The following is a 114,152-nucleotide window of genomic DNA, read 5'->3' as shown; positions in this document are numbered from 1 at the left end:
CGCTGATCACCCGCGAGCGCGGGATCGGCTGGAATGCGTCGGCGCGTGATCAACCGATGCCGCCGCCGAGGCCGTTGGCCGGACGGCTGCAGCGTGCGCAGAGCAACTTCATGGAGACGTTCCCCTTCTTCGCCGCCGCGGTGCTGGCGGTGGTGCTGACCCAGCGCCAGGACGGGATGACCGCCGTAGCCGTGCAGCTCTACTTCTGGGCGCGCCTGATCTATCTGCCGCTGTACGCGGCCGGCGTGCCGTACGTGCGCAGCCTGGTCTGGCTGGTTTCCCTGCTCGGGATCGTCATGCTGCTGTGGGCGCTGCTGTGAACCGACGCTGGCGCCCCTGATCCAGATCAAGGACGCTGCCGGTGCCGCGGCGGTAAGCTGCCAGCGGACACGTAACGGCAGGTGGGAATCATGCAGTCAGTGGATGTGGTGGTGGTGGGCGCCGGCCCGGCCGGGCTGTGCTTCGCACGCGCGCTGGCCGATACCGGCCTCAGCGTCACCCTGATCGAACAGCAGCCGCGTGCCGCATTGGCCGAGCCCGCGTTCGATGGCCGCGAGATCGCGCTGACCCATGCCTCGCGCCAGATCCTGGAATCGCTGGGCCTGTGGGCACGGCTGGACCCGGCCGAGATCTCCCCGCTGCGCGATGCCAAGGTGATGGACGGCGGCTCGCCGTTCGCGTTGACCTTCGCGGCGGACCCGCGCACGGGTCAAGACCTGGGCTGGTTGGTGCCCAATCATCTGCTCCGCCGCGCGGCGTGGCAGAGCGTGGAGGGTCAGGCCGGGCTGGAGATCGTCGACCAGGCCAGCGTGACGGCCGTGACACCCGGCAAGACGCACAGCACCGTGACCCTGGCCGATGGCCGCGAAGTGGCCGCCAGGCTGGTGGTCGCGGCCGACAGCCGCTTCTCCTCGACCCGTCGCCTGCTCGGCATCGGCGCGCAGATGCGCGACTTCGGCAAGTCCATGCTGGTCTGCCGCATGCAGATCGAGGTGCCGCACCAGCACACCGCCTGGGAATGGTTCGGCTATGGCCGCACGATGGCGCTGTTGCCCCTCAACGGTGACCAGGCCTCGGCGGTGATCACCCTGACGCCGCGCGAGATCGCCGGCCTGATGGCCCAGGACGAGGGCGGATTCGGCCGCAGCATCAGCACGTTCTTCGAGCATCGGTTGGGCGCGATGCGGCCGGTCGCCAGACCGGTGGCCTATCCGCTGGTGGGTGTGTATGCCCACGCGTTCGCCGGCGATCGCTGCGCGTTGATCGGCGATGCCGCCGTCGGCATGCATCCGGTCACCGCGCATGGATTCAACCTGGGCCTGCAGAGCCAGCACCGGCTGGCCGGCATCCTGCGCAAAGCCGCAGGCCAGGGGCGCGACATCGGTGCACCGTCCGGACTGGCCGCTTACGAACGCGGCCATCGTCTGGCCTCGCGCCCGTTGTACGAGGCGACCAATGCGATCGCCACGCTGTATACCGATGACCGCCTGCCGGCGCGGCTGCTGCGCCGGGCCGGGCTGCGGTTGGCGCACGGGGTGGCCCCGTTCCGCCAGCTGATCGCGGCCCACCTCACCGGCAGGTGACGACCGTTGGTCGTCACAGATGGTCAGGGCGCGTCGCTGTCGGCGATCACGTGGATGACGGTGTCGGCGAACTGCACCTGCTGGCCTGCGCGGATCTTGCACGCCTTGCGCAGTTCGACTTCACCATCGACCAGGACCTGGCCGTCGCCGATCACGGTCTTGGCTTCGCCCCCGCTGGTGACCAGGTCGGCCAGCTTGAGCAGCTGCTTGAGCTCGACATAGTCGCGGTCCAGTTCAAATTCGAGGGTCTGCATGGAACGGGTATCCTAGGGAAGGGGCGCGGCCGCTGGGCCGGGCCGGAAGAGGGCGCGTATTGTGCGCCAGCGCGGGGCAGGACGGCATCCATGCGGGAATCTGTACGCGTTGTTCAGGAACGATGCGGTATCATCGCGCCCTGAGCGAGTGAATTCTCCTCCGACCGAGCAGCGCTAGGGCACGCGATAAGAAAGGGCGCCCAAAGCGCGGACCATCCCCCTTTTTTATCTCACTGCCTGTAAACGGCAGTGTTTCGGAGTTCCCCATGTCCCAAGAAACCACCACGCCGCTGCTGTTCGCAGACCTCGGCCTGTCCGACGCCGTCATGCAGGCGGTCGCCACCGTCGGCTATGAAACCCCCTCGCCGATCCAGGCCGCCACCATTCCCGCCATGCTGGAAGGTCGCGACGTGCTTGGCCAGGCCCAGACCGGTACCGGCAAGACCGCCGCGTTCGCGCTGCCGGTGCTGTCCAACCTCGATTTCAACCAGACCAAGCCGCAGGTGCTGGTGCTGGCGCCGACCCGCGAGCTGGCCATCCAGGTCGCCGAGGCGTTCCAGACCTATTCGTCCGGCATCCCCGGCTTCCGCGTGCTGCCGGTCTACGGCGGCCAGCCCTACGGCCAGCAGCTGTCGGCCCTGCGCCGTGGCGTGCACGTCATCGTCGGCACCCCGGGCCGCGTGATCGATCACCTCGAGCGCGGCACCCTGGACCTGTCCGAGCTGAAGACGCTGGTGCTCGACGAAGCCGATGAAATGCTGCGCATGGGCTTCATCGACGACGTCGAAGCCGTGCTGAAGAAGCTGCCGGATACCCGCCAGGTCGCCCTGTTCTCGGCCACCATGCCGTCGCAGATCCGCCGCATCGCGCAGACCTACCTGAAGAACCCGGCCGAAGTGACCATCGTCAGCAAGACGACGACCTCGGCCAACATCCGCCAGCGTTACTGGTGGGTGAGCGGGATGCACAAGCTGGACGCGCTGACCCGCATCCTGGAAGTGGAACCGTTCGACGCGATGATCATCTTCTCGCGCACCAAGGCCGCCACCGAAGAGCTGGCCGAGAAGCTGCAGGCACGTGGCCTGGCCGCGGCCGCCATCAACGGCGACATGCAGCAGGCCCAGCGCGAGCGGACCATCGGCATGCTGAAGGAAGGCAAGCTGGACATCCTGGTCGCTACCGACGTGGCCGCCCGCGGCCTGGACGTGGAGCGCATCAGCCACGTGCTGAACTACGACATCCCGTACGACACCGAAAGCTACGTGCACCGCATCGGCCGTACCGGTCGTGCCGGCCGCACCGGTGACGCGATCCTGTTCGCCACCCCGCGCGAAAAGGGCATGCTGCGTGCGATCGAGCGCGCCACCCGCCAGCCGATCGAAGAAATGCAGCTGCCGAGCGTGGACGCGGTCAACGACACCCGCATCTCCAAGTTCATGAGCCGCATCAGCGATGTGCTCGATGCCGGCGGCACCGAGTTCTACCGCGACCTGCTGCAGCGCCTGGAAGGCGAGAAGAACGTGCCGGCGATCGAGATCGCCGCCGCGCTGGCCAAGCTGCTTCAGGGCGATTCGCCGTTCCTGCTGACCCCGCCGGTCCGTGGTGCGCGTGAAGAGCGTGCCCCGCACCAGCGCAACGAGCGCAGCAACGACCGTGGCGAACGCCCGGCCCGTTTCGAGCCGCGCTTCGAGCGTGGTCCGCGCCGTGAAGACGACCGCGGCCCGCGTCCGCCGCGTCCGGAAGGCGACTTCGGCAACAGCGAGGGTGGTTTCGAGCGCGCCCCGCGCCGTGACATCGCCCCGCGCGGTGCCGCCGAGGCGGGCATGGAGACCTTCCGTATCGAAGTCGGCCACGTCCACGGCGTGAAGCCGGGCAACATCGTCGGCGCGATCGCCAACGAAGCTGGCCTGGAAAGCCGTTTCATCGGCCGCATCGACATCCATGACGACTTCTCGGTGCTGGACCTGCCGGCCGAAATGCCGCAGGACCTGCTGACCCACCTGAAGAAGGTGTGGGTCTCGGGCCAGCAGCTTCAGATGCGCAAGGTCGAGCCGGGTGAAGACCTGACCCCGTCGCCGCGTCCGGCGTTCAAGCCGAAGTTCGGCCAGGGCAAGCCGCGTGGTCCGGGTGGTCCGGGTGGCCCGCGCAGTGGCCCGGGCGGCAACGACCGCCCGCCGCGTCGCGACGGCTTCAAGCCGCGCGGTCCGCGCAACTTCTGATCGCCCCCGGGTGATCGCCTCGACGCCAGCCTCCGGGCTGGCGTCGTCGTTTCCGGGGTCCGCATCCCGTCGTGCCGGTTTCGCACCGCCTCAACACTGCTGGCCCTAGCCTGCGGATTGGACCATGCTCCAATGGAATGAGTTTCCACATCCGCAGCCCCGGGGGGATCGGCGATGTCTGGAGGTCGCAGGGAGAGTGGCGGCACCGCGATACCGTATTCGACGCGGGGCTTGACCCTGCGCTTCGTCTTGCTGACCGGGATGGCGATCGGCCTGGTCGGCATCTCCGCGCTGATCCAGGAGCTGCAGGCGGCCTCCACGGCGTGGATCATGGGCCAGAGCCATTGGTCGCGTGGCCAGCAGCAGGCCACCCATGCGCTGTCGCGGTACATCACCTCCGGCGATCCCGCCGACTTGGCCGCGACGCGGCAGGCACTGCGGGTGCCGCTGGGCGATCTGCATGCCCGCCGCGCCCTCGAACAGGCCCAACCGGACATTGCCGCGGCACGCCAGGGCTTCATCGAAGGCGGCAACGCCCGCGGTGACATCAACCGCCTGATCCTCTCCTACCGCTACCTGCGTGATCAGGCGTATTTCCGCGATGCGGTCCGCGTGTGGCGCGGCACCGATGACGATCTGCTGCAGCTGGCCGCCATCACCGACCGGGTCCAGGCCGGGCATGCCGCCGGCAGCCTGACCCCGGCGGTGGAGCAGGCCCTGCTGCGCCGGGTGCAGGCGCTGGACGTGGGCATGCAGAACCAGGCGCGTGCGTTCTCCAGTGCGTTGCTGCACACCGCCGCGATGGTGCGGATGACGACCTTCATCGTGGGCGGATTGTCGGTGCTGGCGATCACTCTGATCGCGGTGCTGCTGGCGCGGCGCGTGCGCAACGACCTGACCGAGCAGGAGAGCCGCTTCCGCGCGGCCTTCTACCAGGCCACAGTGGGCATGCTCAAACTCGACGAGGGCGGTCGCATCGTCGAGGCCAACCAGACGATGGCCGACATCCTCGACCATCGCCGCGAGGCGCTGCTCGGGCTGTCGTTGGCCGACCTGCTGGTGGAGGGCGAGCTGATCCTGGACGCGCACGGCCGGATCGACTGGCCGCGCCAGCTGCGCCCGGGCGAGCTGCGCTTCCTGCGTTCCGACGGCAGCCTGATGTGGGGGCGCTGGAGCGGGACCGTGGTACACACCCGGGCGCGGGCACCGACCGTGTTCGCGCTGGTCGAGGACGTCTCGCAGAACCATGCGCTGGCGCGCGAGGTGGAACACCATGCCAGCCACGATCCCCTGACCGGCCTGATCAACCGCCGCGAAATCGAGCGGCTGCTGGACCAGGCGTTGGCGGCGGTGCGTGCCGAAGGCGGTACCCACGCGCTGTGCTACATCGACCTGGACTACTTCAAGCTGGTCAACGACGGGCTCGGCCATGCCGCCGGCGACCAGCTCCTGCGCAGCTTCGCCGACTACCTGGTGGGGGCGGTGCGCGACGGTGACTGGGTCGGCCGCCTGGGCGGCGACGAATTCGCCCTGTTCCTGGCCAACGCCAGCCAGGACGAGGCCAAGCAGGTATTGCAGCGGGTGATCCGCACGCTTGGCCAGGTCAGCTTCCAGCATGGGGACGGCGCGCCCAAGGTGAGCTGCAGCATCGGCGTGGTCGAAGTGACCGCCGAGGCACCGGACGTGAACTGGTTGATGAGCGCGGCCGACAGCGCCTGCTACGCGGCCAAGGAGGCCGGCCGCAACCGCGTGCACTGCTACAACGAGAGTCGCATGGCGCTGGACGAGCGCCGCCACGAAGCGGAGCGGCTGGCCAATGTCTCCAGCGCGATCGCCGAGAACCGCATGCTGCTGTATGCCCAGCGCATCGAGCGGGTCGGTGACCCGGAGTTCCTGCATTACGAAGTGCTGGTACGCATGCGCAGCCCGGAGGGCGCCTTGCAGGGGCCGGCCGAATTCATGGGCGCGGTGGAACGCTATGGCATGGCCATGGCGCTGGACCGGCACGTGCTGTCGCTGCTGTTCCGGCATCTGCAGGTGTGCCCGAACCATGTGCAGCAACTGGGCCTGTGCAACGTCAACGTGTCGGCGCAGTCGATTGCCGAGCCGAGCTTCCTGGCGTTCGTCACCGACCTGCTCGAGCGCAACCGCGGCCTGGCCCGCAAGCTCTGCTTTGAGATCACCGAGACCGCGGCGGTCAGCAACCTGGCCCAGGCGCGCGCCTTCATCGATGCGGTGAAAGCGCGTGGCTGCCGCATGGCCCTGGATGATTTCGGCTCCGGGCTTTCTTCGTTCGGCTATCTGCGCCAGCTGCCGGCGGACATGCTCAAGATCGACGGCGTGTTCGTGCGCGACATGAACGTGGATCCGGTCAACCGTGCCGCCGTCCGGGCAATCACCGAGGTCGGCCGCGAGCTGCACATGATGGTGGTCGCCGAGTGGGTGGAATCGGCGGTGGTGGCCGACCAGTTGGCCCAGATGGGCGTGGAAGGCCTGCAGGGGTACGCGATCGAACGGCCGATTCCGCTGGAAAGGATGACGCAGTTGGCGATACGGCCGGTCCGGGCAGGGGGCTCGTCCGATCCCTGGCGGGGCATGCCATGATGCGATAATCGCCACCGGCGGCAGCGGACAAGGTGTCCGCAGGCGATCACGGGCGGGCAGGGCGCAGGTGTGAGCAACGGGGGCGGGTATTCAATCGGGTGGGCGGCGCTGATCATGGTGCTGCTGTGGCTGTTGCCATGGAGCCTGCAGGCGGCCCCGCGCGTGGGCCAGGATTTCCTGTTGCTCGGCGGGGCGACCGATGAAGTGACGCCGCAGCGTGCCTGCACGCCGGATGTGCTGGCGCGCCACCAGGAAGTGCTCTCGATCCCCGCGCCCGCCGCCGGCTGGTCGGGCAAGCCGCAGGCCGTGGATGTGTTCGGGGTGCTGACCGGCGAAGTGCGCATCAGCCACGGCGACCGCGAGATCTGCGGCAGCATGCACGATGCCCGCACGCGCGATTCGCGCTTCCGCGCCGGGGTCGGGTTGGTGGTCGTGCCCGAGGCCGGCGATCACGAGCCGATCGTGGTCTCCTGGACCCGCCCGCTCAAGGCCCGCTGGGTGCCGACCATCCAGCTCGGCGCGCCCAGTCCGGTCCAGCAGAACGACACCGCCCGCCTGCTGGTGCGTGCGGCCTGCATCGCCGTGGCGATTGCCCTGGCGCTGTCGGCGCTGATGGGCTGGGCCACCACCCGCGATCAATCTTTCCTTGTCTATGTCGGTGCCTGTGCCGTGTTCGTGCTCTGGCAGGCGGTGCTGGGCGGCCTGAGCGGCTATCCCGAGCCCTGGCTGCCGGTGCAGGACCGTGCCTCCTGGTGGCTGGTCGCGCTCACGGCGTTCAGCGAGGCGCTGCTGCTGCCGATCCTGTGGCGGCTCAGCGGTGGCGACCGGCGCTGGCCGCGCTCGCGCCCGGCGCAGCATCTCGTGCTGTGGGGGCTGGTCGCGATCGGGCTGAGCGTACCGCTGTGGGGGCTGGAGGGGCTGGGCGCGGTGGCGTTCGTGCTGGAGTGGAGCTTCCTGGCGGTCTGCACGCTGTGCCTCGGCGCGGGCCTGTGGGGCGTGTGGCGGCGCGATGCGCACGCACTGCCGGGTCTGGCCGCACTGGCCCCGTGGTGGATCATGATCGGGGCCGATGTGCTGGATGCGCGCTGGCTGGTGGCCTACCGGATCGAAGCGCTGCAGCTGGCGGCCACCTGGTTCCTGATGATGGCCGCCTATGCGCTCAACCTTCGGCTCGGGCGCCTGCGTCGCCAGCGCGATGAAATGCGCCAGCTGGCGGACACCGACATGCTGACCGGGCTGCCCAATCGCCGCGCCGGCCTGCGCCTGCTGGCCGAGTACCTGGAGCGGGCGCATCAGCAGCCGCATGCGTTGGCGATCGGCTTCCTCGACATCGATCTGTTCAAGGACATCAACGACCAGTTCGGCCACGACGTGGGCGACCAGGTCCTGGTCGCGGTGGCGCGCGCGCTGCGCGGGTCGGTGCGCAACCACGACGACGTGATCCGGATGGGCGGGGAAGAATTCCTGGTGCTGCTGCCCGGGGCCGGGCATGCCGCCGCCGTGGCGCGGCTGGAGACGGTGCGCCAGCAGGTGGCGGCGGTCACCCAGACGCTCGGCATCCCCGGCCTGACGGTCTCGGCCAGCATCGGGCTGGCGGTGCTCAGGCCCGGCAGCGATGACCTGGCCGGGCTGCTGCGCCGGGCCGACCATGCCATGTACTGCGCCAAGCGCAACGGCCGCAACCAGATCCATGATGGCGAGCGCACCACGACGGCCGGCGAGCCGGTACCGGCCTGAACCGCCCGCGCGCGGAAAAACGCAGCGGCGGCCGCCTTTTGCCCGATAATGGGCCGATGACAACCCGACTCAACAAGCATATCGCCGACACCGGCTTCTGTTCCCGGCGCGAAGCCGACCGCCTGATCGGCGAGCGCCGCGTCACCGTCAACGGCCATCCGGCCGGCACCGGTGCGGTGGTGGGCGAACAGGACGTGGTGCTGGTCGACGGCCAGCCGCTGCGCGCGCGCGAAGCGAAGAAGGCCGGTGGCCGCAAGCACGTCTACATCGCGCTGAACAAGCCGGTGGGCATCACCTGCACCACCGAGAGCTCGGTGAAGGGCAACATCGTGGAGTTCGTCGGCCACGAGCAGCGCATCTTCCCGATCGGCCGCCTGGACAAGGATTCGGAAGGCCTGATCCTGCTCACCAGCAACGGCAACATCGTCAACCAGATCCTGCGCGCCGAGAACGGCCACCAAAAGGAATACATGGTCGCGGTCAACAAGGCCGTCACCGATGAGTTCCTGCGCGGCATGGCCCGTGGCGTGCGCATCCGTGATGAAGTCACGCTGCCGTGCCGGACCAGCAAACTGGCCAAGTTCGGTTTCCGGATCACCCTGCAGCAGGGCCTGAACCGGCAGATCCGCCTGATGGCCGCCGCGTTCGGCTTCCGCGTCACCCAGCTGCGCCGCGTGCGCATCGACAACATCAAGCTCGGCGCGCTCAAGCCGGGGCAGTGGCGCAACCTCACCGATGCCGAGCTCAAGGGCCTGCTGCCCAAACAGCTGGACTGGTGATGCCGTGCGTCACGTGCTGACGCCGCACCCGGGCTAGACTGCGCAGGCACACGCTACCGCCTGCCACGATGATCAAGCCGTCCAAACCGGACAACGAAGCGCAGCGCCTGTTGGCGCTGCAGCGGTACCAGATCCTGGACACGCCCCGCGAGCGCTCCTTCGACGATCTGGTCACAATCGCCACCGCGCTGTGCGGCACCCGCATGGGCGCGGTGACCCTGGTCGACCAGGACCGCCAGTGGTTCAAGTCGCGGCAGCTGCTCGAGGCGGCTGAAACGCACCGGGACATTTCCTTCTGTGGCCACGCCATCCTGCAGCCGGACCAGGTGATGGTGGTCGAAGACGCCCTTGCCGATCCGCGTTTCTTCGACAATCCGGTGGTGGTCGACGATCCGCATGTCCGGTTCTATGCCGGCGCCCCCCTGCTGAGCAGCGAAGGGCTGCCACTGGGCACGCTGTGCGTGTTCGATGCCCTTCCGGGGCACCTGAGCGTGGGCCAGCGCGAGGCCTTGTCGGCGTTGTCGCGACAGGTCTCGCTGGTGATGGAGCTGCGCCGGTATGCCCATGAAATCCAGCAGCACATGACCGACCGCGCCTGGTACGAGCAGCGCCTGGCCGAATACAACGAACTGCTGGAGCAGCAGAACGCCGACCTGGCCGAGCAGAGCCGGACCGATCCGCTCACCGGCCTGCCCAACCGCCGTGCGATGAGCGCCGCGCTGGAAGCGGCCGTGATCGATGCCGATGGCCAACCGCGTGCGACCGCGGTGGCGCTGCTCGACATCGATCACTTCAAGACCGTCAACGATCTCTACGGCCACGCCACCGGCGACCATGTCCTGGCGGAACTGGCGCGGCTGCTGCGCGCGCATTTCGCCGGGCACGGCCTGGCCGCGCGGTACGGTGGCGAGGAGTTCGTGGTGCTGATGCCGGATACCCCGCTGGCCACGGCCGAACTGCAGTGCGACTTCCTGCGCATGGCGGTGGCCGATCTGCCGCTGGGCCTGCCGCTGACGATCAGCATCGGGGTGGCCGCGCACCGCCATGGCGACGCGATCGAGCAGACCCTGGCCCGCGCCGACGCGGCGCTGTACCGGGCCAAGGGTGACGGCCGCAACCGGGTCATCCGCGCCGACTGAGGCCGGTTTCGCAGGCGGTGCGACGGGGGCGCGGCAGACTGCCCAGCCCAGCCGACCGCCACCGCCATGCTGCAGACCCTGGCCATCGCCCATTACCGTTCCCTGCACGACCTGGTCGTGCCGATGGGGCGCTTGAACCTGGTTACCGGCGACAACGGCAGCGGCAAGTCCAGCCTGTACCGCGCGCTGCGGCTGCTTGCCGAAACCGCGCAGGGTGGTGTCGCCGCGGCGCTGGCCCGGGAAGGTGGGCTGGGCTCGGCGCTGTGGGCCGGCCCAAGCCAGATCGATGCGCGGATGCTGCGCGGCGAAGTGCCGGTGCAGGGCCAAACGCGCTCATCGTCGATCTCGCTGCGGTTGGGATTCGCCGCCGATACCTTCGGCTACGCCATCGATCTCGGTCTGCCGTTGGCAGGCAACTCCCTGTTCGACCTGGATCCGCAGATCAAGTGCGAGAGTCTCTGGGCCGGGCCGTTCCTGCGCAGCGCCAGCGCCCTGGTCGAGCGCCGCAACAGCGTGGTGCGGCGCCGGCAGGGAGGACACTGGCAGGTGGTTGACGAGCACCTGTCCGTGTTCGACAGCCTGTTCACCCAGGTGGCCGATCCGCAGCGCATGCCCGAGGTCCTGGCCCTGCGCGAATCGATCCGCGGCTGGCGCTTCTACGATCATTTCCGCAGCGACCAGGACGCGCCGGCGCGCCAGGCACCACTGGCCACGCGCACGCCCGTGCTCAGCCATGATGGCCATGACCTGGCCGCGGCGTGGCAGACCATCGTGGAGATCGGCGATCCGCAGGCGCTGGGGCGCTCGCTCGACGACGCATTCCCGGGTGCAGAGGTACGGATCGAACCGCATGAGGGCCGGCTGCACCTGAAGTTCCATCAGCCCGGCCTGCTGCGGCCGTTGGCGGTCGCCGAACTGTCCGACGGTACGCTGCGTTATCTGCTGCTGATCGCCGCGCTGCACACGCCGCGCCCACCACCGCTGATGGTGCTCAACGAACCGGAGACCAGCCTGCACCCGGACCTGCTGCCGGCGCTGGCGCGGCTGATCACCGCGGCGTCCGCGCGCACTCAGCTGTGGGTGGTGTCGCATGCCAGCCGGCTGATCGCAGCACTGTACGAATCACCGGACTGCCACCCGATCCGGCTGGAGAAACAGATGAGCCGCACCACCGTGGCCGGGCAGGGCCTGCTGGACGTACCGCCCTGGCACTGGCCGCGACGCTAGGCATCGGCGTCACCGGCTTCGCCTCACTCGGCGATGTTGCGCGCCTCGGAGGTCGCCAGGATTTCCGGGTGCTGGACCTTCCTGCGGCGGTTGAGCAGCGGGTGCAGGAACACCGCGCCGACGATGATCGCCACGCCCGCATAGAACAGCGGCGTCAACTCGCGCTGCTCGCTGAGCAGCACCATCGCCAGCAGGATCGCGTAGACCGGTTCGAGGTTGGTCACCAGCTGCGAGGTATAGGCGCTGATATGGCGCAGCGCCACCAGCGCGAGCGCGAACGGCAGCAGCGTGCACAGCCCGGCCAGGGTCAGCAGCAGCAGGCCGTCGTGCAGGTCCGGGATCACCCACAACGGGCTGGCCAGGGCCGGCAGCAGGAACGGCAGCGCCGGCGCCAGCAGGGTCAGGGTGAGGGTGCCCGCACCGAGTTCCAGCGCGGTCACGGTCAGCGGGTCGGCGTGGCTGACCAGACGCTTGTTGAACGAGCCGAAGATCGCCACCAGCAGCGCCGACAACGCGCCGATGAGCACGCCCAGGCGCATGCCGTCCGGCACGCCACCGACCACCAGCGCGACGCCGGGCAGCACCAGGAGGCCGAAGGCCAGTTCGCGGAACTGGAAGGGACGTTTGGCCACCCACGGTTCGATCACTGCGGTGAACACCGGCGCCAGCGCGATGCAGGTGGCCGCCACCGAGGCATTGGCCAACTTCACCGCACCATAGAAGGTCAGCCAGTGCAGGGCGACCAGGGCGCCCACGCCGCAGTAGCCGGCCACCAGACGCGGCGACAGCTGGCGCAGACCGCGCCACACGCGTGGCACCAGCGCCAGCATCGCCACCACCAGCAGCATGCGCCACCACACCAGCGGCAGGGCGGGCAGGGTGATCAGCTTGCCGAGGATGGCAGTGACGCCCCACAGCAGCACACAGAAATGGATTTGCAGCAGGGCTCTGCGGGTATCGGTCATCGGCATCCGCATATTGTGCGGCAAGCCGTGCCGCGAAGGATGCCTTCCACGCGATCCGCTGCATGGCCGTGGCATCCTGCGGCGATGACACGCCTCCACACCGATCCCGTCCGTGCCGCCCCGACCTCCGCGCTGCGCGCCTGGGCCGGCCTGACCGCGGTCATTGCCGTGGCCTCCCTGCTGCTGCAGTACCACCTGCTGCTGCGCACGCCTGGCCTGGGCGCGGCGGACGCGACGCTGCGTTACCTGGGCTACTTCACCATCCTCAGCAACATCGGGGTGGCCGCCGTCTGCCTGGCGCTGGCCCGCGGCCGTGGCGACGGCCTGGCCGGCCCCGTCCCGCGCGCGGCGGTGGCGTTGTTCATCGGCATCACCGGGTTGATCTACGTGATCATCCTGCGCCCGTTGTGGCACCCGCAGGGCGCGCAATGGTGGGCGGACGGGGGGCTGCATTACGCGGTACCGTTGCTGTACCTGCTGGGCTGGCTGGCCGGCCCGCACGGTGGCCTGCACCGGCGCGGGCTGCTCGGCGCGCTGGCGTTTCCGACGGTCTATCTCGGCTGGGCGCTGCTGGTCGGCCGGGTCAGTGGCCAGTACCCGTACCCCTTCCTGGACCTGGGCACGCTGGGCCTCGTGCTGGTCCTGCGCAACGTGCTGGCCGTGGGGGTGGTGTTCGTCGTGTGCGGCGGGCTGCTGTGGTGGCTGGATGGCGCGCTGGCGCAACGCCGCCGGCGCGGATAAGGGCGTCAGCCGCCGCCGAGCTGCTGCAGCTGGTCGCGCAGGGCTATCGCCGCGCCGGGATTGCGCTGCTTGGCCGCCCCGATGAACAGCACATAGACCTCGCGCGGCGGCGAGGCAGGCAGCTCGGCGCCGAGATGGGGCAGGTCCGGATTGTCCTCGCCCCGGGCCCAGCGCATCGCACGCAGGCACCACTGCTCCATCGCACGCGCCGGGTAGCCGGCGCGCAGGTTGGCGCGCGAGCCCATCAACCGCGCATAGATGAAGTCGGCCGTGGGGTCGGCGAAGCTGGGATGATCGTCCGAGCCACTGAACACCAGCGCGGCGCCATGCGCACGGGCGGCGGTCAGCAGCCCAGGCGTCCATGCCGCGGGATTGCGCACCTCCAGTGCGTGCTGCAGGCGGTGGCCGTCGACCTTGCGCGGCAGCATCGCCAGGAAGCGATCGAACTCGGCCGCACCGGCCGGATGGGTGTCGCCGAACTGCCAGATCAACGGGCCAAGCCGGTCTTCCAGCGCCGCGATGCCATCGATGAAACGCTCGGCACGTTCGCCGACCGTGGTGAGGTCATGGGTCTGGGTGATCGTGCGCGGGGCCTTGGCCGAGAAGCGGAAACCTTCGGGCGTCTGTTCGCGCCACTGCGCATAGATGGCCGGCTTCTGCGCGCGGTAGAACGTGCTGTTGATCTCGATGCAGCCCAGCTGTTGGCTGGCGTAGGCCAGTTCCTCGCGTTGCGGCAGCACGGCCGGATAGAACGTGCCGCCGCGCCACGCCGGGAACACCCAGCCACCGATACCCGTGCGGATGGAGCCGGCCGCTGTGCTCATGCGCCGCCCGCGGGGGCGGCCCACGGATCGTAACTGCCGAACCACCACAGATAGCCTTCCAGGTCCCGGCAGGCGTAACCGCGGCCACCGTAAGGCTGGTCGGCGATCTCGATCACGATCCGCGCACCAGCGGCGACGGCACGCGCGTGGTGCGCGTCCGGGTCGGCGACGATGACGCAGGCCGTCTGCGTCTGGCGGCCGTCGACCTCATCGGGCTGGACGCTGTAACGGCCCCATTCGCTGGCGTTGTCCACCGAGCCCAGCATGATCATGCCGTGGCCGTACACGAGTTGGGCGTGGTGGACGGTATCGCCATCGGCGTACACCGCGTGTTTCTGGAAGCCGAACGCCTGCTGCAGCCAGGCAATCGCGGCGTGGGCATCGCGGTAGCGCAGGCAGGGAATGATGGTGGCGGTGGTCGCGGCGGGCGCGGTCATGACGGGCCTCCTTCTGGCACAGGCGAGCCTGATCCGGGCCGCGTTACCATCGTGCGAAACCGGGGCATCGCGACCCTCGACGCCCCCGCCACACGCAACCGGAGACACTGCTTGAACACATCCTGGATCGGAGGCGCCGTGCTGCTCGCATGCGCACCCCTGGCATCGGCCGCCGTGCCGGCCGAACTGCAGCGGCTGGACGCCACCATCGAACGCGCTCGCACCGAGTTCGACATTCCCGGCATTGCCGTGGCGGTGGTCAAGGATGGCAAGGTGGTGATGGAACGCGGCTACGGCGTGCGCGAACTGGGCAAGCCGGACCCGGTCCAGGCCGATACGCTGTTCGCGATCGCCTCCAACACGAAGGCGTTCACCGCCACCTCGCTGAACCTGCTGGCCGAGCAGGGCAAGCTGAAGATGGACGACCGCGTGATCGATCATCTGCCCGGCTTCCGCATGTCCGATCCGTACGTCACCGGCGAGATGCGCATCCGCGATCTGCTTTCGCACCGCAGTGGCCTGAGCCTGGGGGCGGGCGACCTGCTGTTCTGGCCGACCACCTCCTACAGCAGCAAAGAGGTGGTGCAGCGTCTGGGCAAGGTGCCGCTGAAGGCGGGTTTCCGTGATCGCTATGCCTACGACAACATTCTCTACGCGGTCGCCCAGCAGGTGATCGAGCAGGTGTCCGGGCAGACCTATGCGGACTTCCTGCAGCAGCGCATCTTCACGCCGGTCGGGATGCGCGGCACCCGCTACAACGCCGACCATCTGCAGCCCGGCGACAACGCCGCGGTCGGGCACGCCAAGTTCGATTTCAGTCAGCTGCGCACCGTCGCGCCGCTGACCTGGTCCAACAATGCCGGCGCCGGCGGCATCTATTCCAGCGTCCACGACATGGCGCGCTGGATGAACGTGCAGCTGGCCCAGGGCACGCTGGAGAACGGGCAGCCGCTGTTCACCGCCAAGACCCAGCAGGCGATGTGGCAGATGATCACGCCGCAGGTCGTGCCCGAGCCGAGCGTGCCGCAGCTGGCCGCGGCGCGGCCGAACTTCGCCGGCTATGGCGAAGGCTGGAGCCTCAGCGACTACCGCGGCCAGAAACTGGTCTGGCATACCGGCGGCTGGCCGGGGATGGTGTCGCGCGTGACCCTGGTGCCGGAGCACAAGCTGGGCATCGTGGTGCTCACCAACCAGGAAGTCGGCGCGGCCTTCAACGCCATCACGATGGAAGCGCTGGACGCTTACCTGCAGGCCCCGGCCACCGACTGGGTCGCCGCCTATGCCGCTGCCGTTGCCAAGTCACAGGAAAAGGCGGACGAAGGCTGGGCCAGGCACCAGGCCGCGCGCGATGCGAAATCCAGGCTGTCGCTGCCGCTGTCGCGCTATGCCGGTGGTTACCGCGACGCGTGGTACGGCGATGTGTTCGTCGAACAGCAGGGCGGCAAGCTGCGCCTGCGCTTCGGCAGGACCGCGCAGTTGATCGGTACGCTGGAGCATTGGCAGCACGATACCTTCCTGGTGCGCTGGGATGATCGTTCGCTCAATGCCGATGCCTTTGTGAATTTCAGCCTCGATCCGGACGGCAAGGTCCGCGAGGTGCGCATGCAGGCGGTGTCCTCGCTCACCGATTTCAGTTTCGATTTCCAGGACCTGCTGCTGATGCCGATCGCCGTGGAGGCCAAGGGCTGAACCCCGTCGCCAGCCTGTGATGGGGGTGAGAGTAAAAGGGCAGGCCGCGGTGGGATAATCGCGGCCTGTTTTGTTTTTGGTGCACTGCGATGTTCCGCTGGTTCGAATCGATTATTCCGGTCTTCCCGCCGATCGACGCGCGCATGCCACCCCGCAAGGTGGTGCCGTTCTACATCCATTACCTGCGCCCGGTCTGGCCGGTGCTGCTGGCCACGTTGATCGCCGGCCTGCTGCTGGCACTGGTCGAAGTGGCGATGTTCGATTTCCTGGGCCGCATCGTGGACATGGTCGCCGAGCAGCCCGGCAGCGGCTTCTTTGCACGGCATGCCAACACACTGCTGTGGATGGCCGGCATCACCCTGATCGCACGGCCGCTGCTGGTATCGCTGCACAGCCTGCTGGTCAACCAGGCGATCGTGCCGGGCTTGAGCAACCGCTCGCGCTGGCTGATGCACAACTACGTGGTGCGGCAGAGCCTGAGCTTCTTCCAGAACGACTTCGCCGGCAGCATGGCCAACCGGGTGATGCAGACCGGCACCTCGCTGCGCGAGTCGGCGGTGCAGATGGTCGATTCGGTCTGGTACATCCTGGTCTACACCGGCACCGCGCTGTACCTGTTCGCACAGGCCGACTGGCGGCTGATGATCCCGCTGGCCCTGTGGATGGGCAGCTACGTGGTGATCATGTGGTACTTCGTGCCGCGCGCCAAGGAGCGGGCGTGGCTTGCCTCGGAGGCGCGTTCCAAGGCGATGGGCCGCATCGTGGATGGCTACACCAACGTGCCCACGCTGAAGCTGTTCGCCCATGGCGGGCGCGAGCAGGCCTACGTGGCCGAAGCGATCGGGGAACTGGCGACCAAGCACCGCGGCCAGACCCGGGTTACCACCGGGCTGGAAGTGACCATCGCCGTGGTCAACGGTTTCCTGATCGTGGGCACGTGCGCGCTGGCGCTGTGGCTGTGGAACGGGGGGCACATCACGGTGGGCGCGATCACCCTGGCCATCGGGCTGGTGATCCGCATCCACAACATGTCCGGCTGGATCATGTGGACGATCAACGGCATCTTCGAGGATATCGGTACGGTGCAGGACGGCATCACCACCATCTCGCAGCCGCTGACCGTGCAGGACCGTGCCGATGCCGTGCCTTTGCTGGTCAGCCAGGGCGCCGTGCATTTCGATCACATCCATTTCCATTACGGCAAGAGCGGCGGGGTGATCGCCGGACTCGATCTGAACGTGAAACCGGGCGAGAAGATTGGCCTGGTCGGTCCCTCGGGTGCCGGCAAGTCGACCCTGGTCAACGTGCTGCTGCGCCTGTACGACCTGGAAAGCGGGCAGATCCGCATCGACGGCCAGGACATCGCAGGGGTTACCCAGGAGAGCCTGCGCCGGCAGATTGGCGTGGTCACCCAGGACACCTCGCTGCTGCACCGTTCGATCCGCGACAACCTGCTCTACGGGCGCCCCGATGCGACCGAGGAACAGCTGCATGCGGCGGTGGCCAAGGCGCGTGCCTCGGCTTTCATCGACACGCTGGTGGACGGGGAAGGACGCCGTGGCTATGACGCGCATGTCGGCGAGCGCGGGGTGAAGCTCTCCGGAGGCCAGCGCCAGCGCATCGCGATCGCGCGCGTGCTGCTCAAGGACGCGCCGATCCTGGTGCTGGACGAAGCCACCTCGGCGCTGGATTCGGAAGTGGAAGCGGCCATTCAGGACAACCTGGACGAACTGATGACCGGCAAGACGGTGATCGCGATCGCGCACCGGCTGTCCACCATCGCGCGCATGGACCGGCTGGTGGTGATGGACCAGGGCCGCATCGTGGAGACCGGCACGCACGCCGAGCTGATCGCGGCGGGCGGGTTGTATGCACGCCTGTGGGCGCGGCAGACCGGTGGCTTCGTGGCCGCCGACGCGTAGGTCCACGCCTGGCGTTGATTCATCTGGTTCCGTGACAAAAAAAAGACGGCCCGGGATCCCCGGGCCGTCAGCAGGCTCATCCACGCATGGCGTGGATTTACTCGATCGGCTGGTCCAGCATCAGCTGGCGCGCGAAGCGCACCGGCGGAGCGCCGTAGGACAGCATCTGGTCGTGGTAGGCCTTCAGGTTGAACTTCGCCCCCTGCTTGTCCTGTACGGCCTTGCGCGTGTCGAAGTGTTCCTGCGCACCGACGAAGTAGGTCGGCAGCTGCGCGGAGGTCAGCTGTGCACGCACCCACTTGCCCGAGGCTTCGCTTTCCTGCTGGAAGGCGTCGTGGGTCATCAGGTGCATCGCCTGCTCACGCGTCCAGTTGTCCACGTGCACGCCCTGGTCCAGGATCGCGTTGGAGATGGTGCGCAGGTAGAACTTCAGCTGCACCAGGTGGAACAGCGGATCGTTGTCCAGGTAACCCTGCTCCTGCATCATCCGCTCGGTGTAGACCGCCCAGCCTTCGGCGAACAGGCCCGAACGCAGCACCGCGCGCAGCGTCGACGGGAACTTGCCCGAGTGCCAGCCTTCCAGGTAATGGCCCGGCGTGCCTTCGTGGATGCTCAGCAGGTGGATCATGCGGCTGTTGTATTCGCGCAGGAACGAATCGACCTGCTTGTCGGTCCAGTCGTCCGGAATCGGCGAGACCGCGTAGAAGGTCTTCAGGTTCTTGTCGAGCGGGCCCGGCGAATCGCAGTAGGCCACGGCCACGCCACGCTGGAATTCCGGCATCAGGATGATGTCGACCGGGGAATCGGGCAGCGTCATCAGGTCGTGCTTGCGCACGAATTCGGTGGACTGCTCCAGCGCGGCCTTGGCGTCTTCAACGACCTTGTCGCGTGCCGGCTTGTCCGCATAGGCCAGCTCCAGCGCGGCTTCGATCGCGGCCTGCTGCTGCTCGTCGCTCGGGTTGGCCGGCAGCGCCGGGGCGCCGGGCTTGTCCTTGAGCACGGTCTGCGCGATGCCGTACATGTCCTGGCGCACGCGCTTGAGTTCGGCACGCGCGCGCTCGCCGATCTCGGCGCGCGAGAGCGAGGAGTTCAGGGCGAACTTCAGCTTCTGGTCGTACAGGTCGGCGCCGATGCGGAAGTCACCCTTGGCGTTCGGCACCAGGGTCTTGTCCAGCCAGGTCTGCTGTTCGTCGACGGCCTTCTTCAGGCCGTCGATCGCGGCCTGCAGACGCTTCTGGTCTTCGGCCGGCAGTTCACCGATGTGCGGGGTGATGAAGGTATCGACGATGCTGAGGATGCCGCGGTTCTGCTTGGCCACGGTCTCGGCATGGATCTTCGGCACGCGGGCCGGGTCCAGGTTCTCGCGCGCCTGGGCGAAGATCTGCGGCAGCTTCTCCATGCGCGCGGTCGCCGACTTCAGGCGGTCCGGCAGCGGCGCAAACTCACGCGCCATCAGGCCGTACAGCGCGCTGCCGGCCATGCCGTTGTACATCTGCGGATCCCACTTGGGCGACTGCAGCACTTCCGCCGTCCAGACTTCGGACTGCAGCTGGTTGCGCAGGATCGCCGCATCCACCTGGTTTTCGCGCGAGAGCTTGCTGACATCGATCTTGTCCAGATCGCCGAGCAGCGCCTTGTACGCGGTCAGCACCTTCTGCTGGCCGGCGGCGCTGAGGTCGTCGATCTCGCTGTCGTAGCGGTGGTCGCCGATCTGCGTGGCGCTGATCGGGGACAGCTGCATCCAGGTGTCCAGGGCGCGCTTGGACAGGTCGGCGAAGGCCGCATCGACCGCGGCATCGCCGGCCGGGGTGGCCGCTTCGGTGCCGGTGGCGGGCGTCGGGGAGTCGGCCTGCTGGCAGCCACCAAGGGCGGCGATCAGGGCGAGGGCAAGCAGATGCTGGCGCATCGGTGTTCCTGTACTGGGGACAATACCCGAGCATAGGGCCGATGGCCCCCTTTGTCCCCGTGCCATTGGATTACCATGCGCTGTGAAATTCACCGCCGTTGATGGAGCTGAACTGTGATTGGATGGACAGGAGGGGCCCGCGCCGGGCTGGCAGGGATGCTGCTGTTGGGCCTGGTGGCCTGTGGCCGCAGCGGGCCGAACTACGCCGCCGATGCGGCTGCCGGGGCCGTCGCGTCGCCGGAAGGCGCGTTCCTGGCCTACGAACACGACATTCGCATCCAGCTCGATGCGCAGCGCATCAGCGCGCGGGTCAAGGCGGTCTCCGAGGCCTGCCAGAGCAATCGCTTCGGCGACTGCGCCGTCCTGCAGGTGGGCGAGGAGGGCGGTGAAACCCGGTCCGGCTCGATCCGCGTGCGCATCGCGCCGAAGGGCGTGGAACCGATCATCGCCCTGGCCGGTGAAGGCGGCGATGTGGCCTCGCGCAACACGCATGCCGAAGATCTGGCCCAGCAGGTGGCCGATACCGCGCTGACCCAGACGCGGTTGCAGAAGGAACACGCGCAGCTGCAGGCGTATCAGCAGCGCAGCGACATGAAGGTGGCCGACCTGCTGGCGGTCTCGCAGCGCATGGCGGAGATCGAGGCGGGGCTGGAGCAGGCCAACAAGGACGCCGCACAGCAACGCCGGCGGATCGATACCCAGCTGGTGACGATGAACTTCGAAGGCCCGGCCGGGCAGCGCAGCCGCAGCGAGATCGGCAAGGCGTTCAGCGAGTTCGGGGCGATCTTCACCACCAGCATCGCCTTCGTGATCCGCGCGGTGGCGGCCCTGCTGCCGGTCGGCGTGGTGGTGTGGGCGGTCGGTGCCGTGGTCGTGGCGCTGTGGCGCCGCCGCAAGCGTCGCAAGGCCGCCGCGGCCGCGCGCTGATGAAACGGGTCGTGCCGCGCCTCAACGCGCGGCACGACCGTTGACTCAACCTTCGTCCTGCTCGTATTCGACGAAGACATCCAGCTCCAGCGCCAGCTCCTGCACGGCATCGCGCACGCGCTGGGCGCCGAGTGCATTGCCGACTTCCACTTCCAGTTCGTGGGTACCCGGGCCGATGTCGTCGGAGAGGCCGGCCGAGCTGGAATCGTCGTCGTCCATGTGCGGCATCAGGTCGTCGGTTTCTTCGACGTGTTCGATCCCCTCGATGCTCTGCAGCAGGTCGGTGATGGCACGTGCATCGTCTTCGGTGCCGGTGATTCGCAGTCGCAACAGGGCCATGGGTCGAGCCTCGGGGGAAAGGGACTCCAGCCTAGCCAGCGGACGGAAAAGGCCGGGTGAGGACGCGCGACGGACCGCGGCGTGCGGTTCAGTCGTGCGTGCCGTCGGCAGGGGGCAACCCCAGCAGTTCGTCGGGCAGCGCGGGCAGCGGGGTGCGTTCGTCCAGCGCCTCGCGCTTGAGCCAGTCCATGAACGCCTGCGCGGTCGGGCTGAGCGGGCGGTGCTCGGCGTGCACCACGTAGTAGGCGTAGCGTGCCTTGAGCGCAGGCCCGGGCAGGCGCACCAGCTCGTAGCGCTGCAGATAGGGCTGCGCGATGTGTTTGCGGGCGAGCACCGCGCCGATGCCATACACCGCCGCGCGCATCGCATCGGTGCTGTCGCTGAAGGTGTGCAGCGACGGCAGATCCAGCCCGCGCACGCCGGCAGCGCGGAACCAGTCGCGCCAGCCCTGCGGTGACATGTCGCTGAGCAGCGGCAGGGCAGCGATCTGCGCCGGTTCGCGCAGCGTCGAGACGCCCACCAGGGACGGCGAGGCGACCGGGCACAGTTCGTCGTCCATCAGGTGATGCGCGGTCATGCCGGGCCACTGGCCCAGCCCGTAGCGGATGCCCAGCTCCGGGCCGGTCTCGTCGAAGCGGACCAGCTCGGTGCTGGTCTGCAGCTCGATGCGCATGCGCGGATGCTGGTGGGTGAAACGCGGCAGGCGCGGGATCAGCCAGCAGTACGACAGCGAGCGGATGGTGGTGACCCGCAGCGGCACGATGTCGGCCTGGGGATGCAAGTTGCCGGCCACCGCATTGAGATCGCTCAATGCCGCCGCGGCCGCATCGGCCAACTGGCGGCCCTCGGCGGTCAGCCGCACGCCGCGCGCATGGCGCTGGAAGAGGACCGTGCCCAGCAGATCCTCCAGCCGCCGCACGTGGTGGCTGACCGCACTGGCGGTGAGGTGCAGTTCCTGGGCGGCATGGGCGAAGTTCTGGTGGCGGGCGGCTACCGCGAACACCCCCAGGGCGGGCAGCAGGGCAGGGCGGAGGATCATGGTCGAGACCCAAATCATATTTGTGGCTTGCACGGATACTACGCGCTTGTGGGCGCGCAGCGGCAGGCGGATGCTGTCGCCCTTCCTCCCAGGATTCACGCGCATGTTGCCGTCCCTTACCGCTTGCCCCGCGTGTCTGCCTTGCTTGGGGGGCGGGTCATGAGCGGGGCGCCGCTGGCCGCCGGCACGGTCGAGCGCGATTGGCGCACGCCGTTGGAGCTGACCGTGCTCGGCGCGATCTGGGGCTGCTCGTTCCTGTTCATGCGCGTGGCCGTGCCTGCCTTCGGACCCTACGCACTGGTGGAGGTGCGGCTGCTGCTCGGCGCGCTCGTGCTGCTGCCGTTCCTTTGGCAGGCGCGGGCGCAGTTCCCGGCCCGCCGCTGGCTGTGGCTGGCGCCGATCGGCCTGATCAACTCGGCCATCCCGTTCGTGCTGTTCGCCTGGGCCGCGCAGCGCGCCCCGGCGGCGATCGGTGCGATCTGCAATGCGATGACAGTGCTGTTCGCCGCGCTGATGGCCTTCCTGTTCTTCGGCGAGAAGATCGGCATGCGCCGCGCGATCGCCCTGCTGGTCGGCTTCGCGGGGGTGGTAGTGCTGGCGACGGCCAAGGTCTCCGGCCTGAGCATCGGCGCGGCGGTGCTGGCCGGTGCACTGGCGGCGCTGCTGTACGGCCTGGGCGTCAATCTGGTGAAGCGCCACATGACCGGCCTGCCGCCGGCGGCCTCGGCCGGCGCCACGCTGGGTTGCGCGGCGATCCTGCTGCTGCCGATGGCGCTGACCCACTGGCCGACCGGCCCGATCCCGATGCTGTCCTGGGCCTGCGCGATCGCCCTGGGCGTGGTCTGCACCGGCCTGGCGTTCCTGATGTTCTACCGCCTCATCGCCCGCATCGGCCCGGCGCGCGCCTCGACCGTGACCTATCTGGTGCCGATGTTCGGCGCACTGTTCGCCTGGTTGTTCCTGGGCGAACCGGTGACCGGCGCGATGGTGGTGGCGGGTGTGTTGATCCTTGGCAGCGTGGCGGCATCGCAGCGATAGGCCGGCGGGTCCGCGTGCAGCCACCCATGGGGTGGCTCTACCGGGGCATCCGGACGCTGACGCGTCGGTTATCTCATCCTCAGCGCACCGGCACCGGAATGTTGCACAGGTCGATGTGGCCCGCCGGGCGCTTGTAGAAATCATCGACGCGGTTGCGGCGCGCTTCGGTCGCATCGGCGAAGGTCCTGGAGTCGGTGCGCAGCACCTGCAGCTTGGGGCGCTCCGCCGCCGGGACGTCGCTCGCACGCTGGATCGACTGGATCGCGGTGCGCTGCGCCGGATCGGTGTAGAAGCCCATCGGCGCCGGGCCGCGCGGCAGGGCGCTGAGCAGTTCCATGCCCTGCAGCACGCGGCCGACCACGGTGATGTTGCGGTCCAGCTGACGCGGTGACTGTCCGGTCACCACGTACAGCTCCGCGCCGATGCTGCTGTCTTCCTCGTTGTTGCGGCCGGCACCCAGCGCGCCATAGCAATGCGCCAGCCAGGTCTTGCCGTCCTTGCGGTCCTGGCCCACCGGGAAGCCGTCGACGAAACCGGTCTGGTCGGCCCAGCCATCACGGTCGGGCAGCAGGCTGACCTTGAGCCCCTTGCTGTCGCGCTGGAACTCGGCCGGGAGCTTGCGCGTGGCGCTGCCGAGCGGCTTTGCCTTGGCGGCATCATCGGCGTCGGCATCGCCGAACTGCACCACGAAATTGTCCTGCGCGCGGTAGATGCTCTCGCCATCCCAGAAATGTTCGTGGGCAAGGGTCTGGATGTTGGCCACGTGCTGCGGCGCGAACGCCGGGGCCAGCTCGATGATGACGCGGCCGGCCGGCAGGTTCATGTACAGCAGGTTGGCCGGGTCGGGCGTGCGCCAGTCGCTGTCCGGCGAGGCGTCCAGAATCTGCTGCGGGCTGCGGTAAGGCGTGGCCGCGCTGGCCAGGGTGGGGAGCAGGCAGGCCAGGGCGAGGGCGAGCAGGGCAGGACGACGTGGCGACATGGCGGACCCGTTCAGGAAGGTAGTGCCCCGATTGTGCGCGAGCACGCCAGCCACGGCCAGCCGGCCATGCCCACCGGCACGGTGACTAACGACACATCCGCTATAGCGAACTTCGGACTAGTGTGGACTCCACGCTAGCGGAGACCGCCATGAGCGACCACGACGTCCACCTGAAGAAGTTCCAGAAAGAGCTCAGCTCCGGCACGGTCTCACTGGCCCTGCTGGCGGTCCTGGCCAAGGCCGGCGAGCCGCTGTACGGGTACCTGATCGCCAAGGAGCTGGAGCGGATCGGCGAGGGCGTGCTGAGCGGCAAGCAGAGCGCGCTGTACCCGGTGCTGCGCAACCTGGAAGGGGCCGGGTTGCTGGAAAGCCATGTTGAACCGTCGGTGGCGGGTCCGCCGCGCCGCTACTACCGCATCAATGACACGGGCCACGAAGTGCTCAGGCAATGGACCGCCGCGTGGCGCGCCACCCGTGATTCCGTCGATTCCGTCCTGGAAGGGGTAACCGAATGAACATCGAGTCCGTGGCCGGTCGGGCCTTGCCGACCACCATTCCCGCGTATCTGGCCCAGCTGCGCGCGGCGCTTCACGACGCCGATCCGGCGATGGTGCAGGACGCCCTGTACGACGCCGAGGAATACCTGCGTTCGGAGCTGGCCGCCCAGCCGGGTCGCAGCGAGGCCGAGGTGATCGCCGATGTCGCCGGCAGCTATGGCGCGCCGGAAGAAGTCGCCGACATCTACCGCGAGACCGAGATCACCGTGAACCGCGCGCTGCGCACGCCCAGTGCCGGGACGGCGCCGCTGCGACGCGCTGCGCCGGTCAGCACCGGCGCGGAATCGGTGCCGCCGCCGGCCCCGCCCAGGCCGCGCTCGGCACTGGCCCGTTTCTTCGGTGTCGCGCTGGAGGCCCGCACCTATGGCGCGCTGTTCTACATGCTGCTGTCGCTCGCCACCGGCACGTTCTTCTTCACCTGGGTGGTCACCGGCCTGTCGCTGTCGCTGGGCCTGATGGTGCTGATCATCGGCATTCCGGTGGCGGTGCTGTTCTTCGGCTCGGTGCGCGGCCTGTCACTGCTGGAAGGGCGGCTGGTGGAAGCACTGCTGGGCGAGCGCATGCCGCGCCGACCAACGTACTCCGACCGCAGCCGCACCTGGCTGCAGCGCATCGGCGACATGTTCACTGACGGGCGGACCTGGCTGACCCTGCTCTACTTCGTGCTGATGCTGCCGCTGGGCATCGTCTACTTCACGATCGCCACCACGCTGTTGTCGACCTCGATGGGCTTGATCTGGGCGCCGGTGGCGGCGCTGTTCTCCAGCAGTTACGTAGGACTGCACATCGACGGCAGCCAGATGCTGCCGGTCTGGATCACACCGCTGCTGGCGGTGGTCGGCGTCCTGCTGCTGTTCGCGACGCTGCACCTGGCCCGCGGCATCGGCCGCCTGCACGGGATGATGGCCAAGCACCTGCTGGTGCGGCTGTAAACGGGACACGAGGATGGCGAGGGTGACGACCAACGGTCGTCACCTACCGGCGCTGCAGGTGCCGACCGTTGGTCGGTACGGATCGCTCAGCCCGCTTTACGGCGCAGCGGCGTGACGTTGCTCGCGATCTTCGCGGCCTTCTTCGGCTTGCTGGCCACGGTCTGGGCATGGGCGGCGAAGAAATCGCGCACCTTCGGGTAGACCGTTTCGCGCCAGCGGCGGCCGCTGAAAATACCGTAGTGGCCGGCGCCTTCGACGATGAAATGCTCGCGATGCGCGGCCGGGATGCCGGTGCACAGTGCCTGCGCGGCTTCGGTCTGGCCGAGCCCGGCGATGTCGTCCAGCTCGCCTTCGATGCTCAGCAGCGCAGTGCCGGTGATGGCGGTGGGATCCACGCGTTCACCCTGCACGTACCACTCACCGCGCGGCAGCAGGAACTCCTGGAAAACCACGCGGATGGTGTCGAGGTAGTACTTGGCCGGCATGTCGAGCACGGCGTTGTATTCGTCGTAGAAACGACGGTGCGCGTCGGCATCTTCCATGTCGCCCTTGACCAGGTCGGCATAGAAATCCCAGTGCGAACTGAAATGGCGGCTCGGGTTCATCGACAGGAATCCCGCATGCTGCAGGAAGCCCGGATACACGCGGCGGCCGGCACCCGGGAAGGTGGCCGGTACGGTGTGGATCACGTTGTTCTCGAACCACGACATCGGGTTCTGCGTGGCCAGGTTGTTGACCGCGGTCGGACTGCAGCGCGCATCGATCGGGCCACCCATCATCACCAGCGAACGCGGCGTGGTTTCGCCACGGCTCGCCATCAGCGAGACGGCGGCAAGCACCGGCACGGTCGGCTGGCAGACGCTCACCACATGCAGCTTCTCCGCACCGAGGTGGCGTATGAATTCCTGCACATAGGCGATGTAGTCATCCAGCCCGAACTCGCCTTCGCTGCCCGGCACCATGCGCGCATCGACCCAGTCGGTGACGTACACGCGGTGGTCGCGCAGCAGGGTGCGCACGGTATCGCGCAGCAGCGTGGCGTGGTGACCGGACAACGGCGCCACCACCAGCACGAACGGCTGGTTGAGCATGGTGTGCAGCTGGTCGGCTTCATTGCTGTGGCGCTTGAAGCGCAGCAGTTTGCAGAACGGCTTGCTGATCTCTTCGTGGACGACGATCGGCACGCGCTCGCCCTCGACGTCGATTTCGTTGATGCCCCACTCGGGCTTCTCGTAATCCTTGCCGATGCGGTGGAACAGCTCGTTCACAGCGGCCAGGCGATCCGCGCCGGGCATCTGCGACCACCAATGACCTTGATTGGCGAAGAACTTCGCGTTGGCCTGGGCCTGGTGCACCCACGGGGCGAGCAGGTTGCGGGTCAACTCATGCAGCTGATATAGCATGACGTCCAATATGTATGGTCTTATGTTGCCGCGCAGCATAGCGTACCCGTCGCGCGGGCGCGTTAATGCGGGTCCTGTCTCAATTGTTATGGAGACTCACGGTGCCCCGCGTTCCAGCGCGGCCGCATGGCCGGCCAGCGCCGGTGACAGCCAGCAGTGCGAGCCCAGCGGGGTGAAGCCGACGCGCTTGAGCTGGCTGCGGTACCAGCGGGCTGGGCGCGCCTGGAAGCCCTCGTGATCCCCGTCGAAGTCGTCCTCGGCGGTGAACGCCTCCAGGAAGGCAACGCCGGCAGTCAGTTCGGCGAAGCCCTCCAGCGCCGGGCGCAGCTCGCGGCTGGGCACGTAGTGCATCACGTCCGAGCAGATCAGCAGATCGACCGGCGCGCACGGGCGCAGCCACGCGAAATCGCCGACCCTGGCCGGGTGCAGGTTGCGGCTGCGGCCGTAGCGGAGCACGGCGTAATCGCTGCTGTCGAAGCCGAGGTACTGCACGCGGGGGCGAAGTTTGAGCAGCGGGGCACGCCAGGCGCCTTCGCCACAGCCGATGTCCAGCACGCTGCGGATCGGCCGTTCCAGGTAGTACTCGGCACTGGCCACCGCGAGCGCCACCTTGCGCGCGAGGCGCGCGGCGCCACCGGTCTGGTCAGGCTGGTACCAGCGCTGGAAGTAGGCGGCGTCGTAGGTTTTGTCCATGGAGAATGTGCACGTGGGTGAAAGCGGCGTCTATCGTACGGCGTGGCGCACGTGTATGCGTCGTTGAGGTGTGGCGATCGGTCGCGTCAGCCACCCATGGGGCGGCTCTACCGGGCGTGCGAGAATGGCGGCCAACCTACGCCAGCCGCGGGAGCAAGCGCATGCAGAGTTACTACTGGGTCAAAACCTTCCATCTGCTGTTCGTGGTGGCGTGGATGGCGGCGGTGTTCTACCTGCCGCGGATCCTGGTCAACCTCAGCGAGACCGCCGGCCAGCTGCCGGTGACCGAGCGGCTGCAGCTGATGGGTCTGCGCCTGTACCGGTTCGGCCACATGATGTTCGGACTCGCGCTGATCCTGGGCCTGGTGCTGTGGCTGGGCTACCGCGTGATTCCGGATTTCCCGACCATGGTCGCCCCCGGCGCGGCCGGCTGGCTGCATGCCAAGCTCGGCCTGGTGGTGCTGCTGCTGGTGTATTACTCGTGGACCGGGCGGCTGCTGAAAGGCGCGGTCAAGGGCAGGGTGCTGCCGTCCTCGCGCGCGCTGCGCTGGTTCAACGAACTGCCGCTGGTGCTGTTCATCGGCGTGGTCTGGCTGGTGATCGCCAAGCCGTTCTGAAAAAAAAAAGCCGGGCGCTTGCGCGTCCGGCTTTTTCGTCTGCGCCGCAGCCCGATCAGGCGGTTTCGTAGGTCCCGTAGCTGCGCAGGCGCTCGTAACGCTTCTGCAGCAGCTCATCGACCGGCAGCTTCTCCAGCACGTCCAGCTCGTTGAGCAGCACGGCCTTGAGGCGCTTGGCCATCTGGTTGGGATTGCGGTGGGCGCCACCGGTCGGCTCACGCAGGACCTTGTCGACCAGGCCCAGGCTCTTCAGGCGCGGGGCGGTCAGGCCGAGCTGTTCGGCGGCGTCCTTGGCCTTGGCCGGGTCCTTCCACAGGATCGAGGCGCAGCCTTCCGGGCTGATGGTCGAGTACACGCTGTATTCCAGCATCACGGTGCGGTCGCCCACGCCCAGCGCCAGCGCGCCACCCGAGCCGCCTTCACCGATCACGGTGCAGACCACCGGCACCTTCAGTTCGGCCATTTCCATCAGGTTGCGCGCGATCGCTTCGGACTGGCCGCGCGATTCGGCGTCGATGCCCGGCCAGGCGCCGGCGGTATCGATCAGGGTCAGCACCGGCAGGCCGAAGCGTTCGGCCATCTTCATCAGGCGCAGCGCCTTGCGGTAGCCCTCCGGCTTGGGCATGCCGAAGTTGCGCCTGATCTTTTCCTTGGTGTCGCGGCCCTTCTGATGGCCGATCAGCATCACCGAGCGGCCACCGATGCGGGCCAGGCCGCCGATGATCGCCTTGTCGTCGGCGAAGGCGCGGTCGCCGGCCAGTTCCTGGAACTCATCGCAGATGATGCGGATGTAGTCCTCGGTGTACGGGCGGGACGGATGCCGGGCCAGCTGCAGCACCTGCCAGGAGGTCAGGTTGCGGAAGATCTGCGCGGTGCGCACCCGCAGCTTGTCCTGCAGGGCATTGACCTCGGCCTCGACATTGACCGCAGGTCCGGCGCTGGCGCTGCGCAGTTCCTGGATCTTCGCCTCCAGATCAGCGATGGGTTGCTCGAAGTCGAGGTAGTTCGGATTCATCGGAAACCGTCGTGAAGAAAAGAGGGAAAGTGTAGCCGAATGCGCCGAAAAGCCCCGTACGCCGTCGTCTGGAAACCGACGGTAGCGCAGCGGGGCCAAGGGCGCCAGTCAGGTCAGGGGACGACCAGCGCCGCGCTGCCCATCAGCGTGCTGCGGGTCCGCACGAAGGTGTTGTAGCCCTCGTTGGCCTCCTTGGACAGGCCCGAGCCCAGCGTGGCCGTCGCGGCGGTGAACGCCATCTGGGCCTGGAAGGCCTCCTGCTGGAGCTGCAGCTGCGCATCGGCGGTGGTGGCCTGCAGGTAGCGGCTGTACAGCTCGCGCAGCGGGCCGGCATGGGCTTCGAAGGCCGGATCCAGTGCGGGCAGGGCGGTCGGCGCGGCGTCCAGTGTGTAGACGGGGGCCATGTAGCCCTTGGGCTGCTGGCGCGCATAAGCGCCCGGCTGGCCCATGCCTGCTTCGACGTAAGCGATGAAATCCGGGGCGGTGAAGATCTTCGCGTTGATCCGGCCGCCGCTGGCGTCCACGTGGGACACGGTCTGGACCTCGGGGAACGGCTCGCGGACGCCGAAGCTCCAGGCCTGGTCGATGAACAGGTCATGGGTGGCCTGGTACGGCCCTTCGAAGGTCACGCCGCCCAGCGCGATCTGGTTCTTCAGGCTGCCGAAGTGCTGCAGCTTGTCCTCGCCGGTGACATAGATCTCGTTGGCGATCACGTACTCGGCCAGGGTCGGGTTGATCAACCCGCCCTTGCCGCTGGCGTAGACGATGAAACGCACGTCGCCCAGCTGTTCGGTCTGCAGATGATGTTCACCCGGCTTGAGCTTGACCGGCCGCGAGGCGTGCGCGGCGATCGGCAGTTCATTGCCATCGATGCGCAGGGTCAGTGGCGTGGCGCCCGGGTTGTCGATCTCGAAGGTCTGGGCGGGGCCGGAGCAGCCGGTGATGGCGACGGCTGCACTCAGCAGCACGGCAAAACGTTTGATCAAAACAAAACACCTGTGTTGCAACAGAAAAAAGATCAGTTCGCCCACGGCGGGCTGTAGCGCACCTTCACCGTGCGTACCGCGGGATCGGCGCGCAGGGCGTCGACCAGTTGGCTGTCCACGCGCACGGCGATCTCGCCGGCAACGTCGAGCATGCCGGCCACCGGGCCCTGCTCCGAACCGAGCAGCAGGTCCAGGCGCAACGGCGTGCGGCCCGGGCGATGCCGGTCGAGCAGGGCGTTGATGCGGTTCCACACCGCGCCGTCCTGGCGCAGGTCTACCCGCAACGACAGGCGCGTGGCGTAGTTCGCGCAGATGTCTTCGTAATCCCAGACCTGGCGGATGCGCAGCGCGTAGCCGCCGTTGAACTCGTCCTCGCGCAGGCCGCCCTTGACCACCAGGATGCGGTCCTTGGTCATCAGGTGGCCGAACTCGGCCAGGCCATCGGTGAAGGCGCTGCATTCCACGCGGCCTTTGCCGTCTTCGAGCTGCATGAAGATCTGGCTTTCGCCCTTGCGGCGCACGCCCACCACCAGGCCGGCGAGGATCACCGGGGTTTCCTGGCGCCAGGCGCGCTTCTCACCGTCCTTGCTCGGACGCGCCGGCGGGATCAACTTCTCCAGCTTGCCCAGGTCGGTACCGACCAGTTCCTTGACGTCGTCGGCGTAGGGATCGAACGGATGGCCGCTGAGGTAGAAGCCCAGCGTTTCGCGCTCGCCTTCCAGCAGCTGGCCCAGCGCCCACTCCTTGGTTTCGGGCAGCTCCAGCTGCATCGCCGTGCTGACCGGATCGGGCGCGCCGAACAGCGAGTTCTGGCCGGAGGCCTTTTCGCGCGCCATCTGGTCCGTGGCCTTGAGGACCTCGGGCAGCTGCAGCATCAGCGAGGCGCGGTTCTTGCCGAGGCCGTCCATCGCGCCACAGTTGATCATCGCTTCCAGCGTGCGGCGGTTGAGCTTGCCGGATTCGGCGCGCATGCAGAAATCCAGCAGCGACGCATAACGTCCGCCACGCTGGCGTTCTTCCACGATCGCTTCGCAGGCGCCCTGGCCGACGCCCTTGATCGCGCCCAGGCCGTACACGATGGTGTCGGCGCTGGAGGCTTCGAACATGTACGCCGATTCATTCACGCGCGGCGGCAGCACGGTCAGGCCGAGGTTGCGCACTTCGGCGAGGAAGCCGACCACCTTGTCGGTGTTGTCCATGTCCGAGGACAGCGTCGCGGCCATGAACTCGGCCGGGTAATGACGCTTGAGCCACGCGGTCTGGTAGCTGACCAGCGCGTAGGCGGCAGCGTGCGACTTGTTGAAGCCGTAGCCGGCGAACTTCTCCATCAGGTCGAAGATCGCGTCGGCCTTGGCTTCGACGACGCCGTCCTTGGCCGCGCCTTCGCGGAAGATCTCGCGGTGCTTGGCCATTTCGGCCGGCACCTTCTTGCCCATCGCACGACGCAGCAGATCGGCGCCGCCCAGCGAGTAGCCGCCGACGATCTGCGCCATCTGCATCACCTGCTCCTGGTACACCATGATGCCGTAGGTGTCTTTCAGGATCGCTTCGGTGCGCGGATCGGGGTAGATGATTTCTTCCTGACCATGCTTACGCGCGTTGAAGGAGGGAATCAGGTCCATCGGGCCGGGGCGGTACAGCGACACCAGCGCGATGAGGTCTTCGAAGCGGTCGGGACGCGCGTCTTTCAGCAGGCGGCGCATGCCCGAGGATTCGAACTGGAACACCGCACCGGTGTTGCCGTTGGCGAAGATGTCCTTGTAGGTGGGCACGTCATCCAGCGGCAGCGCGGTGATGTCCACCGGCGGGATGCCGGCGCGCTCATGGCGCTTGTTGATCGCCTTGACCGCCCAGTCGATGATGGTCAGCGTGCGCAGGCCGAGGAAGTCGAACTTCACCAAGCCGATTTCTTCGACGTCGTTCTTGTCGAACTGGGTGACCGGGTTGCGGCCGCGGCCGCCTTCGTCGTGTTCGGCGAACAGCGGGCAGAATTCGGCCAGCGGTTCCGGTGCGATCACCACGCCACCGGCGTGCTTGCCGGCGTTGCGGGTGAGGTCTTCGAGCTGGCGTGCCAGGTCGATCAGGTCGCGGACGTCGTCTTCGTTCTGGTAGCGCTGGATCAGCTCCGGCGAGGCCATCTCCGAATCCTTGCCTTCGCCCATCGCATCCTTGAGCGAAATGCCCAGGATGTTGGGGATAAGCTTGGAAACGCCGTCGACCAGGCCGTACGGGAAGCCCAGCACGCGGCCGGAATCGCGCACCACCGCCTTGGCCGCCATGGTGCCGTAGGTGATGATCTGGCTGACGCGGTCGCGTCCGTATTTACGCGCGACGTAGTCGATGACTTCGTCGCGGCGGTCCATGCAGAAGTCGATGTCGAAGTCGGGCATCGACACGCGTTCGGGGTTGAGGAACCGCTCGAACAGCAGGTTGTACGGGATCGGATCCAGATCGGTGATCTGCAGCGCCCAAGCCACCAGCGAGCCGGCACCGGAACCACGGCCGGGACCAATCGGAATGCCCTGGTTCTTCCCCCACTGGATGAAGTCGGCCACGATCAGGAAGTAGCCGGGGAACCCCATCTTGATGATGGTGGCCAGTTCGAATTCGAGGCGCTCGAAATAATCGGCGCGGGTCTTGCCCGGTGCCAGCGGATTCTTTTCGAGGCGTGCTTCCAGGCCCTTGCGCGATTCGCTGCAGATCCAGCTGTCGAGGGTTTCGTCCTCGGGCACCGGATAGTTGGGCAGGAAGTAGGTGCCCAGGCGCATTTCGATGTTGCAGCGTTCGGCCAGCGCGAGCGTGTTGTCGATCGCGTCGGGGATATCGGCGAACAGCGCGCACATGTCCTCGGCGGACTTGAGGTACTGCTGGTCGCTGTAGTCGCGCGGGCGCTTGGGATCGTCCAGCACGCGGCCGGAGGAAATGCAGACGCGCGCTTCGTGCGCGTTGAAGTCTTCCGGCTGCAGGAAGCGCACGTCGTTGCTGGCGATCACCGGCAGGCCGCGCTGGCCGGCGGCCTGCAGGGCGAACTGGTTGAAGGCTTCTTCGCCGTCACGGCCGGTACGGGTCAGCTCCAGGTGCAGGCCATCGCCGAACACGCGCTGCCAGTCGGCGAGCTGTTGCTCGGCCAGGTCGTGGCGGCCGTCACCGGCGAGGCGGCCGGCGAGACTGTCACGCCCGGCCAGTGCGAACAGGTTGTGGCAACCGGCTTTGAGCCAGTCCGGGTGCACGGCGACGCCGCCTTCGGGGCGGTGGCCTTCCATCCAGGCGCGGGTCAGCAGCCTGGAGAGGCTGAGGTAGCCTTCGCGGTCGCGGCAGAGCAGGGTCATGCGCCAGGGCGTCATGCCTTCCTCGGCGATCATGATGTCGGCGCCCGCGATGGGCTTGATGCCCACGGTCTCGGCGGCTTTGTAGAACTTGACCAGCGCGAACAGGTTGTTGAGGTCCGTCACGGCCAGGGCAGGCAGTTTCAGTTCGACCGCGCGGCTGAGCAGGTTGGCCTGCTTGGCTTTCTTCGGGTCAGCCTGATCCGGCTTCGCCGGGACACGGATGGTCGAATCCGCCAGCGAAAATTCGGTGTGGACGTGGAGATGTACGAAACGGGAAGTGGACATGCCGAACCAATGTGATGCCCGGTCAGGGTAGCCGTGGCGGTGCACGCGAACAAGGCTTGACAGGGGTGTTGCGGGGGCGCGGGTTGGCGGTGGGGTTCAGGTTTCCCGTCGCAGCCGTCATGCGCTGGGGCCGTGCCGGGCTGTGCCCGGCAACAGCATCACTCAGGCGGGAACGCTGCTGCGGTCGGCGTCCAGGCACGCGCGCACGGGGGCGAAGCTGCGGCGGTGCTGGGGGCAGGGGCCGTGGCTGCGCAGGGCCGCGAGGTGGGCGGGGGTGCCGTAGCCCTTGTGCTGGTCGAAGCCGTACTCGGGGTGCGTATCGTGCAGCGACTGCATGAAGCGGTCGCGGCTGACCTTGGCGAGGATCGAGGCGGCCATGATGGCGCGGTCGAGGGCGTCGCCGCCGATCAGCGCCTGGGCCGGGCAGGGCAGGCCCTTGGGGACGACGTTGCCGTCGATGCGGGCGAACTGGGCGACGTGGGCGACGCCTTCGACGGCGCGGCGCATGCCGAGCATCGTGGCCTGGTAGATGTTGAGCGCGTCGATTTCGCCGACGTCCACCATCACCACGTGCCAGGCCAGGGCGCGGTCGAGAATCCTGTCGTAGAGCTGGTCGCGGCGGGCGGCGGTGAGCTGCTTGGAGTCGTCCAGGCCGTTGAGGCGCGGGCGGTCGGGGCAGAACACCACGGCGGCGACGGCGACCGGGCCGGCCAGCGGGCCGCGGCCGGCTTCATCGACGCCGGCGACGTAGCGCGGGGCGACGGTGGCCAGGGCAGCGCCGTCGAACAGGGCCAGCGAGGCGGCTGCGGCGTGACGGCGGCTCATGTGGCACGGCGCCGGTCGGGGCCGCGTTCGAGCAGGTCGGTGACGGCATCGGCGGCGCGTGCGGAGGCATCGCGGCGCAGCTGCAGGTGCAGGCGCTCGTAGGTGCCCGGCAGATCGATCACGCGCTGCGGGTGGTCGAACCACTGCAGGATGGCGGCGGCCAGTTTGTCCGGGGTGCAGTCGTGCTGCATCAGTTCCGGGGCAAGGTCCTTGCCGGCCAGGATGTTGGGCAGGGCGAAGCGGTCGACCTTGAGCAGGCCCAGCGCCTTGACGATGCGGTAGGTCAGTTCGGCGACGCGGTAGCCGACCACCATCGGGCGTTTGACCAGCATGGTCTCCAGCGTGGCGGTGCCCGAGGCGAGCACGACCACGTCGGCGGCGATCATCGCGGTACGCGCGTTGCCGTCGAGCAGGTGCGAGTGCGCGACCGGCAGGGCCGAGGCGGAGAGCTGTTCGCTGATCAGCTGGCGGCAGGCGGCGTTGGCGGCCGGGACCACCACGTGCAGGCCGGGGATGCGTTCGGAAACCTGCCAGGCGGCTTCGAAGAACGGTTCACCGAGCTTGCTGATTTCACCCAGGCGGCTGCCGGGCAGTACCGCCAGCACCTTCGCGTTGGAGGGCAGGCCGAGCTCGGCACGCGCTTCTTCGCGGTCGTTGTGCAGGGGGATGTCATCGGCCATCGGGTGGCCGACGAAGCGGGCATCGACGCCGTGCCTGGCGTAGATCGGCGGTTCCATCGGGAACAGGCACAGCACCAGGTCGGCGCTGGCACCGATCTTCTCGGCACGCTTCTCGCGCCAGGCCCAGACCGAGGGGCTGACGTAGTGGACGGTGCGGATGCCGCGGTCCTTCAGCCAGCGCTCCACGCCGAGGTTGAAGTCGGGTGCGTCGATGCCGATGAACACATCCGGCTGCCACTCGAGGGCACGCGCGCGGAACTCGCGACGCAGTTTGAGCAGGCGCGGCAGGTGGCGGAGGATTTCGGTCAGCCCCATCACCGCCAGTTCGCTGGCGTCGAACCAGGTCTGGCAGCCGGCGCTGCGCATGGCATCGCCGCCGATGCCGGCGAATTCGGCATGGGGGAAGCGCAGGCGCAGTTCGCGGACCAGGCCGGCACCGAGCAGGTCGCCGGAGGCTTCACCGGCGACCAGTGCGATCCGCACCGGCCGGTCGGAGGTGCGCACGGCCAGCGTCTGTTCGACGCTGGTCGCCATCGCGGCGAGCGGAATGATCTCGGCGGTCGTGATGCCCGGGGTGTGCCCGCCTGGACCCGTCATCGCAGCAGGGGCCTCTCGGCGCTTTCGATGAAGTCCAGCAGGTCCTTCACGTCGGCGCTGTGGGTGGCCTGTTCGGCCAGCTGCACCTTGGCCTCGGCCAGCGGCAGGCCGGCCACGTACAGGGTGCGGTAGGCGCGCTTGATGCTGGCGATGCGCTCGGCATCGAAGCCGCGGCGCTTGAGGCCTTCGCTGTTGATCCCGCGCGGGCGGCCCAGGGTGTCGCTGCCGACCATGGTGAACGGCGGAACGTCGCCGTTGGTCAGTGCACCCATGCCGAGGAAGGCGTGGGCACCGATGCGGCAGAACTGGTGGGCACCGGCGAAGCCGCTGATGATCACGTAGTCGCCGACGGTGACGTGGCCGGCCAGCGTGGTGTTGTTGGAGAACACGCAGTGGTCGCCGACGTGGCAGTCGTGCGCGACGTGGGTGTAGGCCAGCATCCAGTTGTCGTTGCCGACCGTGGTGACGCCGCCGCCACCGACGGTGCCGCGGTTGATGGTGACGAACTCGCGGATGACGTTGTCATCGCCGATCACCAGTTCGGTGCGCTCGCCTTTGTACTTCTTGTCCTGCGGCTCGCCACCGATCGCGGCATGGCCGATGAAACGATTGTTGCGGCCGATCCGGGTCGGGCCATGGATCGAGCAGTGTGGGCCGATCTCGGTGCCGGCACCGATCTCCACGTCCGCGCCGATCAGGCAGAACGCACCCACGCGCACATCCGCAGCCAGCGTCGCCGACGGGTCGATGACCGCGGTGGGGTGGATGAGAGGGGCGTTGTCGCTCATTGCAGTCCTCCTGCCTGGATCATTCGCGGGTGCCGGCGCACAGCACTTCGGCGCAGGCGACGATCTCGCCATCGACCTTGGCCACGCAGTCGTACACCGCCATGTTGCGGATCACGCGCTTGATCTCCACGTGCATCTCCAGCACGTCGCCGGGCACGACCTGCTTGCTGAAGCGGGCCTTGTCGACCTTGACCATGTAGAACAGCTTGGACTGCGCATCGCGGCCCAGGGTGAGCTGGGTCAGCACGCCGCCGGCCTGCGCCATGGCTTCGATGATCAGCACGCCGGGCATGATCGGCTGGCCCGGGAAGTGGCCCTGGAAGAACGGCTCGTTGATGCTGACGTTCTTGGTGGCGACGATCTTCCGGTTCTCGAAATCGAGCGAGATCACCTTGTCCACCAGCAGGAACGGATAGCGGTGCGGGATCAACTGCTGGATCTGGTTGATGTCCGGCAGATTCTGGTTGTTGCTCATTCCTTCTCCTTGCTCACAGACAGGATGCGCCGGGCGAGCGCATCGAGCTGCTTGAAGCGCGCGGCGTTTTTACGCCACGTGCGGTTGTCGGTCAGTGGGGTGCCGGAGGAGTACTCGCCCGGCTCGTGAATGGAGTTGCGCACCACCGACTTGCCGGTGATGACGACCTTGTCGCAGATTTCCAGGTGACCGACGACGCCGACGGCACCGCCGAGCAGGCAGTAGCGGCCGATCTTGGCGCTGCCGGCGATGCCGGTGCAGCCGGCGATGGCCGAGTGGGCGCCGATCTGTACGTTGTGGGCGACCTGCACGAGGTTGTCCAGGCGCACGTCGTTTTCGAGGACGGTATCTTCCAGCGCGCCACGGTCGACGCAGGTGTTGGCGCCGATCTCGCAGTCGTCGCCGATGCGCACGCCGCCGAGCTGGGGCACCTTGATCCAGTGGCCGGCATCCATGGCCAGGCCGAACCCGTCGGCGCCGAGCACGGCGCCGGGATGGATGCGCACGCGCTTGCCGAGCTTGACGCGGGTGACCAGGGTCACGCGGGCGATCAGTTCGCAGCCGTTTTCCAGGGTGCAGTCTTCACCGATGATGCTGCCGGGGCCGACGATGCAGTTCTCGCCGACGACGCTGCGGGCGCCGATGGTCACGAACGGGCCGATGTGGGCGCTGGCGGCGACCTGTGCGTCCGGATCGATGCAGGCGCTGGGGTGGATGCCCGGGGCGCGCGGCGGTGCGATGTCGAACAGGGCGGCGATCTTGGCGAACGTGGTGTACGGGTCCTTGGCGACCAGGGCGGCGCCCGGCGCGGCCTCGGCATCCTCGGCGCGCAGCACGACGATCGCGGCCTGGCTGTCGGCCAGCTGCGCGCGGTAGCGCGGGTTGGCCAGGAAGGTGAGCTGGCCGGGGCCGGCATGGGCGAGCGTAGCCACGCCATGGATGGCAGTGCTGCCATCACCATGGACCTGCAGGCCAAACTGCTCGGCGAGTTGCTGGGCGGTATAGGTAGGAGTGTTCACCGGGGGAGTTTACCGTGTGCTGCCGAAACGGTCATGCGGGGCGGGGGCTTTCGGGTGTCTTGGTCGGTTTGCTGCGGCGTGGCGCTTCGGTTGCTATCGCGCGGGGTCATGGCGGGTAGCCCCGTCCAGGACGCGCCGTGAACCCATCCATGGGGGCTCGTGGGCCGCATCCATGCGGCCCAACGGTCCTTGGCCAGGGTTACCCGCCACGACCCCCGACGGTTCAACCCGCGCGCGGCAGGGTAGTGCCGGCCGCTGGCCGGCTCTCGTTGATCCCGGACGTTCGTGCCGACCAACGGTCGGCACCTACCCAAAGCGAAAACCCTTCCCCCAATCGGTCCCGTCCCCAAAACGAAAACGCCGGGCAAAGCCCGGCGAATGCGTACCGCGTCTGGTGGAGAGCCCCCTTCTGTTGAAGGGGGCGCGCCGAAGGCGCGGGGATGAGGTGGAATGCGCGGACGAACTGCGAAGCAGTTCGTCAGAACTGACCGCCGAACGTGAACTGCAGGCGCTCCACCTCGTCGCCGTCTTCCTTCTTGAGCGGGAAGGCGTAGCTGATCGAGATCGGGCCGACCGGGGCGCGCCACAGCAGGGCCACACCGGTGGACACGCGCAGTTCGTTGGCCTTGAAGTTGTCCACGCCGGTGTAGACGTTGCCGAAGTCCACGAAGGCCGAGATGCGGGCCGACGGGCTGTCGAACAGGCGCGGGAAGTAGGCTTCGACCGAACCGACGGTCTTCAGCGAGCCACCCAGCGGCTGGCCGCGGTTGTAGCTCAGGGTCGGTTCCGAACGCGGGCCGAGGGTGTTGTCCTCGAAACCACGTACTGAGTTGGTACCACCGGCGTAGAAGTTCTCGTAGAACGGCAGGCCCGTCGCGGTGACCACGCGGGTGCTGCCATCCGGGTTGGTGATCACGCGGGTGGTGTCATTGCCGTAGCTGTCGCCGTAGCCGACTTCGGCGCGGGTGTTGATGACCAGCTGCGGGATGATCGGCCAGTACTTGGAGAACTGGTAGTTCAGCTTGTAGTACTCGACGGTCGAACCCGGCAGCGTGGTTTCCAGGCCGACGCGCTGGTAGGTACCTCGGGTCGGCATGAAGTAGTCGTTGCGGGTGTCGCGCGCCCAGCCCAGCTCGGTGCGCCACGAATGGAACGTGCGCTGGCCGATGGCGTCGATGTAATCGATGATCGCCTGCGGGGTCGAGCCTTGGTAGGTGGTGATCTGGTTGCTGTCGATGCCCACCATCAGCGAGACGGTGTCGTTCTCGGTGATCGGCACGCCGAACACCACCTGCGCGGCACCGTTGGTGCTGTTGTACTGCGCGGTGTTGAAGTCGGAGTAATCCAGTTCGCGCCAGGACAGGTTGTAGCCCAGCGAGACGCCGTCATCGGTGAAGTACGGATTGGTGTAGGAGAAGCCGTAACGCTGCAGGTAGCTGCTGCGCGACGCTTCGACCGACACGCGGTTGCCGCCGCCGAGGAAGTTGTTCTGCGACAGCTGCACCGAGGTGGTCATGCCGTAGGACTGCGAGTAGCCCAGGCCGAACACGAAGCTGCCCGAGGTGGTTTCCTTGACGTTGTAGACCACGTCGACCTGGTCGTTGCTGCCGGTGACCGGCGGCGTTTCCACGTCCACCGATTCGAAGTAGCCCAGGCGCTGCAGACGGATCTTGGAACGGTCGATCGCGGCCTGCGAGTACCAGCTGTTCTCGAACTGGCGCATTTCACGACGCAGCACTTCGTCCGAGGTGCGGGTGTTGCCCTTGAAGGTGATGCGGCGCACCGACACGCGCGGGCCGGGAACGACCTGCATGTTGATGGCCACCGTGCGGTCGGCACGGTTGCTGGTCGGGATCGGGTTCACCTTGGCGAACGCGTAGCCGATGTTGGACAGCGAATTGGTGATCTGGTCCGAGCTGAATTCCAGCAGCGCACGCGAGAACGTGTCGCCGGACTTCTGGATCACCATGCGCTCGACATCTTCCTGCGGGAGGATGGTGTCGCCGGTGACCTTGATCTCGGAGATCTTGTACTGCTCACCCTCGGTCACGCCGGCGGTGATGAACATGTCGCGCTTGTCGGGACTGATCGAGACCTGGGTGGAGTCGATGCTGAAATCCACGTAGCCGCGGTCCAGGTACCAGCCGTTGAGCTTTTCAAGGTCGCCGGACAGCTTTTCCTTGGAGTACTGGTCATCGCGGCGGTACCACGAAGCCCAGTTGTGCTCCTTGGATTCCCAGGTTTCCAGGATGTCCTTGGCCGGGAACTTCTCGGTGCCGACCAGGTTGACGTGCTGGATCTTGGCGGCCTTGCCTTCCTTGATCGCGATGGCGATGTCGACGCGGTTGCGGTCCAGCGGGCTCACCGTCGGGGTGATGTCCACGTTGTACTTGCCACGGTCGTTGTACTGGCGGCGCAGTTCCTGGGTCACGCGGTCCAGGCTCAGGCGATCGAAGGTGCCGCCCTCGGTCAGGCCGATGTCGCTCAGGCCCTTGAGCAGCTGGTCGCTCTTGATGTCCTTGTTGCCGGTGACGGTCAACTTGTTGATCGCCGGGCGTTCCTTGACCGTGACCACGAGGATGTCGCCCTGGCGGTTGAGCTGGACGTCTTCGAAGAAGCCGGTCTTGTACAGCGCACGGATGGTTTCACCGACCTTGTTGTCGGTGATGGTGTCGCCACGTTCCACCGGCAGGTAGGTGAACACGGTACCGGAGGTGATGCGCTGCAGACCATCCACGCGGATGTCGCTGACGGTGAAGGGCTCGGCTGCCTGCGCCAGGGCGGGCGCGCCGAAACCGGCAACGAGTGCGAGGGCCAGCAGGCGGCGATTGGGGAGTCGCGTCATGTCACGTCCGGTTGGAGTCGATTTCAACATTGCGGGATGCCGGCGCATAAGACGACGACAAAAGGAAAAAAGTTCATCGCGGGACCAGGCCGAGGATGTCGTTGTAGAACGCCAATCCCATCAGCCCGGCCAGCAGCGCCAGGCCCACATACTGCCCGGCAGCCATGGCGCGCTCGCTCAGCGGGCTGCCCTTGACCAACTCGATAAGGTAATACAGCAGGTGCCCGCCGTCCAAGATGGGGATGGGCAACAGGTTGATGATGCACAGGCTCAGCGACAGCAGGGCCAGGAAATACAGGAACCAGTCCAGGCCGCGTTTGGCCGAGACATTGGCGACCCGGGCAATGGTGACCGGGCCGGAGATGTTCTGCAGCGAGGCGTTGCCGGTGACGATGCGGCGCATCATGCCCAGCGAATCGCCCGCCATCCGGGCGGTTTCGCGCAGGGCCACCGGGACCGCCGCAAACGGCCCGAACTTGAGTTCGGCGTCATACGCCGGGGCATGGCTCTCGGGGAAGCCGATGCCGATCTGCCAGGTGGGCTGGCCGCGGCCGTCCACGCCCTGGCGGGGGGTGATCTCCAGCGCCAGCCGCTCGCCGCCGCGCAGGACGTCGATCATGCCGGGGCCGCCGCGCTGGCCCAGCGCGGCGATCTGCGCCGGAACCTGGTCGGCGCCTTCGATGCGCTGGCCGTCCACGGCCACGATCAGGTCGCCCGGCAGCAGCACCCCTTGGGCGGCCGCCTCGGGCAGGACCTTGTCGACCAGCGCCGGCTGCAGCCAGAACTGCCAGCTCAGCCCGGTCAGCTGGGGAACACGGCGTTCATCGAAGCCGGCCGGCAGCTGCGAGAGGGGCAGGGTGCGGGTCTGCACCTGGTCCAGGCCGTCCAGGACCTCGACCTTGGCATCGTGACGGTCCATCGCCGCGGTGGTCAGCGCCATGCTGGCTTCACCGGCGGTGGCCACGCTGCGGCCATCCACCTTGACCACGCGGTCGCCCGGCTGCAGCCCGGCGATCTGGGCCATGCCCGTGGTACGGCCGATGGTGGCCGAGTAATCCTGCTTGCCGATCACGAACATCGCCCAGAGCAGGGCGATGCACAGGATCAGGTTGGCGGCCGGGCCCGCGGCGACCACCGCGATCCGCTGCCACACGGTCTTGTGGTTGAAGGCCTGGCCGCGCTCGGCCGGGTGTACCTCGACCTCGCGTTCATCGAGCATCTTCACGTAGCCGCCCAGCGGGATGGCGGCGATCGCGAATTCGGTGCCGGCGCGGTTGCGGCGCGACCACAGCGGCTTGCCGAAACCGACAGAGAAGCGCAGCACCTTGATCCCGCAACGGCGGGCGACCCAGTAATGACCGAACTCGTGGAAGGTCACCAGCAGGCCAAGGCTGACGATCATCCACCAGACGGATCCGATGAAATCACCCATGGTGATCAGCACTGTAAGAGGGCGTGTGGGGCATTCAGGCGTGGTCGATGGCGGCTTGGGTGATCTGGCGGGCGCGCTGATCGGCGGTCAGCAGGCCCTCCAGTGTATCGGCGGACTCGGTCGACAGTGTTGACAGAGCGTTAGCGACCAGCGCGGGAATGGCAAGGAAAGCTGCCCGCCCCTGAAGAAACGCTGAAACAGCGACTTCATTGGCCGCATTGAGGATCGCCGGGGCGGTGCCGCCGGCCGCCATGGCCTGCCAGGCCAGCTTCAGGCACGGGAAGGCCTCGGTGTCCGGCGCTTCGAAATCCAGCCGGCCCTGGGTCAGCAGATCCAGCCCGCCGACCCCGGATTCGATCCGCTGCGGCCAGCCCAGGCCCACGGCCAGCGTGGTGCGCATGTCCGGCAGGCCCATCTGGGCCAGGGTGGAGCCGTCGACGAATTCGACCAGTGAATGGACCAGGCTCTGCGGGTGGACCAGCACATCGATGCGCTCGCCGGGGACGCCGAACAGGTGGTGCGCCTCGATGACTTCCAGCCCTTTGTTCATCAACGTCGCCGAATCGACCGAGATCTTCGGGCCCATGGACCACTTCGGGTGGGCCACGGCCTGGGCCGGGGTGACCTGGGCGAGCTGTTCGCGGGTACGGCCACGGAACGGCCCCCCGGACGCGGTCAGGATGATACGGCGGACGCCGGCCCCGTCCAGGCTCGCGTCGCGCGACCGCAGGCACTGGAAGATCGCGCTGTGCTCGCTGTCGATCGGGATGATCTCGGCCCCGGCGGCGGCGGCCTGGCGCATCAGCAGCTCGCCGGCCAGCACCAGCGATTCCTTGTTGGCCAGCAGGATGCGCTTTCCGGCCGCGGCCGCGGCCAGGGTCGAGGACAGCCCGGCGGCGCCGACGATTGCCGCGACCAGGGTGTCGCAGACATCGCTGGCGGCCAGCTGGTCCAGTGCCGCAGCGCCTGCATGGGCCTGGGTGGCCAGGCCGGCGTCACGCAGGCCGTCGCGCAGGGCGGCATACAGCGATGCGTCGGCGATCACCGCGTGGGCCGGACGGTGCGTGGCGCACAGCGTGACCAGCGCATCGACCTGGCGGCCAGCGGCCAGCACGGTGACCTGGTAGCGGTCCGGATGGCGCGCGATCACATCCAGCGCGGATGCGCCGATGGAACCGGTGGCGCCGAACACGGCGACCTGGCGGGGGGTGGAAGCGCTGGCCATGGTTAGAACCCGAAGATTTCCTTGCCGAGTGCGAACACCGGCAGGGCGGCGAGCACGCCGTCGATACGATCGAGCACGCCGCCATGGCCGGGGATGATGTGCCCCGAGTCCTTGGCACCGGCGTGGCGCTTGATCAGGCTCTCGTAGAGATCGCCCAGGACCGAAGCGAACACGGTGACCACGGCGGTGATCACCAGGCCGACCAGGTGGCCGCTGTCGATGCCGGCCAGCCAGCCGAAGCCCAGCGCCACGATCAGGCCGGCGACCATGCCGCCACCCAGGCCTTCCCAGGTCTTGTTGGGGCTGATGCGCGGGGCCAGCTTGGTGCGGCCGAAGGTACGGCCGGCGAAGTAGGCGCCCGAATCGGCGGCCCAGACCACGGCCAGCGCGGTCAGCAGCCACAGGTGGCCGTTGTCACCGCTGGCATGGATGAGCACCAGCGAAGCCCAGGCCGGGACGATCGCCAGGGTGCCGGCCAGCAGCTTGAGCGCACGCGCCGGGCTGCTCGGGCTGGCGCCGAAGTTGAAAAAGCGCAGCCACAGCAGGGCCAGCAACCACCACCCGATGCCGACCAGTGCGGCGATCTGGTACAGCACCAGCGAGCCGGCATCGGCCCACACGATCAGCACCATCAGCACCAGGTTCAGCACCAGCAGGATGGTGCGGGCGAGGGTGTCCTCGACGTCGGCCAGCTTCAGCCATTCCCACAGGCCGATCAGGAACACGGCGGCCGCGGCGGCGGCCAGCCACTGGGTCGGCAGCATCAGGATGGCGAGGATGGCGACCGGCGCCATGATCAGCGCGGCGATGACTCGGGTCTTGGTCATGGGGAAGAGGTCTCGGTGGCCAAGGCGGCGATCTGGGCGCTGGTCAGGCCGAAACGGCGTTCACGCGAGGCATAGGCGTCGATCGCCTGCTGCAGGACGGCGGCATCGAACTCGGGCCACAGTACGTCGGTGAACCACAGTTCGGTGTAGGCCAGCTGCCAGAGCAGGAAATTGCTGATGCGGGTGTCGCCACCGGTGCGGATGAACAGGTCCGGCGGCGGCAGGTCGGCCAGGGCGACGCGGCTGCTGAGCATCGCTTCGTCGATCTGCTCGGGCAGCAGCCGGCCGGCCGCGACCTCGGCAGCCAGTTCGCGCGCGGCGCGGGCGATGTCCTGGCGGCCGCCATAGCTGGCGGCGATGCTCAGGGTGAGCGCGCGGTTGTCGGCCGTGCGCTGCTCGGCCAGCTGCATGCGGCTGACCAGGCCGGCGCCGAAACGCTCGCGCTCGCCGATGAAACGCACGCGCACGCCACGGCGATGCAGCTCGTCCACTTCGCGGTCGAGGGCATTGAGGAACAGCTTCATCAACGCATCGACTTCGTCGGTCGGCCGGCCCCAGTTCTCACTGGAGAAGGCGAACAGGGTCAGCGCGGCGATGCCGTTGTCGAGGCAGAAATCGATGGTGCGGTTGACCGCGCGCGCGCCGGCACGATGGCCGATCACGCGCGGGCGACGACGCTTCTGTGCCCAGCGCCCGTTGCCATCCATGATGATGGCGACGTGGCGCGGCATGGGCGCGGCAGAGCCGCTGGTCGGGGCCTGGGACATGGGGCTCAGACCGCCATCAGTTCCTTTTCTTTCTCGGCGACAACACTATCGACGTCCTTGATGGACTTGTCGGTGAGCTTCTGGATGTCGTCTTCGCCGCGCTTCTTGTCGTCTTCGCTGATCGCCTTGTCCTTGATCAGGCTGGCGATCGCCTTGTTGGCGTCCTGGCGGATGTTGCGGATGGCGATCTTGGCGCCTTCGCCTTCCTTCTGCACCTGCTTGCCCAGCTCCTTGCGGCGCTCTTCGGTCGGCGGCGGCAGGTTCAGGCGGATGACGGTGCCGGCCACGTTCGGGGTCAGGCCGAGGTCGGAGGCGTAGATCGCCTTCTCGACGTCCTTGATCATGCCCTTGTCGAACAGCGTGATGACCAGCGAGTGGCCTTCGGAAACGCTGATCGAGGCGACCTGGTTCAGGGGGGTGTCGGTGCCGTAGGCCTTGACGGTGATGCGATCCAGCAGGGCCGGGGAAGCACGGCCGGTGCGGATGGAGGTAAGGGTGTGCTTCAGAGCATCGATGCTCTTTGCCATGCGCGTCTGCGCGTCCTGCTTGATTTCGTTGAGCATCGCCCGAATCCTGGATGTCACTGGGAATCGGGCGATTATAGGCGAATACCGACCCTTTCCGGGCCGTTCAGGGCGCCCGGCGTGGGGCGCCGCTCAGGCTCAGGCGTTGTCGCGGCCCTGGACCAGGGTGCCGATGTTGTCGCCGTGCAGGATCTTGAGCAGCTCGCCCGGCTGGCCCATGTCGAACACGCGCAGCGGCAGATCGCTGTCGCGGGCCAGCGCGAAGGCGGCCGTATCCATCACTTCCAGGCCGCGGCGGATCACTTCGTCGTAGGTCAGGCTGTCGAAACGGACCGCATCGCTGTACTTGTTCGGGTCCTTGTCGTACACGCCGTCGACCTTGGTGGCCTTCAGCAGCAGGTCCGCGCCGATCTCGATCGCGCGCAGGGCGGCGCCGGAATCGGTGGTGAAGAACGGGCTGCCGACGCCGGCGGCGAAGATCACCAGGCGGCCCTTTTCGAGGTGGCGGATGGCGCGGCGACGGATGTAATCCTCGCAGACGTCGTTGATCTTGATCGCGCTCATCACGCGGGCCTTGGCGCCCAGCTTCTCCAGGGCGTCCTGCATGGCCAGCGCGTTGATCACGGTGGCGAGCATGCCCATCTGATCACCGGTGACCCGGTCCATGCCGCCAGCTGCCAGGCCGGCGCCGCGGAAAATGTTGCCGCCGCCGATCACCAGCGCCACTTCGGCACCGGCGGCCTGCGCTTCCATCACCTCGCGGGCGAGGCGGTGGATCACCTTGGGGTCGATGCCGTAGTCCTCGTCTCCCATCAGCGCCTCCCCGGAAACTTTCAACAGGATGCGGCGATAGGCGAGCTTTGACATGGCGATCTCTGGGTGCGTGGAAAACGCCCGGATTCTACTGGAAGCCGGGTCATCGGGCAGCATAAATTTGCTGCACTGCGGCGTATGGAGGCGCCGCGGGCGCCGCGGACACGGCCCCGCACGCGCATCCGGCTCAGGCCGGTGCGGTGCTCGGCGAGCGGGCGATGACGCGGTTCCGGCCCAGGTTCTTGGACCGGTACAGCACGTCGTCGGCGGCCTTCAGCAGGTCCTGAACATCGGCGAAACGTTCATACCCGCCCTGGGTGGCGACGCCGGCCGAGAAGGTGACGAACAGCGGGCCGCTGGCGGCCTCGGCCATGGGCGTGTTGACGATGGTGGCCAGCACCCGCCGCACGACTTCAAGGGCGACCGGCTCGGTGGTGTTGGGCAGCAGCGCGATGAATTCCTCGCCGCCGAAGCGCGCCACGGTATCGCTGTTGCGCAGTTGCTCCTGCAGCTTCGTGGCGAACATGCGCAGCACCTGGTCGCCCATGAGGTGGCCGTGGGCGTCGTTGATCTTCTTGAAATCGTCCAGATCGATGAAGGCGACCGACAGCGGCCAGCCATGCCGGGTCGCGCGCAGGAACTCCTGCTCGAGCACGGCTTCGAGCTGGCGGCGGTTGAGCACGCCGGTCAGGGCATCGCGGTGGGCCTGTTCGGCCAGCCGGTTGGCGCGGGCTTCGAATTCGTCCGCACGCTGGCGGGCCAGGGCGGCATCCTGCATCTCGCGCAGGTTGCGCAGGGTGGCAAGCTCCTGGGCGTGGTCGATCAGCTGCTGCACGCGGGACGGCGAGAACAGCGGGGTCTCGAACAGCGTGCTGATGTCCGGCAGCGATTCGCCGATGCGGGCCAGCACCTGGTCGAACTGGGCGCTGTCCAGTCCGAGCGTGTCGTGCACCTGCTGCAGGGCGTGTTCGCGCGCGGCATCCGCATCGGGGCCGAGCCAGATGTCGGCCACGGCGCCGGACAGGGCCACGCAGTTCTGGAAGTTGTCTTCGCTGGTGGCGGGCGATTCGCTTTGCGCGATGCTGTCCACCAGGTAGCGCGGCAGGCCCCACTCTTCGGCGACCCACGCGCCGACATCGGCATGGGTGCACTGCAGGTGCTCGCGCTCCAGCGCGACCAGGGCGTCGTTGTCGGTCGCCTGGCGCAGCAGCGGCAGGTAGGTGTCCGGTTGCGCCTGGGCGAGCGCCAGCACGCCGATGTCCTGCAGCAGGCCGGCCAGCATCAGCTCCTCGGCCTTGCGCAGGCCACGGGCCTGGCCGAGCAGGCTTGCCGCCAATGCGCTGAGGATGCTGCGGCGCCAGGCGCGCTCACGCAGGTCCTGGCCGTCGCCGGCCGCGGTCAGGTTCTGGGTCACGGTGAAGCCCAGCGCGAGGCTGACCGTGGCGTTGAGGCCGAGCATGGTCAGCGCCTGGCCGAGGTTCTCGATCCGGCGCCGGCTGGCATACAGCGGCGAATTGGCGATGCGCAGCATGCGGGCGCTCAGCGCCATGTCGATGGCGATGATGTCGGCGGCGGTGGTGATGTCCGCTTCCGGATCCTGCGCCAGTTCGATGATGCGCAGGGCAATACCGGGCGGGGAGGGCAGGTTGCGGCAGAGCGCCAGGGCGGCTGTCAGCTCGGGAGGCATGGCGGGGCTTTCAGTATGTTGGGGCAAGAATACCTGAGGTACATCACAGTTTCGTCCTTGATTTCTTGCGTTGACGCGGCAGATCGGTTTGGGAGTATTGCCCCGATCCGGCACACAAAGCAAAGCCAGTGGTGGCGTCGCGTGCAGTACGGCAGGTGCCTGCCTTGGTATCACATCCATCGCAGGAAGGGATGCGGAAGGGGTCTCGGCGGGTGGTTTGCGCACATGCACGTCCGGCTCCGTCACCCTTTGCAACGCCGGGAGGCTACCATCGCGCTCCCGTCCCCATGGCAGTCCAGCGCAATGACCGTACGTACCCTCGACCAGTTCCTCGCCACCACCCAGGAAAAGGATGTCAGTACCGACGCCTTCGAGCTGGAGAATCCGCATCTGCTGGAAGTCCGTCTGGACGGCATGGTCTGGGCCAAGTCCGGCGCCATGGTCGCGCGCAAGGGCGCGGTCAAGTTCACCCGCGAAGGCATCCTGGAGCAGGGATTGGGCACGCTGTTGAAAAAGATGGCCAGCGGCGAAGGGCTGAAGCTGATGAAGGCTGAAGGTCAGGGCCGCGTCTACCTGGCCGATGCCGGCAAGCAGATCACCCTGCTGCGCCTGGCCGGGGAATCGATCTTCGTCAATGGCAATGATGTGCTGGCGTTCGAGTCCGGCGTGCAGTCGAAGATCACGATGATGCGCAAGGTCGCCGGCATGCTCTCCGGGGGTCTGTTCAACATCCGTCTGAGTGGCCACGGTATCGTGGCGATCACCTCGCACTACGAACCGCTGACCCTGCCGGTCAATGCCCGGACGGGGCCGATCTTCACCGATCCGAATGCGACCGTGGCCTGGGCCGGCACCCTCACCCCGGAGCTGGTCACCGACATTTCGCTGGGGACGCTGCTCGGCCGCGGCTCGGGCGAGAGCCTGCAGATGCGGTTCGCCGGTGAAGGCTGGGTGGTGGTGCAGCCCTACGAGGAAGTCACCTTCCAGGCCAAGGGTTGAGTCCAGCCCTGCAAGCCTCCTGGGCATGAAAAAGCCCGGCGCAAGCCGGGCTTTTTCGTCGTACAGCGACTGCGTTGCGGCAGTCCTGCGATGGATCAGGCCAGGCCGGCCTGCTTCATCACTTCGGCGGCGTAGTCTTCCACCACCTTCTCGATGCCTTCGCCGACCGCCAGGCGCTGGAAGCCGACCACTTCGGCACCGGCGGCCTTCAGGACCTGCTCGACCGACTGGTTGGTGTCCAGCACGTACGGCTGGCCGTACAGGGTCACTTCGTTGACGATCTTGGCGATCTTGCCGCTGATGATCTTTTCCAGGATATCGGCCGGCTTGGACTTGTCCTTGTCGGACATCTTGGCCAGTTCGATTTCCTTTTCCTTGGCGACGAACTCGGCCGGCACATCGGCCGCCTTGTTGTGCGGCGGGTTCATGGCAGCCACGTGCATGGCCAGGCCACGGGCCAGCTCTTCGCTGCCACCGGCCAGTTCAACCAGCACGCCGATGCGGCCGCCGTGCACGTAGGCAGCGACGTTGTTGGTCGATTCCAGGCGCACGATGCGACGCACGTCGACCTTCTCGCCGACCTTGGCGATGACGGCGGCGCGGGCTTCTTCGATCGACTCGCCGGACGGCAGCTTGGCGGCCTTCAGGGTGTCGATGTCGGCAGCGCCCGAGCTCAGCGCGGTGCCGGCGACAGCCTTGGTGAAGTCCAGGAAGTTGCTGTCCTTGGCGACGAAGTCGGTTTCGGAGTTGACTTCGACCAGCACGGCCTTGCCGCCGTCCTGGGCTGCCACGATGATGCCTTCGGCAGCCACGCGGTCAGCCTTCTTGTCGGCCTTGGCCAGGCCGGACTTGCGCAGCCATTCGGCCGAGGCGTCGATGTTGCCGCCGTTTTCGACGAGTGCCTTCTTGCACTCCATCATGCCGGCGCCAGTGCGCTCGCGCAGTTCCTTGACCAGGGAAGCAGTGATTTCCACGGGATTTCCTCACGAAAGAAAGGGGTTGGGCCGGCATGGTGGCCGGCCCGTATGACAGTGTCCTGTCGTCGCGCCATCGGCTGCGGACAGGAACGGTGGGCGCGCTGCGCCCACCGTGGGCCTGGATCAGGCCTGGGCTTCGCCAGCGGCCGGAGCGTCGGCAGCCGGCGCTTCAGCGGCGGCCGGAGCGGCAGCAGCCTTCTTGGCCGGAGCGCGGCGGGCCGGCTTGGCTTCTTCGGTGGCGGCAGCGTCGGCGAACTCTTCTTCACGGACGGTGGCGGCGTGCGGAGCAGCAGCCTTGCCTTCCAGCACGGCGTCGGCAGCGGCGCGGGCGTACAGCTGCACGGCGCGGATGGCGTCATCGTTGCCCGGGATCGCGTAATCGACCAGTTCCGGGTTGTAGTTGGTATCGACGACAGCGATCACCGGGATGCCGAGCTTCTTGGCTTCCTTGATGGCGATGTCTTCGTGGCCGATATCGATGACGAAGATCGCGTCGGGCAGACGGTTCATGTCCTTGATGCCGCCCAGCGAGGCTTCCAGCTTGTCGCGCTCGCGACGCAGGCCCAGCACTTCGTGCTTGACCAGCTTCTCGAAGCTGCCGTCGGTCTCACCGGCTTCCAGTTCCTTCAGGCGGGCAACCGACTGCTTCACGGTACGGAAGTTGGTCAGGGTGCCGCCCAGCCAACGCTGGTTCATGAAGGGCATGCCGCAACGCTCGGCTTCTTCGCGGATCGACTCGCGGGCGCTGCGCTTGGTGCCCAGGAACAGGATGGTGCCGCGCTTCTGCGCAACGCTGGAAATGAAGTTCATCGCGTCATTGAAGAGCGGAACGGTCTTTTCCAGGTTGATGATGTGGATCTTGCCGCGGGCGCCGAAGATGTACTGGCCCATCTTGGGGTTCCAGTAACGGGTCTGGTGGCCGAAATGGACGCCGGCTTCCAGCATCTGACGCATGGTGACCTGGGGCATTGCAGTAACTCCTGATAGGGAACCGGCCGCCACGGGTAATAGTTGGGCGGTCCGCCGCAAGGCGGGTGGTTCCGGGGTTTGGCTTCCCTGTCGCTTCCGTGACCGAACTCCTTGCGGAGCACCCCGGCACGGATATGGGCGGCAGGTGTGGATTCACCGGTGACGTCCGGTGTTGACGTGTTTCCTGCTTCGATGAGGCAGGAGATCCGGTCGATTATAGCCCGGGTTGTGCCGGTGCCGCAATCTCGGGCGCCACGGAGGGCAGGGCGGCCTCTGCTGCGTGGTCCAGGCGGGCCTGGAAGCAGCCGCCGGCGTAGCCGTCCGGGCGCGGCGGCAGACTCCAGCTGCGGGCGCTGTGCGGCAGGACATATCCCGCCAGCCCGTCGATCAGGCCGTGTCGCCGGCCCCGGGCGTCCACGAACGCCAGATCGGCAAGGTGGGCGTGTGCCGCACCGTCATTGTACAGCCGCAGCAGTGGGGTGCCGGTGCTGCCGGCGATCGCCACCCGCAGCCGCGAGCGGGGCGCCACGGCCTGCGGCTCGACGAATACTGGCAGGGAATAGCGCGCGGTTCCGGCGGCCGCATCCGGCCCGGGGCTGAGCACCAGCCGATAGGCCTGCTGGACGACGTCGGGGGCGCCGCCAAGCAGGACCACGCGCACCCGCTGGCCCTGGCCTGGAGCGATGGTGAGCTGGGCGGGGCTGACCGCGACCTCGCCGGCGGGCAGCAGGCGCTCCTGGTCGCCGGCCTGTTCCCAGCGGTACAGGCGGGCCTGGCCCTTCCAGGGCGTGTTTCCGGTGTTTTCCAGCCACACCTCGGCATGCGCGGTGCCCGCCGGGACCGAGACGCTGACCGGGCGGATCTCCAGGGCCCGCACCGGCAGGATGCCCACCACCGCCAGCAAGGGGGCCAGCAGCCAGCGCATCAGCCAGCGCATCAGTAGGTCACGGTGACCGGGACCGGGCGGTCCGTGGCCTTGAGGGCGGGACTCAAGGCCGCGACCTGGGCAGGTACCGGGCGCGTGTCATCGCTGCGCTGCCGGGCCGGCCGGCAGCTGATGTCGCGCGCCCCGGCACCGTGGCAGTCGGCGATGATCCGTACCCCGATCCGCAGTGGGGTGGCCGTGCCCACGCCCGGACGTGCGCCAGCGGGCGCGGTGGCGCAGGCAGCCAGCAGGCAGGCCAGGACGAGGGACGGCGGTCGCGGGGGCATCGAATATCGGACGGCAGGGATGCGACCGTTAACGGCTGCGATCAGCGCGCCTTGAGCGTTCTTCCCCTCAATAGGTGATGGTCACCGTGATCACGTCGTTGTAGCTGCCCTGGGCGGGAATCGCCCCGGTGGTGGGCGGCGCCCGCCCGTAGACGGTGAGGCTCTGCGCGGCGCCGGTGCCGGTGCCGGCCTGGGTATCGGTGTTGATCGTGTTGCCCCAGCGCTGTGAGCGCGCCGCATCGCGGTAGAGCTCGTAGGGGATGTAGTAGACGCTGCTGTCCGGTGCGGTGAAGCGCATACGGCGCACGTTGCCCGATGCGTTCTGCCCGTTGTTCAGGCCGATGCTGTAGGCGGTGCGATTGATGCAGGTCAGCCCGATCGTCGAGGTGCGATCGAGGTTGGCGCTGATCGCGCCGGCGTTGCTGCCGAAGTCCATGTCGGTGGTGACATAGGTGCTGCACTGGGGCAGGACGTTGGCGCTGACCGTGAACGGGAACGCGCCGTCGGCGGTCTTGTGTCCGCTGACTCCGCTGGTGCTGGTGCACAGCGCCGGCGGCTGGGCGGTGCCGATGATGCTTTCGTTGTAGGCGTATTCCAGGCTGACGTTGGCGGCGGTGAAGCTGCTGGTGAAAGCGCCGGCCGACAGCACCTGGGCGGCGGGAATCTGGCCATACACAGTGACCGACTGTGCGCCGCTGCCGCCGGTGATCAAGGGCACGCTGTAGCTGAGGGTCACCACCGCCGCCGGCGGTGAAGCGCCCGGCACCGCGCCCCACACCGTGGTGCGTCCAGCGTTGGTATAGAGCTGGAAGGCCATCGGGTCGGCGGTGGCATTGGTCATGCTGCGGGTGGGCAGCAGCGTGCTGCCGGTGCTGCCGGTGCCTATCTTCAGGCAGGCACGCACGCTGGCGCTGCCCAGAAGGCTCAACGCGGCCGTGTTGCAGGTAATGGTGAAGCTGGTCATGGCGTTGGTCGGGTTCGCCGCACCATTGGTGATCGTGCCGAACGCCAGTGCCGTCGGTGCCGTGGCCGTGCATGTCGTAGCCGCGCGTGCCGGCGCTGCCCAGCACGACGCCATCACCGCCAGCACGATCGCGAACAGTCGTACGGCCGTCATGGCGCCGACACCGGCAGGCAGCGCAGCGGGCCGATCGAGGGCACGCCCGGCGAGGTCGCGGCGACCGGCGGCGCCAGGTGCACGCGGCAGTGCCCGTCGGGCAGGTCGACCTCGAGCTGGACCGGCGTGGCCACGTCCTCCAGGTAGGTTTCGCCGTCGTAGCCCACCGTGGCGGAACCGCCGCCGGGCAGGCGCACCTGGCTGCCGACGGGCAGGGGGGCGCCGGCGGGATCGTGCAGGACCACATGCATCGCCTGGGTGCGGCGCAGGCCGAAGTTGACGCCCAGCCCTGCGCTCTGCCGCGGCGTGACCCAGGTATCCACGCGATCCGCGCGCATGTCCGCCGGCAGGTCCAGCGTGTCGATGGACAGCCGGTTGCGTTGCCAGGACAGCAACGGGGTGACCAGCAGCAGGCCGTTCCTGTCGGTGCTGCCGATCAGCCGGTTTTCCAGCCGCACCGGGATTCCGCCGAAACCATCGGTGGACACCACTGCAAAGGCGTCGGGTACTTCGCGGGCGGCAAAGACATGTCCGCCCATCCAGACGACGCTGCCGCTGGCACTGGCGTAGCCGTAGTCGACATCATCCTGGCGCGCATAGCCCATCGAATAGCGCCCGACCCGGTTGAGCCAGCCCAGTTCGGCCAGTCCGCCGGCACCGTCGTCGCCCCCGCGCGCCTGCACCCGCCAGCCATAACCGCCCTGGCTGCCGTCGCCCGGCACGGGCTGGGACAGATCGGCGACATAGGTCAGCCGCTCACCGTTGCGCTGTGCGGACACGCTGCTCTGCCGGTTGCGCCCGAGCGCGGCCGAGACGGACAGATACGCGCTGCGGTCATCACTGTCGGCCAGGTTCTGATTGAACGAGAGGTAGGCCGACCAGCGATCGCCGAAGCTGCGCGACCAGAACAGGCTGGCGTAGCGGTTGTCGTCGCCGTCGGGATAGCGCAGCCGCAGGTAGCTGGCGCTGAGCGAGCCGGCGTCCTGCAGGTTGATGCCCAGCGTGGCCTGCTCGCTGATGTCCGGCGGCAGCGTGTCCTGCAGCGCGCCAAGGTCGCGATACGCGCCGTGTGTTCGCCGGGTCAGCACATTGACGTTGAATCGGCGGTTGTTCCAGCTGTACCCCAGGGAATACTGGCCGCCCTGCAGCCCCGCATAGCGGCTGTGCGCGTAAGCAGCGTTGACCACGCCGGCGCCGCCCAGCAGCCACCACCCGCCGGCACCGCCGTTGAGTACGCCGCCGCCGCCTTCCGCATGCGCCTCGGCGGTAAACCGATCGCTCGCGCCGTAGCGCCAGGTGGCACTGCCGATCACCGGTGTTTCGTAGGCGAACGAGCGGATACCGTAGTCCCGGCGCATCCTGCCCACGCCGGCCGACCAGTCGGACAGGCCCTTGGCCAGCAGCTGCTGCGTACCGTAGAAGGAAAAATCCAGCGTCTGCATGCGGCCGAAGGCGTCGGTGATCACCACCTGTGCATTGCCGGTGCCGTTGATGCCGGGCTGCGCGGCCAGCTGGAAGGGGCCGATCGGCACCTCGCCGTTGTACTGGCGCAGGCCGTCCACATACAGCTCCACATTGGAGGGGACGACCGCCTCGCCGAGAAACGTGGGCGTGGGGGTCAGTACGCGGTAGGGCTGCAGCCCGTAATTGCGTCCCACCTGGACGCCGCCCATCCGCACCGGTCGGCTCCAGTCCACGAAGCCGCTGTAGAAGTCGCCCACGGTCAGGGAGACCGCCGAATCCGGGAAATCCAGGCGCCACGCGGTGTCCAGGCGCACGCTTTCGCCCTGCCATTGATGATCGGCGGGGTCCTGGTACGTGCGCAGCAGCGCACTGGTCTCCAGTACCCCCTGGCCCAGCCCGAACACGCGCAGCGCGGTGGTCAGGGCCAGGTTGCCACCGCCTTCGTTGTGGCTCCCATAGACGTCGTAGTTGAGCACCACGCCGGGCGAGGCGGCCGCCGCCGGTGCGGTCTCGGTCGGGCGTTCCAGCCGCGTGGTGGGCAGCGACAGCTGTTCCAGCGGGACGTCCAGGGCCAGCGTCTGCAATGCCGCGTCGTAGCGCACGACCACGCCGCCGAGCTGATCGAGCGCGACCGGGTCCTCGCCGCGTGCCGGAAAGCCGAGCTGGCGCAGCGTGGCGCCGGCGGCCATCAGCCGGCCCTGCAGCTCGGTGAACGGCAGCAACCCGCGCGGGGTCTGGTTGAGCGTCACGTCCAGGTACAGCGTCTGCGCGGCGGTCAACGGCGTGGGCGGGGGCAGCATCGCATCGCCCGAAGCGCCGATGTCTGCGTCGGCTGCCATCGCGGCGCACGGGGTCAGCGTCGCGGTCAGCAGCATCCGCATGCAGGCCTCAGCGAGCCGGCGGCGCGGCGGGCAGTGGCGTCTGGGCCGACTCGCCATTGATCTTTGCCGAGAACGTGGCGCCCGCCAGGCGGGCCGCCGGAACCTCCAGTGGCCAGCGCATGGTCTGTCCGCCAAGGACATAGCCGAGCAGGCCGGGATGGATGATCTGGGGGCGGTTGGCCGGGCCCAGGCCGAGATCGGCCAGCTGCGCGTAGCTGTTGCCGCTGTTGTGCACCTCCAGGGCCGGTCGCCCGTCATCCAGCCGGGTCAGGCGCGCCTGCAGGGCGTGTCGCAGCGGGGCGTCCGCGTCGGATTGGACGAATACGGGCATCGAATAGCGCAGGACGAACTGCATCCCGGTGCGGCGCGGATCCACCGTGGGCAGTTCATCGACCACCACCCGGTAAGCGCGTTGCTGAGCAGGCGGGGTGGGCACGCTGCGCACCACCCGGATCAGCTGCTGCTGGCCGGCGGCCAGCGACTGCATCGGCGGACTCACCTGGAGGTCCGTGGTGGGCACAAGGTGATCCTGGCCGGCGTCCTGGCGCCACTCGAACACCCGCACCTGCACCTGTACGGGCGAGGTACCGCTGTTGGTCAGCCAGAGTGCATCGGCGTTCTGCCGCGGCGTGAGCTGCAGTGATGTAGGGGCGACCTGCAGGCTTGCGGCGGCGGCGCTCCCCATCAGCAGCCACAGCCAGCCCAGGGCCGCGCACCCGAACCGCCCAGGGCGACGCCCTGCGGAAATCGGCATGGCGGACCTCAGTAGGTGATCGTGGCGGTGATCGTGTCCTGATAGTTACCGGCAGCGGCGTTGTTGACGCTGGGGTTGGCGATCTGGCCGTAGACATTGAGCGTCTGCGCAAGGCCGGTGCCGATGCCGGCGGCGGTGTTGGTGCCCGCCGTGGCGCCCCACACATTGGTGTGCGCGGCATCGCGGTAGAGCTGGTAGCCGACGAAATTGTTGGCGGTGACGCTGGCGTCGGTGTTCTTCATGCGCCGCGTGGTCACATCGTTGGCGGTACCCGCATTGGAGCCGGCATTGAGCGCGACGGTGTACGGGGTCAGCGCCGAGCACTGTGCCGTGATCGTGCCCTGGGCATTGGACGGGGTGGTGGCCGTGGACAGTGCGGAGCCGAAATCCACGTCCGTGGCGGCGGCTGCGGTGATCGTGCACGCCTTGGTGATGATGATCTTGACGTTGAAGGTCGTGGTATCGGCCGCCAGGGCGGGCGAAGCGAGACTGGCAAGGGCCAGGCTCAGCAGGGCGGGACGGAGAAATCGCATGGGCATGCTCCTTGGACGTAGGTCCTTGCTGAACAACACGATGCTGCCGAACGGTGGGGCGGGGGAACGGTGTTGACCCGGTTATAGATTTGCCGTTGTGGGGAACCCGTGAGATTTGGACGATTCGATGGCCGTTTTCGGCACAAACGCCATTTTTGAGACGCCTATCGCATTCATTCATCGACCTGACTGAAACTCCGCCCAAACCGCGGCTGTCGGCGTTCCACCCGATCCCGTTCAGATTGGCCCCGGATCGGCGATAATGGTCGCCATGAGCGTGAATCTGAAAACCCCCGAGGAAATCGAACTGATGCGCATCGCAGGCCGTCTGGCCAGCGAGGTGCTCGACATCGTCACCCCCCACGTCAAGCCGGGCGTGACGACCGAAGAGCTGGACCGCATCTGCCACGACCACATCATCAATGTGCAGAAGGCGACGCCGGCCAATGTCGGTTACCGCGGCTTCCCCAAGACGGTCTGCACGTCGGTCAACAACGTGATCTGCCACGGCATCCCCAGCGAAGCCAAGGTCCTCAAGGACGGCGACATCGTCAACATCGATGTGACCGTGATCAAGGATGGCTGGCACGGCGATACCAGCCGCATGTACTGCGTCGGCACCCCGTCGGTCATGGCCAAGCGCCTGGTCGATGCGACCTACGAAGCCATGTGGCGCGGCATCCGCGCGGTGCGGCCGGGCGCGACGCTGGGCGACATCGGCCATGCGATCCAGAGCTATGCCGAAGCCGAGCGTTTCAGCGTGGTGCGCGAGTACTGCGGCCACGGCATCGGCAAGGTCTACCACGACGAGCCGCAGGTGGTGCATTACGGCCGTCCGGGCCAGGGCCTGGTGCTGCAGCCCGGCATGACCTTCACCATCGAGCCGATGATCAACGAGGGCACCCGCTACAACAAGGTGCTCCCGGACGGCTGGACCGTGGTCACCAAGGACCGCAAGCTGTCGGCGCAGTGGGAGCACATGGTCGCGGTCACCGAGACCGGCGTCGACGTGCTGACCCTCTCGCCCGGCGAATCGCAGGTCTGAGCATGCTGCCGGCGAGCCCGATGCTGGACGCGCCGGCCGAATCCGTCGCCGACCCGGACTGGGCGGCACTGGCGCGCCAGTCGCTGCAACAGACCGACGCGCGGCTGTATCGCCGCTTCGACCAGGGCGACAACATCGAGCGCCTGCTCGCGCTGCGCGCCCGCGCGGCCGATCACCTGATCCGGCTGGCCTGGCATCGCTGCCTGCCGGCGGGGTCGGGACTGGCGCTGTTCGCGGTGGGCGGCTACGGGCGCGGCGAATTGTTCCCGCGCTCGGATATCGACGTGCTGGTGCTGGGCACGCCCGAGCAGCAGCGACGCCACGAATCCGGTCTGGCGCGCTTCTTCGCGCTGCTGTGGGATTGCGGCCTGCCGGTCAGCCACGCGGTGCGTTCGCCGGCCGAGTGCACCCAGGCCAGCGCCGACCAGACCGTGCTGACCGCACTGATCGAGTCGCGCCCGGTGGTCGCCGATGACGCGGCCCGCCAGGCCCTGAAGGCGGCGGTCAACGTGGAAGGTCTGTGGCCCCCACGCGAATTCTTCCTCGCCAAGCGCGAGGAACTGCTGGCCCGCCACCAGCGCTTCGGCGACACCGCCGACAACCTCGAGCCGGATATCAAGGACGGCCCCGGCGGGCTGCGCGATCTCAATACGCTGGGCTGGATGGCGTTGCGCGCGTTCGGCGTGCGCGACCTGGAAGCCCTGGTCGGCCTGGGCCATCTCGGCCCGGATGAGGCGGCTGCGCTCAAGCGCGAGCGCTGTGCGCTGGCTCGGCTGCGCTTCGGCCTGCACCTGGTCGCCAACCGGCCGGAAGAGCGCCTGCGCTTCGATTACCAGAAGACACTTGCCGCCCGCCTGGGCTTCGAAGACGACATCGAAAGCCTGGCCGTGGAAAAAATGATGCAGGGCTTCTACCGTAGCGCCACCGTGGTGCGGCGGATCAGTGATCGCCTGCTGCAGCGCTTTGAAGAACAGTTCGATGGCGAAGCGGTGCCCGAGCCGGTCAGCGTCGGTTTCTCGCTGCGTCGCGGCTACCTGGCGGCCAATGATGCTGCGTGGCCGCAGGGCGACATCGAACAGGTGTTCGCGCTGTTCTCCAGCTGGGCCTACAACCCGGACGTGCGCGGCCTGCATTCGCTGACAGCCCGCGCGCTGGCCGAAGCCCTGCCCGAGCTGGCCGCGTATACCGACGCCAGCCCCGCCGCCCGCGAACAGTTCCTTGCGCTGCTGCGCAGCCCGCGCGCGGTGGACACCCTCGCGCGGATGGCGCGCCTGGGCGTGCTGGGCCAATGGATCCCTGCGTTCGCGCAGGTCTCCGGGCGCATGCAGTTCGATCTGTTCCATGTCTACACCGTCGACCAGCACACGCTGATGGTGTTGCGGAACATCGGCCTGTTCGCCACCAGCCGTGCCGACGAGCGCTTCTCGATCGCGCACGAAGTCTGGCCGCGCCTGCGCAAGCCGGAGCTGCTGCTGCTGGCCGGCCTGTTCCATGACATCGCCAAGGGCCGCGGCGGCGATCACTCCGAACTCGGTGCGGTGGATGCGCGTGAGTTCTGCCAGGCGCTGGCGCTGAGCAGTTCCGATACCGAGCTGGTGGCCTGGCTGGTCGAGCAGCACCTGCGCATGTCGGTCACCGCGCAGAAGCAGGACATCTCCGATCCGGACGTGATCCACCGCTTCGCCACCCTGGTGGCCAGCCGCGACCGGCTCGACTACCTCTATCTGCTGACCTGCGCCGACATCGCCGGAACCAGCCCCAAGCTGTGGAATGCGTGGAAGGATCGTCTGCTGGCCGACCTGTATTTCGCCGCGCGACGCGCGCTGCGCGATGGCCTGGAAAACCAGATGCCGGCCGCCGAGCGTGTCGCCGAAGCGCGCGAATCGGTGCGCCAGCTGGTGCGCGAGCGCGGCTATGACGATGCGACGATCGAGCGCCAGTTCACGGTGATGCCCGATGAGAGCTTCATCCGGCTGCGGCCCGAACAACTCGCCTGGCAGGCGGCCGCGCTGGTGCCGATCAAGCAGGGCCAGACCCTGGTCAAGGTGCGACGGATCACCCCGGACGACCATGCGCTGGAAGTGTTCGTGCACTCGCCCGATCGCGACGGCCTGTTCGCCGCGATCGTGATGACGCTGGACCGCAAGGGCTACGGCATCCATCGCGCCCGCGTGCTGGACGGCCCGGTCGACACCATCTTCGATACGTTCGAAGTGACCCCGGCCGACAGCTTCGCCGACGGTGATGCGCTGCGCCTGGAAGCCGGCCTGCGTGAAGCGCTGGCCGGCGACCTGACCCGCCTGCGGCCGTCGCGCCGGGTCATCCCGCGCCAGCTGCGCCACTTCCGCTTCGCGCCGCGCATCGAGTTCCGCGACATCACCGATGGCGACACCACCAGCACCCGTTTCAGCCTGGTCGCGCCCGACCGCCCCGGCCTGCTGGCCGACGTGGCGTTCGTGCTGCGCAACCAACGGCTGCGCGTGCATGATGCGCGCATCGCCACCTTCGGCGAGCGCGCCGAAGACATGTTCGTGATCAGCGATGAGCATGATCACGCCCTGACCGAATCCGCCAGACAGCAGCTGCAAGACACGATGCTTGCCTGCCTGGACCCTGATCGAAAAGCCGGAGACCCCCACTGATGGCCACCAAGCCTGCCAAGAAGACCGCCGCGAAGACCGCGGCGGCCAAGACCCCTGCTGCCGCGCCTGCGGTGAAGAAGACCGCCGCCGCAAAGAAGGCGGCGCCCGCGGTGAAGAAGGCGCCGGTCAAAAAGGCGCCGGCACGCAAGGTCGCTGCTACCCCGGCCGAGAGCGCCGCCAAGCGCAGTGCCAGCCGTGACGCCACCATCGCGCGCAAGTCGCTGCGCAAGCCGGCCACGCCGGGCGTGGAAGAGCTCAAGTTCGGCATCGAGAGCGCGTTCGAGCGCCGTGCCACGCTGACCCTGCATGAGATCGAAGGTTCCACCAAGCCGCTGGTCGGCCGCGTCATCGATGGCCTGGAAACCGGTGAGTTCCGCGTTGCCGAGCCGGATGGCCACGGTGGCTGGAAGGTCAACGAGTGGCTGAAGAAGGCGGTCCTGCTGTACTTCCGCGTCAACGACATGGCCGTGGTCGATGCCCGCCCGGCGCCGTTCTGGGACAAGGTCGAGTCGCGTTTCGCCGGGTTCGATGAAGCCAAGTTCCGTCGCGCCGGCGTGCGCGTGGTGCCCGGTGCGATCGCGCGTCGTGGCAGCTACTTCGGCAAGGACGTGGTGCTGATGCCGAGCTTCACCAACATCGGCGCCTACGTGGGCGAGGGCACCATGGTCGACACCTGGGCCACGGTCGGTTCGTGCGCGCAGATCGGCAAGCACTGCCACCTGTCCGGCGGCGCCGGCATCGGTGGCGTACTCGAGCCGCTGCAGGCCAGCCCGACCATCATCGAAGACCATTGCTTCATCGGTGCGCGTTCGGAAGTGGTGGAAGGCTTCGTGGTCGGCCACCACAGCGTGATCGGCATGGGCGTGTTCCTCGGCCAGAGCACCCGCGTGTACAACCGCGCCACCGGCGAGATCAGCTACGGCTCGGTGCCGCCCTACAGCGTGGTGGTCTCCGGCCAGCTGCCGTCCAAGGACGGCTCGCACTCGCTGTACTGCGCCGTGATCGTCAAGCAGGTCGATGCCAAAACCCGCAGCAAGACCAGCGTCAACGACCTGCTGCGCGGCCTGGCCGACTGAGTACGCCGCAGCCCGCGCTGGCGCAGGCAGCGCGCTACCGGCACCCGTTCGCGGGGTGGCCGGGACGCGCGCTGCAGCATCTGCTGGGCTGCGCGCATCTGACCGCCGCCCGGCGCGCGCTGACCCGCGTGGTTCCGGTACCGGCGTTGATCAGTGATGTGCGTGAGGTGGTGTACCTGAGCTGGTGGGTGGACGTGCGTCATGCACCGCCGCCGCCGCCGGGCCATCGCCTGTTCGTGCATGAGGGGCGTACGCCCTACACGATCCTGACGTACCGCCACGGCCATTTCGGGCCGGCGCTGGCGGGGCCATTGCGTGGCCTGTTTCCCTCTCCGCTGCAGAGTAACTGGCGCTGGTATGTGGTGCCGGACGATGCGGCCGCCGGGCCCGCCACGCCGCAGGTGCTGTTCGACCGCAATGTGATCGACAGCGTGGTGCACGCGGTCGGTGCCCGGTTGTGGAGCGACGCCATGCAACCGCATCTGGCCGCCCGTTTCGAGCATGCCGTCGATGCCGATGGCGGGCACACCGTGATCGAGCCGGGGCAGGGCAGTGCCCCCGCACTACAGGCGCAGGTGCGTCCGACAGAGGGCTTGGCGGCTGCATGGGCAGCCGGTGCCTTCACCGATGCAGCGCAGGCCATGACTTTTCTGGCCTGTCAGGAGGCCGCGTTCGCGGTCGCCCCGGATGGTCGGCTGGCCCTGACCCATATCGATCTGCCGATTGCCCTGGAAGGCGTGCAGTCGCTGCAACTGGAGGGGGCGGTGACCTGCCCGCACCTGGCCGCGATGGGCGTCGATCTGGCCGACGCATTCTGTTTCCGGGTGCCGCAGGTGCCGTTCCGGGTCGTGTCCGAACGCCTGTTGTGACATCCTCACGGCGTCCTTCTTGATCGATGCTGCACGCCGCGCCATGACCACCACTCTGTACGGATTGAAGAACTGCGACACCTGCAAGAAAGCTACCAAGTGGCTGGACCGTTTCCAGGTGCCGTACACCTTCGTCGACTACCGCGACGAGAAGCCAACGCCGGAGACCCTGATCGACTGGGCGGCCCAGGCCGGTGGCTTCCCCGCGTTGATCAACAGATCCTCCACCACGTGGCGGCAGCTGCCGGAGAACCGCAAAGCGGCTGATTCGGAGGCCGAATGGAAGCTGCTGCTGCGCGAGTACCCGCAGCTGATCAAGCGCCCGGTGGTGGTGAGTGCCGAGGGCGTGATGACCCAGGGCTTCTCGGACAACGGCTTCAAGCAGCGGTTCGGAGTGGGCGCGTGAACGACGTCGTTGCGCTGACCTGCGACCTGATCGCGCGCGCCTCGGTCACGCCCGAGGACGCCGGTTGCCAGGCGCTGCTGGCCGGCCGTCTTGAACGCGCCGGCTTCCACTGCGAACACCTGCGCCTGGGCGAGGTCGACAACCTGTGGGCCACACACGGGCAGGGCGCACCGGTGCTGGTGCTGCTCGGGCATACCGATGTGGTGCCGACCGGCCCGGTCTCGGCCTGGACCAGTGATCCGTTCGATCCGCAGATCCGCGAGGGCGTGCTGTACGGGCGCGGCGCGGCCGACATGAAAGGCAGCGTGGCCGCCTTCGTGGTAGCTGCCGAGCAGTTCGTGGCCGCCCATCCAGACCATCCCGGCACGCTGGCCGTGCTGCTGACCAGCGACGAGGAAGGCGACGCCATCGACGGTGTGCGGCGCGTGGCCGACATCTTCCGCGAGCGCGGCCAGGCCATCGACTGGTGCATCACCGGTGAGCCGTCCTCCACCGCAGTGCTTGGCGATCTGCTGCGCGTCGGCCGCCGCGGCAGCTTGTCGGGTACGCTCACGGTGAAAGGCGTGCAGGGCCATGTCGCGTATCCGGACAAGGCGCGCAATCCGATCCATCTCGCTGCCGCGGCACTGGCGGAACTGACCGCACGGCACTGGGACGATGGCTTCGAGAGCTTCCCGCCGACCAGCCTGCAGGTCTCCAACATCCATGCCGGCACCGGTGCGAACAACGTGATCCCCGGCGAGCTGCAGGTGCTGTTCAACCTGCGCTACAACCCACACTGGACTGCGCCGGCACTGGAGCAGGAGATCGCCACGCTGCTGGAGCGGCATGCGCTCGAGTACACCCTCACGTGGCATCGCAGCGGCGAGCCCTTCTACACCCCGGAAGGCACGCTGCGCAGGGTTGCCCGCGACGTCCTGGGTGAGTTCGCCGGTGCGCCGCCGGAGGAGAGCACCGGCGGTGGTACCTCCGATGCGCGCTTCATCGCGCCGCTGGGCGCGCAGTGCATCGAAGTGGGGCCGGTCAATGCGAGCATCCACCAGGTCGACGAGAACGTCCGCGTGGCGGATCTGGAAGCGCTGCCGGCACTGTACCAGCGCTTGATCGAGCGCCTGTTGGCCTGATGCAAGCGCTGCGCCGACCAACGGTCGGCGCCTACCGCCTCAGGTAGGAACCGACCGTTGGTCGGTTCGCCCTTACGCCACGATCAACCCGAACGACGCCAACGCGGCCGCCGCCTGGCGCTGCGAAATCACCGCCTTCTTGAACAGCTTGGCGTCCATCACGTTGAGCCCGCTGATGTCGGTGCCACGCAGGTCCGCACCTTCAAACCGGGTCAGCCGCGTCTGTGCGTTGCGCAGGCTGCCGCCGTTGAACACCGCATCGCGGAAGTCGCAGCCGGACAGCTCCGCCTCGGAGAAATCCATGCCCTCCAGTTGCGCCTTGCGGAACGACATCCCGCGCAGGTCCGCGCTCACCAGCAGGCAATCGCGGAATTCCAGCGCCCAGCCGGTGACTTCCTGCAGGTGCGCGCCGGTCAGCTTGCAGTCCTGGAACTGCACAGAGGACAACGTCGCGCGGCGCCAGTGACTGTTGTTGAGATCGCAGTGCGAGAAGCGCGCGTCGCTGAGCAGCGCCGAGCTGAAATCGCATTGGCTGCCACGGCACTTCGTCCACTGGCTTTCTTCCAGTGAGGCCGCCAGCCAGGACGCGCCGGTGACCGAGCACTGGTGGAACTGGAAGCCATCCATGTCCAGCCGCGAGAAGTCGCCGTGATCGAAGCTGCAGCTCTCGAAAATGGCAGCCCGCGGATGCGCGGCGATGATGGCCTGCATACGCTCGCGGGTGACGGTCTCATCTCGGAAAGTGACAGTGTTCATGCGTCCATTCTGGGTGATGTCCCGGACCAGGGGCAGACTTGAAGGTCGCTGCAGAATGTGTACAGAACGGAGCGACCGGCACTACCCGAACGTCCAGAACGGCGGCTCGATGGTCTTGCGCCAGTAGGTTTCATCGGCGAGATAGAACTTCTGCGCATAGGCCTTCGCAAACCATCCGGCGGCGGCGTCGAGATCCTTCGTCACGCCCGCGCGCCCACGCCCCAGCAGCAGACCAGTGAAGTACTGGCCATACACATTGCCCTGGTCCGCCGCCCGCCGGTACCAGCGCAGCGCTTCGAGGCCATCGCACGGCAGGCCCATCCCAAATTCGTACATCGCGCCGAGATCCACCTGGGCGTCGGCATCGCCACGCTGCGCACGCCGCTGGATGTCGACGACCAGCGGATGCAGGGTGCCATCCGGCTGTGGCGCGATCGCCTGCGGCAGCCGCGAGGATTCGGACTGCATGTGGTGGTAGATGGTCGCGCGCAGGTCCCAGCGCAGCGCACTCGCTGCGTCACCGCGTTCGCGATGGAACTTGGCCAGCATCAGCATGGCCATCGGGTTGCCGTGCTCGGCCGCGGTGCGGTACCAGCGCTCGGCCTTCCGCGGCGAGGCACGCAGCGCCGCGCCCTGGACGATGTTCGGGCCGGTGCCGTGCAGCAGCTCACCGTGGGTCCAGATCCGGCCCAGCGCCTCTTCGGCCTGCGGGTTGTGGAAGCTCCACGGGGTGACGGCGGCGGCACGCTCATACCACGTCACGGCGCGCGGATCGTTGAAGGTTTCGTAGGTCTTCGCCGCGTCCCAGGCACTGTCGAAACTGCCGTCGGCGGCCTTGGCCTCGACCGACTGCACGATGCTTGCGGGCGTCCGTGACGGGGCGCTGCTGCAGGCGACCAGGGCGAAGGTGAGGGCGATGCCGCCCAGGCGTGAAGCGATGCGTCCGATGCGAGGGGTCATGCCAGCCAGGTGATGCGTAAGGGCGGTGATTATCGCCCGGCCCCGGAGCCCCGGGTTGTCCGCGGCGGTCGGTTTGGTTGCCATCGCAACAGTTGCACCGCCGTCGAAACCCGGTTACGGTCGGTCCATGTCCTCGTTCCCGGCCACCGCTGTCAACAATACCAACCGCACCAATCTGCGCGCGAATAATCGTGCGCGGCCGATGCGGGACTGCGACCAGGGCTAGTACAAGCAACACGCCCGGACCCCAGAAAACCCGCATCGACCGATGCGGGTTTTTTTGTGGCCCGGGTTTACCCCTTCCGGGCCCGGGTGGCCGGTCGAATGCCTGCAACACGTGTATTCCCCCATTATCAGGAGCTGTTCCCATGTGTTCGATCTTCGGTATTTTCGGCCTCCAGGCCGGCGACGACCTCCCCGCACTGCGCCGCCATGCGTTGGACCTCTCGCAGCGCCAGCGCCATCGTGGCCCGGACTGGAGCGGGGTGTATGTCGATGACGGCGCCATCCTGGTCCACGAGCGACTCGCCATCGTCGATCCGGCCGGTGGCTCGCAGCCGCTGCTGTCCGAGGACGGCGGCCTGGCGCTGGCGGTCAACGGCGAGATCTACAACCACCGCGAACTGAAGGCCGAACTGGCCCAGCCGTACGCCTTCCAGACCGGCTCGGACTGCGAGGTGATCAACGCCCTCTACCGCGAGGACAGCCCGGCCTCCTTCCTGAACCGCCTCAACGGCATCTTCGCCTTCGCGCTGTGGGACCGCGCCCAGCAGCGCGTGCTGATCGCGCGTGATCCGATCGGCGTGGTGCCGCTGTACTGGGGCCACGACAAGGACGGCCGCCTGGTCGTGGCTTCCGAGCTGAAGTCGCTGGTGGACATCTGCGCCGACGCGGCGCAGTTCCCGCCGGGCCATTGGTACGACAGTGCCACCGATACGTTGACCCGCTATTACGAACGCCCCTGGCGCGATTACGACGCGGTGGAAGGCGTCGAGGCCGACCGCGTCGAGCTGCGCGAGGCGTTCGAGCGCGCGGTGCACCGCCAGTTGATGACTGATGTGCCCTATGGCGTGCTGCTCTCCGGTGGTCTGGATTCGTCGCTGGTCGCTGCGGTTGCCGCGCGTTATGCCCGCCACCGTGTCGAAGATGGCGATCAGACGGAAGCCTGGTGGCCGCGCCTGCACTCCTTCGCGATCGGCCTGAAGGGTTCGCCCGATCTGGCGGCCGCCGCCATCGCCGCCGAAGCACTGGGCACCGTGCACCACGGCTTCGAGTACACCTTCGAAGAGGGCCTGGATGCACTGCCGGAAGTGATCCGCCACGTGGAGACCTATGACGTCACCACCATCCGCGCGTCTACGCCGATGTTCCTGCTGGCGCGCCGGATCAAGGCGATGGGCGTGAAGATGGTGCTGTCCGGCGAAGGCAGCGACGAGATCTTCGGTGGCTATCTGTACTTCCACAAGGCGCCGAACGCACGGGAGTTCCACGAAGAGCTGGTGCGCAAGCTGGACGCGCTCAACAACTACGACTGCCTGCGCGCCAACAAGTCGATGATGGCCTGGGGCGTGGAGCCGCGCGTGCCGTTCCTGGACCGCGAGTTCCTCGATGTGGCCATGCGCATCGATGCCAAGCACAAGATGGTCGGGCAGGGCCCCGCCGGTGCACGCCGGATCGAGAAGGCGGTGCTGCGCGAGGCCTTCGAAGGCTACCTGCCGGACGCGATCCTGTGGCGCCAGAAGGAACAGTTCAGTGACGGCGTCGGCTACGGCTGGATCGACGGGCTCAAGGCACATGCCGAAACCCAGGTCAGCGACCGCGTGATGGCGGCGGCGGACAAGCGCTTCGTGCACAACCCGCCGCAGACCAAGGAAGCCTACTTCTACCGCCACGTGTTCGAGCAGTACTTCCCGACCCAGGCCGCGGCGGAAACCGTGCCGGGTGGCAAGTCCATCGCATGTTCCTCGCCGGCCGCCATCGCATGGGACGCCAGCTTTGCCGCGATGGCCGATCCGTCCGGGCGCGCAATCGCCGGCGTGCACGAGCAGGCGCTGGCCTGACCGATGGACCACACCGCCGCGTCGTCCGCGGTGGTGTGGCAGCGCGTGCAGACCGTAGAATCGCCCCTTCAATCGATGGGGATCGGTCATGGACTCTGACACCACCGGCATGCGCCGCAGCGGGCTGGCATGGCGCTACCTGGGCTGGGTGGCACTGCCGCTGTTGATCGGCCTGGGCCTGGCGCGGTTTGCCGGCCCGGCCGTGACCGCACAGGTGGCCCGTGCGGAGTCCTCACTGGGCGCCGACTGGGCCGCGCATCTGCATGCGCCGCTCGGTCTGTTCCTGCTGCAGTTGCTGGTGTTGCTGATGGTCGCCAAGGCCGCGGGCTGGGTGTTCCGTCGCCTCGGCCAGCCGGGTGTGATCGGTGAGATGGCGGCGGGCCTGATGATGGGGCCGCTGGTGCTGGGCGCCGTGTTGCCGCAGGTGCACGGCATGCTGTTCCCGCCGGCATCGCTCGGTTCGCTCGGCCTGCTCAGCCAGCTCGGCGTGCTGATGTTCCTGCTGGTGGCCGGCGCGGAGCTGGATCTGGGCGGGCTGCGGGGGCGGCGGCGTTTCGCCTTCGTGGTCAGCCATGCCGGCATCGCGGTGCCGTTCGTGCTGGGCGTGCTGCTGGCGATCTGGCTTTACGGCGCGCACGCACCGCCGGGCGTGGGCTTCACCGGCTTTGCGTTGTTCGTCGGCATCTCATTGAGCATCACCGCCTTCCCGGTGCTGCTGCGCATCCTGGCCGACCGTGGCATGACCGGCACGCCGCTGGGCCAGACCGCCATCGCCTGCGCCGCACTCGGTGATGCCACCGCATGGTGCCTGCTGGCGCTGATCGTGGCGGCTGCGCAATCGCAGGGCTGGGTGCCCGCGACGATCAACCTGGTCTGCGTGGTCGCTTTCGTCGCGCTGATGCTGGGGGTGGTGCGCCCGTGGTTCTCGCGCCTGGTGATCGCACCGGGCCAGGAAGGACGCTGGCTGCTGATCATGCTGCTGATGGCGCTGGGCTGCGCGCTGGTCACCGAGATGCTGGGCATCCACGCGCTGTTCGGCGCGTTCGCGGCCGGCGTGGCGGTGTCCGGCAACGCCACCCTGCGGCATACCGTGGCCGAGCGTGTCGAGCCGTTCGCGGTCACCCTGCTGCTGCCCTTGTTCTTCGCCATGACCGGCCTGCGCATGCGCGCCGATGCCCTGCAGGCCAGCGACCTGGTGCTGTGCCTGATCGTGATCGTGGTGGCTACGCTCGGGAAGCTGATCGGCACCTGGAGCGCCGCGCGCAGTGCCGGCATGGGCAGCCATGAGGCGTGGAAGCTCGGTGCCCTGATGAACACCCGCGGCCTGATGGAGCTGATCGTGCTCAACCTGGGCTACGAGCTGGGCTTCCTGGGTGACCGCCTGTTTGCCGTGCTGGTGATCATGGCGCTGGTGACCACAGCCATGACCGGGCCGTTGCTGAATGCGATGGAGCGGTGGAAGCGCAACTGCAACTGATTCCGATTAGATCACCGGAATTCCAGATAGGGCACCATGCGCGCATTGATTCATCAGGAGCCCCCCCCATGAAAGGCAACCCGGACGTCATCGCCTGCTTGAAGGAACTGCTGCGCGGCGAGTTGGCCGCGCGCGACCAGTACTTCATCCATTCGCGCCGCTACGAAGACCAGGGCCTGTTCGCGCTATATGAGCGCCTCAACCACGAAATGGAAGAAGAGACCCAGCACGCCGATGCGCTGCTGCGCCGCATCCTCTTCCTCGGCGGCGACCCGGACATGCGCCCGCATGTGTTCGAGCCCGGCGTGACCGTGGAAGAGATGCTGCAGAAGGACCTGGACACCGAGTACAGCGTCCGCAACAACCTGGCTGCCGGCATGAAGCTGTGCGAACAGCACCAGGACTACGTCAGCCGCGACATGCTGCTGGTGCAGTTGAAGGACACCGAAGAAGACCACGCCTGGTGGCTGGAGCAGCAGCTGGGCCTGATCAAGCGGATCGGCCTGGCGCTGTACCAGACCAGCAAGATGGATGCGAAGGGTACGGCCGCGCACTGAAGCGCATACGCGCTTCAGCCCCACGACGTGCTGCGCACATCGCGGGCCCCGGCTTATCACTTTCCACATCCCCGCGCCTGTCGGCGCGCCCCCTTGGACTCCAAGGGGGCTGTATCTCCAGACGGGTACTGGATGCGTCACGATCCACCACCCCGTCATCGGGTTCTCGCGCCAGCCAGCCTTCGCCAGCACGCCGCATCAAACCCTCGTCCGCCAGCCAGCATCCGCCAGCCAGCCGACGCTGCACCAAGCAGAAAGGCCGGGGAAACCCGGCCTTTTCTGTGGGCGCAAAAGAAAACGGCCGGGTTTCCCCGGCCGTTTCGATCCACGTCGACGCTGGACCCTTATTCCACCGCCAGGCCTTCCACCTTCTGCCAGCCACGCGGCAGCAGATGGCCGCGGGTGGCGCGGGTCCCCAGGTAGGTGTCCAGGTCCTTGAAGGACAGGTTCATCGTGCGCTGGCCGCTGCGGACCAGCAGCGTGTTGCCCGGCGCCACCGACACCACCGCGACCACGCGCTCGGTGGCGAGCTTGGCCTTGGGGATGTCGATGATCTTGTTGCCCTTCCCCTTGTCCAGTTCCGGCAGGTCGCTGGCGGCGATCGCCAGTAGATTGCCCGAGCTGGTCACGGCCACGATGCGGTCCGTCTCCGGATTGGCGACCACGGCCGGGGTCAGCACCTTGGAGCCGGAGGTCAGGTTGAGCATCGCCTTGCCGGCCTTGTTGCGGCCGGTGAGGTTCTCGAAGCGGGTCACGAAGCCGTAGCCGTGGGTGGAGGCCAGCACGAAGCGCGTGTTGTTCTCGCCGCTGGCCAGCGTCATGAAGGCGCTGCCCGGGGCCGGCGAGAAGCGACCGGTCAGCGGCTCGCCGTTGCCACGGGCCGAGGGCAGGGTGTGGATCAGGGTCGAGTACGCACGGCCCTCGCTGTCCAGGAACGCCACCTGCTGCGTGCTGCGTGCGCGCACGGAGCCGAGCAGCGCATCGCCCTCGCGATAGGACAGGGTGGCCGGGTCCATGTCGTGGCCCTTGGCCGCACGGATCCAGCCCTTCTCCGAGAGCACCACCGTCATCGGTTCGCTCGGCACCAGCTCGGTCTCGTCGATGGCCTGCGCCGCGCCACGCTGCACCAGCGGCGAGCGACGGTCATCGCCGAACTTCTTCGCATCGGCCACCAGCTCGTCGCGGATCAGCTTCTTCAGCTTGGCCTTGCTCTCCAGGATGCCGACGATCTTGTCGCGTTCCTTGGCCAGCTCGTCCTGCTCGCCGCGGATCTTCATTTCTTCCAGGCGGGCCAGCTGCTTCAGCTTGGTCTCCAGGATGTACTCGGCCTGTTCCTCGCTCAGCGCGAAGCGCGCGATCAGCGCCGGCTTGGCTTCGTCCTCGGTGCGGATGATGTGGATCACTTCATCCAGGTTGAGGAAGGCGACCAGCAAGCCGTCCAACATGTGCAGGCGACGCTCGACCTTCTGCAGGCGGTGGTTGAGGCGGCGGGTCACGGTGGTGCTGCGGAACTGCAGCCATTCGCTGAGCAGGGTCTTGAGGTTCTTGACCTGCGGGCGGCCGTCCAGCCCGATCACGTTGAGGTTGACCCGGTAGCTGCGCTCCAGGTCGGTGGTCGCGAACAGGTGGCCCATCAGCTGCTCGGCGTCCACGCGGTTTGAGCGCGGCACCAGCACCACGCGCACCGGGTTGGCGTGGTCGGACTCATCGCGGATGTCCTCCAGCCACGGCAGCTTCTTGGCACGCATCTGCGCGGCGATCTGCTCGATCACCTTCGACGGCGATACCTGGAACGGCAGCGCGTTGATCACGATGTTGCCGTTCTCCTTCAGGAAGGTGGAGCGCGCCCGCACGCTGCCGTAACCGGTCTCGTACATGGAGCGCAGATCGGCGATCGGCGTGATGATCTCGGCGAAGCTCGGGTAGTCCGGGCCCTTCACGTGCTCGCACAGGTCGGTGACCGTCGCATCCGGGTCGTCGAGCAGGTGCAGCAGCGCACTGACGATCTCGTTGAGGTTGTGCGGCGGCACGTCGGTGGCCATGCCGACGGCGATGCCGGTGGTGCCGTTGAGCAGCAGGTGCGGCAGGCGCGCCGGCATCCAGGTCGGCTCTTCCAGGGTGCCGTCGAAGTTCGGGGTCCAGTCGGTGGTGCCCTGGTTGATCTCGCCCAGCAGCACTTCGGCGATCGGGGTCAGCTTGGACTCGGTGTAACGCATCGCCGCGAACGACTTGGGATCGTCGGTCGAGCCGAAGTTGCCCTGGCCTTCGATCAGCGGGTAGCGGTACGAGAAGGGCTGGGCCATCAGCACCAGCGCTTCGTAGCAGGCGCTGTCGCCGTGGGGATGGTACTTACCGATCACGTCACCGACGGTACGCGCGGACTTCTTCGGCTTGGAGGACGCGTTCAGACCCAGCTCGCTCATCGCATAGATGATGCGGCGCTGCACCGGCTTGAGGCCGTCGCCGAGGAACGGCAGTGCGCGGTCGAGCACCACGTACATCGAATAGTCCAGGTACGCCCGTTCGGCGTACTCGCGCAGGGGCAGCTGTTCAAAGCCGTGGAACGCGGGGCGGGCAAGATCGGTCATGCGGGATTGTTACCTGTGGCAAGGGACGGCGACGGCTGTCGCCCTCGCAGGCGGATGATTATCCGGATGCGGCCGGGGATGCCAAGCCGCGTGATGGGTTCAGGGGGTGCCCGCTGCGCGCCAGATAGCGCCCGGGCGGGCTGCCGAAGTGGCGGCGGAACACCGTGACGAAGGCGCTGGGGCTGCTGAACCCCAGTTCGTGCGCGATGTCGGACACGCTCTGGCCATCGGACAGGCGGCGCAGGCCCTGGGCCAACCGGGCCTGCTGGCGCCACTGGGCGAAGCTGAGCGTGGTTTCATCGCGGAAGTGCCGGGTCAGTGTACGCGGCGACAGGCCCGCCCACTGGGCCCATTGCTCCAGGCTGCGGCCGTCGGCCGGATCGGCGATCAGCTGCGAGGCGATCCGCAGCAGGCGCCGGTCCTGCGGCATCGGCAGATGCATGCGCTGGCGCGGGGCATTGCGGATTTCGTCCAGCAGGACCTCGATCATGTGCTGCTGGCGCAGGCTGGGTTCGGCCGCCGGCACCCACGCGGTGACCCGCAGCGACAAGGCCTGCAGCAGATCGGAAATGGCCACCACGCAGGGCTCGTCGGGCAGGTCATGGGCCATCGCCGCGCTGACGATGATGCCCCAGCCCCTTAGCGGCCCACAGATATCCACGGTGTGCGGCTCTCCCGGCGGCATCCAGCCGGCGCAGCCGGGCGGCAGCGACCAGGTGCCATGGCGGGTGCGGGTGGTGAGCAGGCCCGCCTCCACGCAGATCAGCTGCGCGCGCCGGTGCTGGTGCCAGTCGATCTCCCGGTCCAGCCCGCGGGCGCTCTCGATCCGGAAGCCGAGCACGCCCAGTCCATCGTCGCGCTCGAACCAGTCCAAGACCTGGTTGCGGATCATCTGGGTGGCGTCGGTCTCGCGCTCTGGCCTGAAAGTGTTATCCATTGTCCAAATTGTAATACCGGGCCAGTCCAGGGCGCCATTAAGGTAGCGACCTGCCCATTGTTCTGATTGTTGCAACACAGCATTTGGTTCCAGATTAAATATTTCTATTGAGAAATATATTTTTTGGAAGAGAATGCTCACCCATGATCTGCCCTGATGCCCATCCCCCCAGCTTCGGACTCCTGCTGCGCCAAGTGCGCGATGGCCTGGTCCGTCAGCTAGACACGTCGATGGCCGAGGAAAACCTCGGTATTGGCTTCACCCACTATCTCGGCCTGAAGGTGCTCGCGGCCCGTGCCCCGTGCACCGCCAACGAGTTGGCCCAGGCCCTGGACCAGGTGCCGAGCGCGGTGACCCGCCTGCTGGACAAGCTGGAAGCCCTGGATTGCGTGCGGCGCGAGCCGCATGCCCAGGACCGGCGGGCACTGCAGATCGTGCTGACCGAGCCGGGCCGCCAGTTGTGGGCCCGCCTCAAACAGCGCGGGGACCAGACCATCGACGACGCCATGCGTGATCTGTCTTCGGACGAACGCGCGCAGCTGCTTTCCCTCATGACCCGTGTACGCGACTCACTGGTAACGCCATGACTTCCATGTTTGAACGCTCTCATCCACTGCGCCCGCTGCGGCCGGTGCTGGTCTCCGTGCTGGCGCTTGCGCTGGCCGCGTGTGCCAGCAGCCGCGGCCTGGAGCCGCAGGGTCGTCTGCTCGACGCAGACAGCCTGCAGACCCAGCGCACCCTGGCCGCCAACGGCCTGAGCCAGCCCGGTTGGCCGGCCACCGACTGGTGGCGCGCGCTGGGCGACCCCCAGCTTGACGCCCTGATCGCGGAAGGCCTGCAGCGCAATCCCGGGCTGGAGGCCGCCGATGCGCGCCTGCGCCAGGCCCGTGCCCAGATCGGCACCGCCCGCGCCGATCGCCTGCCCAGCGTTTCCGCCTCCGGCGGCTACACCGGCGTGCGCCTGCCCGAGTCGATGGTCGGTGACGAACTCGGTGGCAGCTACGCCGGCAGCGGCCAGGCCTACCTGAGCTTCAGCTACGGCATCGACCTGTGGGGCGGCAAGCGTGCCGCCTGGGAAGCGGCCGTGGACAGCGGTCACGCCGCGGAAGTGGACGCCCAGGCCGCGCGCCTGAATCTCTCGGCCGCCATCGCCGAGGCGTACGCGCAGCTGGGTTACGCGTGGACACTGCACGACGTGGCCAGCGAAGAACTGGCGCGCTCGCAGAAGACCCTGGACCTGACCCGCCAGCGTCGCGCCGCTGGCATCGACAGCGACCTGCAGACCCGCCAGGCCGAGGCCCGCATCCCGGCCGCGCAGCAGCAACAGCAGGCCGCGCAGCAGCAGATCGATGAAGCCCGCACCGCGCTCGCCGCGCTGGTCGGGCAGGGCCCGGACCGTGGCCTGCAGATCGAACGCCCGCAGATGCTGAACCCCTTGGCGCTGCAGCTGCCCGGCGTGCTGCCGAGCGAACTGCTCGGTCGTCGCCCGGACATCGTCGCCGCGCGCTGGCGCGTGGAGGCGGCCAACCGCGAGATCCACGCGGCCAAGGCCGCTTTCTACCCCAGTCTCAACCTGACCGCCCTGGGCGGCGTGGTCTCCAGTGAAGTGGACCAGCTGCTCAAGAGTGGCTCGACGTTCGCCTTCCTCGGCCCGGCGCTGAGCCTGCCGATCTTCGACGGCGGCCGCCTGCGCGCCAACCTGGGCAAGACCGACGCGCAGTACGACCTGGCCGTGGCCGATTACAACCAGTCCGTGGTCAATGCGCTGCGTGACGTCGCCGACCAGGTCAACGCGGTGCGTTCGCTGGCCGACCAGGCCAGTGCCCAGGCCCAGGCCGTCAGCACCGCGCGCGCCGCCCATGACCTGGCGGAGCAGCGCTACCGCGCCGGCATCGGAAGCTACCTGGACGTGCTCAGTGTCGAAGAGCAGTTGCTGGTGTCCCAGCAGCGGCTGGCCAGCCTGCAGTCGCGTCAGATCCTTGTTTCGGTCCGCCTGAGCCAGGCGTTGGGCGGTGGTTTCACCCCGACCAGCGACGCCGCCACGGTCGCCGCCACCCCCGAATCCCCGCATTCCTGAGAGTCATCCCCATGAGTCAGACCTCCGCCCCCGCTGCCGAGAAGGCAGCTCCCTCCCGTCGCGGCAAGCTGCTGCGCGGCCTGCTGGTCATCGTCGTGCTGCTGCTGGCCGCCCTGGCCCTGTGGTACTTCATGTTCGGCCGCTGGTTCGAAGAAACCGACGATGCCTACGTGCAGGGCAACCAGGTCCAGATCACCCCGCTGATCAGCGGCACCGTGGTCGCGATCAACGCCGATGACGGCATGCGCGTCGAGCGCGGCCAGCTGCTGGTCCAGCTGGACCCGGCCGATACCGAAGTCGCCCTGCAGCAGGCCGAAGCCAACCTCGCCAAGACGGTCCGCCAGGTGCGCGGTCTGTACCGCAGCGTGGAAGGCGCCCAGGCAGAATTGAACGCGCGCCAGGTCACCCTGAAGCGCGTGCGCGAGGACTTCAACCGTCGTAAGGATCTGGCCAACACCGGCGCGATCTCCAACGAAGAACTGGCACATGCCCGCACCGAACTGGCCGCTGCCGAAGCCGCCGTGGCCGGCTCGCGCGAGACCTTCGAGCGCAGCAACGCGCTGGTCGATGACACCGTGATCGCGACCCAGCCGGACGTGCAGGCCGCCGCCGCGCAGCTGCGCCAGGCCTATCTCAACAATGCCCGCGCCGGCATCGTCGCGCCGGTCACCGGCTACGTCGCCCGTCGTTCGGTGCAGGTCGGCCAGCGCGTGCAGCCGGGCAATGCCCTGATGGCCGTGGTGCCGACCGAGCAGATGTGGGTCGAAGCCAACTTCAAGGAAACCCAGCTGCGCCACATGCGCCTGGGCCAGGAAGTGGAGCTGCGTTCGGACCTGTACGGCGGTGACGTCACCTACAAGGGCCGCATCGACAGCCTCGGCCTGGGCACCGGTTCGGCGTTCTCGCTGCTGCCGGCGCAGAACGCCAGCGGCAACTGGATAAAGATCGTGCAGCGCGTGCCGGTGCGCATCGCCATCGATGCCAAGCAGCTCGCCGAGCACCCGCTGCGCATCGGTCTGTCGATCAAGGCCGAAGTGAGCCTGCGCGACCAGAAGGGCACCGTGCTGCCGACCGAAACCGCCAAGGGCCAGGTGTTCGATACCGACGTCTACGCCAAGCAGCTGCACAGCGCCGACGATGTGATCCACCAGATCATCCAGAGCAACCTGCCGCAGCAGGCCAAGGCGAGCTGAGGCCACCATGTCCGCACAAGCTCCCGCCGCGCCGGGCGCCCCCGCGGCGCCAGGCACGGCCTTCCGGCCGGCCAACGTCGCCCTGTGTACCGCAGGGCTGGCGATGGCCTCGTTCATGCAGGTCCTGGACACCACCATCGCCAACGTCTCGTTGCCGACCATCGCCGGCAATCTCGGCGCCAGTTCGCAGCAGGCCACCTGGGTCATCACCTCGTTCGCGGTCAGCACCGCGATCGCGCTGCCGCTGACCGGCTACCTCAGCCGGCGCTTCGGCGAAACCAAGCTGTTCGTCTGGGCCACGCTGGCCTTCACCCTGGCCTCGCTGCTGTGCGGCCTGGCCCAGAGCATGGGCATGCTGGTGGTGTCGCGTGCGATCCAAGGCTTCGTCGCCGGCCCGATGTACCCGATCACGCAGAGCCTGCTGGTCTCGCTCTATCCACGTGAAAAACGCGGGCAGGCGCTGGCGTTGCTGGCGATGATCACCGTGGTCGCGCCGATCGCCGGCCCGATCCTCGGGGGCTGGATCACCGACAACTACAGTTGGGAATGGATCTTCCTGATCAACGTGCCGCTGGGCATCTTCGCCGCGCTGGTGGTGGGCAACCAGCTCAAGGGGCGCCCCGAACACGTCGAAAAGCCGAAGATGGATTACGTCGGTCTGATCACCCTGGTGATCGGCGTGGGCGCCCTGCAGCTGGTGCTCGATCTGGGCAACGACGAAGACTGGTTCAGTTCGACCAAGATCGTCGTGCTGGCCTGCGTGTCGGTGGTGGCCCTGGCAGTGTTCCTGATCTGGGAATTGACCGACAAGGATCCCATCGTCGATCTGCGCCTGTTCCGGCATCGCAACTTCCGCGCCGGCACGCTGGCGATGGTGGTGGCCTACGCGGCGTTCTTCAGCGTGGCGCTGCTGATCCCGCAGTGGTTGCAGCGTGACATGGGCTACACCGCGATCTGGGCCGGCCTGGCGACCGCGCCGATCGGCGTGCTGCCGGTGATCATGACGCCGTTCGTGGGCAAGTACGCCTCGCGGTTCGACATGCGCATGCTGGCCACGATCGCCTTCATCTTCCTGTCGTTCACCAGCTTCCTGCGCTCGGGCTTCAACCTGCAGGTGGACTTCGGCCATGTGGCCGGCATCCAGCTGATCATGGGGATCGGCGTGGCGTTGTTCTTCATGCCGGTGCTGCAGATCCTGCTGTCGGATCTGGACGGTCGCGAGATCGCCGCCGGTTCCGGCCTGGCCACCTTCCTGCGTACGCTGGGCGGCAGCTTCGCCGCCTCGCTGACCACGTGGCTGTGGGCACGCCGTACCCAGGAACACCACGCGCACCTGACCGAACACATCTCCGGCTACACCCCGGGCATGCAGGACCAGGTGACCGCGATGGGGCAGGGCGACCTGCAGCATGGTGCGGCTGCGCTCAACAACATGATCAACCACCAGGCCTCGCAGATGGGCTTCAACGACATCTTCTTCCTGCTGGGCTGGATCTTCCTGGCCATCATCGCTTTCCTGTGGCTGGCCAAGCCGCCGTTCGGCGCAGGGGCGGGTGCGGCCTCGGCCGGCGGGCACTGAAGACGTGATACGTTGAAACGAAAAAACCCCGCTGAGAGGCGGGGTTTTTTCGTTGTGGGGCGGTGCCGGGCATCGCGCGGTACGCATGTATCCATGCATACCTGGCCCGGAAACGAAAAAACCCGCTTGCGCGGGTTTGATCATTTTCCGAGTCATGGTGCCCAGGAGAGGACTCGAACCTCCACGAAGTTGCCCCCGCTAGCACCTGAAGCTAGTGCGTCTACCAATTCCGCCACCTGGGCGACTCAGGAGGAGAATTCTGGGCATGTCCGGGAAACTTGTCAACGGTTTTGTGAAATTTCTTCACAATCCTGCACAGGAGTGCCGCTGACTGACTCTGCACACCCGCAGCGGTTACTATTGAGGTCAATGAAACCAAAGAAACCGACCCAGGGCGCGAAAGCCCCCAAGTCCCCGGCGCCCAAGAAGGCAGCCGGTCCGTCGGGCAACCCCCGCGCTGCCGCCAAGAAAGCCGGCAAGCTGCCCCCCTGGATGCCCGAATCCCTGAACACCCCTGAGCCGCCGCGCGGCAACAAGCGGGGCGCCAAGCCCGCGCACGCCGGGCCGATCCCGACGCGCCGCCGCCCGCATCCGGCTCCGCTGGATGGTGAAGTGCAGGTGGATCCGTTCGCCGCCCGCGAGGCCGAGCGCTATGCGCAGCCGATCGCCAGCCGTGAGGCGATCCTGCAACTGCTCGACCGCTGCGATGGCCCGCAGACCGCCGACGAGATCGCCATCCATCTCGGCCTGACCGAGCCGGACCGTGCCGATGCCCTGGGCAAGCGCCTGGGTGCGATGTGCCGTGATGGCCAGCTGGTGCAGAACCGCCGTGGCGGTTTCGCGCCGCTGCAGGCCGTCAACCTGATCACCGGCGTGGTGATCGCCAACCCGGAAGGGTTCGGCTTCCTGCGCCCGGTCGAGGGCGGTGACGACCTGTTCCTGCCGCCGTTCGAAATGCGCAAGGTGCTGCATGGCGACCGCGTGCTGGTCAACGTGACCGGCATCGATCGTCGTGGTCGCCGCGAGGCCAGCATTTCGCGCGTGCTCGAGCGTGGCATGAGCCGCCTGATCGGCCGCTTCAGCGTCGAATTCGGCATCAATTACGTGGTGCCCGACGACAAGCGCGTGCAGCGCAATGTGCAGATCCCGCCCGACCAGACCGGCGATGCCCGCGACGGCCAGTTGGTGGTCTGCGAGCTGACCCAGGCACCGGACACCCGTCGTCCGCCGATCGGCCGCATCATCGCCGTCCTCGGCGACAAGCTGACCGCCTCGCTGGTGGTGGAAACTGCGATCCACGGCCACGAACTGCCGTTCGAGTTCCCGGCCGAAGTGCTGGCGGAAGCCACCGCCGTGCCGATGGTGGTCACCCCGGAACAGATCGGCCACCGCGAAGACCTGCGCAACACGCCGCTGGTCACCATCGATGGCGAGGATGCCAAGGACTTCGACGACGCGGTCTACTGCGAACCGAATGCCGAAGGCTTCCGCCTGGTCGTGGCGATCGCCGACGTCTCCAATTACGTACGTCCCGGTACGCCGCTGGATGATGAAGCGCAGAAGCGCGCGACCTCGGTCTACTTCCCCGGGTTCGTGGTGCCGATGCTGCCGGAAACGCTCTCGAACGGCATCTGCTCGCTGATGCCCAAGGTCGACCGCATGTGCTTCGTCTGCGACATGCAGGTGAACCGCGAAGGCGAAGTCATCCATTCGCGCTTCTACGAAGCGGTGATGAACTCGCACGCGCGCCTGACCTATAACCAGGTCTGGGAAGCGGTGGGCGAGAACGACCCGGCCGCGCGCAAGGCGATCGGCCCGCTGATGCCGCAGGTCGACCGCCTGTACCAGCTGTATCACGTGCTGGCCAAGGCCCGTACCCGCCGCGGTGCGATCGAGTTTGAAACCTCCGAAGTGCGCTTCGTGCTGGACAACACCGGCGAAGTCACCCAGGCCGGGATGATGGTGCGCAACGATGCGCACAAGCTGATCGAAGAATGCATGATCGCGGCGAACGTGCAGGCCGCACGCTACCTGTTGGCCAAGCAGGTGCCGGCGCCGTTCCGCGACCATGAGCGCCCGCCGGAATCCAAGTACGCCGATCTGCTCGAGTTCCTCAAGGAATTCAAGCTGAGCCTGCCGCCGTGGTCGAAGGTGCAGCCGGCCGATTTCACCAAGCTGCTCAAGAAGGTGCGCGATCGCCCGGACGCGGCACTGCTGGAATCGGTGCTGCTGCGCAGCCAGAGCCTGGCTGTGTATTCGCCGGACAACCTGGGCCACTTCGGCCTGGCGCTGGATGCGTACGCCCACTTCACCTCGCCGATCCGTCGTTACCCCGATCTGCTGGTGCACCGTGCGATCAAGCACGCGCTCAGCGGGGCCGCGCCGGAGAAGTTCACCTACTCGCCGCGTGAGATGGCCGCCTTGGCCCTGCAGTGCTCCGAGCGTGCGCGCCGTGCCGACGAAGCCGAGCGCGAAGTCGACGAGCGTTACCGCGCCGCGTGGATGGAAAAGCACGTGGGTGGCCAGTTCGACGGCGTGATCAGTGGCGTGACCAGCTTCGGCCTGTTCGTGGAGCTGGATGAGTCCAAGGTCAACGGCCTGGTCCATGTGACCCAGCTGCCGCACGACTATTACCAGTTCGACGCGGTGCGCAAGACGCTCAACGGCGAGCGTCGCGGCAAGATCTACCGTCTCGGTGACCGGGTGCGGATCCTGGTGCTCAAGGCCAGCATGGAAGAGCGCAAGATCGACTTCCGCCTGGTCGAAGAGAAGGACGATGCCCTGCCCGAGCTGCCGCCGCGCGGCCAGCCGGCCAAGCGCCAGAAGCAGAAGTACTGATCGTCGCGTACCGGCCCACGGCCGGTACGCGGTAGGTGCCGACCGTTGGTCGGCACCTCGTCTACCCGCCGACCGTCGGCCGGCACACCGTCCACCCGCCCCCCGCGGGTGGGCATGTTGTTTCCCACGGACCCCGTCGGAGCGATCACATGCAGTCCTTCCCCGAATACAGCGGCGGCTGCCAGTGCGGCGCGATCCGCTTCCATGTGGTCGGTGAGCTGACCCACAGTTCGATCTGCCATTGCCGGATGTGCCAGAAGGCCTTCGGCGCGTACTACGCCCCCCTGGTATCGGTGCGCGGCAGCGATTTCCGCTGGACCCGCGGCGAACCCCGGCGTTTCGCGTCGTCCAATCTGGTCCAGCGCGGCTTCTGCGCCGACTGCGGCACCCCGTTGACCTATGAAGCGCCGGACGGTGTGGCGGTCGCGGCCGGTGCGTTTGACGAGCCGACCCGTCTGCCGCCTACGATCCAGTACGGCATCGAGGCCAAGCTGCCGTTCGTGGATACGCTGGGCTCGCTCGGCGCGCTGCGCAGCGAGGAGGACACTGCGGCCGGGGACTTCCTGCTGCATATCGTCTCCCGCCAGCACCCGGACCACGACACCACGGACTGGCCGCCGGGCTGAAGGCCGGCGGTGGCCGCACCCCCGTGAACGCCCCCGTGAACGCCCGGCAGGGCAGGGTGGGGCTCGATGCTCTACCATTACCAACCCCTTTACCGGTCCCGCCCCCCGCAATGAGCAAGCAAAGCCAGTGGATCGTCGGCGTCAACGCCGTCGCCTCTTCGATCGAGAATGATGCCGAGAACGTCCGCGAGGTCCTCATCGAGGCCGGTGCGAAGAATCCGCGTCTGACCGAGATCGAGGAAAACGCACGCCGCAAGGGCATCGACGTGCGCAAGGTGAACACCCAGGCGCTGGACGGTGTGGGCGGTTCGGTGCGTCACCAGGGCGTGGCCGCGCGCTACCAGGCCGCACGGACCTGGGGCGAGAACGAGCTGGAAGGGCTGGTCGAAGCGGCCGAGGGCAAAGCCCTGCTGCTGATCCTGGATGAAGTCCAGGACCCGCACAATCTCGGCGCCTGCCTGCGCAGCGCGGCTGCGGCCGGTGCCACGGCGGTGATCATCCCCAAGGACAAGTCGGCTTCGGTCAACGCGACCGTGCGCAAGACCTCGGCGGGCGCGGCCGACCGCATCCCGGTGGTGCAGGTGACCAACCTCTCGCGCTGCCTGAAGGATCTGCAGAAGCAGGGCGTGTGGATCTACGGCCTGGCCGGCGAAGCCACCGAATCGCTGTACGCGATCGATCTGAAGGGCAACGTGGCGCTGGTGCTGGGCGGCGAAGCCGACGGCCTGCGCCGCCTGACCCGCGAGAACTGCGATGGCCTGGTCAAGATTCCGATGCCGGGCGATATCGAGAGCCTCAACGTCTCAGTGGCCACCGGCGTGAGCCTGTTCGAAGCAGTGCGCCAGCGCGGGCTGTAAGCCGCGCACAGGCCCGGGGGGTAGAGCCACGCCATGCGTGGCTGAGCGGTGCGGGATCGAGAGGCAGACAATGTGCGGCGCCGGATCGAGAGGCAGCCACGCATGGCGTGGCTCTACCCGTGATGCACCTGGCGCGGGCGATCAGCCCGCGCTTCCCCCCAGCGCCTTGAACAACGTCACATCGTTGATCAACTGCCGTTGACGCACGGATGCCAGCGACAGCTCGGCGTCGCGCCGGGTCTGCTGCGCTTCCAGCCAGGTCCGCAGATCGGTCGCACCGACCCGGTAGCGCACCTCGTACATCCGTTCGATCTCCACCGCTTCGTCATAGGACGCCTGCGAGGCCGCCACCTGCGTGGCGAACTGGGTGCGCGCCGACAAGGCGTTGTCCACTTCCGACAACGCGGTGTACAGCGTGCGGCGGAACCCGTTGGCCGCGATCTGGTAGTCGGTGCCGGCCAAGCGGGTGTTCAACTGGGCCTGGCGCACGTTGAGGAACGGCAGCGACAGCCCCGCGCCCAGGGTGGCGACCGGATTATTCAGCACGTCCGAGAGCGAGGCGGCACCGGTACCGACGCTGCCGGTCAGGCTCAGCGCCGGGTAGTACTGGGTCGCGGTGACCTTGATGGTCTTCAGGCTGTTGCGCAGGCGCAGCTCGGCGGCGCGCAGGTCCGGGCGTCGGCCGAGCAGATCGGCCGGCAGGCCTTCGGCGATCACCGGGCTGCCGACGCGCTGCAACTGCTGCGGCTCGTCGGCCATCGCCAGCGGTTGCCCGTCCAGCAGCACGGTCAGCGCATTGCGCGCGGCGACGCGCTGCTGCTCCAGTGCACTCTGCGCGGCACGTTGTGCTTCCAGGCTCTGCGCGGCCTGGCGTACTTCCAGCCGCGATACCGCACCGGCATCGAAGCGCGCCTGGACCAGCTCGCGGGTGCGCTGCAGCCGCGCCAGGTTGGCCTGGCCGGCGGCGATCGACTGGTTGAGGAACGCCAGCGTCCAGTACTGCGTAGCCACGTCGCTGATCACCAGCAGCGCGGTGTTCTGCAGGTCCTCCTGGCTGGCCTGGGCTTCCCACTGGGCGATGTCGCGCTGGGCGCGCAGCCGCCCCCACAGGTCGATCTCCCATTGCAGGGACACGCCGGCCGAGCTGCCGCGGTTCCAGTCCGCGCTCTGGTCGATCGGGCGGTTGCCGCTGCTGCCGACGCTGCCCGAGGGCTGCGGCCACAGGGCGTTGTCGGCCAACCCGGCCTGCAGCCGCGCACGCTGCACGGCCAATCCGGCCGAGACCAGATCGGTGTTGGCGGCCAGGGCACGATCGATCACGCGGTCCAGGCCGGGGTCGCCGAACTGGGTCCACCAGGCATCGGCGCGGACATCCGCCGATGCCGCATGCGGTTGTTCGCTGACGGCCTCGGTGGGGGCGTTCAAGGTGCCATCGCCACGGCCGTAGGTGGCCGGGACCGCCGGTGCATCGACCTGGTAGCGGCCGGTACTGACGCAGCCAGACAGGGCCAGCGCGGTCACGCAGGCCAGGGCCAGCGGGCGCAGTGACGCAGGGTGCAGCAGAGCAGGAGAAATCTTCATTCGCGCGCCAGCGCCTCCACGGGATCAAGTTGGGCGGCATTGCGGGCCGGCAGGAAACCAAACGCCACGCCGATCAGGCTGGAGCAGGCAAAGGCGGCCACGATGGATGCGGTCGAGAACAGCATCTGGAAGTCCGGCGCGAACTTGCCGAACAGCCAGCCGATCACCAGCGACAGGCCGACGCCGAGCAGGCCGCCGAGCAGACACACCAGCACCGCTTCGATCAGGAACTGCTGGCGGATATCGCTCTGCCGCGCGCCGACGGCCATGCGCACGCCGATCTCGCGGGTCCGCTCGGTCACCGAGACCAGCATGATGTTCATCACGCCGATGCCACCGACCAGCAGCGCGATCGCGGCGATGGCGCTGATCAACAGCGTCATCGTGCGGGTGGTCTGCTCGATGGTCTGGCGGATCTCGGCGCTGTTGCTGAGGAAGAAGTCCTCGGTGCCGTGACGCATGATCAGCAGCTTGGAAATGGCGGCCTGTGCCGCATCCATCGGCGTGGTGTCATCCACGCGCACGGTGATGCTGGAAACATGGCTCTGGCCGAGCATGCGCGACATCACCGTGGTGTAGGGCACCCACACGCTCAGGCTGGTGCTGCCGCCGAAGCCGAAGCTCTGCCGCTGCGCGACACCGACCACGCGCACCGGCACGTTGCCGAGCAGGATCACCTGGCCGACCGGGTCTTCGCCATTCGGGAAGAACTGGGTGCGGGTGTTCTCGTCGATGATGGCCACCTGGGCCAGGCTGCGCACCGCATCGGTATCGAAGAAGCTGCCGGCGATCAGGGTCACGCCCTTGACCCGGAAGAACTGCTCGCCGACACCGTTGACCTGCGCGGTGGCCGATTGATTGCGGTAGCGCGCGGTCACCGAGGAGGACACGCTGGGCGTGGCACTGTCGATGTAGCTCTGCCGGCCCAGTGCATCGGCATCGCTGGCCTTCAGCGTCTGCACCCGGGCCGAACGCATGTCGCCGAAACCACGGCCGGGATAGACGTCGATGGTGTTGGTGCCCAGCGCGCTGATGTTCTGCAGGATCTGCTGCTGGGAGCCATTGCCCATCGCCACCACCGAGACCACCGAGGCGATGCCGATGATGATGCCGAGCATGGTCAGGAAGGTGCGCAGGCGGTGGGCGTTCATCGCCAGCAGGGCCATGCGGAACGCTTCGGTGAAGCGGTCGCGTGCTGCCCGCCAGCTGTGGCCCTTGCCGGCCGCTACGGTCGGCTGGCGCTGCGCGCGGTAGCTCGGTGCATTCGGATTGATGCGGTCGGCGATGATCTCGCCGTCGCGGATTTCGATGATGCGCTGGGCGTGTTCGGCCACGCTCATGTCGTGGGTCACGATGATGATGGTGTGGCCTTCGGCATGCAGCTCGCCGAGGATGCCCATCACTTCTTCGCCGGATTTCGTGTCCAGTGCGCCGGTCGGTTCGTCGGCCAGGATCACTTCGCCGCCGTTCATCAATGCGCGCGCGATCGACACACGCTGCTGCTGCCCGCCGGAGAGCTGGCCGGGCTTGTGGTTCATGCGGTCGCCCAGGCCCAGCCGTTGCAGCAGTTCTTCGGCACGCGCGGTGCGCACCGGGCCGGGACTGCCTGCATACACGGCGGGCACGGCCACGTTGCCGCGCGCGTCCAGGTCACCGAGCAGGTGGTAGCGCTGGAAAATGAAGCCGAAATGTTCGCGGCGCAGCTCGGCCAGTTCGTCCGGCTGCATGCGGCCGGTTTCGCGGCCGGCCACCTGGTAGCTGCCGCGCGTGGGCCGGTCCAGGCAGCCGAGGATGTTCATCAGCGTGGACTTGCCGGAGCCGGACTGGCCGACGATGGCCACCATCTCGCCCGCTGCGATGTCCAGATTGACGTCGCGCAGCACCGCGATGGTCTCATCGCCCGCCGGGAATTCCCGGCGCAGGTCGCGCAGCCGCAGCAGCGGCGTGCCCGTGGCGGTGCTCATCGGCGCGGCCCACCCATGCCGGGGCCGCTGATCCGCACGCCGCCACCGCCGCGGTTGCCGCCGCCGGCACCCTGCGCACCGCCGCCTTCGCCGACGATGACCTTGTCGCCTTCTGCCAGGCCGGACAGCACTTCGGCATTGGCGCCGTTGTTGATGCCGATCTTGACCTTGCGCGGGGCGGGCATGCCATCGGCATCGGCCACGCGCACCATGTACTGCCCGTCACGGGTCTTCGGACCGAGCGCGACGGCGGGAATGATCAGCACGTCCTTGGCCTGCTTGAGCATCACCGAGACCTGGGCGGTCATGTCGATGCGCAACGTGCCGTCAGGATTTTCCACATCGAACAAGGCGTTGTAGTAGACCGCAGTGCTGGAGCTGGAGCTGGACGAACTGGAGCTGCTGGAGCTGTCGTTGGCGATCGAGGACGGTGCCGGGTTGATCTGGCGCAGCGTGGCGTGGAATCTGCGGTCCGGCTCACCCAGCGTGGTGAAGTACACCGGCATCCCGGCCTTGATCTTGACCACGTCCGCTTCGGACACTTCGGCATTCACCGTCACCAGGTCCAGCCGGGCCAGCATCACGATGGTCGGCGCGGTCTGGTTGGCGTTCACGGTACGGCCTTCCTCGGCGACCACCGCGACCACGGTGCCGTCCATGGGTGCGGTGATGCGGGTATAGGCCAGGTTGGCGCGGGCGGTGCCCAGTTCGGTTTCGCGCCCGGTGATCTGCGCGTCGAACGACTGGATCTGTGCGCGTGCGGTCTTGAGCTTCGCGTCGGCCGCATCGAACTCGGCGCGCGAGGTGGCCTCGGCGGCCAGCATCTGCTGCTGGCGGGCGAATTCGAGCTCGGCTTCGCGCAGGCTGGCCTGCTGCACCGCGCGCTGGGCCTTGACCTGGTCCAGAGACGCCTGGGCGTTGAGCACCTGGTTCTGCTGGGTGGTGGCGTCGATCTCGGCAATCAGGTCGCCCTCCTTGACGGTATCGCCGAGCTGGACCTTGAGCGATTTGATCTGCCCCGAAGCCTGTGCACCGACGCTGACCAGCTTGTAGGCGTCGATCACACCGGTGGCTTCCACCGTCTGTTCGATGTCGCCGCGGCTGACCGGTGAGGTCGCCAGCGTGGGCGCGGCCGGCTTGCGCAGCATCCATGCCACAATCGCGGCGATCAGGACGAGGACCACGAGCAGCAGCAGGAGGCGGGCACGGCGGGTTCTGGGCAAACGGGGCTTCACGATGATCGTCAACTCGGCAGGCCGGTGCATCGGCGTTGTCAGCATTGTGAAGATCGTTCACCGCCGGCTCAATGCTCGCCGTGTACCAAGATGTATCTCTGCGGCGCACGACACGTTTCGTTGTGTATCCGCATCGCCCTTTGAAACAGATGTACGCAAACCAGGAGATGCGGTTCAGCTCCCGACAGGGGATGATCGCCGCATGGAGACTGCCAACAGCATGCACAGACTGCTGATCGTCGATGACGACAACGATATCCGCCAGCTGCTCGCCGAGCAGCTCGGCCGCGCCGGTTACCTGGTGAGCACCGCCAGCGATGGCCACGGCATGCGCCAGCTGCTGGAGCGCGAGCATGTGGACCTGATCGTGCTCGACCTCAACCTGCCCCGCGAAGACGGCCTGACCCTGTGCCGCGACCTGCGCGCGCGCTCGAGCACGCCGGTGATCATGTTGACCGCACGCAGCGAGCCGATCGACCGCGTGCTGGGCCTGGAGATGGGCGCCGACGATTACCTGGCCAAGCCGTTCGAGCCGCGCGAGCTGCTCGCACGCATCCGCAACGTGCTGCGCCGTACCGAAGCATTGCCGGCCAACCTGGAGCCGCTGGCGATCCGCCGCGCGCGCTTCGCCAGCTGGGTGTTCGACCTGGAACACCGCCACCTGGTCGATCCGGATGGGCGCGTGGTGGTGTTGTCCGGCGCCGAGTTCCGCCTGCTGCGGGTGTTCGTCGGGCATGCCAACAAGGTGCTCTCGCGCGAGCAGCTGGTTTCGCTGAGCAGCGGTCGCAACTACGAGTCGCAGGACCGTGCGATCGACCTGCAGGTCAGCCGCCTGCGCAACAAGCTCGCCGATGACGGCGGCAGCGACGGGCTGATCAAGACCGTGCGCAATGAAGGCTACGTGCTCGCTGCGGCAGTCACCCTGGAATGAAACGCCTGCGCCACTTCTTTTCCTCGATGGTGGGGCGGCTGTTCGTCATCCTGCTGCTGGGCATGAGCGTGGCGGCGATCGGCGCGACCATGCTGGCCAGTACCAAGCGCCAGCAGGAATTCGAACGGCAGAACCTCAACCGCATCGCGGATCGCCTGCAGGGGTTCGTGAACCTGCTCGATGGCAATCCGGAGCTGCGCCAGCGCCTGCTCACCAGTGGCGGGCCGAGTGTGCGGCAACTGCCGGAAGGCGCGCGCATCGGCCGGCCCGATGCGGCGTTGATGGAGATCCTTGACGACCGGCCCGGTCCGGTGGCGAGCAGCCAGGTCGCCTTCACCTCGTTCCGCTCCTGCCTGCCGCGGCTGCCGGAACTGCTGCCGCGCCCCCCGCGCGACAAGGACAAGATGCGGCACCCGCCGCGCGAGCGCGACCCGGCGTTCATTCCGCCCAAGTGCCGCGTGGTGACCCTGCAGCTGACCGACGGCACGCCCCTGCGGCTGGCGCTGGATTCCCCGGCGGTCGCGCACAACGGCGTGCTCGCCGTGGACCCGCTGTTCCTGACCCTGCTGGTGGTGGCGATCGCGATCCTGGCCTACATCGTGGCGCGGATGGCCAGTGCACCGCTGCAGCGCCTGGCCGATGCCGCCGCCGCGCTGGGCGATGACCTGCAGGGCGCGCCGATGCCGGTGACCGGGCCGTTCGAGGTGCGCCGGGCGGCCGAAGCCTTCAACGCCATGCAGAAGCGCCTGCAGCGCCATCTCGGTGAGCGCACCCAGATGCTGGCGGCGATCACCCACGACCTGCAGACACCGGTAACCCGCCTGCGCCTGCGCCTGGAGAACGTCACCGACGAGGCGCTGCGCGAGCGCCTGATCGGCGATCTCGGTGCGATGCAGGCGCTGATCCGCGAAGGCCTGGAGCTGGCCCGCAGCGCCGAAAGCGCCGAGCAGCGCGCCGCGCTGGACCTGGATTCGCTGTTGGAGAGCATCGTCGAAGATGCCGCCGAGGCCGGGGCCGATGTCCATTTCGAGCAGCCGAGCGGGGCGGTGCTTATGCTGCGCCCGCTGGCCATGCACCGCCTGTTCTCCAACCTGGTCGACAACGCGGTGATGTACGGCCAGACCGCGCGCGTGCGGGTGAAGCAGGTCGGGCAGGACGTGGAGGTGCGCATCCGCGACAGCGGCCCGGGCCTGGCCGAGGACGAACTGGAAGCGGTGTTCGACCCGTTCGTGCGGCTGGAGACCTCGCGCTCGCGCCAGACCGGGGGGGCCGGGTTGGGCCTCACCATCGCCCGCGCCTTGGCCGAAAAGGACGGCGCGACCCTGCACCTGCGCAACCATCCCCAGGGCGGGCTGGAGGCGATCGTGCGCTGGACGTCGCCGGCGCGGGTGCCATCGGGACCCCGCGGGAGCTGACGCCGGCTCCCCCAAAACGCAAGGATTTGCCTACTATGGGCATCTCTTTCCAGCGTCTCCCCCATGAGAGCGTACGACTCTGCCAGCCTCCGCGCTGGTGCACGGCCGTCCCCCCCATGCGCACGGCGCCTGCCCAGGGCTGATCCACACGGATGAGCGATCGGGGGGGCAGGAGCCGGTGGCGGCCGGTACAACCAGGGTTCCCGCGCCTGCCGACGCTGCAGGCCGCAGCGCTGTGGCTGATGCTGCTGTGCGCGGTGCCCTGGACGCTGTCGGCGCAGGATGGTCCGCCGCCGCTGCGCGATTACGCCATCGATGTCTGGACCTCGCGCAACGGGCTGCCGCACAACTCCCTGCGCGACATCGCCCAGACCCCCGAAGGGCATCTCTGGTTCGCCACCTGGGAGGGCCTGGTCCGTTACAACGGCCTGGATTTCACCGTGTTCGACCGCAGCACCACGCCCGGTCTGCGCGACAACGGCGTGGGCGCGCTGCTGGTGGACCGCAGCGGCGCACTGTGGATCAGTGACTCGCGCGGCAACGTGACCCGGCGTGGGACGGACGGCCGCTGGCAGGTCTGGGAGCACCGTGCCGACACCCCGCAGGTGCTGATCCAGGCCATGCAGATGGACAGCCATGGACGCCTGTGGCTGCTGTATGAAGGCAAGGGCATCGCCAGCCTCGGGCCGGAGGGCGTCATCGACTACCAGCCACCGCCCGCCGACGTGCCGATGGCGCTGAGTTTCACCAAGCTGGTGGTGGATGCGCAGGACCGGGTCTGGGTCGGCACCCTCGACGGGCTGGTGGTGCGCGATACCGACGGCGTGCTGCGCCGCGCGCCGGACAGCTGGGGTCTGGGGCGTGGCCTGGTCTGGCCATACCGGGGGCCCGACGGGGTGATGTGGGTGGTGGCCGGCGAGCGCATCTACCGCATGCAGGACGGGGTGCCGCTGCTGCAGCACCGCCTGCCCGGCGTGACCCACATCACGGCGATGCTGCAGGACCGCCATGGCGACCTCTGGCTGGGCACCGAGAATCAAGGTCTGCTGCGGTTGTCGCGGCATGGCCTGGAGCGGCTGCCGACGGGGCTCTCACTGCCGGGCGGGCGCGTGGTCAGCCTGCGCGAAGATGCCGAGGGCAGCATCTGGGTCGGCGCCAACGGCGGGCTGTACCGGCTGCGCGAGACGCTGTTCAGCAGCTTCACCGAGCGCGACGGCCTCAGCGGCGACTACGTGCGGACGGTGTTCGAGGATCGCCAGCGCCAGCTCTGGATCGGCAGCGCCAGTGGCCTGGACCGGCGCGACGCGCAGGGCCACTTCAGTCCGGTGCCGTTGCGCAACAACGTTGGCAAGAGTCCTTCGGTGCTGAGCCTGGCCCAGGACCGCGAAGGGACGCTGTGGGTAGGCACCTTCGGCGACGGCATCTTCCGGATCAACGAACAGGGCCAGCGCCTGCGTGGCTACGGCACGGCCGAAGGGCTGCCGGGCGGCAACATCCGTGCGATCAGCATCGACCGCGACGGCGTGGTCTGGGCCGGCACGCAGAAGGGCGTGGTCCGCATCGAGGCCGGCAGGGCCGAGCAGCCGGCGATCCCGGGCATGCCCGGCGGGCTGATCACCGCACTGGCGCATGACGACGACGGCGCACTGTGGATCGGCACCATCGAAGGCATCCGGGTGCTGCGGGGGGGGCGGGTGCAGTCCATCGATCTGCAGCCGTTGGGCGGTGGCCGCAGTGTGTTCGGGTTCCAGCAGATCGGCGATGCGATGTGGGTCAGCACCGATCGCGGCCTGTACCGCTACCAGGAAGGCCAGCTCGCGCGGGTCGGCCTGGAGCAGGGCATGCCGGTGGATACGGTGTTCCAGCTGGTGCCCGACCGGGTCGGCAACGTCTGGGTCAGCAGCAACCGTGGCGTGCTGCGCACCGACATGACGATGCTCAACGCCGTCGCCGATGGCCGCGCCGCGCGGGTGGAGGTGGAGCATTACAACGAGATCGACGGCATGGCCAACTCGCAGGCCAACGGCAGCTCCGGTCCGTCGGCGATCCTGCGCCAGGACGGCACCTTCTGGGTGGTCACCGCCGGTGGCCTGAGCACGGTCGATCCACTGCGCCTGCAGCGCTTCCGCGAGCGCCTGGCGCCGCCGGCGGTGATCGAGAACGTGCAGGTCGACGGGGCGCCCCTGCATTGGCAGGGGAGCAATCACAATTCGATTCCCGGCGGGCGCCGGCTGAGCGTGAGCTACGTCGGGCTGAGCTATCTGCTCTCCGAGCGCATCCGCTACCGCACCCGCCTGGAGGGCCTGGACAAGGGCTGGATCGAACGCGGCCAGCAGCGCAGCGTGGAGTTCATCGGCCTGCCGCCGGGCGATTACACGCTGCACGTCTCGGCCGCGCACCCCGGCGGTGTCTGGAGCGACAGCGAGGCGGTCTGGGAGTTCACGGTGGAGCCGTTCCTGTGGCAGCGCCACAGCGTGCAGCTGATCGCCGCGCTGCTGCTGCTGGCCGGCCTGGTCGCGCTGTACCGCTACCTGATCAACCGCTACAAGACCAGCAACGTGCGGTTGGCGCGGATGGTGAAGGAAGCCACGCTGGATCTGCAGACGCAGACGGTCAACCTGCAGGCGCTGAACCAGGAGAAGACCGAACTGGCCGATCGCCTGGCGGTGCAGGCCGAGGCATTCGAACGGCAGGCGCGCGAAGACGCGCTGACCGGGTTGCCGAACCGGCGTGCCTTCGACGAAGCGCTGGCGCGTGACTTCGCCCGTTCGCAGCGCAGCCGCCACCCGCTGTGCCTGGTGGTGCTGGACATCGATCACTTCAAGGAAGTGAACGACCGGCACAGTCACTCGGTGGGCGACGTGGTGCTGGTCGAAGTGGCGCGCCTGCTGGCCTCGGCCTGCCGCGACTCGGACATGCCGGCGCGGACCGGCGGCGAGGAGTTCGCGCTGCTGCTCAACGACACCCGCCTGGACGAAGCGGCGCAGGTCTGCGCGCGCCTGCGCGGGCTGTTCCACGATCATCCGGACTGGGCGGGGATTCCGGGCCTGAAGGTCACCTTCAGCGCCGGCCTGGTCGAACTCGATGCCGCCGATCGCACCCCGATGCTGCTCTACCAGCGCGCCGACCGCGCGCTATACCGCGCGAAAAGCGAAGGCAGGGACAGGACCAGCATCGGCTGAGCCCGCGGGGCCCCGCGATGCGCGGCCTGTCCGCTCGTGCGGGATGCTGTCCGGCGCGTCAGCTCACTGCCGGACGCGGTTAGCGCGGCCAGCTGTTGGCGACTTTGCAGAACAGCTTTGCGGTCTGTTCGGTGTCGTACACCGCGCTGTGCGCTTCATCGGCATCCCAGCCCAGGCCGGCCGCCGTCGCCGCGCGCGCCAGCACGGTCTGGCCATAGGCGATACCGCCCAGGGTGACCGTGTCGAACACGCTGAAGGGGTGGAACGGGTTGCGCTTGTGGCCGGTGCGGTTGACCGCCGCGTTGACGAAGCCCAGGTCGAAGTGGGCGTTGTGCCCGACCAGGATCGCGCGCTGGCAGCCGTACTTTTTCATCGCGGCGCGGATCGGGGTGAAGATGTGGTCCAGCGCATCGCGCTCGACCTTGGCCAGGCGGAACGGGTGGTCCAGGATGATGCCGGTGATCTCCAGCGACTTGGGATCGATCTCCAGCCCCTCGGCCGGCACCACGTGGGCGCTGGCGGTCTGCCCGGGATAGAGCAGGCCGTTTTCGTCCATCTCGATCGGAACGGCGGCGATCTCCAGCAGCGCGTGGCGATCAGAGTCGAATCCGCCGGTCTCCACATCCACCGCCACCGGCAGGAAGCCCCGGAAGCGGGTTGCCATCAAGCGCTGCGCAGCAGCGGGCAGTGCGTCGGCAGCAGCCGGCGCGTCGGAGCGGGGGAGGTCGTCAGTCATTGCGCCAGTTTAGCAGAGCGCCCTGTACGCCCCCTCGTGCTCAGGCGAAGGCAGGCGTGCGTGCGCGGCGGCGCAGCAGGTGGTCCAGGCTCAGCGGGCCGGCGCCCTGCAGGGCGAGGGGCAGCAGCATGGCCATGAACAGCAGTGGCAGTTTGAAGTTGCCGAAGCCCTGGTCGGTGATGGCATAGCCCATCGCCAGCTCGCCCAGGCCCTCCCAGTGCATCGGCCAGTGCACGGCGGCAGTGGCGACCACGGTCAGCACCAGCAGGCTGCTGGCCGCCAAGCGGGTGCCCAGCCCGAGCAGCAGGCAGGCCGCGCCAACCAGCTCGAACCAGGTGGCGAGGTGCCAGTTGAGGGCCGCCGGCAACTGGTCGAACGGAAACGGGAAGGCCTGCTGCAGGTCCTCGAACCAGTTCTGGCCGCGCAGTTTTTCGCGACCCGATTCGAAATACTCCCAGCCCATCAGCAGGCGCAGGCCGAGCGGGGCGAACCACGGGGCAACACGGTCCAGCCGGTCGCGCAGCGCGACCAGGTGAGGTGACTTCATCGGGGAGATTCCGTTGGGGAGGGATCAGGAAACGTGCGCGGCGGGGCCTATCACCCCGTTGCCATGGAATTGGCGCAGCAGGGCGGCGCCGGGCAGGAGCAGCACATCGACCGCCAGGCCGTGTGCCTCGGCGAGATGCTGAAGGTAGGTGGCGCCGCTGTGGCCGGGATGCTGGCCGATCCGCTCCAGCAGTTGCGCGGCCATCGGGCTGATCGTGGCGAAGCGGACCTGGCCATCGGGATCGCGCCGGACCAGCAGCCCGGTAGGACCGGTATCTGCATGCTCTGGTGCATCCTCGGCGCCCAGCCGGTGCACCGGCCAGTGATAGAGCAGCGGCCAGGCCAGCGGCGAACGCTGCAGCGCCGCGGACATCGGGTCCAGGCCGGGGGAGGGCGGCAGGGGCTGCGCGTCGAGCTGGTACAGGGCCGTTTCCACCCACTCGTAGTGGGCCAGTTCGGCCAGTGCCGGGTGCGGCAGCGCGGGCTGTTGCTGCAACCACTGCACGAACTCGGCGGCCAGTGCGGTGAACAACGGGGTCTGCGCGGGGTGTCGGGCGAAGAACTGCCGGATCAACGTGGACCACGCCGCCTCGCCAAGCAGTCGCACGCAGACCGGGAAGCCGGTCCCAAGCAGTCCCAGCACGCTGTTGAACACCAGCCGCTGGTAGATCCCCAGCCGGCGTGCGTCCAGTCCGGCGGGTGCGGCGACATGGTCCGGGTCGCGCAGGTGCGCGGTGAACGCCCTCTGCTGCGCGTGCAGGTGCGAAGGGGCGTCAGTCATGCCCGGCTCCGGCATGGGCGGCCATCAGGCGGCGGATGGTATGCAGTTCGCCGCGCAGTTCGGCGTACGGGGGGAAATTGAAATCGCGTTCCAGCAGGGTCGGGCGCGCGCCGATGCGCGCATAGGTGCGGGCGAGCAGGTCCCAGACCGGGTCGATCACCGCGCTGCCGTGGGTGTCGATCTTCAGGTCGGGTGCTTCGTCCAGATGGCCGGCGACATGCAGGCAGACGATGCGCGCGGCAGGAAGCCCGGCGATGAACGTGTCGGCGTCGTAACCATGGTTGCAGGCGTTGACGTAGACGTTGTTGACGTCCAGCAGCAGGTCGCAGTCGGCCTCCGCCAGCACCGCGTTGGTGAACGCCAGTTCGTCCATGGCCGGTTCCGGGGCGAGGTAATAGGACACGTTTTCCACCGCGATGCGCCTGCCGAGCGCGTCCTGCACGCGGGCGATGCGCGCCGCGGTGTGGCGTACCGCCTCATCGGTGAAGGGGAGCGGCAGGAGGTCGTAGAGGTGGCCTTCATCGCTGCAGTAGCTCAGGTGTTCGCTGTAGAGCGGCACGTTGTGCCGGTCCAGGAAGCGTCCTACCTGTTCCAGCAGCACGGTATCCAGCGGCGCGGTGCTGCCCAGTGAGAGCGACAGCCCGTGGCAGGTCAGCGGGTAGCGCGTGGCCAGTTCGGCGAGCGCGTCGCCGGCCGGCCCGCCGACGCCGATCCAGTTTTCCGGGGCGCACTCGAGGAAGTCGACATCGCCGGCGGGCGCATCGCGCAGGTCCTGCAGCAGGGCCCGGCGCAGACCAAGGCCGGTCGCCGCCGCAGGCAGCGACGACCGGTCCAGGCCAGTGGCCAGCGCGTCAGTGCTTGGCACCGCACTTGCCTTCGCCGCACTTGCCTTCCGCCGTCTTCGTGTCGCCCGCGGCCTTGGCCTTGGTGCCGGTGGCCTTCGCTTTGTCGGCGCCGCACTTGCCTTCCCCAGACTTGCCTTCGGCGGCCTTGGCACCGGTCGTTGCGGCCTTGTCGCCCGCCTCCGTCCCGGCCTTGCCGCCGTGCGCACCGCACTTGCCTTCGCCACATTTGCCCTCGGCGGCCTTCGTCGCCGCCTGGCCAACCACCAGATAGCCCTGGGCCAGCTCGGTCATGCTCAACGCGGATGCCGAGGCGGTGACCCCCAGGCCTGCGGCCAGCGCAGTGGCCGCCAACAGGGACAGCGAACGGGTGGGTGTGCTCATCGGGTGGATCTCCTTGGAATGGGCCGGGGCCCGGGATGGCTGCGTGGGGGCAGCAGGTGCGGCCATGGTGGACCGACCCGACTCATCGAATCCTCACACAGGATTCAACGTTTCGTGAAGTGTGGGGGATTGCCATCATGGCAACGCAACAGCAAGGCAAAAAAAAACCGCCACCCGGAGGCAGCGGCTTCTTCTTCCTGCGCTTCAGGCAGACCTCAGACGTGATCGGTACTGCTGGTCTCGTCGCGCTTCTCGCGCGGCGGCAGTACCTGCTCGCCATGCACCAGGAACCAGACGTTCTCGGCGATGTTGGTGGCATGGTCGCCCACGCGCTCCAGGTTCTTGGCCATGAACAGCAGGTGGGTGCACGGGGTGATGTTGCGCGGGTCTTCCATCATGTAGGTCAGCAGCTCGCGGAACAGCGCGGTGTACTGCGCGTCCAGGCGGGCGTCGTCGTCGCGCAGTTCCAGCGCCGCGGCGGCGTCGTTGTCGCGGTAGGCTTCGATGGCGCGGCGCACCTGCTGGGCGGCCAGGCGGCCCAGCGCACGCAGGCCCTGGATCTGCGGCAGCGGTGGCACCTTGCTCAGCGCGATCGAGCGCTTGGCCACGTTGGCGGCGTAATCGCCGATGCGTTCGATGTCGGCCGGAATGCGCAGGCCGGCCAGGATCTCGCGCAGGTCGCGCGCCATCGGCCCACGCAGCGCCAGCCGCATGACGTCGTGGCTGATCTGCTGCTCAAGCTGGTCGATGGCCTCGTCGTTGGCGATGATGCGCTGGGCGGCGTTCTCGTCGCGCTTCTCGATGACGTCCATGGACGCCTCCAGCTGGGCGACGGCCATCTCGCCCATGCGCACGATCTCGGCCACCAGGCGCTGCTGTTCTTCGTCGTAGCTCTTGACGATGTGGTCGTTGGGAAGATTCATGGTCTGCGATCCGGGTAGAGCCAGGCCGCGCCTGGCTGGGACAGTTGGTGAGGGGACAGCACCGATCAACCGAAACGACCGGTGATGTAATCCTCGGTCTGCTGCTTGGTGGGCTGCGAGAAGATCACTTCGGTGCGGTCGTGCTCGATCAGGTCGCCCAGGTACATGAAGGCGGTGTAATCGGAGACGCGCGCGGCCTGCTGCATGTTGTGGGTCACGATCACGATGGTGTAATCGTGCTTGAGCTCCTCGACCAGCTGCTCGATGCGGCTGGTGGAGATCGGATCCAATGCGGAGGTCGGCTCGTCGAGCAGCAGCACGTCCGGGCGCAGGGCCACGGCGCGGGCGATGCACAGGCGCTGCTGCTGGCCGCCGGACAGGCCCAGCGCGCTCTGGTTGAGCTTGTCCTTCACCTCGTCCCACAGCGCGCCCTGGCGCAGGGCCTGCTCGACGCGATCGGTCATCTCCGACTTGGAGAGCTTTTCGTGGTGACGGATGCCGTAGGCCACGTTCTCGAAGATGGTCATCGGGAACGGCACCGGCTTCTGGAACACCATGCCGACCTTGCTGCGCAGGCGGTTCATCGGGTACTTCGGCGAGAGGATGTTCTCCCCGTCCAGCATCACTTCACCACGCGCTTCCAGCTTGGGATACAGCGCGTAGATGCGGTTGAAGATGCGCAGCAGGGTGGACTTGCCGCACCCGGACGGACCGATCAGCGCGGTCACGCGCTTTTCCGGAATCTCCAGGTCGATGCCCTTCAGTGCATGGAACTTGTCGTAGTAGAAATCCAGCCCGCGAGCGGCCAGCTTGATCGGCGCCGGGGTCTGCAGGCTTTCATGCGAAGCCGGGACCACGATGCGCTGCATCGGCACGGCGTTGGAGAGATCGTTCATGGCGATGTCCGTGGAAAGGTCAGTCATGGGAGATACGGTTGCGCAGCAGGATGCCGCGCGCGGAAAGGCTGACCAGCAGCACGAACACGGTCAGCACCAGCGCGCCGGCCCAGGCCAGCACCTGCCAGGATTCATAGGGGCTGCCGGCGAACTGGTTCATCACCACCGGCACCGAGGCCATCGGCTGGAACACGTTGCTGTTCCAGTACTGGTTGCCGAAGGCGGTGAACAGCAGCGGGGCGGTTTCGCCGGAGATGCGGGCCAGCGCCAGCAGGATGCCGGTGACGATGCCGGCGGCGGCGCTGCGGTACAGCACCTGCACCGTCACCTTCCACTGCGGGATGCCCAGCGACAGGGCCGCTTCGCGCATCTGCGACGGCACCAGGCGCAGCATTTCATCGGTGGTACGCACCACGACCGGAAGGACGATGAAGGCCAGCGAAAGCGCACCGGCGAAGGCCGAGAACTGACCACCGGTCTGCATCACGTACAGGGTGTAGACGAACAGGCCCAGCACGATCGACGGTGCCGAGAGCAGGATGTCGTTGACGAAGCGGACCACCGTGCCGGCCTTGCGGAAGTTGCCGTACTCGGCCAGCCAGGTGCCGGCCAGCACGCCGAGCGGCGTACCGATGGCGATGGCCAGGCCGCACATCACCGCGCTGCCGAAGAAGGCATTGGCCAGGCCGCCGTCCTGCATCGGCGGCGGTGTCATCTTGGTGAACAGGTCCAGGTTGATCCCGGCCAGGCCCTTGGAGGCCAGCGTCCACAGGATCCAGCCGAGGAAGAACAGGCCGAACAGTGCGGTCAGGCAGGACATCAGCAGCGCGACCACGTTGACGATGCGGCGGCGCAGGTACAGCGGTTGGGCGTTGGCGGTGGACATCAGTTGCCCTCCTTGCGGGCCAGGCGCATCAGCATCAGGCGGGCGATCGCCAGCACCACGAAGGTCACGATGAACAGCACGAAGCCGAGCAGCAGCAGGGCCGAGCGGTAGGTTTCAGTGGCTTCGCCGAAGTCGTTGGCGATCAGCGCGGCAATCGTGGTGCCCGGCTCGAGCAGCGACGGCGACAGGCGCACGCTGTTGCCGATCACGAAGGCCACCGCCATGGTTTCACCCAGGGCGCGGCCGAGGCCGAGGAAGATGCCGCCGATCACCGCCGAGCGGGTGTAGGGCAGCACGATGTCCCAGCTCACTTCCCACTTGGTGGAGCCCAGCGCATAGGCCGATTCCTTCAGGCGGGTCGGCACGGTGAGGAACACCTCGCGCATCACCGAGGAAATGAAGGGGATCACCATGATCGCCAGCACGAAGCCGGCGGTGAGCACGCCGATGCCCAGCGGCGGACCCTGGAACAGCGGGCCGATGATCGGCATCGTGCCGAGGTGATCGTTGAGGAACGGAGTGACGTACTCGGTCATCACCGGGACCAGCACGAACAGGCCCCACATGCCGTAGATGATCGAGGGGATACCGGCCAGCAGTTCGATGGCGGTACCGACCGGGCCACGCAGCCAGCGCGGGGCGACTTCGGTCAGGAAGAAGGCGATACCGAAGCTCACCGGCACGGCGATGACCATCGCGATCAGTGCGGTGACCAGGGTGCCGTAGATCGGTGCGAGGGCACCGAATTTGTTCTCGACCGGATTCCATTCGGACGAATAGAAGAAGCTCAGGCCCTGCTCCTGCAGGGCATGGCGGCCGCCCCACAGCATCGAGAGCGCGGCGCAGGCCAGGGCGACCAGCACCAGGATGACGGTGGCGATCAGGACCCAGCGGAACAGTTTGTCGTTGCGGGCATCACGCAGGTCGCGGAGGGACGGTGCGGGAACAGGCTGGGCGATGGCATTCATGGCTGAGGCGGGGGCCCGAAAAGAGAAGAGGTAGTGCCGGGCGTTGCCCGGCATCACGTTCGGAGCGTGGTGCGGCCGGGCAGCGCCCGGCACTACGATCGGTCAGGCCCGCGCCGCGCGCGGGCCTGCCTTTTTCACTTGAACTCGCTGGTCCAGTACGCTTCGATCTGGGTGACCAGCTCGGCCGGCAGCGGCACGTAGTGCAGTTCGTTGGCCTGGGCCTGGCCCTTCTCGAAAGCCCACTTGAAGAACGCCAGGGTGTCCTTGCTGCGCTGGGCATCCTTGGGCTGCTTGTGCATCAGCATGAAGTTGGTGGCGGTGATCGGCCATGCCTGGTCGCCCGGGGCATTGGTGATGACCAGGTTGAAGTCCTTGGCGCTGGCCCAGTCGGCGCTGGCGGCGGCAGCGGCGAAGGTTTCCGCGCTCGGCTGCACCCAGTTGCCGGCAGCGTTCTGCATCGAGGCATAAGGCATGCCGTTCTGCAGCGCGTAGGCCAGCTCGACGTAGCCGATCGAGCCCTTGATCTGCTTCACGTACGAGGCCACGCCTTCATTGCCCTTGCCACCCACGCCGTCCGGCCACTGCACCGAGGTGCCTTCGCCGACCTTGCTCTTCCAGTCCGGGCTGACCTTGGAGAGGTAGTTGGAGAAGTTGAAGGTGGTGCCCGAACCGTCCGAACGGTGGACCAGGGTGATCTTGCCGTCCGGCAGTGTGACGCCCGGGTTGGCGGCGACGATGGCCGGGTCGTTCCAGGTCTTGACCTTGCCCAAGAAGATGTCGGCCAGCAGGGCGCCGCTGAGGCGCAGCTTGCCGGCTTCCAGGCCGTCGATGTTGACCACCGGGACCACGCCGCCGATCGCCGACGGGAACTGGCCGAGGCCGGCCTGGGCCAGCTCTTCGCTGCTCAGCGGCTTGTCGGAGGAACCGAAATCAACGGTGCCGGCCTTGATCTGGGCGATGCCGCCACCCGAGCCGATCGACTGGTAGTTGATCTTGGCGCCGGTGGCGGTGTTGTAGTCGGCCGACCACTTGGACACCAGCGGGAAGATGAAGGAGGCACCGGCACCGGAAATTTCGGCGGTGAGGCGGTCGCCCGCGGCGGGGGCGGCGGCGGGCGCGTCGGTGGCCGGCGCGGCGGCTTGGCCTTCAGCGCCCGGCTTGCAGGCGGAAAGACCCAGCGCGATGGCCAGGGAAAGGGCGGCGATGCTGGCCGTGTGCAGTTTCATGCGTCACTCCATAGCGGGACAAGGGCCGGTCTTTCCGGCGACGCGACTATGAAATGATGTTTTTGTTACAGCTTGATGACGCCGTGACCGGGCGCACGCAAAGCCTTGCGGCACAAGGGCCGGGCTCGCAGGGGCAGGCAATAAAAAGGCGCGGAGCCTTGCGGTCCGCGCCCGATGGCGCCGGAAGGGGGAGAGAGGACCCTCCGGCGCCATTGCACTGTCCGGTGGGTTGCGTCGGGGGCGACGCGTACCGACCAACGGTCGGTACCTACCGGTAGGTCACCACCGCGAGTGGTGACGCCGTCGATCGATCAGTACTTCAGGTTCTGCGACCAGTAGGTCTCGATCTGCTTGACCAGGGTGTCCGGCAGCGGGACGTAGTCGAGCTGCTTGGCCTGGGCATCGCCGCTCTTGTAGATCCAGCGGAAGAACTCCTGAGTAGCCTTGGCGTTGGCGACGTTCTTGGGCTGCTTGCGGACCAGGATGAAGTTGGTGGCGGTGATCGGCCACGCATCCGCGCCCGGGGCGTTGGTCATGACCAGGTAGAAGTCCTTCGCGCTGGCCCAGTCGGCGCTGGCGGCAGCGGCGGCGAAGGAGGTGTCGCTCGGCAGCACGATCTTGCCCGAGGCGTTCTTCATCGCGGCGTAGGACATCTTGTTCTGCAGCGCGTAGGACAGTTCGACGTAGCCGATGCCGCCCTTGATCTGCTTCACGTAGGCAGCGACGCCTTCGTTGCCCTTGCCGCCGATGCCGACCGGCCACTGGACCGACGTACCTTCACCGACCTTGGTCTTCCACTCCGGGTTGACCTTGGAGAGGTAGTTGACGAAGTTGAAGGTAGTGCCCGAACCGTCCGAGCGGTGCACGACGGTGATCTTGCCGTCCGGCAGCTTGACGCCCGGGTTCAGCGCGGCGATCGCCGGGTCGTTCCAGGTCTTGATCTTGCCGAGGAAGATGTTGCCCAGGGTCGGGCCATCCAGCTTCAGCGCGCCCGGCGCGATGCCCGCCACGTTGATCACCGGGACCACGCCGCCGATGACCGACGGGAACTGGGCCAGGCCGGCTGCCGCCAGCTCTTCCGGCTTCAGCGGGGCATCGGAGGAGCCGAAATCAACGGTCGCGGCCTTGATCTGGGCGATGCCGCCACCGGAACCGATGGACTGGTAGTTGACCTTCTTGCCGGTCGCGGTGCTGTAGTCGGCCGACCACTTGGACATGACCGGGTAGATGAACGAGGCGCCCGCGCCGGTCACATCGGCGGCATTGGCGGCGAACACGGACGACGCGGCGAGGACGGCAACGGCGGCGCGCGACTTGAAGGCGTGGATCACGGGGTGGCTCCTGGGATGGATGAAGGTGCGGGGTGTCCCGCCCGGTGCTCATTCCATAACGGTTCGATGACAGCGCAGCGACTGTCATATGACCACCTCGTGACACGGCTTCCGGGCGGGGTGTCACAACGGCTGCAACGCCTCCGGGACCGCGTAGCGGCGGCCGTCGAAGCGCAGCACATGGCGCTCGCCTTCCACCGGCGTGTCCTGGTCGCGGCAGGTGTCGCCGTCCATCCAGCTGTGCGTGGTGACCCGGCGCTCGCGCAGGACGAGGTCGGCCAAGCCGTGCTTGCCTTGCGGGCCGACCGCCACGGTGCGCGTCACGTCGGTGGATTCACCGGCGCAGCGGGTGTCCCACTCGGCCTGGAAACGACGCAGCACCATCGGTGAGCCGAGCGTGCGCAGCGTGTCTGCCTGCACCGCCAGCAGCTGCACCTGTTCTTCGCTGAAAGGATTGGGCCCGGAGCCATTGCGCCGCTGCACGCGCAGGCCGAACGCGAGGGTGTCCGGCGCGAGCTGGTAGCGCGCGGTATCCAGGTGCATGCCGTCGAAGAAGACCGCATCGCTGTCGAGTGCGCCGGACAGCACCGTCCATGCGCGCGTGGCGAGGGTGTCGGAATCGATCACCAGCACCTCCACATCGCCATCGCGGGCGTCGTTGTCGCCACCGTCGCGCCAGACGGGCGTGGCCAGCAGGGTCAGCTCGGGGCGCGCGGGCCAGCGCCGGCAGACGCTGGCGGCCGTGTCACGGGTGTAGCCGAGGCGATCGGGCAGCGCGCCGTCCGCCCGCACCACGTACGCCTCCTCCGCGGCGGCCTGGGCGTCGTGGCAGTCCTGCGCGTGGGCGGGCAGGGTGGCGGCACTGCACGCGACGGCCAGCAACAGCGGGAGTGCGATACGCATCGGGTCCATCCATGGGCAAAGGGCGCCCAGCATACCCGCGCACGGGCACGAAAAAAGGCGCAGCCGAAGCTGCGCCTTTGTGTCACACGCGTGTTGCAGGGCTTACCAGAAGAACTGCAGGCGCGCTTCGAGGATGTTCGGATCGTCGTTGACGAACGTACGGGCGGTGGAGCTGTACTTCTTGCTGTCCACCATCACGTAGTTCAGTGCGAACTTGGTGTTGGAGCGCCAGTAGTAGTTCACGCCCACGGTCCAGATGTCCATCTTGCCGCCGAGCACGCCATCGACGATCGGCGGGCGACCGGCCACCGGATTCGCCGACAGGTTGCCGTCGTTGAGGTCCATGTGGTCGTAACGCGCGCCCAGCTGCCACATGCCGCGGCCCGGCTCGTCCGGCAGGCCGGTGGTCGGGGTGCCGCCCTTGTAGCCCCAGGTTTCGCCGGTGATGTTCCACAGGCCGCTGACGTAGTAGCCGTCGCTGCTGTAGTTGTCGCGGGTGTAACGCTTGGCCTTGCTGGTGTAGTACTCGGCCTGGGCCTTGAACGGGCCGCCGATGTACATCGCTTCGGCGCCGATCGTGCTGACGCGGTCGGTGTCGACCAGGTTGCCGCTGTCGACCAGGCGCGCGGTGGCCAGGTCGGCGTTCGGACGGGCGCGCACGCGCAGGGTGTCCGCATCGGTGTCGTAGTCGACGTAGCTCAGGCCGAAGTGCAGGACCTGGCCCTTGTCATTGATCGGGGCCCAGGTACCACGCGCGCCGTAGCCGCTGCCGTGGGCCAGGTTGCGGGTCAGTTCGCGGCCGAAGGCGCTGGCGGTGACCGACCAGTTGTTGTCGCCGATGCTGTAGGCGCCACCGAGGCGGCGGGCCACTGCATAGGTGTTGGTGACCGCGGCCTTGGAGATGAAGTCGTTGTTCTTGGTGCTGGACAGTTCTTCCAGGCTGTTGGGCTGCTTGAACTGGCCGAACTGCACGAAGTGGTTGGCGTTGCCGGCCAGCTTGTACTTCAGGTTGGTGTCCAGGAACTTGTCGGCTTTGGCGTCGTAGCCCACCACCCATTCCACGTTGCCCGGGCCCTTGCCCTTGAGCACCAGCTCGGCGCGGCGCAGCTCGAACTCGCTGTTCTTGCCGTTGCCGGCGTCGCCGCCATTGAGGTCGGTCACATCGTTGTCGAACCAGTTGCCGTCGGCCTGGACCAGGCCCTCGAACGTGATTTCCGAACCGCCGATCACATCGATGGCCACTTCAGCGTGAGCGGCCGGAACGAACAGCGCAGCCGCCACGGCCGCAGTAAGAAGTTGGCGATGCAGTTTCATGGAAGGAGCCTTGCAGGCAGGTGGGAAGATGCTGCGCAGGCTAATTAGTGAAGATTGCGTAAATGTGACAGTTTCAGACAAACCGTCATCTGCCGTATCCCAAGCGGCGTCAGGGGCTGCCATTTATGCCCGGCGGAGATGACCGCCGGGTTGCGTCCAGATGGCAATCGCGCCCCCGTTCAGGCGGCGGTCTTTTCCTTGAACCGGCACAGGTCGCGGATCACGCACTGCGGGCAGTCCGGCTTGCGTGCCTTGCACACGTAGCGGCCGTGCAGGATCAGCCAGTGATGCGCATCGAGCAGGAACTCGGCGGGGATCACCTTGACCAGCAGGTCCTCCACCGCGCGCACGTCCTTGCCCGGCGCCAGGCCGGTCCGGTTGGAGACGCGGAAGATGTGCGTGTCGACCGCCATCACGGGTTCACCGAACGCGGTGTTGAGCACCACGTTGGCGGTTTTGCGCCCAACGCCGGGCAATGCCTCGAGTGCGGCGCGATCGCGCGGCACCTCGCCGCCGTGCTGGTTGACCAGCATCGCGCAGGCGGCGATCACGTTCTTTGCCTTGGCGTTGTACAGGCCGATGGTGGCGATGTACTTCTTCAAGCCCTCCTCGCCGAGGTCGAGGATCGCCTGCGGCGTGTTGGCAACAGGAAACAGCTTGCGCGTGGCCTTGTTGACCCCGACGTCGGTGGCCTGCGCCGACAGCGCCACCGCCACCAGCAGTTCGAAGGGTGAGCTGTACTCCAGTTCGGTCCTGGGGTGCGGGTTGAGTTCGCGCAGGCGGGTGAACATTTCGATCACATCGGCCTTGGGCATGCGCGCGCTGCGTGCGGCGGTTTTCTTCATCGTGGTCATCAGGGAAAACGCCCGGCCGCCTTCGCCTTGGCGCGCGCGAGAATCGCGGCGGCGGCCGAGGGCAGGGCGGGTTTCTGGATGTCGGGTGTGGGAGGTGGCGCGCGGCGCGCCTCCCGTTCGGCGGCGCGGCGGGCGAGCCGCTGCCCGCGTTGGCGGTAGCGTTCGCGTGCATCCCAGGCGCGCTGCAGCTGCTGCTGTGCGTGCTGGAGGCGCTGTGGCAGATCGGGATGGTCGGCCAGCAGGTGCTCGTCGCCCGGCTGCGGGACGTAGTCCATCAGGCCGGCCGCAAGCGCGGCGTCCCAGTGATCGTCAAGCACGAGTGCCAGCAGCTGCGCTGGCGAAGCGGTATCGGAAGGCGACATGGCTCAGCGGTTCTGGAACACCGGCGGGCGGCGCGCGAGGAAGGCGCTGGTGCCTTCGCGCATGTCCTCAGTGGCGAACATCAGGCCGAACTGCGCGCTCTCGTATTCCAGACCTTCGCCCAGCGCGCACTCGCCGCCGATGTGGATGGCATCCAGGATGCCGCGCAGCGCCAAGGGCGCGGCCGAGGCAAGCTGCGACGCCAGTGCGTGGACGCGGGCATCCAGATCGGCGGCCGGGACGACCTCGTTGACGATCCCGACCTGCGCGGCGCGGGCGGCGGTGATCGGGGCGCCGAGCAGGCACAGCTCCAGCGCGGCGGCGCGGCCACACAGACGCAGCAGGCGCTGGCTGCCACCGAAGCCCGGAATCAGTCCCAGGTTGATCTCCGGCTGGCCGAGTCTGGCGGTCTCGGCGGCCACCCGCAGGTGGCAGGCCATGGCCAGCTCCAGCCCGCCACCCAGCGCGAATCCATTGATTTTGCCGATGACCGGCTTGGGCATCCGCTCGATGCGCCGCATCAACCCCTGGCCCAGCAGCGAGAAATCACGACCCTGAACCGCGCTCAGGCCGTTCATTTCGGCGATGTCGGCCCCGGCAACGAACGCCTTGGGACCGGCGCCGGTCAGGACCACCACCCGCACGTCCTCATCGGAGGCGGCCGCGGCGAAGGCGGCATCCAAGGCTTCCAGCGTGGCCCGGTCGAGAGCGTTGAGCTTGTCCGGGCGGTTGACCGTCACGGTGCGTACGGCACCATCGTCCATAATCGCGATAAGGGCGTCGGCCACGGCAGGACTCCTGAAAACGTTAAAAAATAGTGATGTTGAACTCTTGAAACGAAGTCAGGTCAGAGCCTCCGTCGTTAGTGGCGGTTCAACGTTGCGGCGGCTATCCTAACCCGTCGCCTCAGGGCGGCCCAACGCGTCCTGAGTTACCACCCCTGGAGAAAAGTTTGATGAAGTTGCGTTCTATCGCGGTCGCCGTCGCGGCCCTGGCCCTGACGGGCAATGCCTTCGCCCAGGACACCTCGTCCGAAAAGGGCAAGCTGAGCTATTACTTCGGTTACGACTACGGTAACAACCTGGCTGAACTCACCGCACGCGGCGAGCAGCTGGACATCAACTCGGTGGTGAAGGGCCTGCAGGATGCCTACGCCAAGAAGCAGCCGTCGATCACGGCCGAGCAGTTGAAGCCCGCCGTCGAAGCCTTCCAGAAGCGTGAGCAGGGTCGTGCGCAGGCCGCCAAGGCCGAGTACGACAAGGCTGCCGCCGAGAACAAGACCAAGAGCACCCAGTTCCTGGCCGCCAACAAGGCCAAGGCCGGCGTGCAGTCGCTTCCGAGCGGCGTGCAGTACCGCGTGATCGAAGCAGGCAAGGGTGCCAAGCCGACCCAGGCCAGCACCGTGCAGCTGGAAGTGGCCGGTCCGTATCCGTTCGGCACCCGTCCGGCCGAAGCGCGCCCGGCCCAGCAGATCCCGGGCATCAAGGTCAGCGAAGTCGAAATGAAGGCCATGCGTGAAGCCCTGCTGCAGATGCCGGCCGGCTCCAAGTGGGAAGTGACGCTGCCGCCGGAACAGGCCTATGGTGCCGATCCGCGCACGCCGTTCCCGCCGAACGTTGCGGTGCAGTTCGAAATCAAGCTCGTCAGCGTCAAGTAATTTCTGCAACATCAAGAACGCGCCGGTGGAAACACCGGCGCGTTTTTCGTTTCCGTGCATTCGCGCTACTGTTGAGCGGTCCAATCGATGGAAGAATCCCCGCATGCCGCGCCCACTCCCTGCATCGGAATCTGCGCACTGGATCGCGCCGGTATCTGCACGGGCTGCCTGCGCACCGTGGATGAGATCACCCGCTGGCGAATCATGAGCCGACCCGAACAGCATCACGTCATGCAGCACACGCTGCCCCTGCGCGAACAACTGCGTCAATCGCTGTGCGGTTCGCTGGCCGAGCACGAACGCCTGCTGCGCGCGCTGCATCCGCTGGACCAGCCGCCGCAGGGCGATGGCTGGAACCGCAGCGAACTCATCGATCTCCTGCCGCCCGGCCCGCCGGTCGAAGCAGCCGTGCTGGCGGGCATCATTCCGCGCGAGGGTGGCGCCCAAGTGCTGCTGACCCGGCGTACCGACACGCTGCGCCACCATGGGGGGCAGGTCGGCTTCCCCGGCGGCCGCATGGAGCCGGACGACCGTGACGCCGTGGCGGCCGCGATCCGCGAGAGCGACGAGGAAATCGCGCTCAAGCACGACCAGGTGCAGGTGCTCGGGTATCTCGACCCGTTCGTGACCATCACCGGCTATCGGGTCATGCCGGTGGTGGCGGTGATCGATCCCGCGTTCGTGGCCGTACCCGAACCGGGGGAGGTCGCGGAAGTCTTCGAAGTGCCGCTGTCCTACCTGATGGATCCGGCCAACCTGCACCACGTCGAGATCGACCATCGCGGGCGCATCCGCCACGTGCTCGAATACGGCTGGCCCGGGCAGCGGATCTGGGGCGCGACCGCCGCCATTCTCTACAACCTGCGTCGCCGCCTGGAGCAGACCGCATGACCACGCCACTGATCGATGTCACCGCCCTCGCAAAGGCCCTGGAGGAGGGCGCCACGCGCCTGATGGATGCACGGGCGACGGCCAGTGCCGCCCCGCCGCTGAAGGTGGTGGATGCGCGTTTCTCGCTCGCCGACCCGCAGTCCGGCGCGCAGTTGTATGCACTGGGCCATCTGCCCGGTGCGCTGTACGCCGATCTCAACCGGGATCTGTCCGATCTCGGCCGCACCGGCCATGGCCGTCACCCGCTGCCGGACAGCGATGCGTTCGCCGCGCGCCTGGGCGAGTGGGGCATCGGGCCGCAGACCCGGGTCGTGGTCTACGACGCCGGCGACGGCAGCATGGCCGCCGCGCGCCTGTGGTGGCTGCTGCGGCTGATCGGACATACGCACGTGCAGGTGCTCGATGGTGGCTTCGCCGCCTGGCAGGCGGCTGGTTTGCCGGTGACGGCGGCGCTGCCGCAGGTGTCCCCGTTGCCGCCGTACCCCGGTCGTTTCGACCGCAGCCGGATCGCCTCGGTGGAGGAGGTGCAGGCGCGATTGAAGCACGCGCCGGGCTGGCTGATCGATGCGCGGGCCGGTGAACGCTTCCGTGGCGAAGTGGAACCGTTGGATCCGGTCGCCGGCCACGTGCCCGGCGCGGTGAATCGTCCCTTCGCGTTGAACGTGCACGACGGGCGGTTGCGCCCTGCGGACGATCTGCGCGCGGCGCTGCAGCCGCTGATCGGCACCCACGCGCCGGACGAGGTGGTGTTGATGTGCGGCTCCGGCGTCACCGCCTGCCACCTGCTGCTGGCGATGGACGTCGCGGGCCTGGAAGGTGCGCGGATCTATGCGGATTCGTGGAGTGGCTGGGTCAGCGACACGTCGCGTCCCGTCGCCACCGGCTGATCACGGGCCACGATGACGGCCACGGCCAATGGCGCGGTAGGTGCCGACCGTTGGTCGGCACACCCTCTCAGCCACGCAGTTCCTGCAACGGCACTGCCGCCAGCACACGCGGCCACGGGAACAACGGACCCGGATCGCGCTTGCGTGGCACGCGCCGCTCCGGATCATCGCTGGCCACTTCCTCGCGCGTATCCAGCCACTCATGGCCGGCGATATGTGTCAGCGCCGGTAGCGTCCCGCACAGATGCTGCAGCAGATCGATCAGGGCCGCGATCTGCACATCGGGGTAGGGCTCGTCCATCGCCTGGTGCCGGGAATCCCACCAGTGCGGGTAACGCCCGGTGTTGACCAGTTCGATGCCGATCGAGCGCGGATTGAAGCCGCTGACCTGATGCGCGACGCGGTCCAGCGCCACGTACTGGACGATGCGTCCGTCGCGGTCGATGTAGTAGTGGCCGCTGTTGCCGGTGCCGCTTTCATACAGCACCCGTTCGCCGTAGGCGCGCGCCATGGCCAGGTCAGGCAGTTCGGTGCAGTGGATGACCACCAGATCGATGTCGTCGTGCGTGCGCGGCAGCAGCCTGTCCTGGTAGGGCAGGGGCTGTGCATCGATGGCGGGCGGGGCGCGGTCGGGCATGCGGCGATGCTAGCATTTGGGCATGAACGCTCCTATCGATTCCCGCGCGGTACGCGCATGAGCCGCGGCCACTGCATCCTCTCCCACGGCTTTGAAAGCGGCCCCGACGCGATCAAGGTGACCGCCCTGGCGGACGTGGCCGAACGCCTGGGCTGGACCCACGAGCGCCCCGACTACACCGACCTGGACGCCCAGCGCGAGGTCAGCAGCCTGGGCGACGTGCGGGCCCGCCTGCAGCGCCTGGTCACCCTCGCCGCCACCCGTGCCGCCGAGGGCCCGGTGGTGTTGGCCGGCTCCAGCCTGGGGTCTTACATTTCAGCCATCGCCTCGCTGCAGGTGCCGGTCCGTGGCCTGTTCCTGATGGTGCCGCCGACCCGGATGGGGCCGATGCCGGCCCTGGACGCGGCCCGCGTGCCGACCAGCGTGGTGCATGCCTGGCACGACGAGCTGATCCCGCCGGCCGAGGTGATCGCCTGGGCCCAGGCCCGCTCGGCGCGCCTGCTGATGGTGGATGACGGGCACCGGCTGACCGACCACGTCGAGGCCTCCTGCCGGGCGTTCGAGGAATTGCTGGCCTCGCTGTAACCGGGCGATCCCGCCCACGTCACGTACAATGGCCACCTGGGCTCCGTGCCCGGCTGCTTGCCGTGCCCGTGGGCACCCCCTCTCCGCTGACCTGCGATACCGATTCCGTGAAATTCTTTGTTTCCTGCGCCAAGGGCCTGGAGTATCTGCTCGCCGACGAACTGTTGGCGCTCGGCCTGGACAAGGCCACCGCCACCATTTCCGGCGTCAACGCCGAGGGCGAGCTGGCGCAGGCACAGCGCGTGGTGCTGTGGTCGCGCCTGGCCAGCCGGGTGCTGTGGCCGCTGGCCGAGTTCGAGTGCCCGGACGAGGGCTCGCTCTACCAGGGCGTGTCGGCGATGGCGTGGGAGCAGCACATCAGCCCCGAGCTGACCCTGTCGGTGGACGCGCATGTGTCCGGTACCGAGATCACCCACGCGCGCTTCGCCGCGCAGCGGGTCAAGGATGGCGTGGTCGACAGCCTGCGCGCGCAGGGCCTGGAACGGCCGTCGGTGAACGTGGAGTTCCCGGACGTGCGGATCAACCTGTCGCTGCGCAAGGGCCGGGCCACGATCTCGATCGATCTGGGCGGTGGCCCGATGCATCGCCGCGGCTGGCGCATGGCGCAGAACGAGGCGCCGCTGAAGGAAAACCTGGCCGCTGCCGTGCTGCTGCGCGCCAACTGGCCGAAGATCCACAGTGAAGGCGGTGGCCTGCTCGACCCGATGTGCGGCAGCGGCACGCTGCTGATCGAAGGCGCGCTGATGGCCGCCGACGTCGCCCCGGGCCTGCAGCGCCACGGCAGCATTCCGCCAAGCCGCTGGCTGGGCTTTGACCGCGAGAGCTGGAACACCTTGATGGCCGAAGCGCGCACGCGCGAGGAAGCCGGCCGCGGTGCGCTCAAGCAGGTCATCCACGGCAGCGACATCGATCCGCATGCGATCCGCGCAGCCAAGGAAAACGCCGAGACCGCCGGTGTCTCGCACGCAATCTGGTTCGGCGTGCGCGACGTGGCCGATGTGCAGGTGCCGCTGCAGGAAACCGGCTGCGTGGTCTGCAATCCGCCCTACGACGAGCGCCTGGCCGCCGATGCCCTGCTGTACCGCCGCCTCGGCGACGCGCTCAAGCGCGCGGTGCCGCAGTGGCGTGCCAGCCTGCTGTGCGGCAGCGCCGACCTGGCCTTCGCCACCGGCCTGCGCGCCAACAAGAAGTACCAGCTGTTCAACGGCGCCATCGAGTGCGCGCTGATCGTCTGCGACCCGATCGCGGTGCCGCAGCGCGAGAACACCGGCCAGCCGCGCGAGCTCAGCGAAGGCGCGCAGATGGTGGCCAACCGCCTGCGCAAGAACATCAAGAAGTTCAAGACGTGGCGGACGCGCGAGAGCATCACCTGCTACCGCGTCTACGATGCCGATCTGCCCGAGTACGCGGCCGCCATCGATGTCTACGAAGAAGATGGCGGTGCCCGCCGTACCTTCCTGCATGTGCAGGAGTACGCGGCCCCGGCGACCATTCCGGATGTCGATGTGCGTCGTCGTCGCAACGAGCTGCTGTCGGCCGCGCGTGAGGTCTTCCAGGTGCCGGCCGAGCAGGTCGCGCTGAAGTCGCGCGAGCGTGGCAAGGGCGGCAGCAAGTACGGTCGTTTCGAGCAGCGCGGCGAGTTCGTGCTGGTGCGCGAGAACGATGCCCTGCTGCGCGTGAACCTGTTCGACTATCTGGATACCGGCCTGTTCCTGGACCATCGCCCGCTGCGCTGGCACATGGCACAGGAAGCCCAGGGCAAGCGTTTCCTCAACCTGTTCTGCTACACCGGCGTCGCCTCGGTGCAGGCCGCCGTGGCCGGTGCCGCGACCACCACCAGCGTGGATCTGTCCGGTACCTACCTGCAGTGGTGCGCCGACAACCTGGCCTTGAACGGCAAGGGTGGCAGCCAGCACCAGTTGATCCAGGCCGACGCCCTGGCGTGGCTGGAGGCGGAGCGTCACCGCTTCGACGTGATCTTCTGCGATCCGCCGACGTTCTCCAACTCGGCCCGCGCCGATGATTTCGACATCCAGCGCGAACACGTGCGCCTGCTGCGCGCGGCCGTGGCGCGCCTGAGCCCGGAAGGCGTGCTGTATTTCTCCAACAACTTCCGCCGCTTCAAGCTGGACGACGAAGCGATCAAGGAATTCGCGGAGTGCAAGGAGATTTCGCCCGAGACCATCGGTGCGGACTTCGAACGCAACCCGCGCATCCACCGCGCGTGGGAACTGCGCCGCTACGGCGCCTGACGGGAAGGGGCTGACATGGACGACAGCCACCTCCACGCCGACGGACTGCTGCTGCGGCCGTTCGAGGATGCCGACGCCGCCGCGTTCGCAGCGGCGGTGCGTGAATCGGCCGAGGGTATGCGGCGCTGGATGCCGTGGAGCTCGGTCGACTACAGCGTCGAGCAGGCGCTGCAGTGGTTCCAGGCCTGCCGGGACGGCTGGGCGGCAGGCACGGCCTGCGAGTACGGGGTATTCGACCGTGACACCGCCGCCTTCGTTGGCGGCGCGGGACTGAACAAGATCCAGGACGACCCCCGGTTCTGCAACCTGGGGTACTGGGTCCGGCAGGCGTGTCGCGGCCAGGGTGTCGCGCCCCGCGTCGTGCAGGCGCTGGCCGTCCAGGCATTCGGCCCGCTGGGCCTGCATCGGGTGGAGATCGTCGTGGCCGTGGGCAACCTCGCCAGCGAACGGGTGGCGGTGAAGTCCGGCGCCCTGCGCGAGGGCGTGGCGCGCAACCGACTGGTCATCGACGACCGTCCTGCCGCAGCGCACATGTTCTCACTGGTGCCCTGAGCGGCGATCGCGATGCGGCTACGCACCTGGGGGGCGGCGGGTGCACCGCAGGAATCGACGTGAAGGTAGCAACTGTCTTATCAGGTGCAGACCAACGCGGCCTCGGCGTCCCGCTTGCGGGCGTTGAGGATGACCAGCATCTTGCGCATGACCGCTACCAGCGCCACCTTGCTCGCCTTGCCTTTGGCTTT

The 114,152-nt window shown here is 67.7% G+C and carries 99 protein-coding genes, 1 tRNA gene and 2 pseudogenes (1 of these 102 running past the window's edge); 42 read left to right on the top strand and 60 right to left on the bottom strand.

Annotation, left to right across the window (positions count from 1 at the left end):
- Positions 1–320: the 3' portion of an MAPEG family protein gene (locus tag HH110_RS12620; RefSeq protein WP_176989995.1), read on the top strand. The gene continues 70 nt to the left of window position 1, outside the view; only the last 320 of its 390 coding nucleotides appear in the window; its start codon lies off the left edge, out of view; the stop codon is at positions 318–320.
- Between the two features lie 90 nt (positions 321–410).
- Positions 411–1,583 carry a 5-demethoxyubiquinol-8 5-hydroxylase UbiM gene (ubiM, locus tag HH110_RS12615; protein ID WP_176989994.1) on the top strand — a complete coding sequence of 391 codons (1,173 nt, stop codon included), beginning with the start codon at positions 411–413 and terminating at the stop codon, positions 1,581–1,583.
- Between the two features lie 23 nt (positions 1,584–1,606).
- Here ubiM and HH110_RS12610 read toward each other — a convergent pair whose 3' ends face one another.
- Complete coding sequence (locus HH110_RS12610; RefSeq protein ID WP_019184435.1) at positions 1,607–1,837, bottom strand: RNA-binding S4 domain-containing protein; 231 nt, start codon at positions 1,835–1,837, stop codon at positions 1,607–1,609.
- 266 nt (positions 1,838–2,103) lie between these two features.
- Here HH110_RS12610 and HH110_RS12605 point away from each other — a divergent pair, with 266 nt between their 5' ends.
- The 6 genes from HH110_RS12605 to HH110_RS12580 all read left to right on the top strand — a co-directional run bounded on the left by HH110_RS12605 (position 2,104) and on the right by HH110_RS12580 (position 11,542).
- Complete coding sequence (locus HH110_RS12605) at positions 2,104–4,056, top strand: DEAD/DEAH box helicase (RefSeq protein ID WP_176989993.1); 1,953 nt, start codon at positions 2,104–2,106, stop codon at positions 4,054–4,056.
- Positions 4,057–4,230: 174 nt separating this feature from the next.
- Positions 4,231–6,660: a bifunctional diguanylate cyclase/phosphodiesterase gene (locus HH110_RS12600; protein WP_176989992.1), complete on the top strand. Its 2,430-nt coding sequence runs from the start codon at positions 4,231–4,233 to the stop codon at positions 6,658–6,660.
- 114 nt (positions 6,661–6,774) lie between these two features.
- Positions 6,775–8,397, top strand: a complete 1,623-nt coding sequence (locus tag HH110_RS12595) for a diguanylate cyclase (RefSeq protein WP_176989991.1) — start codon at positions 6,775–6,777, stop codon at positions 8,395–8,397.
- Positions 8,398–8,453: 56 nt separating this feature from the next.
- Positions 8,454–9,176 (top strand): pseudouridine synthase, encoded by a 723-nt coding sequence (locus HH110_RS12590; RefSeq protein WP_019184431.1) that lies wholly within the window; start codon positions 8,454–8,456, stop codon positions 9,174–9,176.
- Between the two features lie 68 nt (positions 9,177–9,244).
- On the top strand, positions 9,245–10,315 hold the full coding sequence (locus HH110_RS12585) for a sensor domain-containing diguanylate cyclase (RefSeq protein WP_176989990.1): 1,071 nt from the start codon (positions 9,245–9,247) through the stop codon (positions 10,313–10,315).
- Between the two features lie 66 nt (positions 10,316–10,381).
- A complete protein-coding gene (locus HH110_RS12580; protein WP_176989989.1) occupies positions 10,382–11,542 on the top strand; it encodes an AAA family ATPase in 1,161 nt (386 codons plus the stop codon).
- 23 nt (positions 11,543–11,565) lie between these two features.
- On the opposite strand, the gene HH110_RS12575 is transcribed toward HH110_RS12580, so the two are convergent.
- Positions 11,566–12,513, bottom strand: coding sequence for a DMT family transporter (locus HH110_RS12575; protein ID WP_176989988.1), 948 nt, complete (start codon positions 12,511–12,513; stop codon positions 11,566–11,568).
- Positions 12,514–12,591: 78 nt separating this feature from the next.
- On the opposite strand from HH110_RS12575, the gene HH110_RS12570 reads away from it, so the two are divergent.
- Positions 12,592–13,248, top strand: a complete 657-nt coding sequence (locus HH110_RS12570) for a Pr6Pr family membrane protein (RefSeq protein ID WP_176989987.1) — start codon at positions 12,592–12,594, stop codon at positions 13,246–13,248.
- Positions 13,249–13,253: 5 nt separating this feature from the next.
- Here the strand turns inward: HH110_RS12570 and HH110_RS12565 are convergent, their stop codons facing one another.
- Together HH110_RS12565 and HH110_RS12560 are read right to left on the bottom strand one after the other, a co-directional pair.
- Entirely contained in the window at positions 13,254–14,072 is an 819-nt protein-coding gene (locus tag HH110_RS12565) for a DUF72 domain-containing protein (RefSeq protein ID WP_176989986.1), read from the bottom strand.
- Complete coding sequence (locus HH110_RS12560) at positions 14,069–14,509, bottom strand: VOC family protein (RefSeq protein ID WP_176989985.1); 441 nt, start codon at positions 14,507–14,509, stop codon at positions 14,069–14,071. Before HH110_RS12560 ends, HH110_RS12565 begins: the two co-directional genes overlap by 4 nt.
- A 111-nt stretch (positions 14,510–14,620) precedes the next feature.
- Here HH110_RS12560 and HH110_RS12555 point away from each other — a divergent pair, with 111 nt between their 5' ends.
- Positions 14,621–16,198 carry a serine hydrolase gene (locus HH110_RS12555; RefSeq protein ID WP_176989984.1) on the top strand — a complete coding sequence of 526 codons (1,578 nt, stop codon included), beginning with the start codon at positions 14,621–14,623 and terminating at the stop codon, positions 16,196–16,198.
- Between the two features lie 89 nt (positions 16,199–16,287).
- On the top strand, positions 16,288–18,120 hold the full coding sequence (gene smrA, locus HH110_RS12550) for a multidrug efflux ABC transporter SmrA (protein WP_176989983.1): 1,833 nt from the start codon (positions 16,288–16,290) through the stop codon (positions 18,118–18,120).
- A gap of 97 nt (positions 18,121–18,217) precedes the next feature.
- Here the strand turns inward: smrA and HH110_RS12545 are convergent, their stop codons facing one another.
- Positions 18,218–20,026 carry a DUF885 domain-containing protein gene (locus HH110_RS12545; protein ID WP_176989982.1) on the bottom strand — a complete coding sequence of 603 codons (1,809 nt, stop codon included), beginning with the start codon at positions 20,024–20,026 and terminating at the stop codon, positions 18,218–18,220.
- A 156-nt stretch (positions 20,027–20,182) separates the two neighbouring features.
- Here HH110_RS12545 and HH110_RS12540 point away from each other — a divergent pair, with 156 nt between their 5' ends.
- Positions 20,183–20,953 (top strand): DUF4349 domain-containing protein, encoded by a 771-nt coding sequence (locus HH110_RS12540; RefSeq protein ID WP_176989981.1) that lies wholly within the window; start codon positions 20,183–20,185, stop codon positions 20,951–20,953.
- A gap of 45 nt (positions 20,954–20,998) precedes the next feature.
- On the opposite strand, the gene HH110_RS12535 is transcribed toward HH110_RS12540, so the two are convergent.
- Positions 20,999–21,292: a hypothetical protein gene (locus tag HH110_RS12535; protein ID WP_019184421.1), complete on the bottom strand. Its 294-nt coding sequence runs from the start codon at positions 21,290–21,292 to the stop codon at positions 20,999–21,001.
- 88 nt (positions 21,293–21,380) lie between these two features.
- A complete protein-coding gene (locus HH110_RS12530) occupies positions 21,381–22,331 on the bottom strand; it encodes a LysR substrate-binding domain-containing protein (RefSeq protein ID WP_176989980.1) in 951 nt (316 codons plus the stop codon).
- 159 nt (positions 22,332–22,490) lie between these two features.
- Between HH110_RS12530 and HH110_RS12525 the strand changes: the two genes are divergently transcribed.
- Positions 22,491–23,369 carry a DMT family transporter gene (locus HH110_RS12525; RefSeq protein ID WP_176989979.1) on the top strand — a complete coding sequence of 293 codons (879 nt, stop codon included), beginning with the start codon at positions 22,491–22,493 and terminating at the stop codon, positions 23,367–23,369.
- 79 nt (positions 23,370–23,448) lie between these two features.
- Here the strand turns inward: HH110_RS12525 and HH110_RS12520 are convergent, their stop codons facing one another.
- Positions 23,449–24,348 (bottom strand): peptidylprolyl isomerase, encoded by a 900-nt coding sequence (locus tag HH110_RS12520; protein ID WP_176989978.1) that lies wholly within the window; start codon positions 24,346–24,348, stop codon positions 23,449–23,451.
- 149 nt (positions 24,349–24,497) lie between these two features.
- On the opposite strand from HH110_RS12520, the gene HH110_RS12515 reads away from it, so the two are divergent.
- Together HH110_RS12515 and HH110_RS12510 are read left to right on the top strand one after the other, a co-directional pair.
- A complete protein-coding gene (locus HH110_RS12515; protein WP_176989977.1) occupies positions 24,498–24,863 on the top strand; it encodes a PadR family transcriptional regulator in 366 nt (121 codons plus the stop codon).
- Positions 24,860–25,837 (top strand): sensor domain-containing protein, encoded by a 978-nt coding sequence (locus HH110_RS12510; protein WP_176989976.1) that lies wholly within the window; start codon positions 24,860–24,862, stop codon positions 25,835–25,837. Before HH110_RS12515 ends, HH110_RS12510 begins: the two co-directional genes overlap by 4 nt.
- Before the next feature lie 86 nt (positions 25,838–25,923).
- On the opposite strand, the gene HH110_RS12505 is transcribed toward HH110_RS12510, so the two are convergent.
- Both HH110_RS12505 and HH110_RS12500 read right to left on the bottom strand, forming a co-directional pair.
- Positions 25,924–27,279: a polyhydroxyalkanoate depolymerase gene (locus tag HH110_RS12505; protein WP_176989975.1), complete on the bottom strand. Its 1,356-nt coding sequence runs from the start codon at positions 27,277–27,279 to the stop codon at positions 25,924–25,926.
- A gap of 57 nt (positions 27,280–27,336) precedes the next feature.
- On the bottom strand, positions 27,337–27,933 hold the full coding sequence (locus HH110_RS12500; protein WP_176989974.1) for a class I SAM-dependent methyltransferase: 597 nt from the start codon (positions 27,931–27,933) through the stop codon (positions 27,337–27,339).
- A gap of 161 nt (positions 27,934–28,094) precedes the next feature.
- Between HH110_RS12500 and HH110_RS12495 the strand changes: the two genes are divergently transcribed.
- Positions 28,095–28,550 (top strand): CopD family protein, encoded by a 456-nt coding sequence (locus tag HH110_RS12495; protein ID WP_176989973.1) that lies wholly within the window; start codon positions 28,095–28,097, stop codon positions 28,548–28,550.
- Positions 28,551–28,605: 55 nt separating this feature from the next.
- On the opposite strand, the gene HH110_RS12490 is transcribed toward HH110_RS12495, so the two are convergent.
- The 16 genes and pseudogenes from HH110_RS12490 to HH110_RS12415 form a co-directional block, all read right to left on the bottom strand.
- Positions 28,606–29,565 (bottom strand): acetyl-CoA carboxylase carboxyltransferase subunit alpha, encoded by a 960-nt coding sequence (locus HH110_RS12490; protein ID WP_176989972.1) that lies wholly within the window; start codon positions 29,563–29,565, stop codon positions 28,606–28,608.
- Between the two features lie 113 nt (positions 29,566–29,678).
- Positions 29,679–30,551 carry a hypothetical protein gene (locus HH110_RS12485; RefSeq protein ID WP_176989971.1) on the bottom strand — a complete coding sequence of 291 codons (873 nt, stop codon included), beginning with the start codon at positions 30,549–30,551 and terminating at the stop codon, positions 29,679–29,681.
- 32 nt (positions 30,552–30,583) lie between these two features.
- Positions 30,584–34,165, bottom strand: coding sequence for a DNA polymerase III subunit alpha (gene dnaE, locus HH110_RS12480; protein ID WP_176989970.1), 3,582 nt, complete (start codon positions 34,163–34,165; stop codon positions 30,584–30,586).
- A 162-nt stretch (positions 34,166–34,327) separates the two neighbouring features.
- Positions 34,328–34,990, bottom strand: a complete 663-nt coding sequence (locus HH110_RS12475; RefSeq protein WP_176989969.1) for a ribonuclease HII — start codon at positions 34,988–34,990, stop codon at positions 34,328–34,330.
- Positions 34,987–36,159 (bottom strand): annotated as a pseudogene (gene lpxB, locus HH110_RS12470) (lipid-A-disaccharide synthase); the annotation flags it as partial. The gene HH110_RS12475 and the pseudogene lpxB, both read right to left, overlap by 4 nt.
- A 104-nt stretch (positions 36,160–36,263) precedes the next feature.
- Entirely contained in the window at positions 36,264–37,055 is a 792-nt protein-coding gene (gene lpxA, locus HH110_RS12465) for an acyl-ACP--UDP-N-acetylglucosamine O-acyltransferase (protein ID WP_176989967.1), read from the bottom strand.
- A 19-nt stretch (positions 37,056–37,074) separates the two neighbouring features.
- Positions 37,075–37,530: a 3-hydroxyacyl-ACP dehydratase FabZ gene (gene fabZ, locus HH110_RS12460; RefSeq protein ID WP_019184406.1), complete on the bottom strand. Its 456-nt coding sequence runs from the start codon at positions 37,528–37,530 to the stop codon at positions 37,075–37,077.
- Positions 37,527–38,549, bottom strand: a complete 1,023-nt coding sequence (lpxD, locus tag HH110_RS12455) for a UDP-3-O-(3-hydroxymyristoyl)glucosamine N-acyltransferase (protein WP_121041474.1) — start codon at positions 38,547–38,549, stop codon at positions 37,527–37,529. Before lpxD ends, fabZ begins: the two co-directional genes overlap by 4 nt.
- 478 nt (positions 38,550–39,027) lie before the next feature.
- On the bottom strand, positions 39,028–41,394 hold the full coding sequence (gene bamA / locus HH110_RS12450) for an outer membrane protein assembly factor BamA (RefSeq protein WP_176989966.1): 2,367 nt from the start codon (positions 41,392–41,394) through the stop codon (positions 39,028–39,030).
- Positions 41,395–41,467: 73 nt separating this feature from the next.
- Positions 41,468–42,826 carry an RIP metalloprotease RseP gene (rseP, locus tag HH110_RS12445; RefSeq protein ID WP_176989965.1) on the bottom strand — a complete coding sequence of 453 codons (1,359 nt, stop codon included), beginning with the start codon at positions 42,824–42,826 and terminating at the stop codon, positions 41,468–41,470.
- Positions 42,827–42,860: 34 nt separating this feature from the next.
- Entirely contained in the window at positions 42,861–44,051 is a 1,191-nt protein-coding gene (locus HH110_RS12440) for a 1-deoxy-D-xylulose-5-phosphate reductoisomerase (protein WP_176989964.1), read from the bottom strand.
- Positions 44,052–44,053: 2 nt separating this feature from the next.
- Entirely contained in the window at positions 44,054–44,878 is an 825-nt protein-coding gene (locus HH110_RS12435; RefSeq protein ID WP_176989963.1) for a phosphatidate cytidylyltransferase, read from the bottom strand.
- Complete coding sequence (gene uppS, locus HH110_RS12430; RefSeq protein WP_176990131.1) at positions 44,875–45,609, bottom strand: polyprenyl diphosphate synthase; 735 nt, start codon at positions 45,607–45,609, stop codon at positions 44,875–44,877. Before uppS ends, HH110_RS12435 begins: the two co-directional genes overlap by 4 nt.
- A 41-nt stretch (positions 45,610–45,650) precedes the next feature.
- Positions 45,651–46,208, bottom strand: a complete 558-nt coding sequence (gene frr / locus HH110_RS12425) for a ribosome recycling factor (RefSeq protein WP_123728764.1) — start codon at positions 46,206–46,208, stop codon at positions 45,651–45,653.
- 99 nt (positions 46,209–46,307) lie between these two features.
- Positions 46,308–47,036 carry a UMP kinase gene (pyrH, locus tag HH110_RS12420; protein ID WP_019184398.1) on the bottom strand — a complete coding sequence of 243 codons (729 nt, stop codon included), beginning with the start codon at positions 47,034–47,036 and terminating at the stop codon, positions 46,308–46,310.
- A gap of 133 nt (positions 47,037–47,169) precedes the next feature.
- The gene (locus HH110_RS12415) at positions 47,170–48,669 is read right to left on the bottom strand and encodes a GGDEF domain-containing protein (RefSeq protein ID WP_176989962.1); all 1,500 of its coding nucleotides are present in this window, start codon (positions 48,667–48,669) and stop codon (positions 47,170–47,172) included.
- A 303-nt stretch (positions 48,670–48,972) separates the two neighbouring features.
- On the opposite strand from HH110_RS12415, the gene HH110_RS12410 reads away from it, so the two are divergent.
- Entirely contained in the window at positions 48,973–49,668 is a 696-nt protein-coding gene (locus tag HH110_RS12410) for an AIM24 family protein (RefSeq protein WP_176989961.1), read from the top strand.
- Between the two features lie 95 nt (positions 49,669–49,763).
- Here HH110_RS12410 and tsf read toward each other — a convergent pair whose 3' ends face one another.
- The 8 genes from tsf to HH110_RS12370 all read right to left on the bottom strand — a co-directional run bounded on the left by tsf (position 49,764) and on the right by HH110_RS12370 (position 57,575).
- On the bottom strand, positions 49,764–50,642 hold the full coding sequence (gene tsf / locus HH110_RS12405; protein ID WP_176989960.1) for a translation elongation factor Ts: 879 nt from the start codon (positions 50,640–50,642) through the stop codon (positions 49,764–49,766).
- Positions 50,643–50,768: 126 nt separating this feature from the next.
- Complete coding sequence (gene rpsB, locus HH110_RS12400; RefSeq protein WP_176989959.1) at positions 50,769–51,614, bottom strand: 30S ribosomal protein S2; 846 nt, start codon at positions 51,612–51,614, stop codon at positions 50,769–50,771.
- 214 nt (positions 51,615–51,828) lie between these two features.
- Positions 51,829–52,551: a molecular chaperone gene (locus HH110_RS12395; protein ID WP_176989958.1), complete on the bottom strand. Its 723-nt coding sequence runs from the start codon at positions 52,549–52,551 to the stop codon at positions 51,829–51,831.
- Positions 52,551–52,826, bottom strand: a complete 276-nt coding sequence (locus HH110_RS12390) for a hypothetical protein (RefSeq protein WP_176989957.1) — start codon at positions 52,824–52,826, stop codon at positions 52,551–52,553. Before HH110_RS12390 ends, HH110_RS12395 begins: the two co-directional genes overlap by 1 nt.
- A 67-nt stretch (positions 52,827–52,893) precedes the next feature.
- A complete protein-coding gene (locus tag HH110_RS12385) occupies positions 52,894–53,943 on the bottom strand; it encodes a spore coat U domain-containing protein (protein ID WP_176989956.1) in 1,050 nt (349 codons plus the stop codon).
- Positions 53,940–56,288 (bottom strand): fimbria/pilus outer membrane usher protein, encoded by a 2,349-nt coding sequence (locus HH110_RS12380; RefSeq protein WP_176989955.1) that lies wholly within the window; start codon positions 56,286–56,288, stop codon positions 53,940–53,942. The genes HH110_RS12385 and HH110_RS12380 overlap by 4 nt, the downstream gene beginning before the upstream one ends.
- 7 nt (positions 56,289–56,295) lie before the next feature.
- Positions 56,296–57,042 (bottom strand): molecular chaperone, encoded by a 747-nt coding sequence (locus HH110_RS12375; protein WP_176989954.1) that lies wholly within the window; start codon positions 57,040–57,042, stop codon positions 56,296–56,298.
- A gap of 8 nt (positions 57,043–57,050) precedes the next feature.
- Positions 57,051–57,575, bottom strand: a complete 525-nt coding sequence (locus tag HH110_RS12370; protein WP_176989953.1) for a spore coat U domain-containing protein — start codon at positions 57,573–57,575, stop codon at positions 57,051–57,053.
- Positions 57,576–57,846: 271 nt separating this feature from the next.
- On the opposite strand from HH110_RS12370, the gene map reads away from it, so the two are divergent.
- From map to dapE, 6 genes are read left to right on the top strand one after another with little or no spacing between them, the layout of a single operon-like run.
- Positions 57,847–58,620 carry a type I methionyl aminopeptidase gene (map, locus tag HH110_RS12365; RefSeq protein ID WP_206677554.1) on the top strand — a complete coding sequence of 258 codons (774 nt, stop codon included), beginning with the start codon at positions 57,847–57,849 and terminating at the stop codon, positions 58,618–58,620.
- Positions 58,621–58,622: 2 nt separating this feature from the next.
- Positions 58,623–61,262 (top strand): [protein-PII] uridylyltransferase, encoded by a 2,640-nt coding sequence (locus tag HH110_RS12360; RefSeq protein ID WP_176989951.1) that lies wholly within the window; start codon positions 58,623–58,625, stop codon positions 61,260–61,262.
- Positions 61,262–62,338: a 2,3,4,5-tetrahydropyridine-2,6-dicarboxylate N-succinyltransferase gene (gene dapD / locus HH110_RS12355; RefSeq protein ID WP_070473271.1), complete on the top strand. Its 1,077-nt coding sequence runs from the start codon at positions 61,262–61,264 to the stop codon at positions 62,336–62,338. The genes HH110_RS12360 and dapD overlap by 1 nt, the downstream gene beginning before the upstream one ends.
- The gene (locus tag HH110_RS12350) at positions 62,335–63,207 is read left to right on the top strand and encodes a hypothetical protein (protein WP_176990130.1); all 873 of its coding nucleotides are present in this window, start codon (positions 62,335–62,337) and stop codon (positions 63,205–63,207) included. Before dapD ends, HH110_RS12350 begins: the two co-directional genes overlap by 4 nt.
- Positions 63,208–63,250: 43 nt before the next feature.
- A complete protein-coding gene (locus HH110_RS12345; protein WP_176989950.1) occupies positions 63,251–63,613 on the top strand; it encodes a Spx/MgsR family RNA polymerase-binding regulatory protein in 363 nt (120 codons plus the stop codon).
- Entirely contained in the window at positions 63,610–64,737 is a 1,128-nt protein-coding gene (dapE, locus tag HH110_RS12340; protein ID WP_176989949.1) for a succinyl-diaminopimelate desuccinylase, read from the top strand. The genes HH110_RS12345 and dapE overlap by 4 nt, the downstream gene beginning before the upstream one ends.
- A 72-nt stretch (positions 64,738–64,809) precedes the next feature.
- On the opposite strand, the gene HH110_RS12335 is transcribed toward dapE, so the two are convergent.
- Together HH110_RS12335 and HH110_RS12330 are read right to left on the bottom strand one after the other, a co-directional pair.
- Positions 64,810–65,493, bottom strand: a complete 684-nt coding sequence (locus HH110_RS12335) for a pentapeptide repeat-containing protein (RefSeq protein ID WP_176989948.1) — start codon at positions 65,491–65,493, stop codon at positions 64,810–64,812.
- Between the two features lie 81 nt (positions 65,494–65,574).
- Positions 65,575–66,453, bottom strand: coding sequence for a tetratricopeptide repeat protein (locus HH110_RS12330; RefSeq protein WP_176989947.1), 879 nt, complete (start codon positions 66,451–66,453; stop codon positions 65,575–65,577).
- 368 nt (positions 66,454–66,821) lie between these two features.
- On the opposite strand from HH110_RS12330, the gene asnB reads away from it, so the two are divergent.
- The 3 genes from asnB (at position 66,822) to bfr (ending at position 70,547) form a co-directional block, all read left to right on the top strand.
- The gene (gene asnB / locus HH110_RS12325) at positions 66,822–68,513 is read left to right on the top strand and encodes an asparagine synthase B (protein WP_176989946.1); all 1,692 of its coding nucleotides are present in this window, start codon (positions 66,822–66,824) and stop codon (positions 68,511–68,513) included.
- A gap of 88 nt (positions 68,514–68,601) precedes the next feature.
- The gene (locus tag HH110_RS12320) at positions 68,602–69,990 is read left to right on the top strand and encodes a cation:proton antiporter (RefSeq protein WP_176989945.1); all 1,389 of its coding nucleotides are present in this window, start codon (positions 68,602–68,604) and stop codon (positions 69,988–69,990) included.
- A 68-nt stretch (positions 69,991–70,058) separates the two neighbouring features.
- Positions 70,059–70,547 (top strand): bacterioferritin, encoded by a 489-nt coding sequence (gene bfr / locus HH110_RS12315; protein ID WP_176989944.1) that lies wholly within the window; start codon positions 70,059–70,061, stop codon positions 70,545–70,547.
- 344 nt (positions 70,548–70,891) lie between these two features.
- On the opposite strand, the gene parC is transcribed toward bfr, so the two are convergent.
- Complete coding sequence (parC, locus tag HH110_RS12310) at positions 70,892–73,135, bottom strand: DNA topoisomerase IV subunit A (RefSeq protein ID WP_176989943.1); 2,244 nt, start codon at positions 73,133–73,135, stop codon at positions 70,892–70,894.
- A 58-nt stretch (positions 73,136–73,193) separates the two neighbouring features.
- Positions 73,194–74,072, bottom strand: coding sequence for a helix-turn-helix domain-containing protein (locus HH110_RS12305; protein ID WP_176989942.1), 879 nt, complete (start codon positions 74,070–74,072; stop codon positions 73,194–73,196).
- Between the two features lie 143 nt (positions 74,073–74,215).
- On the opposite strand from HH110_RS12305, the gene HH110_RS12300 reads away from it, so the two are divergent.
- Genes HH110_RS12300 through HH110_RS12285 form a run of 4 tightly spaced genes read left to right on the top strand, consistent with a single transcriptional unit; the run spans position 74,216 to position 78,921 of the window.
- Entirely contained in the window at positions 74,216–74,659 is a 444-nt protein-coding gene (locus tag HH110_RS12300) for a MarR family winged helix-turn-helix transcriptional regulator (RefSeq protein WP_019184373.1), read from the top strand.
- A 5-nt stretch (positions 74,660–74,664) separates the two neighbouring features.
- Positions 74,665–76,149: an efflux transporter outer membrane subunit gene (locus tag HH110_RS12295; protein ID WP_176989941.1), complete on the top strand. Its 1,485-nt coding sequence runs from the start codon at positions 74,665–74,667 to the stop codon at positions 76,147–76,149.
- 11 nt (positions 76,150–76,160) lie between these two features.
- Complete coding sequence (gene emrA, locus HH110_RS12290) at positions 76,161–77,342, top strand: multidrug efflux MFS transporter periplasmic adaptor subunit EmrA (protein WP_176989940.1); 1,182 nt, start codon at positions 76,161–76,163, stop codon at positions 77,340–77,342.
- Positions 77,343–77,349: 7 nt separating this feature from the next.
- The gene (locus HH110_RS12285; RefSeq protein ID WP_176989939.1) at positions 77,350–78,921 is read left to right on the top strand and encodes a DHA2 family efflux MFS transporter permease subunit; all 1,572 of its coding nucleotides are present in this window, start codon (positions 77,350–77,352) and stop codon (positions 78,919–78,921) included.
- Between the two features lie 155 nt (positions 78,922–79,076).
- Here the strand turns inward: HH110_RS12285 and HH110_RS12280 are convergent.
- Positions 79,077–79,163 (bottom strand) — tRNA-Leu (locus HH110_RS12280).
- Positions 79,164–79,290: 127 nt separating this feature from the next.
- On the opposite strand from HH110_RS12280, the gene rnr reads away from it, so the two are divergent.
- The 3 genes from rnr to rlmB all read left to right on the top strand — a co-directional run bounded on the left by rnr (position 79,291) and on the right by rlmB (position 83,242).
- Positions 79,291–81,759 (top strand): ribonuclease R, encoded by a 2,469-nt coding sequence (gene rnr / locus HH110_RS12275; RefSeq protein ID WP_176989938.1) that lies wholly within the window; start codon positions 79,291–79,293, stop codon positions 81,757–81,759.
- Positions 81,760–81,908: 149 nt separating this feature from the next.
- On the top strand, positions 81,909–82,385 hold the full coding sequence (locus HH110_RS12270) for a GFA family protein (RefSeq protein WP_176989937.1): 477 nt from the start codon (positions 81,909–81,911) through the stop codon (positions 82,383–82,385).
- Between the two features lie 110 nt (positions 82,386–82,495).
- Positions 82,496–83,242 carry a 23S rRNA (guanosine(2251)-2'-O)-methyltransferase RlmB gene (gene rlmB / locus HH110_RS12265; RefSeq protein WP_176989936.1) on the top strand — a complete coding sequence of 249 codons (747 nt, stop codon included), beginning with the start codon at positions 82,496–82,498 and terminating at the stop codon, positions 83,240–83,242.
- A 141-nt stretch (positions 83,243–83,383) separates the two neighbouring features.
- On the opposite strand, the gene HH110_RS12260 is transcribed toward rlmB, so the two are convergent.
- The 3 genes from HH110_RS12260 to HH110_RS12250 are packed head-to-tail and all read right to left on the bottom strand — an operon-like array spanning position 83,384 to position 88,052.
- Positions 83,384–84,823, bottom strand: a complete 1,440-nt coding sequence (locus tag HH110_RS12260) for an efflux transporter outer membrane subunit (protein ID WP_176989935.1) — start codon at positions 84,821–84,823, stop codon at positions 83,384–83,386.
- On the bottom strand, positions 84,820–86,787 hold the full coding sequence (locus tag HH110_RS12255) for a MacB family efflux pump subunit (protein WP_176989934.1): 1,968 nt from the start codon (positions 86,785–86,787) through the stop codon (positions 84,820–84,822). The genes HH110_RS12260 and HH110_RS12255 overlap by 4 nt, the downstream gene beginning before the upstream one ends.
- Positions 86,784–88,052 carry an efflux RND transporter periplasmic adaptor subunit gene (locus HH110_RS12250; RefSeq protein WP_176990129.1) on the bottom strand — a complete coding sequence of 423 codons (1,269 nt, stop codon included), beginning with the start codon at positions 88,050–88,052 and terminating at the stop codon, positions 86,784–86,786. The genes HH110_RS12255 and HH110_RS12250 overlap by 4 nt, the downstream gene beginning before the upstream one ends.
- A gap of 172 nt (positions 88,053–88,224) precedes the next feature.
- Here HH110_RS12250 and HH110_RS12245 point away from each other — a divergent pair, with 172 nt between their 5' ends.
- From HH110_RS12245 to HH110_RS12235, 3 genes are all read left to right on the top strand, one after another.
- Positions 88,225–88,953, top strand: a complete 729-nt coding sequence (locus HH110_RS12245) for a response regulator (RefSeq protein ID WP_176989933.1) — start codon at positions 88,225–88,227, stop codon at positions 88,951–88,953.
- Positions 88,950–90,368: a cell wall metabolism sensor histidine kinase WalK gene (locus HH110_RS12240; protein ID WP_176989932.1), complete on the top strand. Its 1,419-nt coding sequence runs from the start codon at positions 88,950–88,952 to the stop codon at positions 90,366–90,368. The genes HH110_RS12245 and HH110_RS12240 overlap by 4 nt, the downstream gene beginning before the upstream one ends.
- A gap of 242 nt (positions 90,369–90,610) precedes the next feature.
- On the top strand, positions 90,611–93,550 hold the full coding sequence (locus tag HH110_RS12235; protein ID WP_176990128.1) for a ligand-binding sensor domain-containing diguanylate cyclase: 2,940 nt from the start codon (positions 90,611–90,613) through the stop codon (positions 93,548–93,550).
- Between the two features lie 79 nt (positions 93,551–93,629).
- Here the strand turns inward: HH110_RS12235 and rnt are convergent, their stop codons facing one another.
- The 16 genes from rnt to HH110_RS12155 all read right to left on the bottom strand — a co-directional run bounded on the left by rnt (position 93,630) and on the right by HH110_RS12155 (position 107,288).
- On the bottom strand, positions 93,630–94,214 hold the full coding sequence (rnt, locus tag HH110_RS12230) for a ribonuclease T (protein ID WP_176990127.1): 585 nt from the start codon (positions 94,212–94,214) through the stop codon (positions 93,630–93,632).
- Positions 94,215–94,326: 112 nt separating this feature from the next.
- Positions 94,327–94,833 (bottom strand): DoxX family protein, encoded by a 507-nt coding sequence (locus HH110_RS12225; protein WP_176989931.1) that lies wholly within the window; start codon positions 94,831–94,833, stop codon positions 94,327–94,329.
- 24 nt (positions 94,834–94,857) lie between these two features.
- Positions 94,858–95,613: a DUF2063 domain-containing protein gene (locus HH110_RS12220; protein WP_176989930.1), complete on the bottom strand. Its 756-nt coding sequence runs from the start codon at positions 95,611–95,613 to the stop codon at positions 94,858–94,860.
- Positions 95,606–96,478, bottom strand: coding sequence for a DUF692 family multinuclear iron-containing protein (locus tag HH110_RS12215; protein ID WP_176989929.1), 873 nt, complete (start codon positions 96,476–96,478; stop codon positions 95,606–95,608). The genes HH110_RS12220 and HH110_RS12215 overlap by 8 nt, the downstream gene beginning before the upstream one ends.
- Entirely contained in the window at positions 96,465–96,839 is a 375-nt protein-coding gene (locus HH110_RS12210) for a hypothetical protein (RefSeq protein WP_176989928.1), read from the bottom strand. Before HH110_RS12210 ends, HH110_RS12215 begins: the two co-directional genes overlap by 14 nt.
- A 215-nt stretch (positions 96,840–97,054) precedes the next feature.
- Entirely contained in the window at positions 97,055–97,762 is a 708-nt protein-coding gene (phoU, locus tag HH110_RS12205) for a phosphate signaling complex protein PhoU (protein WP_176989927.1), read from the bottom strand.
- 65 nt (positions 97,763–97,827) lie between these two features.
- Positions 97,828–98,658: a phosphate ABC transporter ATP-binding protein PstB gene (gene pstB, locus HH110_RS12200; protein ID WP_176990126.1), complete on the bottom strand. Its 831-nt coding sequence runs from the start codon at positions 98,656–98,658 to the stop codon at positions 97,828–97,830.
- 19 nt (positions 98,659–98,677) lie between these two features.
- A complete protein-coding gene (gene pstA / locus HH110_RS12195; RefSeq protein WP_176989926.1) occupies positions 98,678–99,544 on the bottom strand; it encodes a phosphate ABC transporter permease PstA in 867 nt (288 codons plus the stop codon).
- Positions 99,544–100,512, bottom strand: coding sequence for a phosphate ABC transporter permease subunit PstC (gene pstC, locus HH110_RS12190; protein ID WP_176989925.1), 969 nt, complete (start codon positions 100,510–100,512; stop codon positions 99,544–99,546). Before pstC ends, pstA begins: the two co-directional genes overlap by 1 nt.
- 134 nt (positions 100,513–100,646) lie before the next feature.
- The gene (gene pstS, locus HH110_RS12185) at positions 100,647–101,738 is read right to left on the bottom strand and encodes a phosphate ABC transporter substrate-binding protein PstS (protein WP_176989924.1); all 1,092 of its coding nucleotides are present in this window, start codon (positions 101,736–101,738) and stop codon (positions 100,647–100,649) included.
- A gap of 311 nt (positions 101,739–102,049) precedes the next feature.
- Entirely contained in the window at positions 102,050–103,069 is a 1,020-nt protein-coding gene (gene pstS / locus HH110_RS12180; RefSeq protein ID WP_070471808.1) for a phosphate ABC transporter substrate-binding protein PstS, read from the bottom strand.
- A gap of 123 nt (positions 103,070–103,192) precedes the next feature.
- Positions 103,193–103,972, bottom strand: a complete 780-nt coding sequence (locus HH110_RS12175) for a hypothetical protein (RefSeq protein WP_176989923.1) — start codon at positions 103,970–103,972, stop codon at positions 103,193–103,195.
- Between the two features lie 102 nt (positions 103,973–104,074).
- Positions 104,075–105,286, bottom strand: a complete 1,212-nt coding sequence (locus tag HH110_RS12170; protein WP_176989922.1) for an OprO/OprP family phosphate-selective porin — start codon at positions 105,284–105,286, stop codon at positions 104,075–104,077.
- Between the two features lie 179 nt (positions 105,287–105,465).
- Positions 105,466–106,140, bottom strand: a complete 675-nt coding sequence (gene nth, locus HH110_RS12165) for an endonuclease III (RefSeq protein ID WP_176989921.1) — start codon at positions 106,138–106,140, stop codon at positions 105,466–105,468.
- Complete coding sequence (locus tag HH110_RS12160; protein ID WP_176989920.1) at positions 106,140–106,502, bottom strand: hypothetical protein; 363 nt, start codon at positions 106,500–106,502, stop codon at positions 106,140–106,142. Before HH110_RS12160 ends, nth begins: the two co-directional genes overlap by 1 nt.
- A 3-nt stretch (positions 106,503–106,505) precedes the next feature.
- Entirely contained in the window at positions 106,506–107,288 is a 783-nt protein-coding gene (locus HH110_RS12155; RefSeq protein ID WP_176989919.1) for an enoyl-CoA hydratase-related protein, read from the bottom strand.
- 167 nt (positions 107,289–107,455) lie between these two features.
- Between HH110_RS12155 and HH110_RS12150 the strand changes: the two genes are divergently transcribed.
- The 3 genes from HH110_RS12150 (at position 107,456) to HH110_RS12140 (ending at position 109,935) form a co-directional block, all read left to right on the top strand.
- Complete coding sequence (locus HH110_RS12150; protein WP_176989918.1) at positions 107,456–108,157, top strand: FKBP-type peptidyl-prolyl cis-trans isomerase; 702 nt, start codon at positions 107,456–107,458, stop codon at positions 108,155–108,157.
- An 87-nt stretch (positions 108,158–108,244) separates the two neighbouring features.
- On the top strand, positions 108,245–109,048 hold the full coding sequence (locus HH110_RS12145; protein WP_176989917.1) for a CoA pyrophosphatase: 804 nt from the start codon (positions 108,245–108,247) through the stop codon (positions 109,046–109,048).
- A complete protein-coding gene (locus HH110_RS12140) occupies positions 109,045–109,935 on the top strand; it encodes a sulfurtransferase (protein ID WP_176989916.1) in 891 nt (296 codons plus the stop codon). The genes HH110_RS12145 and HH110_RS12140 overlap by 4 nt, the downstream gene beginning before the upstream one ends.
- A gap of 67 nt (positions 109,936–110,002) precedes the next feature.
- Here the strand turns inward: HH110_RS12140 and HH110_RS12135 are convergent, their stop codons facing one another.
- Entirely contained in the window at positions 110,003–110,572 is a 570-nt protein-coding gene (locus tag HH110_RS12135) for an N-acetylmuramoyl-L-alanine amidase (RefSeq protein ID WP_176989915.1), read from the bottom strand.
- 57 nt (positions 110,573–110,629) lie between these two features.
- Here HH110_RS12135 and HH110_RS12130 point away from each other — a divergent pair, with 57 nt between their 5' ends.
- The 3 genes from HH110_RS12130 to HH110_RS12120 all read left to right on the top strand — a co-directional run bounded on the left by HH110_RS12130 (position 110,630) and on the right by HH110_RS12120 (position 113,961).
- Positions 110,630–111,157 carry a hypothetical protein gene (locus HH110_RS12130; RefSeq protein ID WP_176989914.1) on the top strand — a complete coding sequence of 176 codons (528 nt, stop codon included), beginning with the start codon at positions 110,630–110,632 and terminating at the stop codon, positions 111,155–111,157.
- 107 nt (positions 111,158–111,264) lie between these two features.
- Positions 111,265–113,409 (top strand): bifunctional 23S rRNA (guanine(2069)-N(7))-methyltransferase RlmK/23S rRNA (guanine(2445)-N(2))-methyltransferase RlmL, encoded by a 2,145-nt coding sequence (gene rlmKL, locus HH110_RS12125; protein ID WP_123729701.1) that lies wholly within the window; start codon positions 111,265–111,267, stop codon positions 113,407–113,409.
- Positions 113,410–113,424: 15 nt separating this feature from the next.
- Complete coding sequence (locus tag HH110_RS12120) at positions 113,425–113,961, top strand: GNAT family N-acetyltransferase (protein ID WP_176989913.1); 537 nt, start codon at positions 113,425–113,427, stop codon at positions 113,959–113,961.
- A gap of 80 nt (positions 113,962–114,041) precedes the next feature.
- Here the strand turns inward: HH110_RS12120 and HH110_RS12115 are convergent.
- Positions 114,042–114,152: pseudogene (locus HH110_RS12115) on the bottom strand (IS110 family transposase); the annotation flags it as partial.

Origin of the sequence: Stenotrophomonas sp. SAM-B (genome assembly GCF_013387485.1) — a bacterium.
GTDB lineage: Bacteria > Pseudomonadota > Gammaproteobacteria > Xanthomonadales > Xanthomonadaceae > Stenotrophomonas > Stenotrophomonas maltophilia_AA.
Note: the sequence above shows the minus strand (reverse complement) of the source record. Positions and strands in the feature narration are given on the sequence as shown.

Bases quoted from the DNA above. Each gene is read 5' to 3' on its own strand.
- ubiM (WP_176989994.1), top strand. From the start codon at position 411: ATGCAGTCAGTGGATGTGGTGGTGGTGGGCGCCGGCCCGGCCGGGCTG.
- HH110_RS12610 (WP_019184435.1), bottom strand. From the start codon at position 1,837: ATGCAGACCCTCGAATTTGAACTGGACCGCGACTATGTCGAGCTCAAG.
- HH110_RS12605 (WP_176989993.1), top strand. From the start codon at position 2,104: ATGTCCCAAGAAACCACCACGCCGCTGCTGTTCGCAGACCTCGGCCTG.
- HH110_RS12600 (WP_176989992.1), top strand. From the start codon at position 4,231: ATGTCTGGAGGTCGCAGGGAGAGTGGCGGCACCGCGATACCGTATTCG.
- HH110_RS12595 (WP_176989991.1), top strand. From the start codon at position 6,775: ATGGTGCTGCTGTGGCTGTTGCCATGGAGCCTGCAGGCGGCCCCGCGC.
- HH110_RS12590 (WP_019184431.1), top strand. From the start codon at position 8,454: ATGACAACCCGACTCAACAAGCATATCGCCGACACCGGCTTCTGTTCC.
- HH110_RS12585 (WP_176989990.1), top strand. From the start codon at position 9,245: ATGATCAAGCCGTCCAAACCGGACAACGAAGCGCAGCGCCTGTTGGCG.
- HH110_RS12580 (WP_176989989.1), top strand. From the start codon at position 10,382: ATGCTGCAGACCCTGGCCATCGCCCATTACCGTTCCCTGCACGACCTG.
- HH110_RS12575 (WP_176989988.1), bottom strand. From the start codon at position 12,513: ATGCCGATGACCGATACCCGCAGAGCCCTGCTGCAAATCCATTTCTGT.
- HH110_RS12570 (WP_176989987.1), top strand. From the start codon at position 12,592: ATGACACGCCTCCACACCGATCCCGTCCGTGCCGCCCCGACCTCCGCG.
- HH110_RS12565 (WP_176989986.1), bottom strand. From the start codon at position 14,072: ATGAGCACAGCGGCCGGCTCCATCCGCACGGGTATCGGTGGCTGGGTG.
- HH110_RS12560 (WP_176989985.1), bottom strand. From the start codon at position 14,509: ATGACCGCGCCCGCCGCGACCACCGCCACCATCATTCCCTGCCTGCGC.
- smrA (WP_176989983.1), top strand. From the start codon at position 16,288: ATGTTCCGCTGGTTCGAATCGATTATTCCGGTCTTCCCGCCGATCGAC.
- HH110_RS12545 (WP_176989982.1), bottom strand. From the start codon at position 20,026: ATGCGCCAGCATCTGCTTGCCCTCGCCCTGATCGCCGCCCTTGGTGGC.
- HH110_RS12540 (WP_176989981.1), top strand. From the start codon at position 20,183: ATGCTGCTGTTGGGCCTGGTGGCCTGTGGCCGCAGCGGGCCGAACTAC.
- HH110_RS12535 (WP_019184421.1), bottom strand. From the start codon at position 21,292: ATGGCCCTGTTGCGACTGCGAATCACCGGCACCGAAGACGATGCACGT.
- HH110_RS12530 (WP_176989980.1), bottom strand. From the start codon at position 22,331: ATGATCCTCCGCCCTGCCCTGCTGCCCGCCCTGGGGGTGTTCGCGGTA.
- HH110_RS12525 (WP_176989979.1), top strand. From the start codon at position 22,491: ATGAGCGGGGCGCCGCTGGCCGCCGGCACGGTCGAGCGCGATTGGCGC.
- HH110_RS12520 (WP_176989978.1), bottom strand. From the start codon at position 24,348: ATGTCGCCACGTCGTCCTGCCCTGCTCGCCCTCGCCCTGGCCTGCCTG.
- HH110_RS12515 (WP_176989977.1), top strand. From the start codon at position 24,498: ATGAGCGACCACGACGTCCACCTGAAGAAGTTCCAGAAAGAGCTCAGC.
- HH110_RS12510 (WP_176989976.1), top strand. From the start codon at position 24,860: ATGAACATCGAGTCCGTGGCCGGTCGGGCCTTGCCGACCACCATTCCC.
- HH110_RS12505 (WP_176989975.1), bottom strand. From the start codon at position 27,279: ATGCTGCGCGGCAACATAAGACCATACATATTGGACGTCATGCTATAT.
- HH110_RS12500 (WP_176989974.1), bottom strand. From the start codon at position 27,933: ATGGACAAAACCTACGACGCCGCCTACTTCCAGCGCTGGTACCAGCCT.
- HH110_RS12495 (WP_176989973.1), top strand. From the start codon at position 28,095: ATGCAGAGTTACTACTGGGTCAAAACCTTCCATCTGCTGTTCGTGGTG.
- HH110_RS12490 (WP_176989972.1), bottom strand. From the start codon at position 29,565: ATGAATCCGAACTACCTCGACTTCGAGCAACCCATCGCTGATCTGGAG.
- dnaE (WP_176989970.1), bottom strand. From the start codon at position 34,165: ATGTCCACTTCCCGTTTCGTACATCTCCACGTCCACACCGAATTTTCG.
- HH110_RS12475 (WP_176989969.1), bottom strand. From the start codon at position 34,990: ATGAGCCGCCGTCACGCCGCAGCCGCCTCGCTGGCCCTGTTCGACGGC.
- lpxA (WP_176989967.1), bottom strand. From the start codon at position 37,055: ATGAGCGACAACGCCCCTCTCATCCACCCCACCGCGGTCATCGACCCG.
- fabZ (WP_019184406.1), bottom strand. From the start codon at position 37,530: ATGAGCAACAACCAGAATCTGCCGGACATCAACCAGATCCAGCAGTTG.
- bamA (WP_176989966.1), bottom strand. From the start codon at position 41,394: ATGACGCGACTCCCCAATCGCCGCCTGCTGGCCCTCGCACTCGTTGCC.
- rseP (WP_176989965.1), bottom strand. From the start codon at position 42,826: ATGGGTGATTTCATCGGATCCGTCTGGTGGATGATCGTCAGCCTTGGC.
- HH110_RS12440 (WP_176989964.1), bottom strand. From the start codon at position 44,051: ATGGCCAGCGCTTCCACCCCCCGCCAGGTCGCCGTGTTCGGCGCCACC.
- HH110_RS12435 (WP_176989963.1), bottom strand. From the start codon at position 44,878: ATGACCAAGACCCGAGTCATCGCCGCGCTGATCATGGCGCCGGTCGCC.
- uppS (WP_176990131.1), bottom strand. From the start codon at position 45,609: ATGCCGCGCCACGTCGCCATCATCATGGATGGCAACGGGCGCTGGGCA.
- frr (WP_123728764.1), bottom strand. From the start codon at position 46,208: ATGCTCAACGAAATCAAGCAGGACGCGCAGACGCGCATGGCAAAGAGC.
- pyrH (WP_019184398.1), bottom strand. From the start codon at position 47,036: ATGTCAAAGCTCGCCTATCGCCGCATCCTGTTGAAAGTTTCCGGGGAG.
- HH110_RS12415 (WP_176989962.1), bottom strand. From the start codon at position 48,669: ATGCCTCCCGAGCTGACAGCCGCCCTGGCGCTCTGCCGCAACCTGCCC.
- HH110_RS12410 (WP_176989961.1), top strand. From the start codon at position 48,973: ATGACCGTACGTACCCTCGACCAGTTCCTCGCCACCACCCAGGAAAAG.
- rpsB (WP_176989959.1), bottom strand. From the start codon at position 51,614: ATGCCCCAGGTCACCATGCGTCAGATGCTGGAAGCCGGCGTCCATTTC.
- HH110_RS12395 (WP_176989958.1), bottom strand. From the start codon at position 52,551: ATGCGCTGGCTGATGCGCTGGCTGCTGGCCCCCTTGCTGGCGGTGGTG.
- HH110_RS12390 (WP_176989957.1), bottom strand. From the start codon at position 52,826: ATGCCCCCGCGACCGCCGTCCCTCGTCCTGGCCTGCCTGCTGGCTGCC.
- HH110_RS12385 (WP_176989956.1), bottom strand. From the start codon at position 53,943: ATGACGGCCGTACGACTGTTCGCGATCGTGCTGGCGGTGATGGCGTCG.
- HH110_RS12380 (WP_176989955.1), bottom strand. From the start codon at position 56,288: ATGCGGATGCTGCTGACCGCGACGCTGACCCCGTGCGCCGCGATGGCA.
- HH110_RS12375 (WP_176989954.1), bottom strand. From the start codon at position 57,042: ATGCCGATTTCCGCAGGGCGTCGCCCTGGGCGGTTCGGGTGCGCGGCC.
- HH110_RS12370 (WP_176989953.1), bottom strand. From the start codon at position 57,575: ATGCGATTTCTCCGTCCCGCCCTGCTGAGCCTGGCCCTTGCCAGTCTC.
- map (WP_206677554.1), top strand. From the start codon at position 57,847: ATGAGCGTGAATCTGAAAACCCCCGAGGAAATCGAACTGATGCGCATC.
- HH110_RS12360 (WP_176989951.1), top strand. From the start codon at position 58,623: ATGCTGCCGGCGAGCCCGATGCTGGACGCGCCGGCCGAATCCGTCGCC.
- dapD (WP_070473271.1), top strand. From the start codon at position 61,262: ATGGCCACCAAGCCTGCCAAGAAGACCGCCGCGAAGACCGCGGCGGCC.
- HH110_RS12345 (WP_176989950.1), top strand. From the start codon at position 63,251: ATGACCACCACTCTGTACGGATTGAAGAACTGCGACACCTGCAAGAAA.
- HH110_RS12335 (WP_176989948.1), bottom strand. From the start codon at position 65,493: ATGAACACTGTCACTTTCCGAGATGAGACCGTCACCCGCGAGCGTATG.
- HH110_RS12330 (WP_176989947.1), bottom strand. From the start codon at position 66,453: ATGACCCCTCGCATCGGACGCATCGCTTCACGCCTGGGCGGCATCGCC.
- asnB (WP_176989946.1), top strand. From the start codon at position 66,822: ATGTGTTCGATCTTCGGTATTTTCGGCCTCCAGGCCGGCGACGACCTC.
- HH110_RS12320 (WP_176989945.1), top strand. From the start codon at position 68,602: ATGGACTCTGACACCACCGGCATGCGCCGCAGCGGGCTGGCATGGCGC.
- bfr (WP_176989944.1), top strand. From the start codon at position 70,059: ATGAAAGGCAACCCGGACGTCATCGCCTGCTTGAAGGAACTGCTGCGC.
- parC (WP_176989943.1), bottom strand. From the start codon at position 73,135: ATGACCGATCTTGCCCGCCCCGCGTTCCACGGCTTTGAACAGCTGCCC.
- HH110_RS12305 (WP_176989942.1), bottom strand. From the start codon at position 74,072: ATGGATAACACTTTCAGGCCAGAGCGCGAGACCGACGCCACCCAGATG.
- HH110_RS12300 (WP_019184373.1), top strand. From the start codon at position 74,216: ATGATCTGCCCTGATGCCCATCCCCCCAGCTTCGGACTCCTGCTGCGC.
- HH110_RS12295 (WP_176989941.1), top strand. From the start codon at position 74,665: ATGTTTGAACGCTCTCATCCACTGCGCCCGCTGCGGCCGGTGCTGGTC.
- emrA (WP_176989940.1), top strand. From the start codon at position 76,161: ATGAGTCAGACCTCCGCCCCCGCTGCCGAGAAGGCAGCTCCCTCCCGT.
- HH110_RS12285 (WP_176989939.1), top strand. From the start codon at position 77,350: ATGTCCGCACAAGCTCCCGCCGCGCCGGGCGCCCCCGCGGCGCCAGGC.
- rnr (WP_176989938.1), top strand. From the start codon at position 79,291: ATGAAACCAAAGAAACCGACCCAGGGCGCGAAAGCCCCCAAGTCCCCG.
- HH110_RS12270 (WP_176989937.1), top strand. From the start codon at position 81,909: ATGCAGTCCTTCCCCGAATACAGCGGCGGCTGCCAGTGCGGCGCGATC.
- rlmB (WP_176989936.1), top strand. From the start codon at position 82,496: ATGAGCAAGCAAAGCCAGTGGATCGTCGGCGTCAACGCCGTCGCCTCT.
- HH110_RS12260 (WP_176989935.1), bottom strand. From the start codon at position 84,823: ATGAAGATTTCTCCTGCTCTGCTGCACCCTGCGTCACTGCGCCCGCTG.
- HH110_RS12255 (WP_176989934.1), bottom strand. From the start codon at position 86,787: ATGAGCACCGCCACGGGCACGCCGCTGCTGCGGCTGCGCGACCTGCGC.
- HH110_RS12250 (WP_176990129.1), bottom strand. From the start codon at position 88,052: ATGCACCGGCCTGCCGAGTTGACGATCATCGTGAAGCCCCGTTTGCCC.
- HH110_RS12245 (WP_176989933.1), top strand. From the start codon at position 88,225: ATGGAGACTGCCAACAGCATGCACAGACTGCTGATCGTCGATGACGAC.
- HH110_RS12240 (WP_176989932.1), top strand. From the start codon at position 88,950: ATGAAACGCCTGCGCCACTTCTTTTCCTCGATGGTGGGGCGGCTGTTC.
- HH110_RS12235 (WP_176990128.1), top strand. From the start codon at position 90,611: ATGCTGCTGTGCGCGGTGCCCTGGACGCTGTCGGCGCAGGATGGTCCG.
- rnt (WP_176990127.1), bottom strand. From the start codon at position 94,214: ATGGCAACCCGCTTCCGGGGCTTCCTGCCGGTGGCGGTGGATGTGGAG.
- HH110_RS12225 (WP_176989931.1), bottom strand. From the start codon at position 94,833: ATGAAGTCACCTCACCTGGTCGCGCTGCGCGACCGGCTGGACCGTGTT.
- HH110_RS12220 (WP_176989930.1), bottom strand. From the start codon at position 95,613: ATGACTGACGCCCCTTCGCACCTGCACGCGCAGCAGAGGGCGTTCACC.
- HH110_RS12210 (WP_176989928.1), bottom strand. From the start codon at position 96,839: ATGAGCACACCCACCCGTTCGCTGTCCCTGTTGGCGGCCACTGCGCTG.
- phoU (WP_176989927.1), bottom strand. From the start codon at position 97,762: ATGAATCTTCCCAACGACCACATCGTCAAGAGCTACGACGAAGAACAG.
- pstB (WP_176990126.1), bottom strand. From the start codon at position 98,658: ATGAACGATCTCTCCAACGCCGTGCCGATGCAGCGCATCGTGGTCCCG.
- pstA (WP_176989926.1), bottom strand. From the start codon at position 99,544: ATGTCCACCGCCAACGCCCAACCGCTGTACCTGCGCCGCCGCATCGTC.
- pstC (WP_176989925.1), bottom strand. From the start codon at position 100,512: ATGAATGCCATCGCCCAGCCTGTTCCCGCACCGTCCCTCCGCGACCTG.
- pstS (WP_176989924.1), bottom strand. From the start codon at position 101,738: ATGAAACTGCACACGGCCAGCATCGCCGCCCTTTCCCTGGCCATCGCG.
- HH110_RS12175 (WP_176989923.1), bottom strand. From the start codon at position 103,972: ATGCGTATCGCACTCCCGCTGTTGCTGGCCGTCGCGTGCAGTGCCGCC.
- HH110_RS12170 (WP_176989922.1), bottom strand. From the start codon at position 105,286: ATGAAACTGCATCGCCAACTTCTTACTGCGGCCGTGGCGGCTGCGCTG.
- nth (WP_176989921.1), bottom strand. From the start codon at position 106,140: ATGACCACGATGAAGAAAACCGCCGCACGCAGCGCGCGCATGCCCAAG.
- HH110_RS12160 (WP_176989920.1), bottom strand. From the start codon at position 106,502: ATGTCGCCTTCCGATACCGCTTCGCCAGCGCAGCTGCTGGCACTCGTG.
- HH110_RS12150 (WP_176989918.1), top strand. From the start codon at position 107,456: ATGAAGTTGCGTTCTATCGCGGTCGCCGTCGCGGCCCTGGCCCTGACG.
- HH110_RS12145 (WP_176989917.1), top strand. From the start codon at position 108,245: ATGGAAGAATCCCCGCATGCCGCGCCCACTCCCTGCATCGGAATCTGC.
- HH110_RS12140 (WP_176989916.1), top strand. From the start codon at position 109,045: ATGACCACGCCACTGATCGATGTCACCGCCCTCGCAAAGGCCCTGGAG.
- HH110_RS12135 (WP_176989915.1), bottom strand. From the start codon at position 110,572: ATGCCCGACCGCGCCCCGCCCGCCATCGATGCACAGCCCCTGCCCTAC.
- HH110_RS12130 (WP_176989914.1), top strand. From the start codon at position 110,630: ATGAGCCGCGGCCACTGCATCCTCTCCCACGGCTTTGAAAGCGGCCCC.
- HH110_RS12120 (WP_176989913.1), top strand. From the start codon at position 113,425: ATGGACGACAGCCACCTCCACGCCGACGGACTGCTGCTGCGGCCGTTC.